This is a genomic window from Rhodanobacter sp. OR87 (assembly GCF_000473345.1).
GTDB lineage: Bacteria > Pseudomonadota > Gammaproteobacteria > Xanthomonadales > Rhodanobacteraceae > Rhodanobacter > Rhodanobacter denitrificans.
In genome coordinates, this window is the sequence record NZ_AXBJ01000009.1 from 56,520 (window position 1) to 155,139 (window position 98,620).

At 65.8% G+C, this 98,620-nt stretch carries 89 protein-coding genes, 2 tRNA genes and 1 other RNA gene (1 of these 92 running past the window's edge); 56 read left to right on the forward strand and 36 right to left on the reverse strand.

Features of this window, described 5'->3' with window-relative positions; translation table 11 throughout:
* On the reverse strand, window positions 1–688 hold the start of the coding sequence (locus RHOOR87_RS0109985; RefSeq protein ID WP_027484932.1) for a ligand-binding sensor domain-containing diguanylate cyclase. 2,351 nt of this gene lie to the left of the window's left edge; the window shows 688 of its 3,039 coding nt (coding positions 1–688); it begins with the start codon at window positions 686–688; its stop codon lies off the left edge, out of view.
* A gap of 190 nt (window positions 689–878) precedes the next feature.
* On the opposite strand from RHOOR87_RS0109985, the gene RHOOR87_RS0109990 reads away from it, so the two are divergent.
* The 6 genes from RHOOR87_RS0109990 to RHOOR87_RS20375 all read left to right on the forward strand — a co-directional run bounded on the left by RHOOR87_RS0109990 (window position 879) and on the right by RHOOR87_RS20375 (window position 5,561).
* Window positions 879–2,216: a replication-associated recombination protein A gene (locus tag RHOOR87_RS0109990; protein WP_027484933.1), complete on the forward strand. Its 1,338-nt coding sequence runs from the start codon at window positions 879–881 to the stop codon at window positions 2,214–2,216.
* Window positions 2,217–2,293: 77 nt separating this feature from the next.
* Complete coding sequence (locus RHOOR87_RS0109995; RefSeq protein WP_007508110.1) at window positions 2,294–2,872, forward strand: hypothetical protein; 579 nt, start codon at window positions 2,294–2,296, stop codon at window positions 2,870–2,872.
* A 167-nt stretch (window positions 2,873–3,039) separates the two neighbouring features.
* Window positions 3,040–4,320 carry a serine--tRNA ligase gene (serS, locus tag RHOOR87_RS0110000; RefSeq protein WP_027484934.1) on the forward strand — a complete coding sequence of 427 codons (1,281 nt, stop codon included), beginning with the start codon at window positions 3,040–3,042 and terminating at the stop codon, window positions 4,318–4,320.
* Window positions 4,317–4,676 (forward strand): hypothetical protein, encoded by a 360-nt coding sequence (locus RHOOR87_RS0110005; protein ID WP_007508114.1) that lies wholly within the window; start codon window positions 4,317–4,319, stop codon window positions 4,674–4,676. Before serS ends, RHOOR87_RS0110005 begins: the two co-directional genes overlap by 4 nt.
* A gap of 169 nt (window positions 4,677–4,845) precedes the next feature.
* Window positions 4,846–4,935 (forward strand) — tRNA-Ser (locus tag RHOOR87_RS0110010).
* A gap of 317 nt (window positions 4,936–5,252) precedes the next feature.
* Window positions 5,253–5,561: a hypothetical protein gene (locus RHOOR87_RS20375; RefSeq protein WP_155950939.1), complete on the forward strand. Its 309-nt coding sequence runs from the start codon at window positions 5,253–5,255 to the stop codon at window positions 5,559–5,561.
* Between the two features lie 53 nt (window positions 5,562–5,614).
* Here RHOOR87_RS20375 and RHOOR87_RS19835 read toward each other — a convergent pair whose 3' ends face one another.
* From RHOOR87_RS19835 to RHOOR87_RS0110030, 5 genes are all read right to left on the reverse strand, one after another.
* Window positions 5,615–5,872 carry a type II toxin-antitoxin system HicA family toxin gene (locus RHOOR87_RS19835; RefSeq protein WP_081700000.1) on the reverse strand — a complete coding sequence of 86 codons (258 nt, stop codon included), beginning with the start codon at window positions 5,870–5,872 and terminating at the stop codon, window positions 5,615–5,617.
* Window positions 5,873–6,226, reverse strand: a complete 354-nt coding sequence (locus RHOOR87_RS19160) for a hypothetical protein (RefSeq protein ID WP_015447943.1) — start codon at window positions 6,224–6,226, stop codon at window positions 5,873–5,875.
* A gap of 270 nt (window positions 6,227–6,496) precedes the next feature.
* Window positions 6,497–6,760 carry a hypothetical protein gene (locus RHOOR87_RS20380; RefSeq protein ID WP_155950940.1) on the reverse strand — a complete coding sequence of 88 codons (264 nt, stop codon included), beginning with the start codon at window positions 6,758–6,760 and terminating at the stop codon, window positions 6,497–6,499.
* A gap of 17 nt (window positions 6,761–6,777) precedes the next feature.
* Entirely contained in the window at window positions 6,778–7,374 is a 597-nt protein-coding gene (locus RHOOR87_RS0110025) for a hypothetical protein (protein WP_027484935.1), read from the reverse strand.
* A complete protein-coding gene (locus RHOOR87_RS0110030; RefSeq protein ID WP_027484936.1) occupies window positions 7,371–7,649 on the reverse strand; it encodes a hypothetical protein in 279 nt (92 codons plus the stop codon). Before RHOOR87_RS0110030 ends, RHOOR87_RS0110025 begins: the two co-directional genes overlap by 4 nt.
* Before the next feature lie 484 nt (window positions 7,650–8,133).
* Between RHOOR87_RS0110030 and RHOOR87_RS0110035 the strand changes: the two genes are divergently transcribed.
* The gene (locus tag RHOOR87_RS0110035) at window positions 8,134–8,571 is read left to right on the forward strand and encodes a universal stress protein (RefSeq protein WP_027484937.1); all 438 of its coding nucleotides are present in this window, start codon (window positions 8,134–8,136) and stop codon (window positions 8,569–8,571) included.
* 101 nt (window positions 8,572–8,672) lie between these two features.
* Here the strand turns inward: RHOOR87_RS0110035 and RHOOR87_RS0110040 are convergent, their stop codons facing one another.
* Together RHOOR87_RS0110040 and RHOOR87_RS20625 are read right to left on the reverse strand one after the other, a co-directional pair.
* A complete protein-coding gene (locus RHOOR87_RS0110040) occupies window positions 8,673–8,909 on the reverse strand; it encodes a hypothetical protein (protein ID WP_007508149.1) in 237 nt (78 codons plus the stop codon).
* Window positions 8,903–9,058: a hypothetical protein gene (locus RHOOR87_RS20625; protein WP_162129405.1), complete on the reverse strand. Its 156-nt coding sequence runs from the start codon at window positions 9,056–9,058 to the stop codon at window positions 8,903–8,905. The genes RHOOR87_RS0110040 and RHOOR87_RS20625 overlap by 7 nt, the downstream gene beginning before the upstream one ends.
* Window positions 9,059–9,161: 103 nt before the next feature.
* Here RHOOR87_RS20625 and RHOOR87_RS20385 point away from each other — a divergent pair, with 103 nt between their 5' ends.
* Complete coding sequence (locus RHOOR87_RS20385; protein WP_155950197.1) at window positions 9,162–9,437, forward strand: hypothetical protein; 276 nt, start codon at window positions 9,162–9,164, stop codon at window positions 9,435–9,437.
* A gap of 320 nt (window positions 9,438–9,757) precedes the next feature.
* A complete protein-coding gene (locus RHOOR87_RS0110055) occupies window positions 9,758–12,421 on the forward strand; it encodes a TonB-dependent receptor (RefSeq protein ID WP_027484938.1) in 2,664 nt (887 codons plus the stop codon).
* 168 nt (window positions 12,422–12,589) lie between these two features.
* Here the strand turns inward: RHOOR87_RS0110055 and RHOOR87_RS0110060 are convergent, their stop codons facing one another.
* The 3 genes from RHOOR87_RS0110060 to RHOOR87_RS0110070 all read right to left on the reverse strand — a co-directional run bounded on the left by RHOOR87_RS0110060 (window position 12,590) and on the right by RHOOR87_RS0110070 (window position 15,611).
* Window positions 12,590–13,600 (reverse strand): NAD-dependent epimerase, encoded by a 1,011-nt coding sequence (locus tag RHOOR87_RS0110060; RefSeq protein WP_027484939.1) that lies wholly within the window; start codon window positions 13,598–13,600, stop codon window positions 12,590–12,592.
* A gap of 15 nt (window positions 13,601–13,615) precedes the next feature.
* Complete coding sequence (tviB, locus tag RHOOR87_RS0110065) at window positions 13,616–14,893, reverse strand: Vi polysaccharide biosynthesis UDP-N-acetylglucosamine C-6 dehydrogenase TviB (protein ID WP_027484940.1); 1,278 nt, start codon at window positions 14,891–14,893, stop codon at window positions 13,616–13,618.
* Between the two features lie 283 nt (window positions 14,894–15,176).
* Window positions 15,177–15,611 (reverse strand): low molecular weight protein-tyrosine-phosphatase, encoded by a 435-nt coding sequence (locus RHOOR87_RS0110070; protein WP_027484941.1) that lies wholly within the window; start codon window positions 15,609–15,611, stop codon window positions 15,177–15,179.
* Window positions 15,612–16,233: 622 nt separating this feature from the next.
* Between RHOOR87_RS0110070 and galE the strand changes: the two genes are divergently transcribed.
* Entirely contained in the window at window positions 16,234–17,241 is a 1,008-nt protein-coding gene (gene galE / locus RHOOR87_RS0110075; protein ID WP_027484942.1) for a UDP-glucose 4-epimerase GalE, read from the forward strand.
* A 612-nt stretch (window positions 17,242–17,853) separates the two neighbouring features.
* Here the strand turns inward: galE and RHOOR87_RS0110080 are convergent.
* Window positions 17,854–19,140 (reverse strand): divalent metal cation transporter, encoded by a 1,287-nt coding sequence (locus tag RHOOR87_RS0110080; RefSeq protein WP_027484943.1) that lies wholly within the window; start codon window positions 19,138–19,140, stop codon window positions 17,854–17,856.
* 163 nt (window positions 19,141–19,303) lie between these two features.
* Here RHOOR87_RS0110080 and RHOOR87_RS0110085 point away from each other — a divergent pair, with 163 nt between their 5' ends.
* A complete protein-coding gene (locus RHOOR87_RS0110085) occupies window positions 19,304–21,706 on the forward strand; it encodes a phosphoketolase family protein (protein ID WP_027484944.1) in 2,403 nt (800 codons plus the stop codon).
* A gap of 2 nt (window positions 21,707–21,708) precedes the next feature.
* Here RHOOR87_RS0110085 and RHOOR87_RS0110090 read toward each other — a convergent pair whose 3' ends face one another.
* From RHOOR87_RS0110090 to RHOOR87_RS0110105, 4 genes are all read right to left on the reverse strand, one after another.
* The gene (locus tag RHOOR87_RS0110090; protein ID WP_027484945.1) at window positions 21,709–22,902 is read right to left on the reverse strand and encodes an acetate/propionate family kinase; all 1,194 of its coding nucleotides are present in this window, start codon (window positions 22,900–22,902) and stop codon (window positions 21,709–21,711) included.
* A complete protein-coding gene (locus RHOOR87_RS0110095) occupies window positions 22,899–24,314 on the reverse strand; it encodes a bifunctional enoyl-CoA hydratase/phosphate acetyltransferase (RefSeq protein ID WP_027484946.1) in 1,416 nt (471 codons plus the stop codon). The genes RHOOR87_RS0110090 and RHOOR87_RS0110095 overlap by 4 nt, the downstream gene beginning before the upstream one ends.
* 77 nt (window positions 24,315–24,391) lie before the next feature.
* Entirely contained in the window at window positions 24,392–25,597 is a 1,206-nt protein-coding gene (locus RHOOR87_RS0110100; RefSeq protein ID WP_027484947.1) for a cation:proton antiporter, read from the reverse strand.
* Window positions 25,598–25,652: 55 nt separating this feature from the next.
* Window positions 25,653–27,071, reverse strand: coding sequence for an MFS transporter (locus tag RHOOR87_RS0110105; protein ID WP_043795476.1), 1,419 nt, complete (start codon window positions 27,069–27,071; stop codon window positions 25,653–25,655).
* Window positions 27,072–27,306: 235 nt separating this feature from the next.
* Between RHOOR87_RS0110105 and rnk the strand changes: the two genes are divergently transcribed.
* Genes rnk through epmA form a run of 3 tightly spaced genes read left to right on the forward strand, consistent with a single transcriptional unit; the run spans window position 27,307 to window position 31,151 of the window.
* A complete protein-coding gene (gene rnk, locus RHOOR87_RS0110110; protein WP_007508176.1) occupies window positions 27,307–27,714 on the forward strand; it encodes a nucleoside diphosphate kinase regulator in 408 nt (135 codons plus the stop codon).
* 54 nt (window positions 27,715–27,768) lie between these two features.
* Complete coding sequence (gene ligA / locus RHOOR87_RS0110115; RefSeq protein WP_027484949.1) at window positions 27,769–30,195, forward strand: NAD-dependent DNA ligase LigA; 2,427 nt, start codon at window positions 27,769–27,771, stop codon at window positions 30,193–30,195.
* Window positions 30,195–31,151 (forward strand): EF-P lysine aminoacylase EpmA, encoded by a 957-nt coding sequence (gene epmA, locus RHOOR87_RS0110120; RefSeq protein WP_027484950.1) that lies wholly within the window; start codon window positions 30,195–30,197, stop codon window positions 31,149–31,151. Before ligA ends, epmA begins: the two co-directional genes overlap by 1 nt.
* 35 nt (window positions 31,152–31,186) lie before the next feature.
* Here epmA and aqpZ read toward each other — a convergent pair whose 3' ends face one another.
* Entirely contained in the window at window positions 31,187–31,888 is a 702-nt protein-coding gene (gene aqpZ / locus RHOOR87_RS0110125) for an aquaporin Z (RefSeq protein WP_081700001.1), read from the reverse strand.
* A 267-nt stretch (window positions 31,889–32,155) separates the two neighbouring features.
* On the opposite strand from aqpZ, the gene RHOOR87_RS19165 reads away from it, so the two are divergent.
* Window positions 32,156–33,478: an MFS transporter gene (locus RHOOR87_RS19165; protein ID WP_043795478.1), complete on the forward strand. Its 1,323-nt coding sequence runs from the start codon at window positions 32,156–32,158 to the stop codon at window positions 33,476–33,478.
* On the opposite strand, the gene RHOOR87_RS0110135 is transcribed toward RHOOR87_RS19165, so the two are convergent.
* Window positions 33,475–34,161, reverse strand: coding sequence for a DUF2461 domain-containing protein (locus RHOOR87_RS0110135; protein WP_027484952.1), 687 nt, complete (start codon window positions 34,159–34,161; stop codon window positions 33,475–33,477). The two genes, RHOOR87_RS19165 and RHOOR87_RS0110135, sit on opposite strands and share 4 nt — an antisense overlap.
* A 31-nt stretch (window positions 34,162–34,192) precedes the next feature.
* Window positions 34,193–35,638 (reverse strand): exodeoxyribonuclease I, encoded by a 1,446-nt coding sequence (gene sbcB / locus RHOOR87_RS0110140; RefSeq protein WP_015447926.1) that lies wholly within the window; start codon window positions 35,636–35,638, stop codon window positions 34,193–34,195.
* A 72-nt stretch (window positions 35,639–35,710) separates the two neighbouring features.
* On the opposite strand from sbcB, the gene orn reads away from it, so the two are divergent.
* The 4 genes from orn to RHOOR87_RS0110160 all read left to right on the forward strand — a co-directional run bounded on the left by orn (window position 35,711) and on the right by RHOOR87_RS0110160 (window position 39,659).
* Complete coding sequence (orn, locus tag RHOOR87_RS0110145; RefSeq protein ID WP_007508188.1) at window positions 35,711–36,277, forward strand: oligoribonuclease; 567 nt, start codon at window positions 35,711–35,713, stop codon at window positions 36,275–36,277.
* Between the two features lie 32 nt (window positions 36,278–36,309).
* Entirely contained in the window at window positions 36,310–37,224 is a 915-nt protein-coding gene (folP, locus tag RHOOR87_RS0110150) for a dihydropteroate synthase (RefSeq protein WP_007508190.1), read from the forward strand.
* 48 nt (window positions 37,225–37,272) lie between these two features.
* A complete protein-coding gene (gene glmM, locus RHOOR87_RS0110155) occupies window positions 37,273–38,625 on the forward strand; it encodes a phosphoglucosamine mutase (RefSeq protein WP_007508193.1) in 1,353 nt (450 codons plus the stop codon).
* Between the two features lie 98 nt (window positions 38,626–38,723).
* On the forward strand, window positions 38,724–39,659 hold the full coding sequence (locus RHOOR87_RS0110160; RefSeq protein WP_007508196.1) for a 2-oxoglutarate and iron-dependent oxygenase domain-containing protein: 936 nt from the start codon (window positions 38,724–38,726) through the stop codon (window positions 39,657–39,659).
* A 39-nt stretch (window positions 39,660–39,698) separates the two neighbouring features.
* Here the strand turns inward: RHOOR87_RS0110160 and RHOOR87_RS0110165 are convergent, their stop codons facing one another.
* On the reverse strand, window positions 39,699–40,373 hold the full coding sequence (locus RHOOR87_RS0110165) for a DUF6445 family protein (RefSeq protein WP_027484953.1): 675 nt from the start codon (window positions 40,371–40,373) through the stop codon (window positions 39,699–39,701).
* 63 nt (window positions 40,374–40,436) lie between these two features.
* Entirely contained in the window at window positions 40,437–41,237 is an 801-nt protein-coding gene (locus RHOOR87_RS0110170) for an SDR family oxidoreductase (RefSeq protein ID WP_196806978.1), read from the reverse strand.
* Between the two features lie 130 nt (window positions 41,238–41,367).
* On the opposite strand from RHOOR87_RS0110170, the gene tpiA reads away from it, so the two are divergent.
* The 5 genes from tpiA to RHOOR87_RS0110200 all read left to right on the forward strand — a co-directional run bounded on the left by tpiA (window position 41,368) and on the right by RHOOR87_RS0110200 (window position 44,037).
* Window positions 41,368–42,135, forward strand: coding sequence for a triose-phosphate isomerase (tpiA, locus tag RHOOR87_RS0110175; RefSeq protein WP_007508202.1), 768 nt, complete (start codon window positions 41,368–41,370; stop codon window positions 42,133–42,135).
* A 7-nt stretch (window positions 42,136–42,142) separates the two neighbouring features.
* On the forward strand, window positions 42,143–42,604 hold the full coding sequence (gene secG, locus RHOOR87_RS0110180; RefSeq protein WP_007508204.1) for a preprotein translocase subunit SecG: 462 nt from the start codon (window positions 42,143–42,145) through the stop codon (window positions 42,602–42,604).
* Window positions 42,605–42,615: 11 nt separating this feature from the next.
* Window positions 42,616–42,700, forward strand: a tRNA-Leu gene (locus RHOOR87_RS0110185).
* Window positions 42,701–42,996: 296 nt separating this feature from the next.
* Entirely contained in the window at window positions 42,997–43,257 is a 261-nt protein-coding gene (locus RHOOR87_RS0110195) for a hypothetical protein (RefSeq protein WP_007508206.1), read from the forward strand.
* A 126-nt stretch (window positions 43,258–43,383) separates the two neighbouring features.
* Window positions 43,384–44,037 (forward strand): response regulator, encoded by a 654-nt coding sequence (locus RHOOR87_RS0110200; protein WP_007508208.1) that lies wholly within the window; start codon window positions 43,384–43,386, stop codon window positions 44,035–44,037.
* 95 nt (window positions 44,038–44,132) lie between these two features.
* Here the strand turns inward: RHOOR87_RS0110200 and RHOOR87_RS0110205 are convergent, their stop codons facing one another.
* Complete coding sequence (locus RHOOR87_RS0110205) at window positions 44,133–47,285, reverse strand: Rne/Rng family ribonuclease (protein ID WP_027484955.1); 3,153 nt, start codon at window positions 47,283–47,285, stop codon at window positions 44,133–44,135.
* Window positions 47,286–47,621: 336 nt separating this feature from the next.
* Here RHOOR87_RS0110205 and RHOOR87_RS0110210 point away from each other — a divergent pair, with 336 nt between their 5' ends.
* On the forward strand, window positions 47,622–48,620 hold the full coding sequence (locus RHOOR87_RS0110210) for an RluA family pseudouridine synthase (RefSeq protein ID WP_027484956.1): 999 nt from the start codon (window positions 47,622–47,624) through the stop codon (window positions 48,618–48,620).
* Here RHOOR87_RS0110210 and RHOOR87_RS0110215 read toward each other — a convergent pair whose 3' ends face one another.
* On the reverse strand, window positions 48,621–48,962 hold the full coding sequence (locus RHOOR87_RS0110215; RefSeq protein WP_027484957.1) for a 4a-hydroxytetrahydrobiopterin dehydratase: 342 nt from the start codon (window positions 48,960–48,962) through the stop codon (window positions 48,621–48,623).
* Window positions 48,963–49,117: 155 nt separating this feature from the next.
* Between RHOOR87_RS0110215 and RHOOR87_RS0110220 the strand changes: the two genes are divergently transcribed.
* Window positions 49,118–49,726 (forward strand): NfuA family Fe-S biogenesis protein, encoded by a 609-nt coding sequence (locus RHOOR87_RS0110220; RefSeq protein ID WP_007508219.1) that lies wholly within the window; start codon window positions 49,118–49,120, stop codon window positions 49,724–49,726.
* Between the two features lie 75 nt (window positions 49,727–49,801).
* Here the strand turns inward: RHOOR87_RS0110220 and RHOOR87_RS0110225 are convergent, their stop codons facing one another.
* Entirely contained in the window at window positions 49,802–50,155 is a 354-nt protein-coding gene (locus RHOOR87_RS0110225) for a cytochrome c (protein WP_027484958.1), read from the reverse strand.
* Between the two features lie 19 nt (window positions 50,156–50,174).
* Window positions 50,175–50,495, reverse strand: a complete 321-nt coding sequence (locus RHOOR87_RS0110230; protein WP_015447696.1) for a cytochrome c — start codon at window positions 50,493–50,495, stop codon at window positions 50,175–50,177.
* Between the two features lie 200 nt (window positions 50,496–50,695).
* Here RHOOR87_RS0110230 and ssrA point away from each other — a divergent pair.
* Window positions 50,696–51,050: a transfer-messenger RNA gene (gene ssrA / locus RHOOR87_RS19845) on the forward strand.
* A 52-nt stretch (window positions 51,051–51,102) separates the two neighbouring features.
* On the opposite strand, the gene smpB is transcribed toward ssrA, so the two are convergent.
* Window positions 51,103–51,594 (reverse strand): SsrA-binding protein SmpB, encoded by a 492-nt coding sequence (smpB, locus tag RHOOR87_RS0110235; protein ID WP_007508226.1) that lies wholly within the window; start codon window positions 51,592–51,594, stop codon window positions 51,103–51,105.
* Between the two features lie 137 nt (window positions 51,595–51,731).
* Between smpB and RHOOR87_RS0110240 the strand changes: the two genes are divergently transcribed.
* Window positions 51,732–52,163, forward strand: a complete 432-nt coding sequence (locus tag RHOOR87_RS0110240) for a type II toxin-antitoxin system RatA family toxin (protein ID WP_027484959.1) — start codon at window positions 51,732–51,734, stop codon at window positions 52,161–52,163.
* The gene (locus RHOOR87_RS19850) at window positions 52,156–52,434 is read left to right on the forward strand and encodes an RnfH family protein (protein WP_081700002.1); all 279 of its coding nucleotides are present in this window, start codon (window positions 52,156–52,158) and stop codon (window positions 52,432–52,434) included. Before RHOOR87_RS0110240 ends, RHOOR87_RS19850 begins: the two co-directional genes overlap by 8 nt.
* Before the next feature lie 17 nt (window positions 52,435–52,451).
* Here RHOOR87_RS19850 and bamE read toward each other — a convergent pair whose 3' ends face one another.
* Window positions 52,452–52,922 carry an outer membrane protein assembly factor BamE gene (gene bamE / locus RHOOR87_RS0110245; RefSeq protein ID WP_007508233.1) on the reverse strand — a complete coding sequence of 157 codons (471 nt, stop codon included), beginning with the start codon at window positions 52,920–52,922 and terminating at the stop codon, window positions 52,452–52,454.
* A 74-nt stretch (window positions 52,923–52,996) separates the two neighbouring features.
* Between bamE and fur the strand changes: the two genes are divergently transcribed.
* Window positions 52,997–53,419, forward strand: a complete 423-nt coding sequence (fur, locus tag RHOOR87_RS0110250; protein ID WP_007508235.1) for a ferric iron uptake transcriptional regulator — start codon at window positions 52,997–52,999, stop codon at window positions 53,417–53,419.
* Window positions 53,420–53,724: 305 nt separating this feature from the next.
* On the opposite strand, the gene RHOOR87_RS0110255 is transcribed toward fur, so the two are convergent.
* Window positions 53,725–55,317 carry an MASE1 domain-containing protein gene (locus RHOOR87_RS0110255; protein WP_007508237.1) on the reverse strand — a complete coding sequence of 531 codons (1,593 nt, stop codon included), beginning with the start codon at window positions 55,315–55,317 and terminating at the stop codon, window positions 53,725–53,727.
* 96 nt (window positions 55,318–55,413) lie between these two features.
* Here RHOOR87_RS0110255 and RHOOR87_RS0110260 point away from each other — a divergent pair, with 96 nt between their 5' ends.
* Window positions 55,414–56,049, forward strand: coding sequence for a response regulator transcription factor (locus RHOOR87_RS0110260; protein WP_007508239.1), 636 nt, complete (start codon window positions 55,414–55,416; stop codon window positions 56,047–56,049).
* A gap of 12 nt (window positions 56,050–56,061) precedes the next feature.
* On the opposite strand, the gene recN is transcribed toward RHOOR87_RS0110260, so the two are convergent.
* On the reverse strand, window positions 56,062–57,735 hold the full coding sequence (recN, locus tag RHOOR87_RS0110265; RefSeq protein ID WP_027484960.1) for a DNA repair protein RecN: 1,674 nt from the start codon (window positions 57,733–57,735) through the stop codon (window positions 56,062–56,064).
* Between the two features lie 123 nt (window positions 57,736–57,858).
* On the opposite strand from recN, the gene hrcA reads away from it, so the two are divergent.
* The 5 genes from hrcA (at window position 57,859) to dapB (ending at window position 63,735) form a co-directional block, all read left to right on the forward strand.
* On the forward strand, window positions 57,859–58,929 hold the full coding sequence (gene hrcA / locus RHOOR87_RS0110270) for a heat-inducible transcriptional repressor HrcA (RefSeq protein ID WP_027484961.1): 1,071 nt from the start codon (window positions 57,859–57,861) through the stop codon (window positions 58,927–58,929).
* An 82-nt stretch (window positions 58,930–59,011) separates the two neighbouring features.
* Window positions 59,012–59,545, forward strand: a complete 534-nt coding sequence (gene grpE / locus RHOOR87_RS0110275) for a nucleotide exchange factor GrpE (protein WP_015447692.1) — start codon at window positions 59,012–59,014, stop codon at window positions 59,543–59,545.
* A gap of 154 nt (window positions 59,546–59,699) precedes the next feature.
* Window positions 59,700–61,619: a molecular chaperone DnaK gene (gene dnaK, locus RHOOR87_RS0110280; protein ID WP_027484962.1), complete on the forward strand. Its 1,920-nt coding sequence runs from the start codon at window positions 59,700–59,702 to the stop codon at window positions 61,617–61,619.
* Between the two features lie 133 nt (window positions 61,620–61,752).
* Entirely contained in the window at window positions 61,753–62,883 is a 1,131-nt protein-coding gene (gene dnaJ, locus RHOOR87_RS0110285) for a molecular chaperone DnaJ (protein WP_027484963.1), read from the forward strand.
* Between the two features lie 51 nt (window positions 62,884–62,934).
* Window positions 62,935–63,735 (forward strand): 4-hydroxy-tetrahydrodipicolinate reductase, encoded by an 801-nt coding sequence (dapB, locus tag RHOOR87_RS0110290; RefSeq protein WP_027484964.1) that lies wholly within the window; start codon window positions 62,935–62,937, stop codon window positions 63,733–63,735.
* A 41-nt stretch (window positions 63,736–63,776) separates the two neighbouring features.
* Here dapB and RHOOR87_RS0110295 read toward each other — a convergent pair whose 3' ends face one another.
* Complete coding sequence (locus RHOOR87_RS0110295) at window positions 63,777–64,472, reverse strand: 2OG-Fe(II) oxygenase (RefSeq protein WP_027484965.1); 696 nt, start codon at window positions 64,470–64,472, stop codon at window positions 63,777–63,779.
* 218 nt (window positions 64,473–64,690) lie between these two features.
* Between RHOOR87_RS0110295 and carA the strand changes: the two genes are divergently transcribed.
* From carA to greA, 3 genes are read left to right on the forward strand one after another with little or no spacing between them, the layout of a single operon-like run.
* Entirely contained in the window at window positions 64,691–65,827 is a 1,137-nt protein-coding gene (gene carA / locus RHOOR87_RS0110300) for a glutamine-hydrolyzing carbamoyl-phosphate synthase small subunit (RefSeq protein ID WP_007508255.1), read from the forward strand.
* Window positions 65,820–69,047, forward strand: coding sequence for a carbamoyl-phosphate synthase large subunit (gene carB, locus RHOOR87_RS0110305; protein ID WP_027484966.1), 3,228 nt, complete (start codon window positions 65,820–65,822; stop codon window positions 69,045–69,047). The genes carA and carB overlap by 8 nt, the downstream gene beginning before the upstream one ends.
* Window positions 69,044–69,520 (forward strand): transcription elongation factor GreA, encoded by a 477-nt coding sequence (gene greA, locus RHOOR87_RS0110310; RefSeq protein WP_007508260.1) that lies wholly within the window; start codon window positions 69,044–69,046, stop codon window positions 69,518–69,520. The genes carB and greA overlap by 4 nt, the downstream gene beginning before the upstream one ends.
* An 83-nt stretch (window positions 69,521–69,603) precedes the next feature.
* Here the strand turns inward: greA and ykgO are convergent, their stop codons facing one another.
* From ykgO to RHOOR87_RS0110325, 4 genes are all read right to left on the reverse strand, one after another.
* The gene (gene ykgO, locus RHOOR87_RS19855) at window positions 69,604–69,729 is read right to left on the reverse strand and encodes a type B 50S ribosomal protein L36 (RefSeq protein WP_007508267.1); all 126 of its coding nucleotides are present in this window, start codon (window positions 69,727–69,729) and stop codon (window positions 69,604–69,606) included.
* Between the two features lie 60 nt (window positions 69,730–69,789).
* A complete protein-coding gene (locus RHOOR87_RS0110315) occupies window positions 69,790–70,701 on the reverse strand; it encodes a LysR family transcriptional regulator (protein ID WP_027484967.1) in 912 nt (303 codons plus the stop codon).
* Window positions 70,702–70,951: 250 nt separating this feature from the next.
* Window positions 70,952–72,970, reverse strand: coding sequence for an NADPH-dependent 2,4-dienoyl-CoA reductase (locus RHOOR87_RS0110320; protein ID WP_027484968.1), 2,019 nt, complete (start codon window positions 72,968–72,970; stop codon window positions 70,952–70,954).
* An 87-nt stretch (window positions 72,971–73,057) separates the two neighbouring features.
* Window positions 73,058–73,315: an acyl-CoA-binding protein gene (locus tag RHOOR87_RS0110325; protein WP_015447683.1), complete on the reverse strand. Its 258-nt coding sequence runs from the start codon at window positions 73,313–73,315 to the stop codon at window positions 73,058–73,060.
* Between the two features lie 110 nt (window positions 73,316–73,425).
* Between RHOOR87_RS0110325 and cmk the strand changes: the two genes are divergently transcribed.
* The 8 genes from cmk (at window position 73,426) to galU (ending at window position 81,706) form a co-directional block, all read left to right on the forward strand.
* Window positions 73,426–74,106, forward strand: a complete 681-nt coding sequence (gene cmk / locus RHOOR87_RS0110330) for a (d)CMP kinase (protein WP_027484969.1) — start codon at window positions 73,426–73,428, stop codon at window positions 74,104–74,106.
* 176 nt (window positions 74,107–74,282) lie between these two features.
* Window positions 74,283–75,956 (forward strand): 30S ribosomal protein S1, encoded by a 1,674-nt coding sequence (rpsA, locus tag RHOOR87_RS0110335; protein ID WP_007508277.1) that lies wholly within the window; start codon window positions 74,283–74,285, stop codon window positions 75,954–75,956.
* Window positions 75,957–76,033: 77 nt separating this feature from the next.
* Entirely contained in the window at window positions 76,034–76,333 is a 300-nt protein-coding gene (locus RHOOR87_RS0110340) for an integration host factor subunit beta (RefSeq protein ID WP_007508279.1), read from the forward strand.
* Window positions 76,334–76,501: 168 nt separating this feature from the next.
* Window positions 76,502–76,750: a DUF1049 domain-containing protein gene (locus tag RHOOR87_RS0110345; protein WP_027484970.1), complete on the forward strand. Its 249-nt coding sequence runs from the start codon at window positions 76,502–76,504 to the stop codon at window positions 76,748–76,750.
* Complete coding sequence (gene lapB, locus RHOOR87_RS0110350) at window positions 76,747–77,919, forward strand: lipopolysaccharide assembly protein LapB (RefSeq protein ID WP_015447680.1); 1,173 nt, start codon at window positions 76,747–76,749, stop codon at window positions 77,917–77,919. The genes RHOOR87_RS0110345 and lapB overlap by 4 nt, the downstream gene beginning before the upstream one ends.
* Window positions 77,920–77,926: 7 nt before the next feature.
* Window positions 77,927–78,949: a glycosyltransferase family 4 protein gene (locus RHOOR87_RS0110355; protein WP_015447679.1), complete on the forward strand. Its 1,023-nt coding sequence runs from the start codon at window positions 77,927–77,929 to the stop codon at window positions 78,947–78,949.
* A complete protein-coding gene (locus RHOOR87_RS0110360) occupies window positions 78,936–80,834 on the forward strand; it encodes a nucleoside-diphosphate sugar epimerase/dehydratase (RefSeq protein ID WP_015447678.1) in 1,899 nt (632 codons plus the stop codon). Before RHOOR87_RS0110355 ends, RHOOR87_RS0110360 begins: the two co-directional genes overlap by 14 nt.
* Window positions 80,831–81,706 (forward strand): UTP--glucose-1-phosphate uridylyltransferase GalU, encoded by an 876-nt coding sequence (galU, locus tag RHOOR87_RS0110365; RefSeq protein ID WP_007508288.1) that lies wholly within the window; start codon window positions 80,831–80,833, stop codon window positions 81,704–81,706. Before RHOOR87_RS0110360 ends, galU begins: the two co-directional genes overlap by 4 nt.
* Window positions 81,707–82,003: 297 nt before the next feature.
* Here the strand turns inward: galU and RHOOR87_RS0110370 are convergent, their stop codons facing one another.
* Window positions 82,004–84,997 (reverse strand): Tn3 family transposase, encoded by a 2,994-nt coding sequence (locus RHOOR87_RS0110370; RefSeq protein WP_027484971.1) that lies wholly within the window; start codon window positions 84,995–84,997, stop codon window positions 82,004–82,006.
* A gap of 243 nt (window positions 84,998–85,240) precedes the next feature.
* Between RHOOR87_RS0110370 and RHOOR87_RS0110375 the strand changes: the two genes are divergently transcribed.
* The 9 genes from RHOOR87_RS0110375 to RHOOR87_RS0110415 all read left to right on the forward strand — a co-directional run bounded on the left by RHOOR87_RS0110375 (window position 85,241) and on the right by RHOOR87_RS0110415 (window position 97,348).
* Window positions 85,241–86,266, forward strand: coding sequence for a glycosyltransferase family 2 protein (locus tag RHOOR87_RS0110375; protein ID WP_027484972.1), 1,026 nt, complete (start codon window positions 85,241–85,243; stop codon window positions 86,264–86,266).
* On the forward strand, window positions 86,263–87,978 hold the full coding sequence (locus RHOOR87_RS0110380; RefSeq protein WP_027484973.1) for a glycosyltransferase family 39 protein: 1,716 nt from the start codon (window positions 86,263–86,265) through the stop codon (window positions 87,976–87,978). Before RHOOR87_RS0110375 ends, RHOOR87_RS0110380 begins: the two co-directional genes overlap by 4 nt.
* A 99-nt stretch (window positions 87,979–88,077) precedes the next feature.
* Complete coding sequence (locus RHOOR87_RS0110385) at window positions 88,078–89,493, forward strand: TolC family protein (RefSeq protein ID WP_007509092.1); 1,416 nt, start codon at window positions 88,078–88,080, stop codon at window positions 89,491–89,493.
* The gene (locus tag RHOOR87_RS0110390) at window positions 89,490–90,539 is read left to right on the forward strand and encodes a hypothetical protein (protein WP_007509090.1); all 1,050 of its coding nucleotides are present in this window, start codon (window positions 89,490–89,492) and stop codon (window positions 90,537–90,539) included. The genes RHOOR87_RS0110385 and RHOOR87_RS0110390 overlap by 4 nt, the downstream gene beginning before the upstream one ends.
* Complete coding sequence (locus tag RHOOR87_RS0110395) at window positions 90,536–93,670, forward strand: efflux RND transporter permease subunit (protein WP_007509087.1); 3,135 nt, start codon at window positions 90,536–90,538, stop codon at window positions 93,668–93,670. Before RHOOR87_RS0110390 ends, RHOOR87_RS0110395 begins: the two co-directional genes overlap by 4 nt.
* An 8-nt stretch (window positions 93,671–93,678) precedes the next feature.
* The gene (locus tag RHOOR87_RS0110400) at window positions 93,679–94,356 is read left to right on the forward strand and encodes a response regulator transcription factor (RefSeq protein WP_027484974.1); all 678 of its coding nucleotides are present in this window, start codon (window positions 93,679–93,681) and stop codon (window positions 94,354–94,356) included.
* A gap of 25 nt (window positions 94,357–94,381) precedes the next feature.
* Window positions 94,382–95,590, forward strand: coding sequence for a HAMP domain-containing sensor histidine kinase (locus RHOOR87_RS0110405; RefSeq protein ID WP_231381761.1), 1,209 nt, complete (start codon window positions 94,382–94,384; stop codon window positions 95,588–95,590).
* 84 nt (window positions 95,591–95,674) lie between these two features.
* Window positions 95,675–96,856, forward strand: a complete 1,182-nt coding sequence (locus RHOOR87_RS0110410; RefSeq protein ID WP_007509081.1) for an MFS transporter — start codon at window positions 95,675–95,677, stop codon at window positions 96,854–96,856.
* Window positions 96,857–96,868: 12 nt separating this feature from the next.
* The gene (locus RHOOR87_RS0110415) at window positions 96,869–97,348 is read left to right on the forward strand and encodes a GtrA family protein (protein WP_231381762.1); all 480 of its coding nucleotides are present in this window, start codon (window positions 96,869–96,871) and stop codon (window positions 97,346–97,348) included.
* A gap of 228 nt (window positions 97,349–97,576) precedes the next feature.
* Here RHOOR87_RS0110415 and RHOOR87_RS0110420 read toward each other — a convergent pair whose 3' ends face one another.
* Window positions 97,577–98,557, reverse strand: coding sequence for an IS5 family transposase (locus RHOOR87_RS0110420; RefSeq protein ID WP_007509076.1), 981 nt, complete (start codon window positions 98,555–98,557; stop codon window positions 97,577–97,579).
* Window positions 98,558–98,620: the final 63 nt, after the last annotated feature.

The following is a 98,620-nucleotide window of genomic DNA, read 5'->3' on the forward strand; positions in this document are numbered from 1 at the left end:
CGGCGGGACCGTCCGGCGTCGACGGCCGCACGAAGACGTCGCTGCCTGCGCGGCGCACGAACAGGCCGTTGTTGTTGCCCAGCCACAGGTTGCCGTGCCGGTCCTGCAGCACGCTGAAGTTGCGCGGTGAGGTATCCGGCCCGGTGTCCACCCGGCGGATCGCGTCGGTGCGCAGGTCGAGGTGGTTCAGTCCGTTCTCGGTGGCGATCCAGACACCGCCGGCATGATCTTCGCCGAGCGCGTAGATCTTGCGGTCGGAGAGGCCGCCGGCACCGACCGGATAGACGCGAAAGCTGTTGTCTGCCTGCTCGAAGCGGGCCACCCCGCCGGTATTGGTGCCGATCAGCAGGCTGCCATCCGGCAGCGCAAGCAGGCTGCGCACGTAGGCGTCGGGCAGGCCGGGCGCCTTGCCGCTGCCGGCGCCGAATACCTGCAGGCGATAGCCGTCGTAGCGGACCAGGCCGCCCATGGTGCCGATCCAGATCAGGCCGTCGCGGTCCTGGGCTATAGCGGTGGTGACCGAATGCGGCAAACCGTCGGAAATGCCGACCTGGTCGAACCAGGGGGCATCGAACGGCGCCCACGGATCGCCGCTGTCGGCGCGCGCCGCGGAGCCCAGCAAAAACAGCAGAAAGAGACCCGCCAGAGGCAGCCGGAAACGCCGGCGACGGCGATGCGCGTCGCTCATGCGTGGCGGCACCCGCCTGTCGGGCGTGCGTCGGCACGACCCGTCGTGATCCTTCCCCTGAAGGGAAGCGGCCCCCTTCTGCATCCTGCCCCCGGCGACACGCAGCGGGTCAAGCACCGCCGCGTGCCGGAATCATACCGGCAATCCGCTGCCATCAGATGAATCGGCAGGCATGGCTTATCATGCCCGGATGCCCCGTCCCGCCTCGCCATCCAGCCCCGGCCTGTTCGCCGAACCCGATGCGCTCAAGCCGCTGGCCGAACGCATGCGCCCGCGCAGCCTGGACGAGATCGTCGGCCAGCAGCGCCTGGTCGGCCCGGACAAGGCGCTGCGCCGCGCGCTGGAGGCCGGCAAGATCCACTCGATGGTGCTGTGGGGGCCGCCCGGTTGCGGCAAGACCACGCTGGCCTTGCTGGTGGCGCGTTACGCCGATGCGGATTTCCGCGCAATCTCCGCCGTGCTGTCCGGCCTGCCGGACGTGCGCAAGGCGCTGGCCGAGGCCGAACTGAACTTCGCGCAAGACCGGCGCACCGTGCTGTTCGTCGACGAGGTGCACCGCTTCAACAAGACCCAGCAGGATGCGTTCCTGCCGCACATCGAGCGCGGCGTGATCATCTTCATCGGCGCCACCACCGAGAACCCTTCGTTCGAGCTGAACTCCGCGCTGCTGTCGCGCTGCCGCGTGCACGTGCTGGAACCGGTCTCCACCGACGACATCATCGCCGCGCTGAAGCGCGCGCTGATCGACAGCGAACGCGGCCTCGGCGAGCTGCAGCTGCAGGTGGGCGACGAGGCGCTGGACTCGATCGCCCAGGCCGCTGACGGCGACGTGCGGCGCGCGCTGACCCTGCTGGAAATCGCCGCCGAACTGGCCGCCGACGGGCGCATCGACGAGGCCACCCTGGCCCAGGTGCTGGCCGACCGCACGCGCCGCTTCGACAAGCAGGGCGAGCAGTTCTACGACCAGATTTCGGCGCTGCACAAGTCGGTGCGCTCGTCCGATCCCGACGCGGCGGTGTACTGGCTGTGCCGCATGCTCGACGGCGGCGTCGACCCGCTGTACCTGGCCCGGCGCATGACCCGCATGGCGGTGGAAGACGTCGGCCTGGCCGAGCCGCGTGCCTGGCGCATGGCGCTGGACGCGTGGGATACCTACGAGCGCCTGGGCAGCCCCGAGGGCGAACTGGGCCTGGCCCAGCTGGCGATCTGGCTGGCCATCTCGCCCAAGAGCAACGCCGCCTACCTGGCCTACAACAAGGCCCGCGACGCGGTGCGCAGCGGCGGCACGCTGGAAGTGCCGATGCACTTGCGCAACGCGCCGACGAAATTGATGAAGGGCCTCGGCTACGGCAAGGGCTACCAGTACGACCACGACGCCGAAGGCGGCATCGCGCTGGACCAGCAATGCCTGCCCGACGAATTGGCCGGCAGCGTGTTCTACGAGCCGGTCGAACGCGGCCTGGAACTGCAACTGCGCGAAAAGCTGCTGGCCCTGCGCGCCGCCCGCGCCAAGGCCCGCGGCAAATAACGTCGGCTGCTGCGCGCACCCTTGCCGCCGCCCCGGTGCCCGACCTAGATTCGCCGCATCGACCGGGAGGGTGAACCATGCGCGTACTCGTGGCAGGTCTGATCGGCGGCATCGTGATCTTTGCGTGGGGCGTGGCGGCGCACATGGCGCTGGGGTTGGGTAATGTCGGCATCCAGATGCCGGCCAACGAAAGCGTCGTGTTGAACAGCTTGCATGAAGGTCTCGGCGATCAGCCGGGCGTTTACATCCTGCCGTCGCTGGACCCGAAGCGGATGGGCGACGAAGCAGTGATCAAGGCTTATTCGGCCAAGGCAGCGACGTCGCCGTACGCCTGGGTGGTCTACCTGCCGCAAGGCGACGACCTGATGCAGATGGGGCCGCAGATTGGCCGGCAGTGGGCGTCCGATACGCTTGCCGCGCTGGCGCTGGCCTTCGTGCTGGGGCTGGCCGGGCTGGGTTTCCGCCGGCGCGTGGCGCTGGCTGCGGCCGCGGCGGTCTTTGCCTGGCTGAGCACGACGCTGCCGTACTGGAACTGGTATCGCTTCCCGCTCGATTTCACCCTGGCCGCGTTGGTCGAGCAACTCGTCGGCTGGCTGCTCGCCGGCGCTGCGATCGCCTGGTGGCTGGGTCGCAGTGAACGCAAGCTGGCCAGATGAGTCGCTGCTTTGCCCATCCCCTGCGACTGAAGAAGTCTCCTTGTGGGACGTGCAGCAGGGGAGGGCTGGGGCGGGGTGAAGTCCTTACGTCAGTCGGGCGTCGCATTGCGGCCACCGCCACCCGACAGCGATAATTCACGGTTCAAGCCTTCACCTGGACTTTGATCATGCTGGATCCCGCCCTGCTGCGTTCGCGCCTCGCCGAAACCACCGCGCGCCTTGCCGAAACCCGCGGCTACACGCTCGACGTGACTGCCGTCGAGTCGCTGGAGAACACCCGCAAGCAGCTGGCCACCGAGACCCAGGATCTGCAGAACCTGCGCAACACCCGCTCCAAGGCGATCGGCCAGGCCAAGGCCAGGGGCGAGGACACGGCATCGCTGATGGCCGAAGTCGCCGGTATCGGTGACAAGCTCAAGGCCAACGAGCAGGCGTTGACGGAGGTGCAGGCGAAGCTCGCCGACATCGCGCTGGGCATCCCGAACATCCCGCATGTGTCCGTGCCGGTCGGCAAGGACGAGAAGGACAACGTCGAGGTCAGCCGCTGGGGTACGCCGCGCGAGTTCGCCTTCACAGTGAAGGACCACGTCGAACTGGGCGAGCGCCACGGCTGGCTCGACGGCGACGCTGGCGCCAAGCTGTCCGGCGCGCGCTTCACCGTGCTGCGCGGCCAGCTCGCCCATCTGCACCGCGCGTTGGGCCAGTTCATGCTCGACCTGCACACCGCCGAGCATGGCTACCTCGAATGCAACGTGCCGGTGCTGGTCAACGCCGACAGCATGCAGGGCACCGGCCAGCTGCCGAAGTTCGAGGAAGACCTGTTCGCCACCGAAGTGGGCGAGACGAAGCGCTACCTGATCCCCACCGCCGAGGTCTCGCTGACCAACCTGGCGCGCAACACCATCCAGGACGCCGACGCACTGCCGCTGCGCATGACCGCGCACACGCTGTGTTTCCGCGCCGAGGCCGGCAGCTACGGCCGCGACACCCGCGGCATGATCCGCCAGCACCAGTTCGAAAAGGTCGAGATGGTGCAGATCGCCCGCGCTGACCAGTCGCATGCGCAGCTGGAGGAAATGGTCGGCCACGCCGAGAAGGTGCTGCAGAAACTCGGCCTGCCGTATCGCAAGGTGCTGCTGTGCAGCGGCGACATGGGCTTCACCGCGGTCAAGACCTACGACCTCGAAGTGTGGCTGCCCAGCCAGCAGACCTACCGCGAAATCTCCAGCTGTTCCAACTGCGAGGATTTCCAGGCGCGCCGCCTGCAGGCCCGCGTGCGCAACCCGGACACCGGCAAGCCCGAACTGGTGCACACGCTCAACGGTTCCGGTCTCGCCATCGGTCGCACCCTGATTGCGGTGATGGAGAACTACCAGAATGCCGACGGTTCGATCGACGTGCCCGAAGTGCTGCGCCCGTACATGGCTGGTCTGGACAGCATCGCGTGAACACGCCGGCATCCGGGTACGGCCGCTGGGGCAAGGTGGAGTTCTACACCAGCTTCTTCCTGCTGGCGGTGCTGGCCACCGTGATCGGCATGCGCCTCGGTTTCGACGGCGTGTGGCGGATGCCCGCGCTCGACCTCGACCTGTCCATGGCGGCCATGGCACTGGTGCTCGCCAGCTTCTGGTTCGCCCGCCGCAGCCGCCGCTGGCGCCTCGCCATCATCGCCTTCGCCAGTGCCACCCAGCTGGTGCCGATGGTGGTACGCGAACCGGTGCTGCTGGTTCCGCTGCTGGGTGCGTTGATTCCGGTGGGGATTCTCGTGGGTTGCCTGGTGGCGTTGTCGAAGAAGGGCACCTGACTGTAGGAGCGCACTCTGTGCGCGATGCTTTTGGTCACGTGACGAAGAGCTCGCGCACAAGGTGCGCTCCTGCAGAATCGGAACCACGATCATCTGGCTTCCCCCACAGGCACCCGTCGCCGTGTTCCTGATAGCATGGCGACCCTCGCAGAAGATCGCGAACAAGTCTGGAGAGATGGCCGAGCGGTTTAAGGCAGCAGTCTTGAAAACTGCCGTAGTGGCAACACTACCGTGGGTTCGAATCCCACTCTCTCCGCCAGATATGCAACTAAGCTCATGATTTCATGGGCTTTTTTGTTGTATTCGTTTGACGTATCACGCTTTGTTCCCACCTGCTGCAACGTGCCATAACCGCTAGTCTTGCCTCCATTCGAACGGGGCGTTATGACAATTACTGTTCCCCTCAAGGGACTTAAATCCAAAAGTGTCGCCAGCCTAAAGCCGGGGGCCTTCTTCTACGAAGTGTCGGCTAGGGGAGCTGTGCGCGAGTATTGCTTGCGCGTAGATCCAGATGATCAAAGGCGCCCGGCAGCGAGCATATCTCTTGCTGGTGACGAGAGGTTTTCGCTAACGCTCATGAGCATTGCCACAGCAGGATCTAAAGTGGTGCTAGCAATTCCAGTTGGCGATCTGCTCGCGAAGTTGGAGGTTCCAGCGGCAGTTAGCGAAGCTAGATACACGCCCGGCAACCTTTTGGTTACCGACGATGACGCATACATCGTGATCACTTGGAAGACCGTCGCTGGAATTAACTTGGCGGCGCTCAGCATGAATACGTGGAAGCTTGTCGAGCCCCCCGATGTCTGCGCGTGCTTCGAGAATTGGGAGCTTCTATCTCGCGGCTCAAATGGGGTCGATACATCGCTGCTGAAAGTGGGCGCGTAGCAGCAGAGCAAAAAAGCCCGCTGTAGCGGGCTTGGTGTGGGAGTGAAGCCGAACTAAGGCCAAGGTGACGGCATCATTCCATTGCTTGCCGCATAGAACTCGGACTGCTTTAGACCGGCTTGCCTGGCCATGGAATGCACGAGGTCATGAGAGAAGGGAGCCTTCGGACAGTCGACCGTGACTGTACGCATGTGGCCTCGCGCCACCATCTGATAATGCTCGTGCGAACCATCCTGACGGACTTTACTGAATCCCAGCATCTTCAGGAGTGATTTGACCGCGCGGCAATCTAGCTGCGGTTTGCCTCCCACTCAACAGAGCGCCGGCTGCCGAAACGACATCAGTTCGAACTTTCCGCGATGATCATGACGGCCGCCGTGATGGCGAGGCCGGCCGATGTTGTCAAAGGCGACCGCCGCGCGGACATACCAGTAGCGAAGCTGAATGGCGAGCGGGGCAGGTCGGAACAGCATGTCGCGCTGGTATTGCGGATCCGTTTGCTCCATGGCCAGCTTCAGGTAGCTGTTAATCATCGCTTCGAGCTTTGCTCGTACGTCAGGCAGCGTGTCGGCCTGTACTGCGAGGTTCAAGTCAATACAGAACGCCTGCCATTGCTTCCCGATCTTCTCCGCATAGCATCTGACTTTCCGTTTATTTGACGACATCTCAGACCCCCGTCCGTGACCGGAACTGCTTTCGATAACCGCCTATTCTAGGCTCCGTGCTCGGTTGAATTGTTAAACCTGCTCTAAGTCAAACTTGACAAGGTTTATCTAACGGTTTGGCGAAGAATCTGTCAACAGCGGTCATCACCTCGCCCATCCGAGAATCGGCGCCACCATCCACCATCGCGTAGCCGACGCGGCTGAACGCCAGTCCTCCCAGTTCCCGATTCAGCGCACGCGACCAATCCCCACCTCTTGATACCGTACACCTCACGGCAGGCAGGCTGCCAGCGCGCCCAACTCAACGCCCTTGTCCAGTGATGTACCGGCCACTTCATCCAGGTCGTCGCCAAGGGCTTCGGCGCGGGCGAGGTGTTGATTGATTGACCGTTTGGTCATGCCGGATGCTTCAGCCGTTTCGGCGGCAAAGGCTTTCGGTTGCGGCCGGCCGTGTTTAGCAACAGGTGGGAAATCTTTTCCCACCTGTTCTGGATGCAGTGCTGTCCAGATTTCCGCCCTGCGCTTCACGGCCACCGACCGCTGCGCCGCCGTCAGTGGCGGTAACCATTGCCCGGCATCATCAGCCCCAGCTCCATGACCGGCTCGGCGCGGGTCGCCCCGAAGATCGCCGTGACCACGGACAGCACCAGGTCGTCGTGTGCGCCTTCGCGCGCGCCGAATTGCGCATTACCTGCCGTGCTGAAAGTCACCCGGAAGTCTTGCAGCTCACGCGCTAGCGTTGCGGCATCGGCTAGTTCCGGCTCAATGAGCAGGTCGCCCGAATGCAACAGCGCCTGTATCCGGCTCACCAGTTCCAGCTTGGCGACATGCCAGCCATCGGCGGTGCGCGTGACGGCGGTGCCGGAAGTGATCGTGACGGCGTGCATGCGCTTCATGCGCGTTTCTTTGAACATGTCCCAGGGACCAGCGCCTACGCCGGTCTTGTCGATGTACGTCGCCGCATGATGCGATGCCAGCGGGTCACGGCACAGAAAGCCGAGCACGGTCTTGTGGCTGCCGAGGAGGCGCTCGTGGATAGGGCGGTTCCAGCCGCGCCAGTACCGGGTGAAGGGTGGCGCCATGTTGGTGCAATAGGCGAGAAGCATGAAGTAGGCGAGCTGCAGCAGGCGCGTCCACGGGTCGCTCATGAAGCCTTGCTCCTGGCCCGCTCGCCAGCTTGTTGTGCCGGTGAGGCATCGTTGGCGGAATGCATGAATCGTCGCGTGGCCGTTTCGACCGGCGGGGAGGCCATCGTCGCCGCGATCGGGAACACGGAGAAGGCAGCCGGCAGCAACGCAAGGCCGGGATCGGTCGCCAGCGGCGTCGCGGGAAGAACGACGATGCTGGCGATGTCTGGCAGCGCGCCGACGAGCGACGAGCAAGGCCTTGCTTGGTCGGCTTTGCAACGGGCCACCTGCGCCATGCGACAAGGGATATCCGCATTCGCCCTGTCCACGTTCACGATGGATCAGGCAGGACTCGATCCTTCACGCTGCCGCACGGGTTCCTCGTGAACCCGCTTCGGCACGGCCCGATTGACTGGAATCAACCAGGTTCGCGATGCAGTGTCCACTTGATCGTGGTCAACACCGCTCCCTGCGGGCGTGCGCATGCTGCGGTCGTCGATACCGAAGGCACGAGCGTGGGCAGGCTGGACGGCAGGGCAACTGATGGCGCATGGGGCAGCGGGGCGGCCTGCGCGGCTCGACTGGTGACGGTACATCGCGGCAGTGCAGGGCGGTCCACTGCAACACCGACGCGAGATCGGCGCGTTGCATCCGCCCGGCCACAGGGACGAGCCGGATGAGCTCGCCATTGACGAATCAGAATCCATGACCGGCAGCGAACTGGACATTGATGATGGCCACGCCTGCCGCCGAGGATCCAACCCAACCGAGGAGCCAGCCATGTTCAAGCACATCCTTCTTCCCATCGACGGTTCGGAGCTCTCGTTGCGCGCGGTCAAGCTCGGCCTCGAACTGGCGCAGGCATGCAAGGCGAAGGTCTATGCGCTGCATGTGGTGCCGCCGTTCCACACCATCGCCTACATGGCCGAGATGGTGACTGCCACCGAGGCCACGTACGCGCGGGACGCCGTTGTGCGCGCCGAGCGTTATCTGGCCGAAGTGCAGCAGCTGGCCAAGGCGGCCGGCGTCGAATGCGGCAGCAGCTATATTTTCAATGATCACCCGCATGAGGCGATCCTCGAGACCTCGCGTGCGCAGCACTGCGACCTGGTGGTGATGGCATCGCACGGCTGGCGCGGCGTGACCCGCTTGCTGCTCGGAAGCGAGACCCACAAGACGCTGCTGGAAAGCGAGATTCCAGTGTTGGTATGCCGTTGAGCGCTGGGTGCCGGCGAATCGCGGATCGAAGGGATGCGGCCGGCTCCGGCGAGGGTCGTCCGGTCGCCGCCTGGGCTGTGCCTGGCCATGCCTCACTTCCCCTAAATCACGAACATCACCGCCGCCATCGCGGTGGTGGTCAGCCAGCCGAACAGTTTCAGCGACCACGACGTGGTGAATTCACCCTTGACCTTGCGCTGCGAGCCCATCGGCATCAGCGCGGCCATCAGCGATACCGCGGCCAGGCCGTTGATCACGGCGCTCCAGTACCGCGCCTTTGCCGGGTCGAGTGGGGTGAGGTTGAGTGCGGTGCTGAGCAGGGCGGAGCCGATCAGCACGCTGCAGAAGTAGCGGTAATCCCCTCGCTTGTCGGCCGCAGGCCATAGGTCAATGGCAGGTTGCGGAACCAGGTCGCGACGGCGGTCAAGGCGTCGCTGTCGGCCATGGTGAAGAACAGTGCGTATACCGCTACGGTCAGCGCGAGCATTTGCGGGAATGCGGCGCATCCCTTCGCTGCATTGTGCTCATGGACGATCAGGGTGCCGACGACGAGGCAAATGCCTGCGCACCGTTAGCGGCTGTTTCCGCCGATGACCACGTTGCCGCTGTTCATGGCGCAGACCTTGAACGGCGACGCTTCGTGCCAGGCGACGATGGATCGCGACGTCGTGGAACGGATCGCCAACGACCTGTCACCATGCAGCACGGCCACGGGCGCGTATTGCAAGGCGCGGCAGACCGTGCGCCGAACGCCCCTCAGTGCGCACTTCCCTTGGCCGCAGAGGCTAAGCGTGTCAGAGCCACCTGCAATTTTTTGCGGCGATATGGCGGGCTGGATTTTCGAGTCGCCGACAGCATTGGAGTGACCGGGTCGCCCGTGCAACGGAACGCCCGCAAGAACGGCAAAGCCCACTTCCTGCCTCCAACGTCCCAACTCCTGTCGTGCGAACCCGGGTGGCAAGTACATACGAAGAGACCAGTGTCGGCATGCCCAGGGTGCCGGCGGAGCCGAGCGCGGCGCGGCGTCATGCTTCGCCGCGGTGCGGTGACGAGTGCGCCGAGTGACGAGGCTGTCGCCAACAGGGTGATTTCACGCACGTACTACCAATGGGGGACTTTTTTGGTGGAAAGGGTCGGAGTAGGTTGCGCTGTAGGGGATACAGGGCCAACCAGAAGGGGAGAGAAAATGCCTAACCATGCAGGGGTCAACATCGTGCTTTTGCGCGCAGTGCGCACAGCGCTTGCCGCCGCGGCGCTGGTCGCGTGTTCGGCGCAGGCGCAGGATCCGGGAGCGTCGGACAGCGGGCAGGCCACGGCTAGCCAGGCGACCACGGCGCAGGGACGCAGCAATGCGGCGAAGGCCAAATCGACCACCACCCTGCAGGAAGTCGTGGTGACCGGCACGCACCGGGCCGGCCTGTCGCCGACCGAATCCATTTCGCCGATCGACGCGTTCAGCGGCAGCCAGATCGCGAACCAGCCGTCGGCGGACCTTACCGACGCGCTGACCAATATCGTGCCGTCGCTGACTACCCAGCGCTTTCCCATTGCCGACGGCACGGCGTTCGTGCGGCCGGTGTCGTTGCGCAACCTGTCGCCCGACCAGACCCTGGTGCTGGTCGACGGCGTGCGCTTCCATCGTTCGGCGCTGGTCAACCTGCAGATCGATCCGCTCGGCACCTTCAACCAGGGCGCGCAGGCGGTCGATTTCTCGGTGTTTCCGTCCAACGCGATCGAGCGCGTCGAGGTGCTGCGCGATGGCGCCTCGGTGCTGTACGGATCGGACGCGATCGCCGGCGTGGTCAACGTCATTCTGAAGAAGGCCCCCAAGGGCGTCACGGTCAGCGCGGAGCTGGGCAAGTACGGCAAGGGCGACGGCGACCTGCGGCGCTACGACGCCGACGCCGGGTTCCCGCTCGGCGCCGGAGGCTTCGTGCACGTGAGTGCCGAGCGCGAGACCACCGATCCCACTTCGCGCGGCATTCCGCAGCACAACGCGGCGCTCGTCGCGGCGGCGGTGGGTGCGAACCAGGTGCCGTACAACGGCCTCGGCCAGCGCTGGGGCGACCCGCAGACCAAGTCGAACAAGCTCTTCGTCAACGCCGGCCTGCCGCTGACGGGCGACGTGGAGCTGTACGGCTACGGCAACTTCATGGACAAGAAGGTCCTGTCCAGCTTCTTCTACCGCAACCCGGTATTGCCGGCGCAGTACGGCATCGCCGGCCGCTCGACGCTGGTCAACTACGCCAGCGGCACCCTGACGCCGGCGGATGCGCCGCAGTCGCTGGTGGACAGCATCGTCGCCGGCGGCGGCAATCCGGCGAACTACCTCACGGCCAACGCCGCGAGTTCGAGCGGCTGGGTGCTGCTCAACCCGATCTACACGCAGTTCCCCGGCGGCTACAGCCCGATGTTCGGCGCGGACATCGCCGATCACCAGCTGGTCGGCGGCGTGCGCGGCGGCGGGCAGAGCAACTTCCAGTGGGATGCGCACTACCGCACCGGCAGCAACGAGGTCGACTACCGGCTGCAGGGTTCGATCAACCCGAGCCTGGGCAGCCTTTCACCCACCAGCTTCCACCCCGGCAAGCTGACCCAGCGGGAGCAGGGCGCCGGCGCGGATTTCGTCCGCTCGTTCGACAACTCGCCGCTCACGCTGGCCTTCGGTGCGCAATGGCGCCAGGAGACCTACATCATCCACCAGGGCGACGCCGGTTCGATCGCGGTGGGGCCGACCGCGTCGGTGTTCGGCGTGGGCTCCGATGCCTTCCAGGGCTTTCCGACCAGCGCGGCCGGGCGGTTCACGCAAAACAGCGACTCCGCCTACTTCGACGCCGAGACGAACCTCACCGACAAGTGGTCGGGCGCCGCGGCGGTGCGCTACGAGCATGCGAACGGCTACGGTTCCAAGGTGGTGTACAAGCTTTCCAGCCGCTACGCGTTCACCGACACGTTCGCGCTGCGTGGCACTTATAACACCGGCTTCCGCACGCCGACCCCGGGCCAGGCCAACACGCTGAACATCACCACCACGGCGAATGCCCAGGGCGGCCTGATCCCCAGCGGCACCTATCCGGTGAACAACCCGGTGGCGCGCGCGCTCGGCTCGACACCGCTGCAGACCGAGACGTCGAGGAGCCTGTCCGTCGGCGCCGTGTGGACGCCGCTCGACAACGTCACGACGAGCCTGGACTATTACCGGATCAGGATCGACAACCGCATCGGCCTGGTCAGCAAGACCGTGACCCAGGCCATCGTCGACCAACTCGCCGCCGGTGGCTACCCGAACGCACCATTGCTGCTCGGCAGCGACGCCAGCTATTTCGGCAACGCGTACGGCTCCCATGTCCACGGCATCGACTTCGTGGTCGACACCTGGCACCAACTGGGCAACGGCAGGCTCAACGTCGACTTCCGCTACAACCGCAACACGCAGGACGTGGTCAAGGTCAAGCCGGACACGCTCAACAACGATTTCGTGTACGACCTCGAACACCAGGTGCCGAAGAGCCGGTCGGTGCTCAGCTTCGACTACGGCTTGCACAGGTTCGACGCCATCGCCCGGATCAACCATTACGGCGGCTGGAGCACCACGGTCGGCCTGTTCGGCAGCAACAACCCGCCGGATGATGTGAATTACTACAGCGGCAAGACGCTGCTCGACCTGGAGGCGCGCTACAAGTTCAACGACACCTTCACGGTGGCTGTCGGAGGCAACAACGTCTTCAACACCTACCCTGGCAAGGAGCAGAACGGCACGCTGCAGTTCCTTGGCGTCAAGTACGCGCTCACCTCGCCGTTCGGTTTCAACGGCGCGTTCTGGTACGCGCGCGTGACGGCCAGCTTCTGACCGCCCGCCGCCATGCGGGGCCGTCTCCCCGGGCGTGCCCGGGGAGACGGCCGATTCAGCCGCGGGCCTCTATCTACAGCGTGGGGCAGTCGAGAACGAAGAGGGCGGCCACCGCCACGAGTTGTCCCGTATTGGCAATGCGCCCGTCCGCGCCCGGGCATGGATCGACTACACGCCGTAGTAGCCGCGGTACCAGCTCACGAAGTTGGCGATGCCGGTGCCGATCGGAACCTTCGGGGCGTAGCCGACCGCCCGGATCAGCTCCGACACGTCCGCCTCGGTATCGGGAACGTCGCCCGCCTGCATGGGCAGCATTTCCATTTGCGCCTTGCGCCCCAGGCACTGCTCCAGCACCGCGATGTAGCGCAGCAGTTCCACCGCTTCCGCATTGCCGATGTTGTACAGCCGGTACGGCGCAACCCCGCTGCTGGCCGGATCGGGGGCGTCCCCGTTCCAGTCGCTGTCCTTGCCCGGCAACGTATCCAGTGTGCGGATCACGCCTTCCACGATGTCGTCCACGTAGGTGAAACTGCGTTTGTGCCGGCCGTGGTTGAACACCTTGATCGGCTCGCCGGCCAGGATCGCCCGGGTGAACAGGAACAGCGCCATGTCCGGGCGGCCCCACGGTCCGTAGACGGTAAAGAAGCGCAGCCCTGTGCACGGAATGCCGTACAGATGCGCGTAACTGTGCGCCATCTGCTCGTTGGCCTTCTTGGAGGCGGCGTAGAGGGTGAGCGGGTGTTCGGTGGATTGATGCTCGGAAAACGGCATGGCGGTGTCGGCGCCGTACACCGAACTGGTGGAGGCGAACACCAGATGCTCCACCTCGTGCCGGCGGCAACCTTCCAGCACGTGCAGGAAACCGGTGACGTTGCTGGCCACGTACACGTGCGGGTTTTCGGCCGCATAGCGCACGCCGGCCTGCGCCGCCAGGTTGATCACGCGCCGCGGCTTGTGCGCGGCGAAGGTATTCTCCACCGCCGTGCGGTCGGCCAGGTCGGCATGGACATGCGTATAGCCTGGGTGCGCGATGAAACGCGCCAGCCGGGCCTTCTTCAGGTTGACGTCGTAGTAGTCGTTGAGGTTGTCGAGGCCGATGACCTCATCGCCGCGTTCGAGCAGTTGCAGTGCGACATGCGAGCCGATGAAGCCGGCGGTGCCGGTGACCAGTACTTTCATGGCATGAAGTCCCGCTCAGAGGCGGCCGTCGACCGCTTCGCGCGGCAGCAGGCATTTCACGTCGTACAGCACCGAGGCGGCCTTGCCGAACGCGCGGATGCCGGCCGGGCCCATGCCGACGAACTGCTGGTGGCCGACCGCGATGATCACCGCGTCGTAGCTGCCGGCTTGCGGCTGGGCAAGGGGCTTGATGGCGTATTCGTGCTCGGCTTCGGCGGCGTTGATCCACGGATCGTGGACATCGACCTGGGCGTTGTAGCCGTGCAGCGCCAGCACGATGTCGACCACGCGGGTGTTGCGCAGGTCCGGGCAGTTCTCCTTGAACGCCAGGCCCAGGATCAGCACGCGCGCCTGCACCGGGTTGATGCCCTTGCGCACCATCAGGCGAATCACTTCGCCGGCGATGTACGGTCCCATGCCGTCGTTGGTGCGGCGGCCGGCCAGGATCACGTCCGAATGATGGCCCACCTCCTGCGCCTTGTGCGTGAGGTAGTACGGATCCACGCTGATGCAATGGCCGCCCACCAGGCCCGGGCGGAACGGCAGGAAGTTCCACTTGGTGCCGGCGGCCTCGAGCACTTCCAGCGTGTCAATGCCCAGCTTGTTGAACAGGATGGCCAGGTCGTTGACCAGCGCGATGTTCAGGTCGCGCTGGGTGTTCTCGATGACCTTGGCCGCCTCGGCCACCTTCAGCGAGCTGGCCCGGTACGTGCCGGCGGTGATCACCGAGCTGTACAGGCGATCGACGAAATCGGCCGTTTCCGGCGTGGAGCCCGACGTGACCTTGCGAATGCCGGTGACGCGATGCTGCTTGTCGCCCGGGTTGATCCGTTCGGGACTGTAGCCGGCGAAGAAATCGCGGTTGTAGACCAGGCCAGAACCTTTTTCGAGGATCGGGACGCACACTTCTTCCGTGCAACCGGGATACACGGTGGATTCGTACACCACCACGTCGCCGGGCTTGAGCACCTTGGCCAGGGTTTCGCTGGCCTTGATCAGCGGCGTCAGGTCCGGGCGCTTGGCGAGATCGATCGGCGTGGGCACGGTGACGATGTAGGTGTCGCGGTCCCGCAGGTCGTCCAGCTCCGCACTGAAGCGCAGGCGCGTGGCCGCGGCCAGTTCGGCGGTGTCCACTTCCAGCGTGTTGTCGCGACCGGCAACCAGCTCATCGATCCTGGCCTTCTTGATGTCGAAGCCGACGGTGTCGTAGTGCTTGCCGAACTCCACGGCGAGCGGCAGGCCGACGTAGCCCAGGCCCACGATGGCGAGCTTGGTGTTCTCCATGTTCCGCATTCGGTCACCTCAACATGCTTTGAGTGGACAGTCTTATGCGCGTGCAGCCCCGGCAGTCGCAGACTGCGGCCGGTCGCCTCCGCGTGTCAATGTTCGGGCGGGCTGCCAATTGTCCGGAAAGCAATGGGCATGTGCGCTGTGTGCCGGTGGCCCACGTTGCCGACCACCAGGGCATAGCTGCCGTTCTTGCCGGCGATCTGCAGCAGCGGCTGGTCCAGCAGGGTCGCGCTGCATGGGGTCCCTGATGAGGGTCATGGGGATGCTCGACTCGTAGGGATGGGAGTCACAGGTAGGGCTCCCAGCTGCTGACACCCTGCGTGATTATCTCGTGAACATGTTCGAAGACAGTCCGTTGCTGGCGATAGGGATCGGGAATGTCATTCCCGTGCAGCCATTTGTCGAGCAGGTAAACCTTGTCGCGGACCTCGGGGGCGAGCCGAATCATTGCGGCTACATGGTTCTTTTCCATGCCCAGTACCAAATCGGCCTGGCGCAGGATGGTAGGTGTCAGCTGATGCGCGCGATGCATCGTGCCGTCGATGCCGTTTTCGGCAAGCAATTGCAAGGCAGTCGCATCCATCGGGCTGCCGACGAGCGCACCGAGCCCGGCGCTGCTGAATTCGATGCCGCGCGTCGCCATGCGCTGTCGAAACAGGTATTCAGCCATAGGGCTGCGGCAAATGTTGCCCACGCAGACGATCAGTATCCGTTTGTACACGGTGCCGACTTGCTCCCGGGGTCCAAGCCAGCTGGCGTCGATCAAGGACGCAAGAGATAGCGAGATCGGCCCTCTGTCTGTTTTTGGAGAAGGTCTTTTATAGCAGGTGCCCATGGCATTTCTGCCGGAGCCAGGTCATGTAACTTGTGATGATTAAGTCAATAACCGAGCCGTGAGTGACGGTGGCTTGCCTTATCTCGATTATCCCGTTCTTGCAGTCTCGGAGGTTTTCGAGGCGTCGTTGAAATACCAAAGATTACCAGCGCTGCGAGTCATGCAAATGTGAATGTGAATGTGAAAGCGATTTTCACGCCAGTTTGCCTTGGCCGTGAAGTTGGCCGGGTGAATGTTGGCCGAGTTTGAGTCTTTGTCGAATTGACGCTGCCAGGCGGGAGTCGATCCGATCAGTGGCGGTGTGCGGGTGCGTCACGAAAAATTTTGCGCATCGTGAACGCGCCGCTGGAGCGCATTGCCGGCAAGCACGCCACGTGTCCATGCCGCCGGTGCGGATACCGGACGTCTTTGCTGCAGCGCAGGCACCGTCGATCCACAAGCGCAGCGGCTGCCGGCGTGCCGTCCGGGCCGAGCGCGGGTTTCCGCGGTCCATGAAGGAGTACCGTTCATGAACAACAGCGTCCTCGTCACCGGCGGTGCCGGTTACATCGGCAGCCATGTCGTGCAGCAGCTGGTCGCACGTGGCGAGCGCGTTGTCGTCATCGACAATCTGAGTACCGGGTTTCGCGACGCGGTGCGTGGTGCCGAACTGGTGGTCGGCAATGTTGGTGATCGCGCCCTGGTTGCCCGCGTGCTGGGCAGGCATCGGGTCGATGCGGTGCTGCATTTCGCCGCGCATACGGTGGTGCCCGAATCGCTGGGCGACCCGCTCAAGTATTACGGCAACAACACCTGCAACACGCAAAGCCTGCTCGCCTGTTGCGCGGAGGCTGGCGTGGAGCGGTTCATCTTTTCCTCCACCGCTGCGGTCTACGGCGTGACCGAGAACGGCATGGCCGACGAGGACACGCCCACCCGGCCGATCAACCCGTACGGCGCGTCCAAGCTCATGTCCGAGACCATGCTGCGCGATCTTTGCGCCACCGGAGCGATGCGGCACGTGACCCTGCGCTACTTCAACGTTGCCGGTTGCGATCCGCTGGGCCGCATCGGGCATTCGACGCCGCACTCGACGCTGCTGATCAAGGTTGCCTGCGAGCATGCGGTCGGCAAGCGCGCCAGCGTATCGGTCTTCGGCAGCGACTACGACACGCCGGACGGCACCGGTATCCGCGACTACATCCATGTCGAGGATCTGGCCGCAGCCCACTTGCAGGCACTCGACCACCTGCGCGATGGCGGCGAATCACTGACCCTCAATTGCGGCTACGGCCACGGCTACAGCGTGCGCGAAGTCATCGACGCAGTGCAACGTGCCGACGGCCACCCGCTGACGGTGATCGAATTGCCGCGTCGCGCCGGCGATACGCCGATGCTGGTGGCGCACAGCGACCGGCTCAAGCAGCGACTCGATTGGCGGCCTCGGTACGACGACCTGGATGTCATCGTGGGCACGGCACTGCTGTGGGAACGAAAGCTCGCACGGCAGCCAGTAACGCTGGCGGACAGGGCATGAACCTCGGGGAGGAGGCCTTTCTCCCGTTGTTCATCCCTCTCCACTCGCTCGTCGCTCCTATGCCATCGTGACCGATTTGGCCAGGTTGCGCGGCTGGTCGACGTCGGTGCCGTGCCGCGCAGCACGGTGACGTGGTCGGCGAGCAGCTGCAGCGGCACGGTGAACGCGGTCGGCGCGATGAGGCTGCCGCCGGATTGCACGCGCAGCATGATGCCGTTGCCGGCCATGTCGTCCATGCCCGGGCGGCGGCCTCGGCAAACACGATCAGGCGGCCGCCGCGGGCGCGCACTTCCTGCAGGTTCGACTTCAGCTTGTCCAGCAGTGGGCCGTTCGGCGACGCCGGATACTGCACGCCGCAGCCGAGGAACAGCGCATGCTGGTGCTGGGTGAATTCGCCAGCCAGTTCGATGATCGCCGGCTCCATCTGCAGCGCTTCCTCGATCGCGCGGCAAGTACTGCAGCTCGGCGCACAGCGCCGCATAACGGTCATTGTTGCCGCCGTGGCACCGGCCGGCAGACAGATGCAGGATCACCGGGATGCCGGGCGCCTCGGGTTCCAACGGCGGACTGAAAGCTTCGGCGGCGTCGCCAGCGGCGAATTTCGGACAGGCCCTACTTCCCCCATGTCACGAACATCCCCACCACCGCTGCCCCCATCGCCGCCGTGGCCAGCCAACCGAACAGTTTCAACGGCCAGGGCATGGTGAAGTCGCCCATGACCTTGCGCTGCGAACCCATCAGCATCATCGCGACCATCAGTGGCACGGCGGCCACGCCGTTGATCACCGCGCTCCAGTACAGCGCCTTGATCGGGTCGAGCGGGGTGAGGTTGAGCGCGATGCCGAGCAGGGCGGAGCCGATCAGCACACCGTAGAAGAAGCGGGCTTCGTGCGGCTTGTGTTCGAGTCCGCTGCGCCGACCGAACGCGCCCGCGGCGGCGTAGGCGGTGGCACCGGCCAGCACCGGCACGGCGAGCAGGCCGGTGCCGATGATGCCGGCGGCGAACAGCGCGAAGGCCAGATCACCGGCCAGCGGTCGCAGCGCTTCGGCGGCCTGGGCCGAGGACTGGATGTCGGTCTTGCCGTGCGCATGCAGCACCACGGCGGCGGTGAGGATGATGAAGAACGCGATCAGGTTGGAGAAGATCATGCCCACCGTGGTATCGATGCCGATCCGGCGCAGCGCGCTTGGTGCCTGTTGCGGCGCGTCCTGCAGCGGCTTGCGCCGCTTGCTCGTCTCGATCTCCTCCACTTCCTCGGAGGCCTGCCAGCAAAACAGATAAGGGCTGATGGTGGTGCCGAGCAGGGCGACCAGGCCCATGGCGTAGGCCGCGTCCCAACGGATCGGCGGCAGCACGATGCTCCTGAGCACCGCGCGCCACGGCACGTCGATCACCAGCGCGGTAGCCACGTAGGCGAACAGGCTGAGCGTGAGCAGCTTCAGGATCGGTGCGTAGCGGGTGAACGGGATGAACACCTGCAGCAGCAGCGACAGCCCGGCGAACAGCGCGGCGTAGAGCAGGGCCGGCCCGCCGATCAGCAGCTTCAGCGCCGCGCCCATGGCGCCGATGTCGGCCGCCAGGTTGATCACGTTGGCGATGAAAACCAGCATCAGCAGCGCGTAAACCAGCGTGCGCGGGTAATACCGGCGCATGCCGTCCATCAGGCCATGGCCGGTGACGCGGCCGATGCCGGCGCTGATCGCCTGGATCGCGATCATCAGCGGCATGGTCACCAGCGCCGCCCACAGCATGCCGTAGCCGAATGCCGCGCCCACCTGCGAGTAGGTGGCGATGCCGCTCGGGTCGTCGTCGGCCGCGCCGGTGATCAGGCCGGCGCCGAGGTCTTTCCAGGGCGGGGTTTCCGGGCCGCCGTCTTCGGTGTTTTCGCGTACGGCCATGGGGTTTCCGCTGGGTGATCCTGTCCGGCACTGCGGCAGGGTATCTGTCCGGATGATGGAACCGTCGAACCGTGTGTGTGACGAGGTGTCGCAGCGAATTTCACAAGCCGCGGTGTACATAGTGCACCGAGCCGTATCTTCGCATTCACGAGGCTGCCCGATCATGACTACCGATGCCTTCGCCCACCAGCCGCTCGACCCCGATCAGCTGCGCGGCATCGACGCCTGGTGGCGCGCCGCGAACTACCTCTCGGTCGGGCAGATCTACCTGCGCGCCAATCCGCTGCTGAAGGAGCCGCTGGCGCTGGCCCACGTCAAGCACATGCTGCTGGGCCACTGGGGCACCACGCCGGGGCAGAACTTCATCTATGCGCACCTGAACCGGGCGATCCGGCAGTACGACCTGGACATGATCTACCTCTCCGGTCCCGGCCATGGCGGTCCCGTGGTGGTGGCGAACGCGTACCTGGACGGCACCTACAGCGAGGTCTACCCGGACATCAGCCAGGACGAGGCGGGGCTGCAGCGGCTGTTCAAGCAGTTCTCGTTTCCCGGCGGCATCCCCAGCCACGCCTCGCCGGAATGTCCCGGTTCGCTGCACGAGGGCGGCGAACTCGGCTACTCGCTAAGCCACGCGTTCGGCGCGGTGTTCGACAACCCCGGGTTGATCGCCGCCTGCGTCGTCGGCGACGGCGAGGCCGAGACCGGGCCGCTGGCCACGGCCTGGCATTCGAACAAGTTCCTCGACCCAGTCGGCGACGGCGCGGTGCTGCCGATCCTGCACCTGAACGGCTACAAGATCGCCAACCCCACCCTGCTGGCGCGGATCGGTCGCGACGAGCTGGAACAGCTGCTGCGCGGCTACGGCTGGACGCCGTATTTCGTTTCGGGCAGCGAACCGGCGGCGATGCACCAGGCGATGGCGGCGACGCTGGACGCGGTGGTGGCGCAGATCCGGCAGATCCAGCGCGGCGCGCGCGAGCAAGGCGTCGCTACGCGGCCACGCTGGCCGATGATCGTGCTCGATTCGCCCAAGGGCTGGACCGGGCCGAAACTGGTGGACGGCAAGCCGAACGAGGACACCTTCCGCGCGCACCAGGTGCCGTTGTCGATCTCCGCCAGCAGTCCGCCGGAGCACCTGCAGCAGCTCGAAGCGTGGCTGCGCAGCTACCGGCCGGACGAGTTGTTCGATGCGCACGGCCGGCTGCGGCCGGAGCTGGCCGCGCTGGCGCCCGCCGGCACGCGTCGGATGAGCGCGAACCCGCACAGCAACGGCGGCCTGCTGCTGCGCGACCTGCGCCTGCCGGACTTCCGCGACTACGCGCTCGCGGTGCCGCAGCCCGGCGTGCGCGGCAGCGGCGACGCGCGCGCGCTGGGGCCGTTCCTGCGCGACGTGATCCGCCTGAACGAGCCGTCGCGCAACTTCCGCGTGTTCGGCCCGGACGAGACGGTGTCGAACGGCCTCGGCGCGGTGTTCGAGGCCACCAACCGCCAGTGGCAGGCCGCACTGAAGCCGAACGACGAATTCCTCGCGGCGCACGGCCGGGTGGTCGAGATGCTCAGCGAGCATCAGTGCGAAGGCTGGCTGGAAGGCTATCTGCTGACCGGCCGGCACGGCCTGTTCAACTGCTACGAGGCGTTCATCCACATCGTCGACTCGATGTTCAACCAGCATGCCAAGTGGCTGAAGATGACCGCGGCGATCCCGTGGCGGCGTCCGCTCGCCTCGCTGAACTACCTGCTGGCCTCGCATGTGTGGCGGCAGGACCACAACGGCTTCACCCATCAGGACCCCGGCTTCATCGACCACGTGGTCAACAAGAAGGCCAGCATCGTGCGGGTATACCTGCCGCCGGACGCGAACTGCCTGCTGTCGGTGATCGATCACTGCCTGCGCAGCCGGCACTACGTCAACGTGGTGGTCGCCGGCAAGCATCCCGCGCCGCAATGGCTGGCGATGGACGCGGCGCAGCGGCACTGCAGCCAGGGCATCGGCATCTGGCCGTGGGCCAGCAGCGACCAGCACGGCGAACCGGACGTGGTGATGGCCTGTGCCGGCGACGTGCCCACGCTGGAGACGCTGGCGGCGGTGTCGGTATTGCGCCGCTACCTGCCGGAGCTGAAAGTGCGCGTGGTCAACGTGGTCGACCTGATGAAGCTGCAGTCGCCCAGCGAACATCCGCACGGCCTGGACGACGACGATTTCGACCAGCTGTTCACCCGCGACAGGCCGGTGATCTTCGCGTTCCACGGCTACCCCAGCCTGATCCACCGGCTGACCTACCGGCGCACCAACCACGACAACCTGCACGTGCACGGCTACAAGGAGGAGGGCACCATCACCACCGCGTTCGACATGACCGTGCTGAACGCGCTGGACCGCTTCCACCTGGTGATCGACGTGGTCAACCGCGTGCCGCAGGCGGGCGAGCGCGGCATCTACCTCAAGCAGAAGCTGCTGGACAAGCTGATCGAGCACAAGCAGTACATCGACGAGAACGGCGAGGATCTGCCGGAAATCCGGAACTGGGTGTGGGACGCGCCGGAGGCCGGCATGCTGGCCTAGCGTCAGTGACGGATGAGCGTCGCCGCAGCCGTCGCGGCCACCCATTCCTCGTTGGCGGCTTCCACCACCACCTTCACCCGGCTGGCTGCGCTGGAAATGACCGGCTCGTGGGCGGCATTCGCGGCCGGGTCGATCGCCACGCCGAGGAAACCCAGGCCGGCGCACACGCGCTCGCGGATCACCGCCTGGTGCTCGCCGATGCCGGCGGTGAAGACCAGCATGTCCAGCCCGTCCAGCGTGGCCGTCAGCGCGCCCACTTCGCGCACAATGCTGCGCACGTACAGCGCCAGCGCCTCGCGCACCGGTTCTTCGCCTTCGCGCGGCAGCAGCTCGCGCGGGTCGGCGGAAACCCCGGAGACGCCGAGCAGGCCGGACTCGTGGTACAGCATGCGGCCCACGCGTTCGAGCGACAGCTTGCGAATCTCCATCAGGTAGATCACCGCGCCGGGATCCAGCGCACCGCAGCGCGTGCCCATCATCAGCCCGTCCAGCGCCGAGAAGCCCATCGTGGTGGCGACGCTTTGCAGGTTGCGCATCGCGCACAGGCTGGCGCCGCTGCCCAGGTGCGCCACGATGGTGCGGCCGCGTGCGGCGTCGCCATAGCGCTCGCCCAGCACCTGCGCCTGGTACGCGTAGGACAAGCCGTGGAAACCGTAGCGGCGCAGGCCTTGCTCCCAGGCCGAGCGCGGCAGCGGAAGCATCTTCTCGACGATCGGCATGCTCTGGTGGAATGCGGTGTCGAAACAGGCCACCTGCGGCAGCTGCGGCAGTTCGTCCAGCAGCGCGCCGATCGCTTCCAGCGCGAACGGCTGGTGCAGCGGCGCCAGCGGGATGTAGCTTTTCAGGTCGGCCAGCACCGCGGCATCGACCCGCACCGGTTCGAAATATTTGCTGCCGCCGTGCACCACGCGGTGCGCGATCGCCACGATGCGGCGGCCCTGCAACCGCGCCACGATGCGCTGGCGCAGATAAGTCAGCGCGGCATGGTAGGGGTGCTCGCAGCCCAGCGCCAGCGTCTCGGCCGCGGCGCCGCTTTCGCTGAACACCGGGGCATCGCCGGTGATGCCCTCGACCTTGCCGCCCCAGGCGGGCGTGCGCGCCAACGGCGGCCCGCCCGCGTCGAACAGCGCGAACTTGATGCTGGACGAGCCGCAGTTCAGCACCAGGATCAGCGCGTTGCCGCCGCGGTCGTTCATGGCGGGCTGAGCCGGTAATGGTGGGCCACCAGTGAGGCGAGCGCGCACGAGGCGATGCGCGATTCGCGCGAGTCGGCGCGGCTGGTCAGCACGATCGGCACGCGCGCGCCCATCACCACCGCCGCGCTGGCGGCGCCGCCCAGGTACTCCAGCTGCTTCGCCAGCATGTTGCCGCTTTCCAGGTCGGGCACCAGCAGGATGTCGGCCAGGCCGGCCACGTCCGAGACGATGCCCTTGATCCGCGCGGCGGCGGCGGAGATCGCGTTGTCGAAGGCCAGTGGCCCGTCCAGCACGGCGCCGGCGATCTGGCCGCGGTCGGCCATCTTGCACAGCGCGGCGGCGTCGAGCGTGGTCTGCATGCGCGGGTTGACCGTCTCCACCGCGGCGAGGATCGCCACGCGCGGCACGGCCACGCCCACGATGTGCGCCAGGTCGATCGCGTTGCGCACGATGTCGGCCTTCTCTTCCAGCGTCGGTGCGATGTTGATCGCCCCGTCGGTGATGATGAACGGCCGCGGGTATGCCGGGCTGTGCATCAGGTAGCAATGCGAGATGCGCCGCGCCGTGCGCAGGCCGGCGGCGGAAGCCACCACGGCCGCCATCAGTTCGTCGGTGTGCAGGCTGCCCTTCATCAGCGCGTCGACGCGGCCGCCGGCGGCCAGCTCGGCCGCGCGCGCGGCGGCGGCATGGCTGTGCGGCACGTCCTCGATGGCAATGCCGGAAAGATCGAGCCCGGCCTGGCGCGCCACTTCCGCGAGTTTCGCCTGCGGCGCCACCAGCACCGGTTCGATCAGACCGGCCGCATGCGCGTCCAGCGCGGCGGCGAGGCTGGTTTCGTCGCAGGGGTGCACCACCGCGACGCGGATCGCGCCCAGCGACCGGGCGCGGGCCGCCAGTGGCCGGCCGGCGCCGTCGGGCAGGCGCACTTCCGGCAGGCGGGTGCGGGCGTATTCGATGCGCTCGCCGGGGGCGGTCACGTCGACCGTACCGTCGATCGCCAGCACGCCGTGCTGGTTCGTGCAGCGACAGGCGAAGCGGATGCGCCGGGTCGCCGCGTCCCGCGCGATCGCCTGCACCTGCACCGCCAGCGTGTCGCCGATGCGCACCGACGCGTGGAAACGCAGCGCCTGCTCCAGGCAGGCGGTGCCGGCGCCGGGCAGGCGCGTGCCCAGCACGGCGGAGATCAGCGCCGCGCCCCACATGCCGTGGCCGATCACGCCGTGGAAGCCGGACGAGGCGACGGACGCCGGGTCCAGCCGCTGCGGATCGCTGTCGCCGTAGAGGGTCGCCAGCAGTTGCACGTCCTCGGCGGTCAGCGTGCGCTCGATCGTCGCGCTGTCGCCGATGGCAATCTCATCGAACGTGCGGTTGCGGATCAACGGCGCGGCGGTGTCGGGCGTGGTCTCGTCCATGCTTGGGTTCCGGTCGGTGCCGGCGGCGCCGGTGCGGACAGCGTAGCGCCGCCGGCCCCGGTGCGTCGAAGTGGCATTCAGCCGCGCACGTCGGGTACCTCGATCTGCCTGCCGCCGGCGTTGCGCTTCAGCAGCCAGGCCAGGACCGGCGGCGTCACCATCGCGGTGAGCAGCGACATCGCCACGATGATGGCGTAGATGCGGTTGTCGAACACGCCGGCGGCGAGGCCCAGGGTGGCGACCACGATGCCGACTTCGCCGCGCGGCACCATGCCGAAGCCGATGATGGTGGCGCTGCGCCGGCCCAGCGACAGCGAGCCCAGCCAGCCGCCGATGAACTTGGAGACGATCGCGATCGCGGTGACCACGGCGAGCATCCACAGTGCCTCGGCGCTGGCCAGTTCGTGCAGGTCGACCTTGCTGCCGGTGACCACGAAGAAGAACGGGGTGAGCAGGGCCAGCAATGGCTGGGTCTGTTTTTCCAGGGTGTGCTGCTGGCGGGTTTCCGAGGCGATCATGCCGGCCAAGAACGCGCCGATGATCGCGGCCAGGCCGAACCGGGTGGACAGCCAGGCCAGCCCCAGGCACAGCGCCAGCACGATCATCAGCGGCGAATGCGGACCCAGCGGCTTGTCCAACCAGGCGGAGTTCCAGCGCATCACCCGCGCACCGCCCCAGCCGATCACCGCGATGAAGCCGACCGCGCCGGCCAGCACCACCAGCAGGTGCGTGGCGTCGATGCTGCCGCCGCCCTGCAGCGACACCACCACGCCGAGCAGCAGCATGGCGAGGACGTCGTCGATCACCGCGGCGCCCAGGATCACCTTGCTCTCTACGCGCTGCAGCGCGCCCAGTTCCTGCAGCACGCGCGCGGTGATGCCGGCCGAGGTGGCCACGAAGGCCGCCGCGACGAACAGCGAGCGGCTCCAGTCGAAGCCGTTGCCGTGGGCCCACACGCTGCCCATGCCGAACGGCACCAGCACGCCGACCACGCCGACCACGAACGCCACCTTGCCGACCTTCTTCAGGTCTTCCAGCCGCGTTTCCAGGCCCACCGCGAACAGCAGCAGGATCACGCCGATCTCGGCCAGCACGTCGAGCGGGGTGCCGGTGGCGATCTGCTCCGGGGTGATCCAGCCCAGCAGGGACGGGCCGATCGCGCAGCCGGCGGCGATCTGGCCGACCACGCCGGGCAGCTTCAGCCGTTGCGCGATCTCGCCGCCGATCTGGGCGGCGACGAACACGACGAACAGGGTGAACAGGATCTCGCTGGCGTGGTGCATGCGACGCGTGCCCGGAACTTCGACAAAGACTGCATGCTACATGCAGCCTCCCGCGTCATGCAGCGCCGGATAGCGGGTGATGATCGCGCCGCAGCCGGCTGAACACGCGGCTGGCCACCGCGGTGATCGCCGCCAGCATGATCATCGTCCAACGGAATGCCACCACGTAATCTTCATGGGCGTGGCCTTGCAGCATTGCTTCCATCAGCAAGGTGGACAGTGCGATGCCGAAGCTCATCGCGAGGTATTGCACGGTCGAGGCCATCGACGAGGCCATCGAGGCGTGCTTGATGTCGAGGTCGGTGTAGATCAGCGTGTTCATGGTGGTGTATTGCAGGCCAGCGAAGGCGCCGTAGGCGAACGTCAGCAACGCGATCACCCACACCGGCGAGCCCGGGCCGAGCAGGGCGAACGCGGCCAGCAGAGCGGCCACGATCAGCGTGTTGCCCAGCAGCAGGCGGCGGTAGCCGTAGTGCACCAGGGCGCGGTTGACCGCCCACTTCGCGATGATCGAACCGAGCGCCTGCGGCACCATCATCAGGCCGGCCATCAGCGGCGACCAGCCGCAACCGACCTGCAGGAACAGCACCAGCAGCAGGAACATGCCGGAAATGCCGAGCCGGGTGAACAGCCCGCCGGCCAGCGACACCCACACGCTGCGCACTCGCAGCAGCTGCAGGTCCGCCACCGGATACGGGGTGCGCCGGCTGTGCCACACGTAGATCGTGCCCAGCAGCACGGCAACCAGCGCGTACAGGCCCATCCGCAGCCATGGCACCGGCGCGCTGCCAGCCAGCTCCGAGGCGGTGAGCAGCAGGGCCGAGGCGGCAGCGAACAACAGGAAGCCGGACAGGTCGAAGCGGTTCGCGCGATCGAGCCGGTAGTCGGGCATGTCGCGTTTGTTCATCCACACGCCGGCGATCGCCACCGGCACATTGATCAGGAAGATCAGCCGCCACGAAGTGAACTCGACGATGGCGCCGCCCAGCAGCGGCCCCAGCACCGAGCCGAGCAGGCCGAACGTGGCCACCGTGCTCATCGCCCGCACGAACTCGCGCCTGTCGATGCTGCGCACCAGCACGTAGCGGCCCACCGGCATCAGCGCGGCGCCGCCGATGCCTTGCACCACACGCGCGGCGACCAGTTGCGGCAGCGTCTGCGCCATGCCGCACAGCAGCGAGCCCAGGCCGAACACCACGATCGCCGCGCCGAATACCCGCCGCGTGCCGAAGCGGTCGCACAGCCACGGGCTGGCCGGGATCAGGATCGCCAGGGTCAGCACGTAGCTGGTCAGCGCGGTGCGCATGCCCAGCGGGGTCACCGCCAGTGCCTCGGCCATCGCCGGCACCGCGGTATTGACTACGGTGGAATCCAGCGCCTGCATGAAGAATGCGGCGGCCACCAGCCACAGCAGCCCGCGGAAGCGCTCGCGCGTGGACATCTCGCGCGAATCGGCCGCTTCCGTCGCCGGCATGCCGGCGTCGGGGGCGACTGCGTGGGGATCCGCGGCGGTATGGGGAACCATCCGCGGCATGGTAACTGCTGTGACAGCTTGCTTTTCGCCGGCGGTATACGCACAGTGGGCCTTGTTTCATCTGCCAGTCATGCCCAGATAGGCATCGAGGCCATCAACAACCACACGCGCCGGGGCGGCCTTCGTTCCGGCGTGTGCTTTTGTGCGGCAGGAGCCGCGAGTATCAGGAAAAGCCATGAGCAAGCCACCGATCACTGTTTCCCGCATCGACATGGAACGCATCGAAGCGTTGCTGGAACGCCTGCCGGCCGCCGAGGCCGACAGGCTCGATGCGCTGCGCGCGGAGCTTGATCGCGCCGACGTGGTCGAGCCGGCGGCCATGCCGGAGCACATCGTGACGATGAACTCCACCGTCACCTTCGAGGACGAGAGCAACCGCGAGAAGCTGACCCTGACCCTGGTGTATCCGGCGGCTGCCGGGACGCCCGGCACGGTGTCGATCCTGGCGCCGGTGGGCAGCGCGCTGCTCGGCCTGGCGCAGGGCCAGCAGATCGACTGGCCCACGCCGGACGGCCGCAAGCGCCGGCTGAAGGTGCTGGAGATCGCCTACCAGCCGGAAGCGGCGGGGCACTTCCACCGCTGATCCGCAGCGCGCGCCGGTGTCGTTAAACTGCGGGGAGATCCGAAGGAGACCCGCATGACCGAACGCCTGGCCCCGGCCGAGACTGTCGCCCACGCCGCCGCGCTGCGGGCGCAGATCGAGCAGGCCAACTACCGCTACCACGTGCTCGACGACCCGGAGATCACCGACGCCGAGTACGACCGGCTGATGCGCGAACTCGAGGCACTGGAGGCCGAGCATCCCGCGCTGGCCTCGCCCGATTCGCCGACCCGCAAGGTCGGCGCGCGCGCGCAGGGCGGTTTCGCCGAGGTCCGCCACGCGATCCCAATGCTGTCGCTGGGCAATGCGTTCGAGCAGGACGGCGAGTCGGATCGCGAACGCTTCCGCGAAGTGGCCGAATTCGAACGCCGCATCGAGCAGACGCTGAAGCGGCGCGAGCCGGTATTTTCGGTCGAGCCCAAGCTCGACGGCCTGGCGATCAGCCTGCGCTACGAGCACGGCGTGTTCGTGCAGGGCGCCACCCGCGGCGACGGCGAGACCGGCGAGGACGTGACCGCGAACCTGCGCACGGTGCGGGCGATCCCATTGCGCTTGCGCAATGGGAAAAATCAGGATGAATCGCTGCGCCTGCGCAGCACGGGCTGGCCCGACGTGCTGGAAGTGCGCGGCGAAGTGATCATGCTGCACAAGGATTTCGAGGCGTTCAACGCATACGCCCGCAAGCATGGCGAGAAGCCGCTGGCGAACCCGCGCAACGGCGCAGCCGGTTCGCTGCGCCAGCTCGACCCGGCGGTCACCGCGAAGCGGCGGCTGAGTTTCTTCGCCTATGCGATCGGTGCGGTCGAGGGCGGCGAGCTGCCGCCGACCCATTCGGCCACGCTGCGGCAGCTGCGCGAGTGGGGCTTTCCGGTGTCGCCGGAGGTGGACACGGCGCACGGCTTCGACGGCCTGATCGCCTACTACCGCCGCATCGGTGCCAAGCGCGACAGCCTGCCGTACGACATCGACGGCGTGGTCTACAAGCTGGACGACTACGCCGGCCAGCGCGAGATGGGCTTCGTCTCCCGTGCGCCGCGCTGGGCGATCGCGCACAAGTTCCCGGCGCAGGAGCAGATCACCACGGTCGAGGCGATCGAGATCCAGATCGGCCGCACCGGCGCGGCCACGCCGGTGGCACGGCTGGCGCCGGTGCAGGTGGCCGGCGTCACCGTCACCAACGCCACGCTGCACAACGCCGACCAGGTCGCGCGGCTGGATGTGCGCGTGGGCGACACGGTGATCGTGCGTCGCGCCGGCGACGTGATCCCGGAAGTGGTGCGCGTGATGCCCGAACTGCGGCCGCCGCATACGCGTCCCTGGCACATGCCTGCGCACTGCCCGGTATGCGGCTCCGAACTGCTGCGCGAGGAGGGCGCCGCGGCGTGGCGCTGCTCCGGCGGGCTGATCTGTGCGGCGCAGCGCAAGGAGGCGCTGATCCACTTCGCCTCGCGCCGCGCGATGGATATCGAAGGCCTGGGCGAGCGCTTCGCCGAGGCGCTGGTGGAACTGGACATCGTGCATTCGCCAGCCGACCTGTACGGCCTGGGCGTGGACGATTTCGTCGAGATGAAGCGGCGCATCGACGAGCGTGACGGCACCACGCCGGAGACTGTCAAGGCCGGCAAGGTGGCGACCAAATGGGCGGAAAACCTGGTGGCCGGGATCGAGGCCAGCCGGCACACCACGCTGGCGCGCTTCCTGTTTGCGCTGGGCATCATGCACATCGGCGAAAGCACGGCGAAGACGCTGGCCGCGTGGCTGGGCCGGCTGGAGTTCGTGCGCAGCACGCCGGCGGCGGTGCTGCGCGTGCTGCCGGACATCGGCAGCGAAGTGGCCACCTCGATCGCCGGCTTCTTCGCGCAGGCGGGCAACGAGCAGGTGGTCGATGCGCTGCTCGAAGCCGGCATCACGTTCAGCGACGAGGGCACGCCGTCGCCGCAGTTGCGTGCGCGGCTGGACTTCGGCGTGTTGCTGGGTATGGCCAACATCAACAAGCTCGGCCCCAAGAGCTGCGCGCTGCTGTCGCAACACTTCTCCACACTCGACCAGTTGCTGGCCGGCGGATCGGCGCACTGGATCACTGCCGGCGTGCCGCAGGCGGCGACGACCAGCCTGGAACATCATCTGGCCGACCCGGCCGCGTTGGCCGCGCTGCGCGAGGCCGAGGCGGCGATGCAGCGCCTGCTTGCAGCCATCCCGCACACGGCGAAAGCGGCGACGGCGCCGCTGGAAGGGCAGACCTTCGTGCTCACCGGCACGCTGGCCTCGCTCGGCCGCGACGAAGCGAAGGACCGGCTCGAAGCGCTGGGCGCCAAGGTGTCCGGCTCGGTATCGAAGAAGACCAGCGTGGTGGTCGCCGGCGAGGCGGCCGGCTCCAAGCTGGACAAGGCGCAGGAGCTGGGCGTGCCGGTGTGGGACGAGGCGCAGCTGCTGGCGCTGCTGGGCAAGCACGAGGCCGGCTGATGGGCATCGGATCCTTCGCCGCGCTGCGGTTGCGTGCGCAGCTGTACGCACTGATCCGTGCGTATTTCGCCGAACGCCAGGTGCTGGAAGTGGAGACGCCGGTGCTTTCCGCGGCCGGCAATACCGAGCCGAACATCGAGAGCTTCAGCACCACGTTCAGCGGTCACGTCGACGCCGGCGCGCGCGAGCGCTGGCTGCGCACCTCGCCGGAGTATCCGCTGAAGCGGCTGCTGGCCGCCGGCATCGGCGACTGCTACGAGCTGGGGCGGGTGTTCCGCAATGGCGAGGCGGGCGGCCGGCACAACCCCGAGTTCACCATGCTGGAGTGGTATCGGGTCGGCTGGGATCATCGCCGGCTGATGCAGGAAACCGTCGCCCTGGTCGAGGCCGCGCTGGCGATGGTCGGGCGGCGCGCCGGGCTGGTGGTGACGAGCTACCGGCAGTTGTTCCTGGACGAGCTGGGCATCGACCCGGTGCATGCCGCCATCGATGAGCTGCATGCGCCGCTGGCCGAGTTCGGCGTCGATCCGGCGGGCCTCGGCCACGACGACTGGCTGGACCTGCTGATCACGCACAGGCTGCAACCGGCGTTCCCGCGCGACCGCATCACGGTGATCCACGACTATCCGGCCAGCCAGTGCGCGCTGGCCAGGATACGCCCCGGCGAGCCGCCGCTGGCCGAGCGTTTCGAGCTGTACCTGGGCCGTTACGAGCTGGCCAACGGCTACCACGAGTTGAACGACGCGGCCGAGCAGCGTGCGCGTTTCGAGCGCGACAATGCGCGGCGGCGCGAACGCAGCCTGCGCGAGATCCCGCTCGACGAAAACCTGCTCGGCGTGCTCGACGCGCTGCCCGATTGCGCCGGCGTGGCGCTGGGCGTGGAGCGCCTGCTGATGTGCCTGGCCGACACCGATGCGATCGCCGACGTGCTGGCGTTTCCCTTTTCCGAGGCCTGAGGCATGGCCTCGCCGGCTGGCGAGGCCACGGTGGCTCAATCGCGGCTTTCCAGCAGGTAGCGATAGATCAGTCCACCCAGGATGCCGCCGACGATCGGCATTGCCCAGAAAAACCACAGCTGCTCCACGGCCCAGCCGCCTTGGAACAGGGCCACGGCGGTGGAGCGCGCCGGGTTCACCGAAGTGTTGGTGACCGGGATGCTGATCAGGTGGATCAGAGTCAGCGCGAGGCCGATCGCGATGCCGGCGAAGCCCACCGGCGCGCTCCGGTGGGTGGCGCCCATGATGATGAAGAGAAAGAAGCCGGTCATCACGATCTCGCACACCATGGCCGCACCCATCGCATAGCCGCCCGGCGAGTGCGCGCCGTAGCCGTTCGAGGCAAAGCCGCCGGCGGCGGCGTCGAAGCCCGGCTTGCCGGAGGCGATGGCGTACAGCACCGCGCCGGCCACCAGGCCGCCGACCACCTGCGCCACGATGTACGGGAGCACTTCCTTCAGCGGGAAGCGGCCGCCGGCGGCGAGGCCGCAGGTCACCGCCGGGTTGATGTGGCAGCCGGAGATGTGGCCGATCGCGTAGCACATCGTCAGCAGGGTGAGGCCGAAGGCCAGCGCCACGCCGGCGAAGCCGATACCCAGCTCGGGGAATCCCGCGGCCAGCACGGCGCTGCCGCAGCCTCCAAGCACCAACCAGAACGTGCCGAAGCATTCGGCGGCCATGCGTTTGCCCAGATTCATCGAAGGCTCCTCCCCGATGGCGTGAATGGACTCGTGCGCCGCAGCAGGGCGGCACATGCCGGATCGCCGGCCGCGGGCCAGGGTCGAACGACGTTTCCCCTCCCCGTGAAGACATTGCCGGGCGGCGCGTGCGGGCTGGCCGGCGCGCCCGTGCGGCCCGGCATCCCGCTGGGCAGGGTGAAGCATGGGGTTGCGAATGTCGTCGCGAAGTGATGCGCGCTGCGCTATGTTGCCGAACCCTTTCCGCAGCGAGGCGCAATCCCCGCCATGAACGAAGCCACGGCATTGCCGGCAGTGGATGTGACCGGCGCGGCGGCGCGCCCGCTGGGTCGCCGCGACGCGCGCACCCTGCTGCTGGCCGCGCTGGGCGGTGCGCTGGAGTTCTACGACTTCGTGGTGTTCGTGTTCTTCGCGATCCCGCTGAGCCATCTGTTCTTTCCGCCGGACACCGCGCCGTGGCTGGCCCAGCTGCAGGTGTTCGGCATTTTCGCGGCAGGCTACCTGGCGCGGCCGCTGGGCGGCATCGTGATGGCGCACTACGGCGACAAGCGCGGGCGCAAGCGGATGTTCACGCTCAGCGTGTTCCTGATGGCGCTGCCGACGCTGGGCATCGGCCTGCTGCCGGTGTACGCGCAGGTCGGCATGCTGGCGCCGCTGCTGTTGCTGTTGCTGCGGGTGGTGCAGGGCATCGCGGTGGGCGGTGAAGTACCGGGCGCGTGGGTGTTCGTGGCCGAGCACGTGCCGCCGAAGCGGATCGGTTTTGCCTGCGCCAGTCTTACCTCGGGCCTCACCGTGGGCATCCTGATCGGTTCGCTGGTGGCCGCGGCCATCAACAGCCGGATGACTCCGGCCGAGGTGCTCGACCACGGCTGGCGGCTGCCGTTCCTGGCCGGCGGCGTATTCGGCTTCTTCGCGGTGTGGCTGCGCCGCTGGCTCAGCGAGACGCCGGTGTTCGAGGCGATGCATGCACGCAAGGAGCTGGCCTCGGGGCTGCCGCTGCGGCGGGTGTTCGAACGGCATCTGCCCGGCGTGCTGCTGTCGATGCTGGTGACCTGGATGCTCACCGCCGCGATCGTGGTGCTGATCCTGATGACGCCGACGCTGGTGCAGTCGGCGTTCCATGTCGTGCCGGCGCGCGCGTTCCTCGGCAACAGCGTGGCCTCGTTCGCGCTGACGCTGGGCTGTCTCTTCTACGGCTGGCTGGCCGACCGCCTCGGCTACGCGCGGGCGCTGCTGGCCGGCGCGATCGGCTTGCTGGTGTGCGGCTACGCGTTGTACTTCGACCTGCAGGCCGGTGCCGCGCATTTCGTCGCGCTGTACGCGCTGGCGGGGTTTGCCGTGGGCGTGGTCGGCGTGGTGCCGGCGCTGATGGTGGTGGCGTTTCCGCCGGCGGTGCGTTTTTCCGGCCTGTCGTTCTCGTACAACGTCGCCTATGCGTTGTTCGGCGGATTGACGCCGCCGCTGATCGGCCTGCTGATGAGGCGGTTCGGCGTGCTCGCACCGGCGCACTACGTGGCGTTCACCGCCGTGATGGGTATCGCCGTGGCGGCCTGGCTGCTGTCCGCACGGCGCGCGGCGGTTCCCGCCTAGAACTCCAGTTCCTGCGCCGCGCACAGGTAGTCGACCAGTGGCGCGACCTGCTTGAACGTGGCGACCGTCCACGGCAGCAGTTCGTTCGAGCAGGCCAGCGCCTCGCTGAGCGCGGTGGTGGCGATGAAGTCCTTGCGCTTGAGGTCCGCGATCAACTCGTGCGCGGGGTCGTAGCCGCGCGGCGGACGCACCAGCGATTCGCCACCCAGCTGCAGGTGTTCGCGGAACGCCTTACCCCGGGTGGCGCGCTTCCACGCGGCGGGGTTGTCGACCAGGAACTCGCGGATGTGCTTCAGCGCATCGGGTTCGGGGTGCCACATGCCGCCGCCGGCGAAGCACTCGCCGGGCTCGATGTGCAGGTAGAAACCCGGCGCCTGGATCTCGTGCCGGCGCTGGTGGAAGAAGCGCGAACCCTGCCACGACTTGTACGGCAGCTTGTTGTTGGAGTAGCGCGTGTCGCGGTAGATGCGGTACAGCGAGCCGCCGTTCTTGCGCGGGTCGGCGCGGTAGTGCGCGCTGATCTGCGCCAGCGGCGCCTGCAGGTCGGCGATCAGGCGCAGGAACGGCTCGCGCACGTGGCGCTCGTAATCGTCCTTGTGCGCGTGGAACCATTCGCGGTTGTTGTTGCGTTCGACGGCGCGCAGGAAGCGGAAGGTGGCCGGGGTGAAGTAGCTCTGGGGCATGGCGGGTCTGGAGGGCGGATCGGGTGGGGGATCAGAGAGGTTTGACGCTGGCGGCGAGCTGTTCGCCCCAGGCCTGCAACTGGTCGAGCAGGGGCAGTTTGTCCTGCACCGCGGGATCGCGGCGCAGTTCGCCGAGGCGGGCGAAGTAGTCGTCGAGGGTGAGCCCGGTCAGCGGCGTGTGGCGGGTCAGACGTGCGCGGCGGAAATCTTCCCAGCGCGCGTGTTCGTCGGCATCCAGCGTCTCGGGCCAGTTGCGGGCGCGGTAGCGGAACAGCAGCTCCGGATAGCGCGGATCGCGGAACGGGAACGCGCGCGCGCCCAGTTCCTGCGGCGGGGTGGCGCGTACCTGGGCCAGCAGGCGCTTGTCCGCGTCAGGCAGGAAGCCGCCGCCGTACAGGGCCAGTTCGGGGTCCTCCGGTGGCGGCAGTTCGGCGGCGCGCTGGAAGACGCGGCGCAGTTTCTCGGCGAGTCCGTCGACGGCATGCAGCACGTCGCGATGGGCCTGGCAGCGGGCCAGGTCCAGTTGCAGGCGATCCAGGTCCACGCCCTGCAGTACCGACAGGGGCGCCAGCGCCGGCGCATGGTTCGCGCGCACGGTGCGCAACGGGATGCGCTCGATGCCCTCGGGCAGGTCGGTGCGCGCGGTGAAGATGCGGTCGGCGATCTCGTCCTCGTCCAGCGCCAGCCAAGTGGCCGGATCGGTGGCCAGGTCGTACACGATCACCTCGCCGGCGCGGCTGGGGTGCGCTGCCAGCGGCGCGATCACGGCCAGGCAATGGCGGCTGGCCGGGTAGCGCGAGGACACGTGCACCAGCGGCGTCATGTTCACCACGTCGAGCAGCTCGAACACCTTCTGCTTGCGGCGCAGGCCGTAGTACCAGTCCCATAGCCGTGGCTGGCGCACGCGGATCAGCCGGGCCAGCTCGATCAGCGCATGCACGTCCGACAGCGCGTCGTGGGCGCGCTCCTGGGTGAGCTGGTTGGCGCTGGCCAGGTGCTCCAGCTTGAAGCTGGGCGAACCGTCCTCGCGGGTCGGCCAGACGATGCCCTCGGGCCGCAGCGCCTGGCACATGCGCACCAGGTCGATCAGGTCCCAGCGCGAGTTGCCGTTCTCCCACTCGCGGCCGTACGGCTCGTAGAAGTTGCGGTACAGCATCTGCCGGGTGAATTCGTCGTCAAAGCGCAGCGAGTTGTAGCCCACGCCGCAAGTACCCGGCGCAGCCAGCTGTTCGTGTACGCGGGCGGCGAATTCGGCCTCGTTGATGCCTTCACGCTCGGCCTGCTGCGGGGTAATGCCGGTGATCAGGCAGGCATCGGGATGCGGCGGCATCTCCAGCGGCGGTTTGCCGTAGAACATCACCGGCTCGCCGACGATCTCCAGTTCCGGGGTGGTGCGGATGCCGGCGAACTGCAGTGGGCGGTCGCGCCGCGGGTCGGCGCCGGAGGTCTCGTAGTCGTGCCAGAAGAAGGTCTGCATGCGGGCATGATCGCATGGCCGAAAGCCGGGCCGGCACGAGGGCTGATAAACTGCGGCGCACAAGGAGAGCCCATGAGCCAAGCCCACGAAGACAACCTGATCTGGATCGATCTGGAGATGACCGGCCTCGACACCGACAACGACTCGATCCTCGAGATCGCCACGATTGTCACCGACAAGGAACTGAACGTGCTGGCTGAAGGGCCGGTATTCGCGATCCGCCACGAGATCGACCGGCTGGAATCGATGGACAGCTGGAACTGCAATCAGCACCACAAGTCGGGCCTGTGGCGTCAGGTGCTGATCTCGGAAACCGATCATGCGATGGCCGAGCAGGCCACCGTGGATTTCCTGCGCGCGTGGGTGCCGCCGGGCAAGTCGCCGATGTGCGGCAACTCGATCTGCCAGGACCGCCGCTTCCTGCATCGGCAGATGCCGCGGCTGGAACGCTACTTCCACTACCGCAACCTGGACGTCTCCACGCTCAAGGAACTGGCCCGCCGCTGGGCGCCGGAGATTGCCAGGAGCGTCGGCAAGGAATCGGCGCATACCGCGCTGTCGGACATCCGCGATTCCATCGCCGAACTGCGGCACTATCGCCGCTACATGGGTGAGCTTGGCGGCAGGCTCGAAGCCTGAGCGCCGCGCTGTTCCCGCACATTGACGAGGCCATGAGCATGTCGAACGATCTGTTGGCGCCGGTGCTGGATTGTGCCGGGCGTCCGTTGCGGCTCGACCGCGCGCGCGTGGTCGGCATCCTCAACGTCACCCCCGATTCGTTCTCCGACGGTGGCACGCACGACAGCGTGGAAGCGGCCGTGGCGCACGGCCTGGCGCTGGCGGAGGAGGGCGCCGACATGATCGACGTCGGCGGCGAGTCGACCCGCCCCGGTGCGGCCGAGGTGCCGGTGGAGGAAGAATTACGCCGGGTGCTGCCGGTGATCGAGCAGCTGATTGCGCGCACCACGCTGCCGATCGCGATCGACACCTCCAAGCCGGAAGTGATGCGTGCGGCGGTGGCCGCCGGCGCCGGCATGATCAACGACGTGTATGCGCTGCGCCGCGACGGCGCGATGGCGGCGGCGGCCGAGCTGGGCGTGCCGGTGTGCCTGATGCACATGCAGGGCGAGCCGCGCAGCATGCAGGCCGAGCCGCATTACGACGACGTGGTCGGCGAGGTGCACCGCTTCCTCACCGACCGGCTGTTTGCCTGCGAACTGGCCGGGATCGACCGGCGCAAGGTGATGGTCGACCCGGGTTTCGGCTTCGGCAAGACGCTGCAGCACAACCTGGCGCTGCTGTGCGCGCTGGAACGTTTTGCCGACCTCGGCAGCGGCGCGTACATCGGGCTGTCGCGCAAGGCGATGATCGGCGAGATGACCGGCAGGACGGTGCCCGCCGGGCGTGTCAGCGGCTCGGTGGCGGCGGCGCTGATCGCCGTGCAGCGCGGTGCGCGCATGGTGCGCGTGCATGACGTGGCCGCCACGGTGGACGCGCTGGCGATATGGCGGGCGGTGCACGCGGTTGACGCCGTGCCGCGACGCGCCGACCAGCCGGCCATGCCGCGCTGGCCGGACGACGATTGAGCTTCGGCTCGACCCTGGCCTCCCATTTCCCATGCCATCGGACAGCCCATGACCACACGCAAGTATTTCGGCACTGACGGCATCCGCGGCCTGGTCGGGCAATGGCCGATCAGCGCGGACTTCATGCTGAAGCTGGGCCGCGCCGTCGGCAGCGTGCTGGCGCGCGAGGGCACCAAGCGGCCGAACGTGCTGATCGGCAAGGACACCCGCATCTCCGGTTACATGTTCGAGGCCGCGCTGGAGGCGGGCCTGGTCGCAGCCGGCGCCGACGTGGACCTGCTCGGTCCGATGCCGACCCCGGCGGTGGCCTATCTGACCCGCTCGATGCGCGCGCAGACCGGCATCGTGATCAGCGCCTCGCACAACCCGCACCACGACAACGGCATCAAGTTCTTCTCCGCCGACGGCGAGAAGCTGTCCGACGAAGTCGAGTTGGCGATCGAGCGGGAGGTCGATGCCGCGTTCGTCACCGTGCCCTCCGAACAACTCGGCAAGGCACGCCGGCTCGACGATGCGGCCGCCCGTTACGCGGAATACTGCAAGTCCACGGTGGCCGAGGATTTCAGCCTGCATGGGCTGCGGCTGGTGCTGGACTGCGCGCACGGCGCGACCTACCAAGTGGCGCCGAAGGTATTCGCCGAACTCGGCGCCGAGGTGGTTGCCATCGGCGACAAGCCGGACGGCTTCAACATCAACCGCGAGGTCGGCTCGACCCATCCGCAGGCCCTGCAGCAGGCGGTGCTGGCGCACGGTGCCGATCTCGGCATCGCGTTCGACGGCGACGGCGACCGCGTGCAGCTGGTCGACCGGCTTGGCGTGCTCGCCGATGGCGACGACATCCTCTACCTGCTGGCGCGCAGCTGGCAGGCGCAGGGGAAGCTGCATGGGCCGGTGGTCGGCACGCTGATGAGCAACTACGGCCTGCAGCTGGCGCTGGCCGGGCTCGACGTGCCGCTGGTCCGCGCCAACGTCGGCGACCGTTACGTGCTGCAGCAGCTGAAGCAGCACGGCGGCGTGCTCGGCGGCGAGACCTCCGGCCACATCCTGTGCCTGGACCGGGCCACCACCGGCGACGGCATCATCGCCGCGCTGGCCGTGCTGGAGGCGCTGGTGCGTTCGGGAGAGGATCTGGCCGCGGCGCGGCAGGGCCTGCGCAAGATGCCCCAGGTGATGCTCAACGTGCGCGCGGTCGGTGCGCGCGAGGCGTTGGCCAGCGACCAGGTGCGGCAGGCACTGGCCGAAGTGGAGCAGGTCCTGCACGGTCGCGGCCGGGTGGTGCTGCGGGCCTCCGGCACCGAGCCGCTGGTGCGTGTCACCATCGAGGGAGCCGATGCGGCGGAAGTGCAGCAGTTGGCGGAAAGGCTGGCCGGGACGGTAAAATCCGCCGCCGAACGCTCGTGAACCTGTAGCCGTACCGGGTCGCCATGGATTGGCCCGACGTGCCCCGCCTCTTGCGGTGGCGGATGAATCGACCGCACGCCAACCTGATGACTACAGCCATGAAGAATGTTCCTACTCTCGACATCCGCCGTTACGACACCGACTGCGGCGCCTTCGTCGCCGAGATCGGCGCGGCCTACCGCGAATTCGGTTTCTGCTGCATCAGCGGCCACGGCATTGCGCGCGAGCTGATCGACGGCTCGTACGACGTGTTCCGGCGCTTCTTCGCGCTGCCCACCGACACCAAGATGAAGTACCACCTCGCCGGTGCCGGCGGCGCACGCGGCTATACCCCGTTCAAGGTGGAGACCGCCAAGGACAGCCGGTACGCCGACCTCAAGGAGTTCTGGCACATCGGCCGGGAGATCCCGCGCGACTCGAAATTCGCCGACGTGATGCCGCCGAACCTCTGGCCCGCCGAGGTTCCGCAGTTCAGGCAGTACGGCTACGGCTTGTACCAGGCGCTGGACCAGCTCGGCACCCGCGTGCTGCGTGCGCTGGCCCTGCACCTCGGCGAGGCGGAGAACTTCTTCGAGGACAAGACCGACGTCGGCAACTCGATCCTGCGCCCGATCCACTACCCGCCGATCACGGAAGAGAACATCCCGAACGTGCGCGCCGGCGCGCACGAGGACATCAACTTCATCACCCTGCTGGTCGGCGCCAGCGCGGAAGGGCTGGAAGTGCTCACCCGCGAAGGCAAGTGGTTGCCGATCACCACCGAGGGCGATGCGATCGTGGTGAACATCGGCGACATGCTGCAGCGGCTGTCCAACCACGTGTTCCCGTCCACCACGCACCGCGTGGTCAACCCGAAGAACGAGAACGCGCGCAAGCCGCGCTACTCGGTGCCGTTCTTCCTGCACCCGAACCCGGACGTGGTGCTGGATCCGCTCGATTCATGCGTCACGCCGGACAACCCGCGCCGCTACGACAGCTCGATCACCTCGCACGAGTACCTGCTGCAGCGCCTGCGCGAGATCAAGCTGATCTGAGCCGGGTTTCGGGAGGGCCTGGCGAGACCGGGCCGGCAGTCACGCCATCCAGAAGAACACCGCGGTCATGCGCTTGCTGGCAGCCCCTTCCAGGCCCCAGTACGCGCTGGCGCTGTGAATCAGGTTGGCTTTGTAGACCAGCAGGCGGTTGCAGCGGTGCGTCACGCGCACGTCCTCGACGAAGGCGTTCGGCTGCACGAAGCGGTTGCCCAGCGCCTCGGCCAGGTTGCGGTGCGGCGGCAGCACGATGTTGCCGCCGAGCTGGCCGCCGGGCATGCGCTGACGGAAGAAGCTGGTGCCGCAGTGTTCGGGCACGTCGGGGTTGAGGTACAGCACGGCGGCGTAGCGGCACAGATTCGATGAATCGGTGTGCGGCTTGACCGCCCCCTCGACCGCACCGACCACCTGCACGCAGTTGTGGTTGAGCCGGATGCCGGCCTCGGTCTGCTCGACCCACAGTTTCTTCGCGCCGGTCAGCCGGCGTACCTGCGCCTCCAGTGCGGCCAGTTCGTCGTCCAGCAGGGCGGGGCCGGCGCGCATGCCCGGCCAGACTTCGCCGGTATACGGGTAGCCCATTTCCCAGTCGGTTTTGGCCAGGCAGCGTGCGCGCACCTCGTCGGCGTTCGGCAGCGCCTCGTCGATCACCCAGTAGTCGCGCCCCTCGACGGGCTTGCGGTAGGGCAGTGGACGCATCTGGGTCGGGAACAGGGACATGTCGGTGAAAGCCGGTGGCGAAGATGCGGGCAACAGTAACGGAAGCGGCGACGTCGTCTGGATTCAGGTATTTCGATAGCGCTTCGATTCCCGTGCCGAAAGCCACAGGGCCAGCCGGTCCGGCAGCAACTGCACCAGCGTCTTGATGGTGCGGTTGACCCGGCCGGGGATGTACACGGCGTCGCCGCGCTCGACCGCCGCGATGCCTTGGCGCACCACTTCTTCCGCGCTCAGCCACATGAAGCCGGGCAGCCGGTTCATCTTGTCGCGGGTGCCGGTGACATCGTGGAATTCCGACCAGGTGAAGCCCGGGCACAGCGCACAGACGTTCACGCCGGCCGCGTGGTTTTCCAATGCCAGCGACTGCGAGAACTTGATCAGGTAGGCCTTGCTGGCGGCGTACAGGGTGTGCCCGGCCGGGCCAGGGACGTGTCCGGCCAGCGAGGCAACGTTGATGATGCGGCCGTGGCCGCGTTGGCGCATGCCGGGCAGCAGCCGCCAGGCGAGTTCGGTCGGCGCGGCCAGCAGCACCTGCAGGAAATCCGCGTGGGTTGCCCAGTCGTTGGCGACGAAGGTGCCGGGTACGCCGTAGCCGGCGTTGTTGATCAGCCAGTCCACCTGCCGGCCGCGCCGTTCCAGCTCGTCGCACAGCGTCTGCGCCGCGGTCGGCTCGGCCAGGTCGTGAGGCAGCACGGTGGTCTGGGCAGCATGGCGCTCACGGAGTTCGGCAGCGAGGGCTTCCAGCCGGTCGACACGACGCGCAGTCAGCACCAGATCGTGGCCGAGCGCGGCAAGCTGGCGGGCAAAGGCGGCACCGATGCCCGAGGAGGCGCCGGTGACCAGACTGAGCGGGCGGGGAGGCATCATGCGGCGTTCCGTGTGGCGAATCACACCATTCTTGACCGGAGATTCCCGCTGGCGCCAGTGGCCGCACAGGTTTGCCCATCTTCGGGGCCATCGGTAAGCTTGCGGTTTGACCGCAACGGAAGCAGCCATGCGCAAGAAACTCGTCGCCGGAAACTGGAAAATGTACGGCAGCCGCTCGATGGCCCAGGCGCTGGTGGAGGATATTGCCAGCGGCATGCCGGATGGCATCGACGTGGCGGTGTTCCCTCCCTTTCCCTACATGGCCGAACTGGCTCGGCAGCATGTCGACTCCGGCCTCGGCATCGGCGCACAGGATGTGAGCGAGCATGAAGGGCAGGGTGCATATACTGGCGAAGTCTCCGCCGCGATGCTGGCGGACATCGGCGCACAGTGGGTGCTGGTCGGCCACTCCGAGCGGCGCCAATACCATGGCGAGAGCGACGAACTGGTGGCGCGCAAATTCGCCGCGGCCCGCGCCGGTGGCCTGACGCCAATCCTGTGTGTGGGGGAAACCCTGACCCAGCGCGAAGCCGGCGAGACCGAGGCGGTCATCGCGCGGCAATTGCGGGCGGTGCTGGCACTCAATGGCGTGGCCAGTTTCGACACCGCGGTGATTGCCTACGAGCCGGTCTGGGCGATCGGCACCGGCCGCACCGCCAGCCCGGAGCAAGCGCAGCAGGTACACGCCTTCATTCGTAGCCAACTGGAAAAAGAAGATGTTATGATTGCCCGTCTGACCCGGCTGCTTTACGGCGGTAGCGTCAAGGCGGCCAATGCCGCGGAATTGTTCGCGCAGGCGGACGTGGATGGAGGGCTGATCGGCGGGGCCTCCCTGGCCGCATCCGACTTCCTTGGAATCTGCGCCGCGGCGCATCAGGCGCCACAGGCTCAATAGAAACCTTATGTTCGTCATTTTCAGCGTGTTCTACATCCTGATCGCTGCGGCGATGATCGTGCTGATCCTGCTGCAGAACGGTGCCGGTGCCGATGCTGGCTCGGGTTTCGGCGGCGGCGCTTCGGCCACGGTGTTCGGCGCGCGTGGCTCGTCCACGTTCCTCACCCGTGCCACCGGCGTTCTCGCGGGCCTGTTCTTCCTGCTCAGCCTCGGCATGGGTATCTACCTGCACGGCAACGGCGCACCGCACGCCAGTACGCAAGACCTGGGCGTGATGGGGGCGCTGGCCGACAAGCCTGCTGTGGGCAAGGCGACTCCGGCCAAACCTGCGGCCGGCACGGAAGTGCCGTCGGCGGCTCCTGCCACAACCAACAATGCCGTTCCGGTCGCACAGCCGGCGGCAACCCCCGCTCCGACCCGCAGTCAGGGCGAGGTGCCGGCAGCCACCGAGCCGCCGGCGAAACACTGAGCAACACACCTGCCCAGGTGGCGGAACTGGTAGACGCACTACCTTGAGGTGGTAGCGACGCAAGTCGTAGGGGTTCGAGTCCCCTCTTGGGCACCACATAGAAGGCTTCGCTGAGCGTCACACTGAAGCCGCAGACGAAAAAACCGCCGTTGGCGGTTTTTTTGTTTGCGACGGATCAGGCCGTGAACGTATGCGGGCCAACGATGCGCAGCTCGACGCAAACCAGTATTGGATCGACGACCGCAGCACGCTTTCCGTACAGCGTGCGTAGGCGTCGGCCGACATATCCGCCGCGGTGGACATGACACATTGCGCCCAGACCACGAGGGTGTCGAATGGCCGGCCGGTCATGCCGTTGCCAGCTTCCTCGGGGCAAGGGGGCAGGGGTGTCCATGGTGACGATTTCGCTGAGACAGGCGGTCGCGGGTGACTGGTGCGTCCGTCGCGGCCAGATCACGTTGTTCAGCAACCTGCAACTGGGTGCGGCGATCAAGCTTGCCCGCGAGATGGCTCGTGATGAACATGAGCGACTCGGACATCGGGTCCGCGTGGAAATGCCCGGGCCGAGTTCCGCAATCGTGCTGGCCCATTACGCTGGCGATGATGATGGTGATGGAAGCAGCAGCGATGCCGCCGTGACGCTGGTGGCCTGACGTCGACATTCCCCGACGCAGCCGCCGTCGGCGAGTATGCCGTGCCGAGCGCTTCACCTGGCGAACCGCTTGCAAAGGCGCTCCGTGCGGCCTAATTTCATGCAGCCCAACCAAGGAGGGCGTCAAGTGATCAATGTGGTCCTGGTGGACGATCACGAGCTGGTTCGCACCGGCTTCCGAATGATCTTGCAGCAGCAACCGGACATTCGTGTCGGCGGCGAGGCAGGCAGCGCCGAAGAAGGCCTGCACCTGATCCGGAGCCTGGCGCCGGACATCGCCCTGGTCGACGTGCACATGCCCGGCATGAGCGGGATCGAGCTTACCGAGCGCGTCTGCCGCTCGAAAATGTCCACCCACGTCGTCATCGTGACGGTGGTCGATGACGCACGTTTTCCCAAGCGTCTGCTCGACGCTGGCGCACTCGGCTACTTGACCAAGGGTTGCAGCGCCGATGAGCTGGTGTCTGCCGTGCGCCAGGTGGCCGGTGGCCGGCGTTATCTTGCCCCGGCCGTCGCCCAGCAGCTGGCGCTGGCCACCCTCGACGGCAGCGCCTCGCCGTTCGACGTACTGTCCAGTCGCGAACTCGAAGTGGCGATGATGCTGGTGCGCGGCAAACCGCTGACCATCATTGGCGAACAGCTCAACCTGAGTCCCAAGACCGTGTCCACCTACAAACAGCGCCTGATGGAGAAACTGCACGTGGACCACGTGCTCAGCCTGGCCCATCTGATGACCGTACATGGACTGATCGATACTCCGAATCACCACGTCGGCAATTGATGCAACAGGCCACGCATCCGGGTGATCGGAAGCGGTAAAAAAAACCGGACGTGAGGTCCGGTTTTTTTCGTCGTGCTGCACGGTGGCGTGACCACTCAGCTGTTCGTGTCGCCCTTGTGCGCGTCGGACTCGTCGTGCGAGCGCGGCGAGGCAGGTTCGCTTTCCTCGCTGAGCGACGGCAGCGGCCTTGCCAGGTGATTCGGCTGGGCCAGCAAATCGCCTTGCGTGGGTTGCTGCAGCGAAGTCACGGGATCGGTTGCCGATTCAGGCTTGTCGGTGGCAACCGCCGGTACCGCCACGCTCATCGAAGGGTCGACCTCTTGCGCAAACGGCGCGGTCGGTGCCGAAGCTGTAGCCGACCCGGGAATCACGACCGTCGGGCTTGCCGCAGTCACTGCTGCCAGCGCCGGCTGCGTGCTCGACGATGCCACGACCGTCGATGACACCGTGTCGGAAGCCGGCCGACTGATCGTCGTCGGTGTGGTGGCGGCTATGGTGACGGCCATCGGAAGAGGATCCGCCTTCGTCGCATGGCTATCCCCGGCGCTCATCGCGACTGCGGCAGGTTGCGGTTCTGGCGCAGGCGTGCTCGCCGGGGTAATCCGGACAAGATCGTGTTCGTCAGCCGCGGCCGTTGCCACTGCGGATTTCACCGGGTCGGGAATCGGCGGCAGGGTTGGCAGGTTGAATGCCGTGGCGGCAGGCACCGTGGCACTGATCTCCGCGTCAATGGAAGGCGTGGTGCCCGTTTCGATCGGCCGGGCAGGCATCGGTGGGCGAGCCGGCACGATGGCCGGTGCGGTGTCGCCATCGCTTGCGGCGACCACGGGCGACGATTCACGCGGCGACGGCGCACTGTGCGAAACCGGGGTCGCTGCAGTGGCGTCTGCAATGGCTTCCTCGCGATCCTCGTCGTCAAGCGCCAGGGCGCTGTCGATGTCCGTGCCGTTCGCGGCGGTTTCGTCGTGACGTCGACGCCGGCGGCCACCACGACGACCGCGGCGGCGGCGCGCCTGGCTGCCTTCGGCATCCAAGGGGCTGTCGGCAGATTCGGGCACCGACGAGGCGGCCAGCGGTGCGAGCAACGGCTCGGCTTCCTTCGCGGCATCATCCGGTGGTGCCGCGGTGGGGTGCTCGTCGACGGTGATGCGCGGCTGGCGTTCGACCTTGGGCGACTGCAGCGGATTCGGCTTGCGCTCTGCACGCGCAGGGGTGTTCTCGGTTGCTGCGGCCGGTTTGGGCTGGCGATCCGCCCTGGCGGCCTGGGCCGGGGATTGCTGCGCCGGGCGCGGCTGGGTCTCGTTGCCGCGCTGACGGTTGCCGCGGGCCGGCTGCTGGGCAGAGGGCTTCGACGAGCCTTGCTGGGCGGCCTCGCGCCGCGGCTGACGCGGGGATGGCGCGCCCGAGCTGGCGCTGGGACGATTGCCACGCTCGTCACGACGGTTGCGGCTGCTGCCGTCGCCGCCGTTGTCGACGCGTTTCGGTATCGGCGCGGGTGCTGCCGCTTCCGCGCTGCGGAACCAGCCAAACAGGCGCGAGATGATGCCGCCGCTTGGCGCTGCGGCGACGGGGGCTGCCGCCGCTTGGCGGCGTGCGGCCGGCGGAGCCGCCGCAGCGACCGGTGCGGCGACTTCCTCGCGCACCGGTGCCGGACTGGCCGGCACGATGCCGCTTACGGCAGGCTGCTCGCCGCTGCCCAGGGTCTGGCCCATCTTCGGCAGTTCGCTGGCCTCGACCGCGGTGAGGCGTTCGTAGCTGGGCTTGCTGTGCTCGCCCATCTCCGCCTCGCGGATGCGCTGGATCTCGATGTGCGGGGTTTCCAGCTTCTCGTCGGCGACGATCACCACGTGCGCCTTGTGGCGCAGCTCGATCTCGACCACGCTGGCGCGCTTTTCGTTGAGCAGGAAGTTGGCGACGCTGGTGGGCGCCTGCACCAGCACCTGGCCGGTGTTGTCCTTCATCGCATGCTCTTCGATCAGGCGCAGGGTGGACAGCGACAGCGATTCCACGCCGCGGATGTGGCCGTGGCCTTCGCAGCGCGGACAGGTGATCTGAGTGGCCTCGCCAAGGCTCGGGCGCAACCGCTGGCGCGACATCTCGAGCAGGCCGAAGCGCGAGATGCGGCCGATCTGCACGCGCGCGCGATCCAGCTTCAATGCATCCTTCAGGCGATCTTCCACTTCGCGCTGGTGCTTGGGGCTGTCCATGTCGATGAAGTCGATCACCAGCAGGCCGCCGGCATCCCGGATGCGCGCCTGGCGGGCGATTTCCACCGCGGCCTCGCAATTGGTGTTGAACGCCGTTTCCTCGATGTCGCTGCCCTTGGTGGCCTTGGACGAGTTGACGTCGATCGCGGTCAGCGCTTCGGTCTGGTCGATCACGATCGAACCGCCCGACGGCAGGCGTACCTGGCGGTCGAACGCGCTCTCGATCTGCGTCTCGATCTGGTAGCGGGTGAACAGCGGGGTGTCGTCGCGATACAGCTTGAGCTTGCGCAGGGCGTTGGGCATCACCTGCTGCATGAAATCGCGGGCGTCGTTGTACAGCGGTTCGTCGTCGATCAGGATCTCGCCGATGTCGCTGCGCAGGTAGTCGCGCAGGGCACGGATGAACAGCTTCGATTCCTGGTAGATCAGGAACGGCGCCTTCTGCTTGCTGGCCGCTTCGGAGATCGACTTCCACAGGGTCAGCAGGTAGTCCAGATCCCACTGCAGCTCTTCGGCATCGCGGCCGAGGCCGGCGGTGCGCACGATCAGGCCGACATCGTCGGGCACCGTGACGTGATCCAGCGCCTCCTTCAGCGCCTGCCGATCCTCGCCCTCGATCCGGCGCGAGACACCGCCGGCCTTCGGGTTGTTCGGCATCAACACCATGTAGCGGCCGGCCAGGCTGATGAATGTGGTCAGGGCAGCGCCCTTGTTGCCGCGCTCCTCTTTTTCCACCTGCACGACGACTTCCTGACCTTCCTTGATCAGCTCGCGGATGTTCGCCTTGTGCGGATCCAGGCCGGCGGTGAAGTACTCGCGGGAGATTTCCTTCAGCGGCAGGAAGCCATGACGTTCGGCGCCGTACTCGACGAAGCAGGCTTCGAGTGAAGCCTCAACCCGAGTGATTCGACCCTTGTAAATATTGGACTTTTTCTGCTCCCGCGAAGGGATTTCGATGTCCAGGTCGTAGAGGTTCTGGCCATCGACAATGGCCACGCGCAACTCTTCACGCTGAGTCGCGTTGATCAACATGCGTTTCATGGTGGTAATCCTCGGCTTGGCCGCGCGTCGCGTGCCACGGTGGCGCCACAATGGCGGCCTGCCGGGGATCGCGCCGCTGCGGTTAAGCGGCAAAAAAAACGGCACCGTTTCCGGCGTCGGGATGATTCGGTCAGCTGCGCCTGCCGCCCCGACACCGCAATGGCATCGGACAAACGACGGCCCAAACCGTTACGATGAAAGGGAGTCGCGACCGGCCGCCCGAAGGCAACTGGAGCAATCCTCGCCGACGTTACGGGCGGGCACTCGGCCCAGTCCGGACTTCGGCGGGCAGAATGTAGCGCCCGCCGAGTATCCTATTTCAGCAGGTTTTTTTCAATGCAGACGGCAACTTCCCATGATGCACCTCACGGTGTACGTCAAGTCGAGATCGGCCCCGAGCGGGACGGGCAACGCATCGACAACGCACTCGTGACGCTGCTCAAGGGCGTGCCCAAGAGCATGATTTACCGGCTTTTGCGCACTGGCCAGGTGCGCGTGAACGGCAAGCGAGCCAAGCCGGACACGCGTCTCGCCGACGGCGATACGCTGCGAATCCCCCCGGTGCGGGTGGCGGAACGGCCGGAGGAACGGGCCCCGGCCAGCGGCTTGGTGGCCTCGGTGGCCGACGCGATCATTTTCGAGGACAAGCACTTCCTGGTGATCGACAAGCCGGCCGGCGTGGCCAGCCATGGCGGCAGCGGGGTGAGCCACGGTGCGATCGAACTGCTGCGCGCCACTCGCCCGCAGGAGCACCTGGAACTGGTGCACCGGCTCGACCGCGACACCAGCGGCGTGCTGGTGTTCGCCCGTACCCGGGCGGGACTGACCGGTCTGCAGGCGGCGATCCGGGCCGGCGAGGTGACCAAGCAGTACCTGTGCCTGATGCTCGGCCACCCGTCCAAGGCGAAATTTGACGTGAACGCGCCGCTGCTGAAATCCGTGCTGCAGGGCGGCGAGCGGATGGTGCGGGTGGCCGACAACGGCAAGCCGTCGCTGACCTTTTTCCGCGAAATGGAACAATACCCGAGCGCCCGCCTGATGCAGGCCACGCTGGGTACCGGCCGTACCCACCAGATCCGCGTGCACGCGGCACACATCGGCCACCCGCTGGCCGGCGATCCGAAATACGGCGATCGCGAGATGAACAAGCGCTATCGCGAGATGGGCTTGAACCGGATGTTCCTGCACGCCTCGCACATGAGTTTCGACCTGGACGGGCGTGCCTACAGCTTTTCCGCACCACTGCCGCAAGACCTCAAGGATTTTCTCGACGTGCTGGCGGTGAAGGGCAAGAGACTGGTGTGGATGCAGGAAAAATCACGCACCGACTTCTGATCAGCGCGCCAGCAGGGCATCGACCCGCGCCGCGCAGATGAAATCGTTCAGCGACAGGCCGCCCACGTCGTGGGTCGACCACAACACTTGGCAATGGCCGTAGCCGGCCTCGAGATCCGGGTGGTGGTCTTCCTGGTTGGCCATGAAGCCCACCGCGTTGATGAAGCCCAGTGTGTGGTGGAAGTCACTAAAACGGAAATCCTTGGCGATGGCCATGCCGTCGCCACGCAGCTGCCAGTCCGGCAGTTGCTGCAGCAGTTCGGCCACCTGCGCGGCGTCCAGCGCATGTTCCTTGCCCTTGCGTGGTTGGCAATGCCGGCTGGCCAGGTCGTTGGCGTTCATGGAGGTCTCCATCGGGTTTGAGATTCTGGGAGGGTGAAGCGTCGAAGTTGCCTGCGCAAATGTCAAAGCACGCACCCGGACGCGAAACCGGACTAAAATGGTGCTGTTTCGCCGGTGTAGCCCGCCGGCATCGATTTGGCGACCCTGGAGCAGGCATGATCGAAATCTCGGAACGCGCGCAGCAGCATTTCCTGCGGCTTCTTTCGCAGCAAGGCATCGACGGGCTGGGCATCCGCCTGCGGGTGACCTCGCCGGGCACGCCGGCGGCCAACTGCGAGCTGGAGTTCTGCGAGCCCGCGGACCTGGCCGGTGGGGAGTGGACGATCGAATGCGCCGGCTTCGACTTCCATATCGACGGCGACAGCGCCAGCTGGCTGGACCAGGCCAGCATCGACTTCGAGCCGAACGCCACCGGTGGTCAGCTCAACATCCGCGCGCCGAAGATCAAGGGCGACGTACCCGGCGTGGAAGCGGGCCTGATCGAACGCGTGCGCTATGTGCTGGAAGCGGAGATCAATCCGAAACTGGCTTCGCACGGCGGCCGGGTCAGCCTGCTGGAGATCGATGCCAGCGGTGCCGTGCTGCTGCAGTTCGGCGGCGGCTGTCATGGCTGCGGCATGGTCGACGTGACATTGAAGCAGGGCGTGGAAAAGACTCTGCGCGAGCGGGTGCCGGAAGTGACCTCGGTGCGCGACGCCACCGACCATGCCTCCGGCGAAAAGCCGTACTACGGCAAAGCCGGGGGCAAGTCGGCACTCGCCTGAGTGGCGGCGCGGCCGCCAAAACAAAGGGCCCGCCAGATGCGGGCCCTTTGTTCTTCGTACGACGCCGCGGCGGATTTACTTGTTGCCGCTGATGTGGCCTTTGAGGGTGTCGAGCTTGCTCGGCAGGCTGGAGAAGTACGCCGAAACGTCTTCGATGTCCTGGTCGGACAGGGTGGCCACCATGCCCTTCATGATCGGGTTGTCGCGCTGGCCTTCCTTGTATTCATGCAGCACGCGTTGCAGATAGAGGTTGTACTGGCCGGCGAGGCGCGGGTACTGCGGATCCACCGCATTGCCGTCGGTGCCGTGACAGGCGAAGCAGGTGGCCGCCTTCTGCTTGCCGTTTTCGGCGTTGCCGGCGGCCAGCAATTGGGAGGAAGCGAACGCCAGGATGGCGCCGAATGAAAGCAGGGTGATTGCACGTTTCATGCGGGAAGTCCTTGGCTACTTACTTGGCGAGGCTGGAAAGGTAGGCGGCGATGTTCTGGATGTCGGTGGCCGACAGGCTTTGCGCCTGCGCATCCATGGTCGGATGCTTGCGGCCCCCGCTCTGGTAGCCCTGCAGCGCATTGATGATGTATTGCTCGTTCTGTCCGGCAATTTTCGGCACCGGGTACTGCGGATAGGCATTGGTGTAGCCGGGCACGCCGTGACAACCGGCGCAGGTATAGACCAGTGCACGCCCGGCGGCCTTGTCGCCCTCGGCGTGAAGGCTGGTGGCAAAGAGGGCTGCGGCCACGGTCAGGCCAAGCAATGGCAATCGAGTCATCGAGATCATTCCCACGAGTGCGACGGATACGGAAGTACGCCAGTCACCAAGTATAGACGTTGCGTTAACACCCTAACAACACTCGACTTGACGTTGGTCAATGTTTGCGCAGCACATATCCGATATGGCCGGCTTCATCGCGCGGTATTGGTGTTGCGATGCATGCCCCCATATACTGTCGCAGTCGGATCGTTTTCCCCGGGGGTGTCCTGGCTTCGACGGGGGTAGTGAGATGACTTGGTGCATGCCGAGGGGGCAGCTTTCCTCGTTAATCCAGCAGCAAACTCATAGTTGCCAACGACGACAACTACGCTCTCGCCGCTTAAGGCGTAAGCCCCGAACCCACTTGTGCTCATGCTCGTCGGTGTAGGGTCATTATCATGAGATCGCCGAACGCTGCCGCCTGGCGGTTCTAGGCTAGATCAATCAGGCTGGTTCCGCGGTGCGCCTCGCCCATCGTGCTTGTCGCGGAACGAGATCGAACGGTGAGCTAAGCATGTAGATCCAGGCGTTGAACGCCTTCGGACGCGGGTTCGACTCCCGCCACCTCCACCAACACGAAACCCCCGAGCGATCGGGGGTTTTTTATGGTTCGAAGGTGGTGGCGTCAGGCGGCACGATTGTGCGAGCGCATGGTTCGCTGTTTTTCGATCTGCCAGTCGCGCTGCTTCTCAGTGTCGCGCTTGTCGTGCTCCTGCTTGCCGCGGGCAAGCCCGATCTCGACCTTCACCTTGTTGCCTTTCCAGTACATCGCGGTGGGCACCAGGGTATAGCCCTTGCGCTCGACCGCGCCGACCAGCTGATCGATCTCCTTGCGGTGCAGCAGCAGCTTGCGGGTGCGTCGGTCCTCGGCGACCACGTGGGTGGACGCGCTGATCAACGGCGGAATCGAGGCACCGACCAGGAAAAGCTCGTTCTTCAACACGACCGCGTAGCTGTCGCCGAAGTTGATCCGGCCCGCGCGCAGCGCCTTCAGCTCCCAGCCCTGCAAGGCGACGCCGGCCTCGAAGCGCTGGTCGATGTGGTATTCGAAGCGTGCGCGCTTGTTGAGCGCGATGGTGCCGCCGCCCTTGTTGTCCTTTTCCTTCGTTTTCGCCATGTCCGTTAAACTCGGGCGCGTCGCCCTGTGGTCGGCCCTGTCCCGTGGGGAACGGACTCGTTGAAAGGTGCAGCCATGGATAGCCGCTTCCTGATTCCCGCCTTCAAGGACGAATGCAAGAACCATCGAGGATCGCCGTGATCGAAATTCGTCGCAGTGCGCTGGTGAAGTATTCACCAGCGCAGATGTTCAACCTGGTCAATGAGGTTGAAGCATACCCAAAGCGCTTCTCCTGGTGTGCCGGGGCCGAGATCCTCGGGCGCAACGGCGATACCCTGGTGGCGCGGCTGGATCTCACGTTTGCCGGGTTTCACCAGAGTTTCACCACGCGCAACACGATCGACCCACCGCGGCGCCTGCGCATGGATCTGGTCGACGGCCCGTTTCGCAGCCTGGAAGGCACGTGGGATTTCATCGCGCTGGGCAACGCCGGCTGCAAGGTCGCGTTCGCGCTGGATTTCGATTACGCCGGCCGGCTCGGTGGAGGCGCCTTGAAACTGGGCTTCCAGGGATTGGCCGGTCGCATGGTGGACGACTTCTGCCGCGAGGCGGAGCGGGTCTATGGTTGAGCCTACCATTCGCGTCGAGGTGGTTTACGCCGGAGCGGGGCAACCGATCCGGCGTCGCGTCGAACTGGCCGATGGCAGCACCGTGATGCAGGCGATTGCTGCTTCGGGAATCGCCGCCTTGCTTCCGGGCGATGCGATTGATCCAGCTCGCCTCGGCATGTTTGCGCGAAGGGTGACACCAGAGCGGCTGCTGCGCGAAGGAGACCGGATCGAGATCTGCCGGCCACTGGTACTTGATCCGATGGAGACGCGCCGTCGACGCGCTCGTTGAGGATCGGCCCGCCAGGCTCAATGACCGTCGTTGCCGCCCGGATTGCCGCCCTGGCCGAAGCCGCCGTCGTTCTTCTTGTCGTCCGGTGACGTGCTCTTGTCGCCCTGGGTCTCGTTGACCGGGTAGCCGGCGTTGTATTTCTTGCTGTCCTTGATCAACTGCTGGGCATCCTGTGCAAAGAAATCGCCCTCGGTGCGCACCAGGGTGTCGTTGTTGAAGGTCAGGGTGAAGGTACGCACTTTCATCGCGCCGCCGCGGTGCGCCAAGGTCGATACGTAATCCCAGCGGCTCTGGTCGAACGGCGTATTCACCGAAGGCGTGCCCATCAGCACCAGAACCTGGTGCTTGGTCATGCCGGGCTTGAGCTGATCCACGGTTTTCTTGTCGAGCAGGTTGCCTTGCTGCACGTCGGGCTTGTAGACGATATGGCAGCCGGCGACGGAGAGCGCCAGCATGGCGAAAACCAGCAGGGTGATCAGCTTTTGCATGCGTGTTGCGTCCGGATCGTGAAGGTGTCGGATGATACACTACCGGCTCGGAAACGCCGTGTGCGGGGTGAGTCATGGAACAGGAAACCAAAGAGCTGCGCAGGGTTGGCCTCAAGGTGACTCATCCGCGCATGCGCATCCTGCAAATCTTCGACGAGGAGGGCACACAGCACCTCACCGCCGAGGATGTCTACAAGAAACTGCTGGCCCACCAGGAAGACATCGGCCTGGCCACGGTGTATCGCGTGCTGACCCAGTTCGAGGCAGCGGGCATCATCGTCAAGCACAATTTCGAAGGTGGCCAGGCTGTCTACGAGCTCGACCGCGGCAAGCACCACGACCACATGATCGATGTGGACAGCGGAAAAGTGATCGAGTTCATCAGCGAAGAGATCGAACGACTGCAGCACGAGATAGCCGCGAAGCACGGTTACGTGATCGAGGATCACAGCCTGGTGCTGTACGTGCGGCCGAAGCAGCGCGCGCACAAAAGCTGAGGGGCGTGCCGACCGCGGAGCATCGGCCCGGGCGTAAGGGCGCAGGCAGACGGACATAAAAAAGCCGCGGAGAGGACTCCTGTCCACCCGCGGCTGCTCCGCTACCTGTCGGTCGGCGACGCGAATGGCTCGCTGTCGCCTTTTGACTCTCGCCAGGTAGCGGCGAAACGGCATCCTGCCGTTGTTTCAGAGCCTCCGTCCCCACGGCGACCCTGATCCACCATCTCGCGATGGTGGCTCCCCCACATCGATGGAAGGATGCTAACGAGGGCTTCACGTTTCCGGTATCGGAAAAATTCCTAGTTTCACCGGCTGTTTTCGGAGAAATGGTTGTTGCCCCGCAGCAAAATCCGCAGGTGGACACCGGCCGGGGTGGGACGCAGACGGAACTGCCCACCCAGCGAAGTGACCCGGTCGCGCATGCCCTGCAGGCCGCGACCACCCCGGGGCAGTCGACTGGGCAGACCGGTGCCGTCATCGCGCAGATCGAGCAGGGCCACCGCGATGCCCTGGCGTTCGCCGATGCGCAGACGCAGACGGAACTCGCTGGCCTTGGCATGCTTGACGGCGTTGGTCGCGCTCTCCTGCACCAGCCGGTAGATCGCGGTGCGCGTGTCGTCGTCCAGCAGGCGCGGATCGCCGTGCAGTTCGGTACAGTAGGCCATCCCGGCGGCGTTCAACAGGTCGCGGATCGGACCCTCGTCGAGTGCGCGCAGCAATCCGAATTCGTCCAGCACGGCAGGGCGCAGGTCGTCCAACAGGCGGTGCAGGGCACGCCGCATATGGGCCAGGATGGTGTTGATCGAGGTACTGATGTCCTCCATGCCGGCCTGCAGCAGGCGTGCCTGGGCCAGTTTCACGTGGGTCTGGATCGCGGTGATGTTCTGGCCCAGTTCGTCGTGCAGTTCGGCGGCCAGGTGCCGGCGCTGGTTCTCGTCCGCCTGCAGGTTGCCGCGGGCGGCATCGCGCAATTGATGGGCCAACTGATCCAGGCGGCGATTGACCGCGCCCAGGTAGACGTTCTGCTCGGCGACTCGCTCGCTGCTCCGGCGCAATGCATCGGTGGCCGAACCCAGCATCAGCGCACCGGTCCCGGCCACGGCCAGGAACAGATAGGCCGCGGCGTTCGAGGGGGCGTGGCCCAGGTGCTGGTCGGCCAGGGTCATGCCGAGGCTGGTGATCAGCATGGCCAGGCTGGCGCCGCGCCAGCCATGGCGGAATGCGAAGAACAGCACCGGCGCCAGCGACAGCACGCGGGCGAATTGCGGCTGGGGAGCGGCTTGCTCGGACAGCACCAGCAGGATCGTCATGGAAGGCAGCATCACCAGCAGCCCATCCATGAACAGGCTGACCAGGGCGCGCTGCTCGATCCGGGTACGCAGCAGCATGATCATCAGCGGCACGATCAGCAGGATGCCCAGGTAGTGGCTGAGCAGTTCCTCGCCGAGTACGCCGATGATCAATTCCGGCGAGCCCGGCGTGCTGACCAGTGCCAGCAGGGCGGCGTCGACGGCGGTGGTGGCGGTCACCACCAGCACCACGGAAAGCAGCAGGCGGGTCACTTCCTGCGGACTGTGCAGGCTGGCGTGCAGGTTGAATCGCCGCAGCAGCCACAAGCCGGCGGCCATCACCAGCGGCTCGGGCAGCTCGTCGATGGCAAAGCCGAGCCAGCCCTGCGGCAGGCCATGGGCCAGGCCGATGCCGGCGGTGGCGACCAGTTCGCCACCCAGCAGCCAGCCCCAGTAACGGACCGGGGTCAGCAGCAGGGCGCCGAAACGCAGGCCGTACGGCAGCATCCAGTACGGCTGCACCGTCAGCCACAGCAGCAGCCACAGCAACAGGTAGCCGGCGGCAAGCAGCGGGCCGGAGTCGGGCAGGCGTAGGGGTTTCAGGCGCATGCGCGGATGTTACATGTGCGCCGCGGCGCGGTGGCCGGCCCGGCTGTCGGCGAGCCGGATGTGCATGACCGGGGAGTCCCTGTGTAAAGTAGCGGGATGTACAGCATCGTTCTGGTTGATGACCATGCCATCGTTCGCGAGGGTTTCAAGCGGCTGATCGAGATGGAGCCCGATCTCGACGTGGTGGCCGAGTGCCGCAGCGCCGACGACGCGGTCGAGGCGGTGGGACACTGGCACCCCGACCTGGTCGCCCTCGATCTTTCGCTGCCGGATGGCAGCGGGTTGCCGCTGATCGAACATTTGCTCAGCGTGCATGCGCAAACCCATGTGGTGGTGCTGAGCATGCACGACGGCGAGCCTTACGTGTCCGAAGCGCTGCGTCGCGGCGCCAGTGGCTACGTCACCAAGGGCGTGGCACCGGAGGAACTGGTGGCAGGCCTGCGTGCAGTGATGCAGGGCGAGTGCTTCCTCAGCTCCGACTTGCGCCAGCGCCGGGCCGACCGGCCGGATGCGGCGCTGGACCCGATCAACCGGCTGACCACACGCGAGCGCGAGGTCTTCCTGCTGCTGGCCGGTGGTCGCGCGCCGAAGCAGGTAGCGGCAGAACTGGGTATCGGCCAGAAGACGGTCTACATCCATCGTGCCAGCCTGATGGGCAAACTTGGCGCCGGTTCGGAACTGGACCTGTACCGGATGGCCACCGAGCGCGGGATGTTGCCGCCGGCCGGGTGAGCGGTCGCCGGATCAGACGGTCTGCGCGCGCTCCAGCATCTGCTTCGCATGGGCCCGCGTCTCGCGGGTGATCTCGACGCCGCCCAGCATGCGGGCCAGCTCGTCGCGCCGGCCGGCAGCGTCGAGCCGTTCGATCTGGGTACGGGTGGCGTCGCCATCGCTGGACTTGCTGACCCTGAGATGCGCATGGCCCTGGGCGGCCACCTGCGGCAGGTGAGTGACGCACAGCACCTGGCGCTGGACGCCCAGCGCACGCAGTTTCTGCCCGACCACTTCAGCGACCGCGCCGCCGATGCCGCTGTCGACCTCATCGAAGATCATGCTGCCGATGGTGTCCTTGCCCAGAGTGGCCACTTCGATCGCCAGGCTGATGCGCGCCAGCTCGCCGCCGGAGGCCACCTTGCGCAGCGGCCGCGGCGGCTGCCCGGGGTTCGCGCTCACCAGCAATTCGCAGCGCTCCTCGCCCTGCGGGTCCGGCTCGCTGCCGGCGGATGGCTCCAGCTCGACGCGCAGCAGCCCGCCGGCCATGCCCAGTTCAGCCATCAACGTGCTGACTTCGTCGCCAAGCCGGTCGCCGGCCGCCGCGCGCGCCGCGCTGAGCCTGGCCGCCGCACCGACGTAATCGTCCTGCAGCCGCCGGCGTTGCTCCGCCAGCCGTTCCAATGCGTCGCCGGCGCCTTCGAGCTCGGCTAGTTCGGCCTGCAGGGCGGCCAGCCGGTCGTGCAGCTCGGCCACCGGCAGTCGGTGCCGGCGCGAGAGCTCGTGCAGGCGGGCCAGATGGTTGTCGACTTCGGTGAATCGCTGCGGGTCGAGGTCGACATCCTGCGCATAGCGCGCCAGGCCGTCGGCGGATTCGCCGAGCTGGATGCCGGCATTGTCGAGCAGTTCCAGCAGCGGGTTCAGCCTGTCGTCGAGCGCAGCCAGCTTGCCGAGTTCGGCGTGGGCCCGGCCGAGAGCGCGGCGCAATGCGAATTCGCTGTCGCCATCGAGCAGCTCGACCACGCCGGCGGAGCCTTCGGCCAGACGGCCGGCGTTGGCGAGGCGTCGGTGGTCCGCCTCCAGTTCGGCCAGTTCGGCAGGAGGCAGCGCCCATTTCTCCAGTTCGCCGATTTCATGGCGCAGCAGTTCGATGCGCTGGCCACGATCGTCGCCGCCGCTGAGCTTGCGCATGCGCGCACCCAGCTCGCGCCACTGCACGGCGCTGTCGCGCACTTGCGCCAGCAGCTCATCGTGGCCGGCGTAAGCATCCAGCAGGGCGAGCTGGTGTGGGCGCGACAGCAGCGCCTGGTGCTCGTGCTGTCCGTGGATCTCGACCAGCAGCGCGGCCAGCTCGCCGAGCTGGCGGGCGTTCGCGGGGCGGCCGTTGATCCAGGCCCTGGAACTACCCTCGGCGCGGATCACCCGGCGCAGCTGGCAGCCGCCGTCCTCATCCAGTTCCTCGCGCTGCAGCCAGTCGCGCGCGGCGGGCAGTCCGGTCAGATCGAATTCGGCCGCCAGTTCGGCGCGATCGCTGCCGGCGCGTACCATGCCGCTGTCGGCACGGGCGCCGGCCAGCAGCATCAGCGCGTCGACCAGCAGCGATTTGCCGGCACCGGTCTCGCCGCTGACCACGGTCAGGCCCGGGCCGAACGCGACCTCGGCGGCTTCGACGACGGCGAAATGGCGGACGTAGAGCGAAGTGAGCATGGGCAGGCTGGTGGTGGAATGGCGGGATTGTAGCGGCAGCCCGGCGGCACAAGACACCGTTCCACTTGCAAGCTGCGCGCGCAGACCTTATTTCTGTAGCGTCTCAAGGATTGCTACGACAGCATGATCAAGCCGCATGGCCACGACCTCGACGCGCGCGCGCGCCGCTTGTTGCGCACGCTGATTGCCCAGTACCTGGTCGATGGCGAGCCCGTCGGTTCGCGCACGCTGTCGCGTTCGTCCGGCCTGGACGTGAGCCCGGCGACGATCCGCAACATCATGGCCGACCTCGAGGATGCCGGGCTGGTCGCCTCGCCGCACACCTCGGCGGGGCGGGTGCCCACGCCGCGCGGCTTGCGCCTGTTCGTCGACAGCCTGATCGAACTGCAGCCGCTGCCGCGCGCGGAGATGGCCCGTCTGCAGCGTGAACTGCCGCCGGGGCCGACTACCACGCGCGACCTGCTCGGCAACGTGTCGACCCTGTTGTCGGCGATGACCCATTTCGCCGGTGTGGTCACCGTGCCGCGCCAGGCCGATTTCCCACTGCGGCATATCGATTTCATGGCGCTGCCGGACGCACGGGTGCTGGTGATCTTGGTGTTCAGCGACAACCAGGTGCAGAACCGCATCGTGCAACTGGCCCGGCCGCTCGGCAGCCGCGAGCTGGAGCAGGCGGCGAACTATCTGAACAGCCATTTCGCCGGTCTGCGCGTGGACGATATTCGCGCCCACCTGCTGGCCGAAGTGCGCAAGACCGGCAGCGAACTCAACCAGCTGCTGGCCAGCACGGTGGAGCTGGCCACCGCCTCGTTCGCACCGCCGGCGAGCGGCCCGGCTGGCCCGGACGTGCTGGTCAGCGGCCAGACCAATCTGATGGGCTACTCCGAGCTGGCCGACTTGCAGCGCCTGCGCGAATTGTTCGAGGCGTTCCAGCAAAAGAACGAATTGCTGCAGTTGATGGAAGTCTGCGCGCGGGCGCCAGGCGTACGCCTGTTCATCGGCGAGGAATCCGGCTTCACCGCACTCGACGGCTGCAGCGTGGTCACCGCCAGTTACGGCGCGCAGGGGCGAGTGCTCGGCGCGGTCGGCGTGATCGGCCCCACCCGGATGGCCTACGAGCGGGTGATCCCGGTGGTGCAAGCCACCGCCGGATTGCTCAGCGACGCCTTGAATCGCGCCGCCACGACCTTATAACCGCTGCGGGAGCGGGGTTTCTCGCCAATTTTCCAGGGCGGTCGGCATGCATGCCGGCCATTGACAATCGTTTGGAGTGAGCATGCAGAACAACGATCCGCAGTCGCCTGGCGATACGCCAGTCCAGGGCCAGCCGGGTGAATCGTCGAACACGGAACTGGAGAACCTGCAGGCGCGCGTGGCTGGGCTGGAGGCAAGCAATGCCGAGTTGCACGAGACCGTGCTGCGCGAAAAGGCCGAACTCGAAAACCAGCGACGCCGACTGCATCGCGACCTCGAACAGGCGCGCCGCTTCGCCAACGAGAAGCTGCTGAGCGAACTGCTGCCGGTCTACGACGGCCTGGAAAGCGGCCTTGCCGTGGAGGGCGGCGACGTCGCCTCGATGCGCGAAGGCCTCGGCCTGACCCTGAAGGCGCTGCTCAAGGTGGCAGAGAACCACGGCATGGCGCAGGTCGACCCGCTGGGCCAGCCGCTCGATCCGGAACGCCACCATGCGGTGAGCATGGTCGAGGCGCCGGGCCAGGCGCCGGGCACCGTGGTCAGCGTGCTGCAGAAAGGCTATGTACTGAACGATCGCCTGTTGCGTCCCGCGCTGGTCGCGGTGGCAAAGGACTGAGCGGCGCCGCTGCTGGCGCCCGCCTGAACGGCGCGGTGGCGGACATCGCCAAATCGCATCCGGGGCCTTGCCGGCATTGAATCGCCAAGGCAGGCCCCCATCTGGAAACCATCGCGGCCGCGGGGGCCGCAAGCAAAATTCGGAGAGCAATCACATGGGCAAGATCATCGGTATCGACCTGGGCACGACCAACTCCTGCGTGTCCGTGATGGACGGCAGCACGACCAAGGTCATCGAGAACTCGGAAGGCGACCGCACCACCCCCTCCATCGTCGCCTTCACCAAGGATGGCGAGGTGCTGGTGGGCGCCTCGGCCAAGCGCCAGAGCGTGACCAATCCGAAGAACACCTTCTACGCGGTGAAGCGCCTGATCGGCCGCAAGTTCACCGACAAGGAAGTGCAGAAAGATCTGCACATCGTGCCCTACGGCATCCTCGCCCACGACAACGGCGATGCCTGGGTGCAGACCTCCGACGGCAAGAAGATGGCGCCGCAGGAAATCGCCGCGAAAGTGCTGATGAAGATGAAGAAGACCGCCGAGGACTATCTCGGCGAGACGATCAGCGAAGCGGTGATCACGGTGCCGGCCTACTTCAACGACAGCCAGCGCCAGGCGACCAAGGATGCGGGCAAGATCGCCGGCCTCGACGTGAAGCGCATCATCAACGAGCCGACCGCGGCCGCGCTGGCCTATGGCCTGGACAAGAAGGGCGGCGACCGCAAGATCGCGGTGTACGACCTCGGCGGCGGCACCTTCGACGTGTCGATCATCGAGATCGCCGAAGTCGACGGCGAGAAGCAGTTCGAAGTGCTGGCCACCAACGGCGACACCTTCCTCGGCGGCGAGGACTTCGACATGCGCGTCATCGACTACCTGGTCGAGGAGTTCCAGAAAGAGCAGGGCATCGACCTGCGCAAGGATCCGCTCGCGCTGCAGCGTCTGAAGGACGCGGCCGAGCGCGCCAAGATCGAGCTGTCCTCCAACCACCAGACCGACGTGAACCTGCCGTACGTGACGGCCGACGCGTCCGGCCCGAAGCACCTCAACATCAAGCTGACCCGCGCCAAGCTGGAAGCGCTGGTGGAAGACCTGGTCAAGCGCACCATCGAGCCGTGCCGCACCGCGTTGAACGACGCCGGCCTGCGCGTGGCCGACATCGACGACGTGATCCTGGTCGGCGGCCAGACCCGCATGCCGAAGGTGCAGGAAGCGGTGAAGGACTTCTTCGGCAAGGAGCCGCGCAAGGACGTCAACCCGGACGAGGCCGTCGCCGTGGGCGCGGCGATCCAGGGCGGCGTGCTGGGCGGTTCGGTCAAGGACGTGCTGCTGCTCGACGTCACCCCGCTGTCGCTCGGCATCGAGACGATGGGCGGCGTGATGACCAAACTGATCGAGAAGAACACCACGGTGCCGACCAAGGCCTCGCAGACCTTCTCCACCGCCGACGACAACCAGACCGCGGTGACCGTGCACGTGCTGCAGGGCGAGCGCGAGCGCGCCAGCGCGAACAAGTCGCTGGGCAAGTTCGACCTGCAGGGCATCGAGCCGGCGCCGCGCGGCATGCCGCAGATCGAGGTCACCTTCGACATCGACGCGAACGGCATCCTGCACGTGTCGGCCAAGGACAAGAAGACCGGCAAGGAGCAGAAGATCGAGATCAAGGCCGGTTCGGGCCTGTCCGAGGAGGAGATCGCCCGGATGGTCGCCGACGCCGAGGCGAACAAGGAAGAGGACAAGAAGTTCCACGAACTGGTCGCCACCCGCAACAAGGCCGATCAGCTGGTGCACGCGACCCGCAGTGCGCTGAAGGAACACGGCGGCAAGGTGCCGGCCGACCAGCTCAGCAGCATCGAGGGCGCATTGTCCGATCTGGAGAAGGTCAAGGATGGCGACGACAAGGCGGCGATCGAGGCCAAGGTGGAGAAGCTGGAGCAGGTCGCCCAGGCGCTCCATGCCGCTGCGCAGGGTGGTGGCACGGCCGATGCCGGTGCACAATCCGCACCGGGCGGCTCGGCCCAGCCCGACGATGTGGTCGACGCCGAGTTCACCGAAGTGAAGGACGACAAGAAGTAATCGGCAAGCATTGTCGGCACGGCCGATGAATCAGCCCGTGCCGGGAAACCCCGGCACGGGCTGTCTGTTGATTGGGTATGCGGGACCGTCGACCTCGCCGGCCGGAGTGGTGACAAGCAGTGTGGATGCATGAATGAGCAAGCGTGACTACTACGAGGTGCTGGGCGTCGAGCGCAGCGTTGGCGAAGCCGAACTGAAGAAATCCTTCCGCCGGCTGGCAATGAAATACCACCCGGACCGCTGCCCGGACGACCCGACCGCGCAGGAAAAGTTCAAGGAGGCCAAGGAGGCCTACGAAGTCCTGTCCGACGCGTCGAAGCGCGCGATGTACGACCAGCACGGCCACGCCGCCTTCGAGAACGGCATGGGCGGCGGTCGCGGCGGCGCCGGCTTCGGCGACATGGGCGACATCTTCGGTGACATCTTCGGCGACATCTTCGGCCGCAGCGGCGGCGGGCGTGGTCGGCCTCGACGCGGCGCCGACCTGCGCTACATCATCGAGCTGGACCTGGAGGAGGCCGTGTTCGGCGTCAGCCGGCAGATCGAGGTGCCGACCCAGGTCAACTGCCACCATTGCAACGGCAGCGGCTCGGAGGACGGCAAGATCAGCAAGTGCAAGACCTGCCACGGCCACGGCCAGGTACGCATGCAGAACGGCATCTTCTCGATCCAGCAGGCCTGCCCGCATTGCGGCGGCAGCGGCCAGGCGATTGAAAAGCCGTGCAAGAAGTGCCACGGCGAAGGCCGTCTGGAGGAAAACCGCACGCTGTCGGTGCAGATCCCCGAAGGCGTCGACAACGGCGACCGCATTCGCCTTTCCGGGCAGGGCGAGGCCGGCCCGGCCGGCGCACCGGCCGGTGACCTGTACGTGGAAGTGCGCGTGCGCGAGCACGACATCTTCCAGCGCGACGGCAACGACCTGTACTGCGAATTGCCGATCCGTTTCTCGCAGGCGGCACTGGGGGCCGAACTGCCGGTGCCGACGTTGGAGGGCGAAGTACCGGTCAGCATTCCGCCGGAAACCCAGACCGGCACCCAGTTCCGCCTGCGCGGTCGCGGTGTCAAGTCGGTGCGCAGCAGCCGCCACGGCGACCTGATCTGCCGCGTGGTGGTGGAGACGCCGGTGCGGCTGACCAGGCAACAGCGCGAATTGCTGGAGTCGCTGGAAGCCACCTTCGAGAGCAGCGACGCCGGCAAGCATACGCCGCGTGCCAAGGGCTGGGTCGACGGCGTGAAGAAATTCTGGTCCAAGGTCACCGCGTAAATCCCGTTGCGCGGTTAGCATGTACGCCCCGACTCTGCGAGCGCGCCGCCCATGACCCGTCCCCTTCGCCTTGCCTTGAGCGGCGCCTCTGGTCGCATGGGCCGCGCGCTGCTCGACCTGCTCGGCGGGGACGAGCACATCGAACTGGTGCATGCCGTGGTGGCGCCCGGTTCGGTTCACGACGGGCAGCCGGTGCCCGGCTCCGCGGCGGGTTTCCTGCGTTATGCACATGACTGGCTGCACGCGCCGCCGATCGATGTCGTCATCGACTTCAGCAGTCCCGCCGCGCTGGCACATGCGCTCGATCATTGCCTCGCGCAAGGTGCGGCGCTGGTCAGCGGCACTACCGGCATCGACGCCGCGCTCGAGGCGCGGCTGGCCGATGCCGCCCGGCGCATCGCGATCCTGCGCGCCGCCAATTTCAGCCTGGGCGTGGCGGTGTTGACGCGCCTGCTGCGCGAGGCAGCGGCGGCCCTGCCGGACTGGGATCTGGAAATCGTCGAGGCGCACCACGGCCGCAAGCAGGATGCGCCGTCCGGTACCGCGTTGGCGCTCGGCCGGGCGGCGGCGGTGGCACGCGACACCACGCTGGAAGCAGCGGCGGTCTGCAGCCGTGAAGGCCGTACCGGCGAGCGGAACGAAGGCAGCATCGGTTTCGCCGTGGTACGCGGCGGCGACATCGTGGGCGAACACACCGCCATGCTGATCGGGCAGGGCGAACGACTGGAGCTGACCCATCGCGCCACCGACCGCACGACCTTCGCGCGTGGCGCCTTGCACGCGGCGCACTGGCTGGCGGGGCGTGCAGCAGGGTCATGGCAATTGGACGACATGATCGCCGCGCCGCGCTGAGCCGCCAGCGCCAGCATGGTGCGCCCACGGCGTGATCGGATTCAGTCGCGATGCGAAGCGTTGCGATCGCGGCCTGCGCCCAGCCGGGTATCGAAACTACCGAACAATTTCTTGAAAGCGCGTGAGAACTTGCCGCGTTTCGTCTTGCGCCGCTTCTCTTCTTCGCTGGTCAGCCAGGCCACCTGGATCACCCGCCGCTCGCCTTCGTAAGGCAAGTGGCCGTGGAAGGAGTTCTCGCAGCGCTTGAACACGGCGAACTCGCCGTAGAGCGGCGCCAGCTCCGGTGCCACGATGCTGTCGATGTCGTCGATCTTGCGCAGAAAGCGCAAGCAGCCGTCGCTGGTGTCCGGCCATTGCGGGTTCAGATAGATCAGCGCGGTGACCACCTTGGACTTGCTGTCGGTATGGATGGTGCCGTGGCGCTTGTTGAGCAGGCGGCACAGTGTCACCAGGGTCGGGTACTGGTCGAGATGCTCGACGCCCAGGCGCGCGCCGATGGCGCGGGCAAACGCCGGCGCGGTCATGCTCTCGATCAGCGCGTTGACGCTCGGGCCGCAGTCGGCCAGGTCGTAGGGGAAAAAGCCGGCGCTGGCGTATCGCGGAAAGTCGCGATCCAGGTCGTCGCGCACTTCGTCGGGCAACTGACCGTGCGCCATCATGAACGGGAAAGGCTGGTGCTGAACCGTGGTATCCGGACGATCGAGACGGGCGGGATCGAGCAGTACGGCAGCACTCATGGGGCATCGGACTCTGGCAAAACAGTGGCCTAGTGTAGCGCCGACCGCTCGGCGCAAAAGAGCCAGGGAATGCCCGGATTCACGTTCTGTGAGGTGGACAGAAACGACCTCGCCGCTTATCATTTCCACCCGCCCGAATTTCTTTCCCCACCAAAGCTCCACAAGCCAGCAATACTGCGGCTTGCGGATTTTGCTGCATCCAAAAGGCGGTTACCCCGATGCCTATTCCTGCCCTGCTGGCCCTCGAAGACGGTAGCCTGTTCCATGGTTACGCCGTCGGCGCTGTCGGCGAGACCGTCGGCGAGGTGGTTTTCAACACGGCGATGACCGGCTACCAGGAAATCCTCACCGATCCTTCCTACGCACGCCAGATCGTCACGCTGACCTATCCGCACATCGGCAACACCGGCGTCAACGCCGAGGACGTCGAGTCCACCGCGGTGCATGCGGCCGGACTGATCGTGCGCGACGTGCCGCGCCGCGCCAGCAGCTGGCGCAGCACCGAGAGCTTGCCCGATTACCTGAGGCGCCACGGCACGGTCGCGATCGCCGGCATCGACACCCGTCGACTGACCCGCATCCTGCGCGACAAGGGCGCGCTCGCCGGCTGCATCGTGGCGGGCGAGCAGGTTGACGCGGAAACGGCGCTGGCCAAGGCGCGCGCGTTCCCCGGCCTGAACGGCATGGATCTGGCCAAGGTGGTCAGTACCGCCAGGCCGTACGTGTGGAAGCAGGGCGTGTACGACCTCGACCGCACCGCGTTCAACCAGCCCGCGACGCGCTTCAAGGTGGTCGCCTACGACTTCGGCACCAAGCTCAACATCCTGCGCCTGCTGGCCGAGCAGGGTTGCGAGGTCACCGTGGTGCCGGCGCAGACGCCCGCCGCCGAAGTGCTCGCCATGCAGCCCGACGGCGTGTTCCTGTCCAACGGCCCCGGCGATCCGGCGGCGTGCGATTACGCCATCGCGGCGACCCGGCAATTCCTCGACGCGAAGATTCCGCTCTTCGGCATCTGCCTCGGCCATCAGCTGATGGGCCTGGCGCTGGGTGGCAAGACGCTGAAGATGAAGTTCGGCCATCACGGCGCCAATCACCCGGTGAAGGATCTGGACGACGGCCGCGTGCTGATCACCAGCCAGAACCACGGCTTCGCGGTGGATCCGGCCACGCTGCCGGCAAACGTGCGGCTTACCCACACCTCGCTGTTCGACGGTTCGCTGCAGGGCTTCGCACTGACCGACCGGCCGGCGTTCTGCTTCCAGGGCCATCCCGAAGCGAGCCCGGGCCCGCTCGACATCGGCTATCTGTTCAAACGTTTCGCCGCACTGATGCAGGAGGCCCGCACGCATGCCTAAGCGCACCGATATCAAGAGCATCCTCATCATCGGCGCCGGCCCGATCGTGATCGGCCAGGCCTGCGAGTTCGACTACTCCGGCGCGCAGGCCTGCAAGGCGCTGAAGGAAGAGGGTTTCCGGGTGATCCTGGTGAACTCCAACCCGGCCACGATCATGACCGATCCGGAGACCGCCGACGCGGTGTACATCGAGCCGATCAACTGGCAGACGGTGGAGCGCATCATCGCCAAGGAGCGCCCGGATGCGGTGCTGCCGACGATGGGCGGCCAGACCGCGCTGAATTGCGCGCTGGACCTGGCCGACCACGGCGTGCTGGAGAAGTACCAGGTCGAACTGATCGGCGCCAGGCGCGAAGCCATCCGCATGGCCGAGGATCGCGAACTGTTCAAACAGGCGATGACCGAGATCGGGCTGGAAAGCCCCAAATCCGACGTGGCCAAGAGTTTCGAGCACGCCGTGGAGATCCAGGCCAGGCTCGGGTTTCCGGTGATCATTCGGCCCAGCTTCACGCTGGGCGGCACCGGCGGCGGCATCGCCTACAACAAGGAAGAGTTCGAGCTCATCGTCAAGCGCGGCCTGGAAATGTCGCCCACCCACGAAGTGCTGATCGACGAATCGGTGCTTGGCTGGAAGGAGTTCGAGATGGAAGTGGTCCGCGACACCGCGGACAACTGCATCATCATCTGCGCCATCGAGAACCTCGATCCGATGGGCGTGCACACCGGCGACTCGATCACCGTGGCGCCGGCGCAGACGCTCACCGACAAGGAGTACCAGCGCCTGCGCGACGCGAGCATCGCGGTGCTGCGCAAGATCGGCGTGGACACCGGCGGCTCCAACGTGCAGTTCGGCGTCAACCCCGTCGACGGCCGCGTGGTGGTGATCGAGATGAACCCGCGCGTGTCGCGCTCGTCCGCGCTGGCGTCGAAGGCGACCGGCTTCCCGATCGCCAAGGTCGCCGCCAAGCTGGCGGTGGGCTACACGCTGGACGAACTGAAGAACGACATCACCGGCGGCCTGACGCCGGCCTCGTTCGAGCCGTCGATCGACTACGTGGTCACCAAGATCCCGCGTTTCGCCTTCGAGAAGTTCCCGGCGGCCGATGCGCGCCTGACCACGCAGATGAAGTCGGTCGGCGAGGTGATGGCGATCGGCCGCAGCTTCCACGAGTCGTTGCAGAAGGCCTTGCGCGGGCTGGAGATCGGCAAGACCGGCCTCAATCCCACCGGCCTGGACCTCGGCACCGACGACGGGCTGGCCGTGCTCAAGCGGGAATTGCGCGAGCCGCGCCCCGATCGCGTGTTCCATCTGGCCGATGCGTTCCGCGCCGGGCTGTCGCTGGAGGAAGTGTTCAACCTCAGCCGGGTCGATCCGTGGTTCCTTGCCGCGTTTGAGGACATCGTGCTGACTGAAGCGGAGATCACCCGGCAGGGCATCACCGCGCTTGATGCGCCGCGCCTGCGCGAGCTCAAGCGGCTCGGCTTCGCCGACGCGCGCATTGCCGAGCTGATCGGTACCGACGAAGCCGCCGTGCGTCACCTGCGCCACACCCTGGGCGTGCGCCCAGTGTACAAGCGGGTGGATTCCTGCGCGGCCGAGTTCGCCACCAGCACCGCCTACATGTATTCGACCTACGAGGAAGAATGCGAAGCGGCGCCGACCGGTCGCGACAAGATCATCGTGCTCGGCGGCGGCCCGAACCGGATCGGACAGGGCATCGAGTTCGACTATTGCTGCGTGCATGCCTCGCTGGCGCTGCGCGAGGATGGCTACGAAACCATCATGGTCAACTGCAACCCGGAGACGGTGTCGACCGATTACGACACCTCCGACCGCTTGTACTTCGAACCGCTGACGCTGGAGGACGTGCTGGAAATCGTCCACGTCGAGAAGCCGAAGGGCGTGATCGTGCAGTACGGCGGGCAGACCCCGCTGAAGCTGGCGCGCGCCTTGGAAGCGGCCGGCGTGCCGATCATCGGCACCAGCCCCGACTCGATCGACCTGGCCGAGGACCGCGAGCGCTTCCAGCACATGATCGAGAAGATCGGCCTGAAGCAGCCGCCGAACCGCACCGCGCGCAACGCCGACGAGGCGCTGGCGTTGGCCCGCGAGATCGGCTATCCGCTGGTGGTACGGCCGAGCTACGTGCTCGGCGGCCGCGCGATGGAAGTGGTGCATGACGACGCCGACCTGTCGCGCTACATCCGCGATGCGGTGAAGGTATCGAACGATTCGCCGGTGCTGCTGGACCGTTTCCTCGACCACGCGGTCGAGGTCGACGTGGACGTGATCGCCGATGCCGAAGGCACCGTGCTGATCGGTGGCATCATGGAACACATCGAGGAGGCCGGCGTGCATTCGGGTGATTCGTCCTGCTCGCTGCCGCCGTATTCGCTGAACGCATCGATCCAGAACGAGATGCGCCGCCAGGTCAGCGCGATGGCGAAAGAGCTGAAGGTCATCGGCCTGATGAACACGCAGTTCGCGATCCAGGGCGACACCGTCTATATCCTGGAAGTGAATCCGCGCGCATCGCGCACGGTGCCGTTCGTGTCCAAGGCCACCGGCGTGCCGCTGGCCAAGATCGCCGCCCGTGTGATGGCCGGGCGTTCGCTGATCAGCCTGGGCGCGACGCGCGAGGTGATCCCGGCGTACTACTCAGTGAAGGAGGCGATCTTCCCGTTCCTGAAGTTCCAGAACGTCGACCCGATCCTTGGCCCGGAGATGCGTTCGACCGGCGAGGTGATGGGCGTGGGGCGCAGTTTCGGCGCGGCGTTCGCGCGTGGCCACGAAGCGGCCGGGATCAAGGCGCCGACGGTCGGCAAGGCGTTCCTGTCGGTGCGCGACGGCGACAAGGATCGCCTGTTGCCGGTGGCTCGCGAGATCATTGCACGCGGCTTCAACCTGGTGGCAACCGCCGGTACCGCCAGCTACCTGACTGGGCACGGCGTGGCCTGCGAGCGGATCAACAAGGTGCTCGAGGGGCGTCCGCACATCGTTGACCTGATCAAGAACGGCGAGATCGTCTATATCGTCAACACTACCGAGGGCAAGCAGGCGATCGCCGATTCGTTCTCGATCCGGCGCGAGGCGCTGCAGCATCGCGTCACCTATTCCACCACGGTGGCTGGTGCCCGCGCGCTCGTGCATTCGCTGGACTTTCACGGCGACGGTGAAGTACACAGCCTGCAGGAACTGCACAAGGAGCTCAGCGCATGAGTCGCGCTCCCATCACCAAGACCGGCTCCGAGCGCCTGCGCGCGGAACTGGAGCGGCTGAAATCGGTCGAGCGTCCGCGCATCATCGCGGCGATTGCCGAGGCCCGCGCCCACGGCGACCTCAAGGAGAACGCGGAGTACCACGCGGCGCGCGAACTGCAGAGCTTCACCGAGGGCCGCATCGCCCAACTGGAGGCCTTGCTGTCGACCGCCGAGGTCATCGACGTCGCCCGACTCAACCCGGGCAACCGCGTGGTGTTTGGCGCCACCGTGGATCTGGAGGACGAGGACTCCGGTACCCTGGTGACCTACCAGATCGTCGGCGACCTGGAGGCGGACATCAAGCAACGGCTGATTGCGGTGTCCTCCCCGATCGCCCGCGCGCTGATCGGCAAGAGCGCCGGCGACAGCTTCGAGTTCACCGCACCGAACGGCGTCAAGCACTACGAGATCATCGACGTCCGTTACGAGTGACGGCTTGCGCCGCCGCAGGCCGCAGGAACACCCACGAAAAAGGCCGCTTGCGCGGCCTTTTTCGTGGCATCGTCAGACTGCACTCAGCGCTGGCGAGCCTTGAAACGGGGGTTGCTCTTGCAGATCACGAATACCTTGCCGCGACGGCGCACAACCTTGCAGTCGCGATGCCGCGCCTTGGCGGACTTCAAAGAGTTAAGCACCTTCACGGCCAGCTCCTGACACTAGACTAAAATGTAAGCGGTAAGTATAGCGAGCCACATGGTTTGTCACAAGTCCGACGCGACGGCCGTCTGCGCCACCGTGGCCAGGAATTGCTGCAGGGCGGGGGACTGATCGCTGGCCCGACAGGCCACGGCCAGCAACAGAAAGGCATCGGGGTCCTCCAGCGGCACGTAGCAGATCCCGGCCAGGCGCACGGTGCGCATGCTGGCCGGCACCAGCGCCAGCCCCAGCCCGGCGGCAACCAGGGCCAGCAGGCCGTTGATCTGCTGGGCATGCTGGGTGATCGACGGCTGGAAACCGGCCCGCGTCGCCAGTTTCACCAGCCGGTCGTAAAGCGTGGCAGCGAGCTCACGCGGTTGCGACACGAACGCGTCGCCGGCCACTTCGGCCAGACGCAGGCTGCTGCGGCCAGCCAGCGGATGGCCGGCAGGCAACGCAAGCAGCAGGGGTTCGCGATCGATCACGCTGCAGCGCAGGTCGCGGGTGTACTGCGCCTGCAACGGCTCGTCACGGACAAAGCCGACGTCGATCTTGCCGGCGAGCAGGGCCGCGAACTGCGGCTCGGTGTACATCTCGCTGAGTTGCAGGCGCACGTCGGGAGCGATCTGGCCAAAACGCAGCAAGGTTTGCGGCATGGCCGGATGGAACGAGACCGAGACGGTATAGGCCAGCCGCAACTGGCCGCTGTAACCCGCGGCGGCGGCCACCGTCTGGCTACGCGCCTCGTCCACCTTGGCCAGGATCTGTCGTGCCTGCTCCAGGAACACCCGACCGGGCTCGGTCAGCGTCACACTGCGTTTGGTGCGCTCCAGCAGGCGCACGCCCAGATCCCGTTCCAGCGACTGGATCTGTTGCGACAGGGGCGGCTGGGAGAGATGCAGACGCAGCGCAGCGCGGGTGAAACTCAGCTCTTCCGCGACGGCGATGAAGTAGCGCAGCTGGCGAAGGTCAAACATATAGTGATTCGAAATCAATAACGGCCTAAATATATATTAGATACTTTATTCCGTCGATCATAAAATCACTTCCGTCCCGCCACTTCCCCTCCCCCCTGGTGGCGGCGGCCCTCGCCCCGCAGCGACGCTAAATACGACATCTGGTTCAACTCCCCCCCTGAGCCCATGTCGATGCGTCTTCCCTGCGGGGCGCTTTCTTTTGGATGACCGACACCGCTGCCATCGGGCAGCGGTGTCGGCGTACCGGCGTCTAGATTGCGCTGGCCACGCGGGTGCCCTGGGCGATGGCGCGCTTGGCATCCAGCTCGGCGGCCACGTCGGCGCCGCCGATCACGTGCACCTTCATGCCGGCGGCGATCAGTTCGTCGGCCAGCCGGCGGTTCGGCAGCTGGCCGGCGCAGACCACTACGTGCTCGACCGGCAGGATCTGTGGCTTGCCGTCGACGGTGATGTGCAGGCCCAGGTCATCGAAACGTTCATAGCCGACATTGCCCAGCATGGTCACCCGTTTCGCCTTGAGCGTGGCCCGATGTACCCAGCCGGTCGTCTTGTTGAGCCGCGCGCCGGGGCGACCCTCGCTGCGCTGGAGCAGCCAGACTTGCCGCGCCGGCGCTTCCGGCTGTGGCGGCTGCAGGCCGCTGCGCTGCTGCAGCTGCATGTCCACTCCCCATTCGCGGGTCCAGCGGGCCACGTCGGTGGTGGGCGAGGGCGCATGTTCGACCAGGAACTCGGCTACGTCGAAACCGATGCCGCCGGCGCCGATGATCGCCACCCTGGCGCCTACCGGCTGATGCCGGGCCAGCACATCGAGATAGCCCAGCACGCGCGGGTCGTCGCTGCCGGGAAAGCTCGCCTGGCGCGGCGTGATGCCGGTGGCGATCACCACTTCGTCATAGCCGCCGGCGCGCAGCGAGGCGGCATCCGCAACCTGGCCGAGGCGGACGTCGACGCCCGTGTCGTCCAGCTGGTGGCGGAAATAGCGCAGCGTTTCGTGGAACTCTTCCTTGCCCGGAATCTGCTTGGCGTAGTTGAACTGGCCGCCGATCTCGCTGGCCTGGTCGATCAGGACCACGGCATGGCCGCGCTCGCCCAGCGTGGCGGCGCAGGCCATGCCGGCCGGGCCTGCACCGACCACGGCGATGCGCTTGCGCACGCTGGCCGGTTCGACCTTCAGCTCGGTCTCGTGGCAGGCGCGCGGGTTGACCAGGCAGCTGGCGCGCTTGTTCTGAAACACGTGGTCGAGGCAGGCCTGGTTGCAGGCGATGCAGGTGTTGATGCGTTCGCTGCGCCCGGCCTTCGCCTTGTTCGCCCATGCCGGGTCGGCCAGCAGCGGGCGCGCCATCGAGATCATGTCGGCTTCGCCATCGGCGAGGATGCGCTCGGCCACGTCCGGCATGTTGATCCGGTTGGTGGCGACCAGCGGGATCGACACCTCGCCCTTGAGCTTCTGCGTGACCCAGGCGAAGCCGGCGCGCGGCACGCTGGTGACGATGGTCGGCACGCGCGCCTCGTGCCAGCCGATGCCGGTGTTGATGATGCTGGCGCCGGCGGCCTCGATCGCCCTGGCCAGGGTGGCGACCTCGCTCCAGTCCTGGCCGCCCTCGACCAGGTCGAGCATCGACAGCCGGTAGATGATGATGAAGTCGCGGCCGACCGCCGCGCGCGTGCGGCGCACGATCTCGACCGGAAAGCGCATGCGCCGCGTCGCGTCGCCGCCCCAGGCATCGTCGCGCCGGTTGGTACGCGCGGCAATGAACTCGTTGATCAGGTAGCCTTCCGAGCCCATCACCTCGACGCCGTCGTAGCCGGCATCCTGCGCCAGCCGCGCACAGTGCACGAAGTCGCCGATGGTGCGCTCCACGCCGCGTGCGGTGAGCGCCCGTGGCGTGAATGGAGTGATCGGAGACTTGATCCTCGATGGCGCCACCGACAACGGGTGGTAGCCGTAGCGGCCGGCATGCAGGATCTGCAGGCAGATGCGCCCGCCTGCAGCGTGCACGGCGCGGGTCAGCTTGCGATGGCGTGGCTTGTGCCAAGGCAGGGTGAGCCGGCCGCCGAACGGCTTCAGCCAGCCTTCGATGCTGGGCGAGATGCCGCCGGTGACCATCAGCCCGACGCCGCCGCGGGCGCGCTCGGCGAAGTACGCAGCCAGCTTGTCGTAGTCGCTGGCCTTGTCTTCCAGCCCGGTGTGCATCGAGCCCATCAGGATACGGTTGGGCAGGGTGACATGGCCCAGATCGAGCGGGGCGAACAGGTTCGGGTAATGCATGCGATCCACACGAGGCTCAAACGATCGTATGAATGTGCCGGTGTTCGGCGTTTGAAAGCAAGCCTCTCGTGAGTACGGCAGCCCGGATCAGGCCAGCAATTGGTAAACCAGCGCAATGTAGCGGCGCATGGCTTCTTCTTCGGAGACGCCGTTCAGCTGCGCCCAGGCCTCGTGCTTGGCTGTGCCGACGAAGTCGAAGAAACCGGGCTGGACGCGCTTGAGGTCACCCTCCGAGCCCTGCTTGTAGAGCGCGTAGAGCTTCAGCAAGGTGTCGTTGTCGGGGCGCCGGGCCAATTGCCGGATGTCCTTGGCAGCCTGCTCGAACTCGCGGCGAAGGTCGGTCATAAGGCGGTTCGGACAGGGCTGCAGACAAGGAGATCGGCTAGATAGCACGCGTCCCCGGTGGGGTCAACGCGGTAAACTTCCGGCCTTAGCCATTCAGCCAGGGTCCTTCCATGAGCCATGCTCCCGTCGTACCCGTACTCACGATCGACGGGCCGTCGGGGTCGGGCAAGGGCACCGTCAGCGCCTTGGTGGCCGAACGGCTGGGCTGGCGGCTGCTGGATTCCGGCGCGCTGTACCGCGCCGTGGGCTACGCCGCCGGCATGGCCGGGCTGGACTTGTCGGACGTGGAGGCGGTGACCCGCTGCGCGCAGGGCACGAAGATCCAGTTCCGCGCTGCCAGCGACGGCGGCGAGACCCGGGTGATCGTCAACGGACACGACGCCACTGACGAGCTGCGCACCGAGACCGCCGGGGCGGCGGCCTCGGCGATCGCCTCGATGCCGTCGGTGCGCGAGGCGCTGGTGGCGCTGCAACTGGGCTTCCGCAAGGCGCCCGGCCTGGTCGCCGACGGGCGCGACATGGGCACGGTGATCTTCCCGGATGCCGTGCACAAGGTTTTCCTCACCGCGAGCGCCGCCGAGCGGGCGAAAAGGCGCTATAAGCAGTTGAAGGAAAAGGGACTCAGCGTTACACTTACCGGCCTTCAGCGAGAAATTGAGGCGCGTGACAGCCGCGATGCATCGCGGGCGGTTGCGCCGCTCAAGCCTGCCGAGGATGCCGTGCTGGTGGATACCACCGGGATGGGCATCGACGAGGTCGTCGCGAAAGTACTTGCCGTCGTGCAGTCCTGAGCGGGTTGCGCGGCGGTTTCTGTGCCCCTGCCGCGGCAGGGGGTTTTGGCCAATGGTGACGACGGTCGGTTCTGTGCAACCACCCGAAGGCACCCTCAACCGGTGGACCGGAAAGTTCGTGCGCAACACCCAACCAGGCGCAACGGATCACGGTCTTTTCCCACTATGGAATCAACATGACTGAAAGTTTTGCCGAACTGTTTGAACAGAGCCAACAGGCCATCTCCAAGCTGAAGCCCGGCGCCATCGTCACCGGCATCGTTGTGGAAATCCGCAACGACGTCGTCGTGATCAATGCCGGCCTGAAGAGCGAAGGCATCGTCCCGATCGAGCAGTTCAAGAGCGAGGACGGCGTGTTGGAGGTGCAGGTAGGCGACGAGGTGAAGGTAGCCCTCGAAGCTTTGGAAGACGGTTTCGGCGAGACCAAGCTGTCGCGCGAGAAGGCCAAGCGCTCGATGGTGTGGGACGACCTGGAACAGGCGTTCGACAAGGAAGAGACGATCAAGGGCATGATCTCCGGCAAGGTCAAGGGTGGCTTCACCGTCGACATCAAGGACGTCCGCGCGTTCCTGCCGGGTTCGCTGGTCGACGTGCGCCCGGTGCGCGAGCCGACCTACCTCGAGGGCAAGGAACTCGAGTTCAAGATCATCAAGCTGGACCGCAAGCGCAACAACGTGGTGGTCAGCCGCCGCGCCGTCGTCGAGACCGAGTTCTCCGAGGAGCGCGAGAAGCTGCTGGAGCGCCTGACCGAGGGCGCGGTGGTCAAGGGCACGGTCAAGAACCTCACCGACTACGGCGCGTTCGTGGACCTGGGCGGCATCGACGGCCTGCTGCACATCACCGACATGGCGTGGAAGCGTGTGCGTCATCCGTCCGAGGTGGTCAACGTCGGCGACGAGCTGGACGTGCGCGTGCTGAAATACGACAAGGAGCGCAACCGCGTTTCGCTGGGCCTGAAGCAGCTTGGCGACGACCCGTGGGTCGCCATCGCCCGTCGCTACCCGGTCGGCAGCCGCCTGTTCGGCAAGGTCTCCAACGTCACCGACTACGGCTGCTTCGTCGAGATCGAGCCGGGCGTGGAAGGCCTGGTGCACGTGTCCGAGATGGACTGGACCAACAAGAACGTCAACCCGGCCAAGGTGGTGCAGGTCGGCGACGAGACCGAAGTGATGGTGCTGGACGTGGATGAAGAGCGTCGCCGCATCTCGCTGGGCATCAAGCAGACGCGTTCCAATCCGTGGGAAGCGTTCGCCGCCATGCACAAGAAGGGCGACAAGGTCTCCGGCCAGATCAAGTCGATCACCGATTTCGGCGTGTTCATCGGCCTGGACGGCGGCATCGACGGTCTGGTGCACCTGTCCGACATCTCCTGGCAGATGTCCGGCGAAGACCTCGTGCGCAACTTCAAGAAGGGCGACGAGATCGAGGCTGTGGTGCTGGCGGTGGATCCGGAGCGCGAGCGCATCTCGCTCGGCATCAAGCAGATGGAGCAGGATCCGTTCGGCCAGTTCATGGCGGCGAATCCGCGCGGCAGCATCGTCAACGGCACCGTGAAGGAAGTCGATGCGAAGGGTGCGGTGATCGACCTGGGCGAAGGCGTGGAGGGTTACCTGCGCGCCAACGACATCGCCAAGGAGCGCATCGACGATGCCACCCAGCACCTGAAGGTGGGCGACAAGGTCGAGGCCAAGTTCACCGGTATGGATCGCAAGGGTCGCCAGCTGGCGCTCTCGATCCGCGCCAAGGACGAGGAAGACGCGCCCGACACGTCGGTGGATTACTCGTCCGCGGCCAGCGGCACGACCAAGCTTGGTGCGCTGCTCAAGGAGCAGTTCAACAAGGCCGACTGATCGCCTGCAGCAGCCTGACACGGGGCGGCAGTTTGTCGCCGCCGCCCCGTCGTTTCATGTCACGGACATTGGGGCCCATGACTAAATCCGAATTGATCGAGGCGCTCGCCAGGCGCCAGACCCATCTTGCGTTTGCGGACGTCGAGATGGCCGTCAAGAGCGTCATCGAGCAGATGAGCCACGCCCTGGCCCATGGCGAACGCATCGAGGTGCGTGGCTTCGGCAGCTTCGCATTGCACTACCGGCCGCCGCGGATGGGGCGCAACCCCAAGACGGGCGAGGCCGTGGCGCTGCCCGGCAAGCACGTTCCGCACTTCAAGCCGGGCAAGGAATTGCGCGAGCGCGTCAACCAGGATCTGGAGCAGAAAATCGCCTGACATCCCGGCCACCACTCAGGAAAGATCGACCGAAGGCAGGCGATGCAGGGCGGTCCTGCCTTTTTTGCTGCGCGCCGTCGTGCGGCCACCGGGCCGCCATGAATCGTTGCCGCTTGGACCACCCACGCTGCCTGTGCCTGTCACGAGCAATCGGGTAAAGTCTCGGCCATGCGACTGCTCGCCATCATCGTCCTCGTGATCTTCATCGCCGCCGGCATCGTGCTTGGCGCACTCAATGCCGACCTGGTCGGCTACGACCTCGCGTTCGTCCGGATGCAACTGCCCAAGGGCGCGGCCTTGCTGGGCGCGCTGGTGATCGGCTGGCTGCTGGGCGGGCTCACCGCCTGGCTCGGCGTGAGCATGCGCCGGCATCGCCGGCAACCGCGTGCCGACAAGAAGCTGCCGGCCCGGCCATGAATTTCCTGTATGTGCTGGTTCCGCTGGTGCCAGCTGCATTCGTGCTGGGCTGGTGGGCCTCCCGCCAGGCCGGTGCACGCCGTTCCGGCGCCGAGGTCAGCGAGCTGTCCTCGGACTATTTCCGCGGCCTGAACTACCTGCTCAACGAGGAGCAGGACAAGGCGATCGAGGTCTTCCTCAAGTTGGCCGAGTACAACCGCGACACGGTCGAGACCCACCTGGCACTGGGTAACCTGTTTCGCCGCCGCGGCGAGGTGGACCGGGCCATCCGGCTGCATCAGCACCTGGTCTCGCGACCGGGCCTGACCGACGCGATGAAGACGGTGGCCTTGCTGGAACTGGGCGAGGACTACATGCGTGCCGGCCTGCTGGATCGCGCCGAGGCACTGTTCTCCGACCTGGTGGCGATGGATGCGCATGCACCGTCGGCGCTGCGCCACCTGATCGCGATCTACCAGCACGAACGCGACTGGCACAAGGCGATCGAGCACGCGCGCCGGCTGGAGGTGATGACCGGCGAGGACGAGGCACCGATGATCGCCCAGTTCTACTGCGAGCTGGCCGACCGCTCGCGCCAGCACGGCGCCCGCGCCGAAGCGCGCGACTACCTGCGCCAGGCGTTCGAGTGCCAGCCCGGCTGCGTGCGTGCCTTCATGCTGACCGGCCGCATGCTGTCCGAGGACGGCCAGCATGCGGAGGCGGTAACGGCCTACGAGGCGGCGATCAAGGCCGATATCGCCTTCACTCCGGACATTCTGCCGCCGCTGCTCAACAGCTATGCCCGCTCGCAGCAGATGGAGCGCGCCGAACATTTCCTGCACGACATGCTCGGGCGCTACCACGGCGTCTCGCCGGTGTTGGCGCTGACCCACCTGTATCGGCAGCGCGACGGCGAGCGGGCAGCGGTCGACTTCTTGACCGCCCAATTGCGCCAGCGGCCGTCGGTGCGCGGGTTGATGGCGCTGATCGACGCCACCATGGACAAGATCGAAGGCGAGGCGCGCGAGAATTTCCTGATCCTGCGCGACCTGACCCGCAAGCTGCTGGAAGGCCAGGCGATGTATCGCTGCAGCCGCTGCGGCTTCGGCGCCAAGGCCCATCACTGGCAGTGCCCCAGCTGCAAGAGCTGGAGCACGATCCGGCCGATCCACGGTGTCGCCAGCGAGTGAGCGGAGCATGTACCTGACCACCGGATGGTTGCTGGCCAGCTTGTCGATCACCTTGCTGCTGGTGCGCGGCGCGATTGGCTATGCGCAGCGGCGCGGCATGCTGGACCAGCCCGGGCAACGCCGTTCGCATCGGCTGCCGACCCCGCGCGGCGGCGGCATCGGCATCGTCGTGGCGATGCTGGCCTGCCTGCCGGGCGTGCTGTGGCATGCGCCGGCGGATTGGCCAGCAAGCGTGACCGCGAGCCTGCTCGCCGCACTGGTGCTGGTGGCGCTGGCCGGCTGGTGGGACGACCACCGCTCGCTGCCGATACTGCCGCGGCTGGGCGCCCAACTGCTCGCGGCCGGCCTGTTCTCGCTGGGGCTGCTGGCCACCGGCTTGTCAGGATGGTGGATACCGCTGTTGCTGGTCGGCGGTGTCTGGAGCATCAACCTGCACAATTTCATGGATGGCATCGACGGGCTGCTGGCACAGCAGGCGGTCTTCGTGGGCGCAGGCCTGGCCTGGCTGGCGGGGGCAGCGGAGCAACCTGCGCTGGCCGCCGCGGCGGCGGTCTTCGCGGCATCGGCACTGGGCTTCTGGTGCTTCAACCGGCCACCCGCACGAATCTTCATGGGCGACGTCGGCAGCGGCAGCACAGGCCTGCTGGTCTTTGCGTTCAGCGCGATGCTGTGGCGGGTCGCGCCGGGGGCGCTGTGGCCGGCGCTGATCCTGTCGTCCGCCTTCGTGGTGGATGCCAGCCTGACCCTGCTGACCCGCATGTGGCGCGGGCGGCGCTGGTACACTGCCCATCGCGAACACCTCTACCAGTGGCTGGTGCGCCGCGGAGGAACGCATGCACGGACGGACATGGCCTATATGGGCTGGAACCTGCTGGTCGCGGCACCCTCGGCCTGGTTGGCCTGGAGTCATCTGCGCATGGCGCTGCCGATTACCATAGCCGTCTATCTTGGAGCGGCGGCCACTTGGCTGGCGCTGAAACGTCGCTGCCTGCGACGCCATCTGCCCAAGGCCTCCCATGTCGCTGCGTAAGCTCGTCGGCTTCATCCACCCGCGTATCGCCGTCGTGTTGCACGACCTGGCCATGGCCGTGCTCGCATGGTGGATCGCCAAACTGCTGAGGTATGCGCTGAAACCGGACGAGGTCGTCAGTTTCGGGATACTCGAGTTTCCGATCGTGCTGCTGGTGCAGGGGCTGATCTTCCGCTGGACCGGGTTGTACAAGAGCGTCTGGCGTTTCGCCAGCCTGCCGGACCTGTGGAACATCGCGCGCGCGGTCGTGATCGGTTCGCTGTTCGTCGGCGTGTCGCTGTTCCTGTATGACCGGCTGGAGGGCGTACCGCGTTCGGTGCTGGCGCTTTACCCGCTGCTGCTCGCCGCGTTGCTCGGCGTACCGCGTCTGGCCTACCGCTACTGGAAAGACAGCCGCAACGACCTGCTGCAGAACCAGGTTGCGAAGCGCGTGCTGATCGTCGGCGCCGATCGCGCCGGTGAAGTGCTTTCGCGCGACCTGCACCGCGACAACCGCTATGCCGTGGTCGGCTTCGTCGACGACAAGCCCAGCCTGCGCGGCGCCAGCATCAACGGCCACCCGATGCTGGGGCAACTCGACCAGTTGCCCGAGGTAGCCCGCGAAGTGGCGATCGACATGCTGCTGATCGCGCTGCCCGGTGCGTCGACGAGCGAGATGCGGCGGGTGGTTTCGCTGTGCGACGCCACCGGCCTGCCGTACCGGACGGTGCCGCGGCTGGAGGACGTGGTGGCTGGCCGCGCCCAGTTCAACCAGATCAAGGAAGTGGCGATCGAGGACCTGCTCGGTCGCGACACGGTGGAGCTGGACTGGACCGCGATCCGCGAAACGCTGAGCGGCAAGTGCGTGCTGGTCACCGGCGGCGGCGGCTCGATCGGCTCGGAACTGTGCCGCCAGGTCGCCCGGCTGGGCGCGCAGTCGCTTACCGTGATCGAGCAGAGCGAATACAACCTGTACCGGATCAGCCAGGAGCTGCGCGCGGATTTTCCCGAACTGATCTTCGACGGCATCCTGGCCAACTGCGGCGACCAGGTCGCCATGCGCAAGGCATTTGCGGACGTCCGGCCGCAGGTGGTGTTCCATGCCGCCGCCTACAAGCATGTGCCGCTGTTGCAGAACCAGCTTCGCGCGGCGTTTCGCAACAATGCGCTGGGCACGCGCACGGTGGCCGATGCAGCCTGCGAAGCCGGGGTCGAGTGTTTCGTGCTGATTTCCACCGACAAGGCGGTCAACCCGACCAGCGTGATGGGCGCCTGCAAGCGCATTGCCGAGATCTACTGCCAGAACCTCGACGCACATGCCGCCACCCGCTTCATGACGGTGCGTTTCGGCAACGTGCTGGATTCAGCCGGCTCCGTGGTGCCGCTGTTCCGCCGGCAGATCCGCGACGGCGGCCCGGTCACCGTGACGCACCCGGAAATATCGCGCTACTTCATGACGATCCCCGAAGCCTGCCAGCTGATCCTGCAGACCGCCAGCATCGGCAAGGGCGGCGAGATCTTCGCGCTCGACATGGGCGAGCCGGTGAAGATCCGCGATCTGGCCGAGCAGATGATCCGCCTCGCCGGCAAGAAGCCCGGCAGCGAGATTCCGATCGTGTACACCGGCCTGCGCGCGGGCGAAAAGCTGTTCGAGGAACTTTTCCATCCGCTGGAAAACTACAGCGCCACCGCGCACGCCAAGATATTCCTGGCGCAACATCGCGAGGTGTCGTGGGAGTTGCTGCAGGCCCTGCTGCACAAGGCTGCCGAGGCGGCCGAGGTTTTCAATGAGGAAGAACTTCGGCGCTGCGTGTCCAGCCTGCTGCCTTCGTTCCGCTGGAGCGAAACGGTGCAACCGGACAACGTGGTGTCGATCCGCCGTGCCAACCCGGAGATCAATGAGTGAGCAAGCCCCTGCGCAAAGTGGTGTTTCCCGTGGCCGGACTCGGCACGCGTTTCCTGCCGGCGACCAAGGTGGTCGCCAAGGAAATGCTGCCGGTGCTCGACAAGCCGCTGATCCAGTACGCCGTCGACGAGGCGGTGGATGCGGGTGCCGACACCCTGGTCTTCGTCACCAACCGCTACAAGCACGCGATCGCCGACTATTTCGACAAGGCCTACGAGCTGGAATCGAAGCTGCAGGAGAAGGGCAAGGCCGAACTGCTGGCGCTGGTGCAGGGCACCCTGCCGCGGCACGTGCGGGCGATCTTCGTGACCCAGCCCGAGGCGCTCGGCCTGGGCCACGCCGTGCTGTGCGCCAAGCCGGTGGTCGGCGACGAGCCGTTCGGCGTGATCCTGCCGGACGACCTGATCTGGAACGGCGCCGGCAAGGGTGCGCTGCGGCAGATGGCGGAGCTCGCCGATGCGCAAGCCGCCGGCGTGATCGCGGTGGAGGAAGTCCCCCACGACCAGACCGACAAGTACGGCATCGTCGACGCCGTGCCGGTCGACGAGCGCAGCGCGCGGATCCGCAGCATGGTGGAGAAACCCAAGCCGGCCGACGCACCGTCGAACCTGGCCGTGGTCGGCCGCTACGTGTTGCCCGGCCGCATCTTCCAGTTGCTGGAGCAGACCACGCCCGGCGCCGGCGGCGAGATCCAGCTCACCGACGCGATCGACGCGCTGCTGAAGGAGCAGGGCAAGGTGCTGGCCTACCGCTTCGAAGGCACCCGTTTCGATTGCGGCAACAAGGCCGGACTGGTGCGCGCCACCATGCACATGGCCATGCAGGACCCGAAACTCGCGCCCACCGTGCGAGAGTTCCTCGGCCAGCTTTGAACCACGGCTGCCACGACGTCCTGGCATGAAGGATATGCTTGCCCAGTCACGGACACCGGTGCCGCCTGTCGCTGCAGCATGAAATCCCCCTCGCCTACGTCCTACTACCGCGCCACCGCCACGCCGTACCCGGCCTGGGAACCGCTTCAGGGCAGCACGCACGCACGTGTTGCCGTGATCGGCGGCGGCTTTGCCGGCTTGGGGTTCGGGGAGCAATGGAACGGAAAACCGGGATAAGGGAAAATTACCACTTAAAAACATTGATTTAGATGTTTTTCGGATGATGACATCTCCCCGTCAGTCATCCTCGCCATCGTCCGGATTCCGTAACGGACGCAACTCCCCGCGGGCTACGGCCTCGGGCACGGCAAAGGAATACCGTCCAAGCATGTTGATGTGGTCGTGGGTTAGCGGCGAGAGTCGTGCGACATCCTCATCGCGTACGGGAAAGCCTTCTTGACGTAACTGGTCCAATGCCGCCTCCATGTAGATGGTGTTCCACAAGACAACCATGTTGAGTACCAGACCCAGCGCCCCTAGCTGGTCCTCCTGACCTTCTTGGTAGCGCTGCCGAAGTTCGCCGCGTTTTCCATGAAAGATCGCACGCGCAACGCTGTGGCGTCCTTCACCGCGATTGAGCTGAGTCAGTGTTCCGCGTCGTTTCGCTTCGTCGTCGATATAGGTCAGCGTATGTAGCGTTTTTTCAATCCTTCCAAACTCCGCCAATGCTTGTGCCAGGCGAGTGGGACGGTCGCCAATCTGCAAGGTCCGCATGATGCCGTTTGCCGATACGCACCCCAGTTTCAACGAGCCCACGAGCCGCAGAATGTCATCCCACTGCTGCTCGATCAATGGCATGTTCACACGCTGGCGTGCCACGGCGTTGAGATCACCATAGTCCGCCTGCGCATCAATACGCCAAAACCGCGTGCCGCCGACATCGGCCAAGCGCGGACAGAATCGATACCCCAATAGACGGAATAATCCAAACACCACATCGCTGTAGGCGCCGGTGTCGGTCATGATCTGGGTCGGTTGCAATTCGGTCGGCTGTTCCAGCACGACGCCCAGCAAGATCAAGCTGTCGCGTAACGTGCCCGGCACGGTGATGTCATTGAGGCCGCTGAACTGATCAGAGATCAGGTTGTACCAAGTCACGCCGCGCTCTCGACCAAAATACTTCGGGTTGGCGGCGGCATGGACGGTGCGCACGGGAACGACGAAGCGCATGCCGTCGGCCGAAGCCACCTCTCCCCCTCCCCACTGCTGGGCGAGTACCAAGCGGTTCTGGGCCGCCACCAAGATGGCATTGGCCGGTGTGATGGTGTCGTTGCGGAAGTAATTCTGGTCGACCCACGACAGACGCGACCGCTTCAGGGCGGCCATATCCGAGCGAATGAGTGGTTCGAATCCGGTATTGCTCGCTTCGGCCAGCAAGACGGCGCAGATACTGATCGGGAGATCCGCGGCGCGAGCGGAGCGTTCAGTGAGATGCGTGAAGGCATCGGTGAAACCGGTACGCGCGGCGATCTCCAGCAAAATTTCCTCGATGTCCACACGCGGAAGACGCGCATTGACCGCGGTGCGCAATGCCAGAAGGGACGCGGGTTCTTCGAGCTTGTCGAGGGAACTGACGACCAATTCGTTCGTTCCTTCGAAGCGCACGGCTGGGTTGTCCGGCAGTCGGGAAGCGACTGCTCGATAGGTGTCATCCAGTTCTTTGGTGATCGCGAGGAGCGTCGGCGAGGGTGTCGGTGATAGACCCAGCGTGCGGCAAATGATGGGACGCGCGGTTTCCCATTCATTGCCGTTGAGCAAGCCTGCGCGCGGATCGGCATACTTCCAGCTGGGAGCGACGAACACGTCACGTCGGCGCAATGACGTGTACAGTTCATCGAGCACGCAGAAGGTATAGGCCCGGTGATCGATACTGCCGTCCTCGCGTACTGCATAGCGCTGCCAGCGTTTGCGAATCACCTCGCGAGGGACATCGTCATCGACCTTGAATCGTCCGGGGTGCGTACGAAGCCACTCATAGGCAGCAACAACCGCCTCACCCGCCGGACTTGCTCCGAAACGAAGGTTCTCCAAGACGAAGGGCAGAAAGCGGCGAATGCGTCGGTAGCGCTCACTCAGTTCGCTATAAAACACATCGTCGGGTGGCCGCACCAAGTTGCTCACTTCCTGAAGCGCCCGTGCAAGGATGTCACGAGGCACCTTGGCGAACAGCGTCTTGCGCAACGTCTTGTCAGGGAGTGTGGTGTCCAACACCACTTGGCAGGCATCGGCCAATAGGGTGGCAGCCCGATCAAGGTCTTTCAGCGTGCGCAAACGCGTCTTTCGATCCTCTTTCCGTGCCGTGGCAAATACGTCCCGCAGTAGCATTTCCAAGACTTCGACGGCATCGTCGTGCGCGGTGGCTTCCAGGCAGTGCACGAAAGCTACCAGGGTGGCCAAGCGCCGAATATCGGGCAAACGGCTAACCGCGCTGGCTTTGGCAGCTCCCGCAAAGCGGGCCAGTGCCGTGACTCGACTGGCCGGAAGATGGGCTACGGTAGGTAGCTCGATGCCGAGTTCGCGGACCACCTGCAGCCGGGTCAGCGCTTGGATGAGTGACGGGCCACTGACTCGGACGGGACCTGATCGCAGCTGATCCAGATGCGAATTTCGGCTGCCGGCCGGCACGGTCAGCAAGCGCTCCAGTCGTTCGCGCTGCTCATCGGAGAGGCTGGTTCCCAATCGCCGCCATAGGTGCTCTTCGACGCGACTCTTTACACGGGCGACAAACCGTTCGAGCGTGCTGCGACCGGGCAGCAGCACCTTATGTGTCAAGAGCCATGCCGTTGCCCGCTCAAACAGAACGCTGGGTCGCTCCGTTCCCGTCCAGCACAACGCATACAGCCAACGCCCCAATCGAAAGCCGACGGACGGTTCGGTGATTTCGACAAAGCCGCAATGACGACGAATATCACTCTGATGATCCCATCGTAGCTCCCCCGTGCGATAGCCATGGAGGGAGGGATCGGTGTCCGTAATCCCCAACTGTTTGGCAACGGTGGACAGCACCAGCGAAGGAAGATCCAGTGGGTCATCGAGGAACGCGCCAAGGTAACGGAGTGTCGTGAGCTGTAACGCGATACCTAGACGATTCGCGTGGCCGCGCCTGCGAGCGATATACACACGATCTGCATCGTCGAGATGGAAATAGCGCGCCAAATCATCGCTGGAAGGTGGGCCGTTGTATCGACCATAGCTCTCACGTTGTTCCTCGGTGACGTAGCTCACAGGCATCAGGGCTTCTTCCATAGAAAGTCGATGCGGGTATGCCATCACAGAAAAATGTGTCTGACCAGAGTGTGCTGCCATCTACCCCGTTCACTCACTCGGCAAGGCCTTATTCCCAGCGACAATCGTTCGCAGTGTTGCGAATCGACGCATCGAGTGTGTCTTAACGAACAGTTGAGAAATGGTTGAGGGGCAGCACGAGCCTCGCTCGCTACTGTGCCGCGGATGTCATAGCGCGCAGGGATATTCGTGGCCCCGATCCGCCTCACCGTTGTGGTGCCCGCGTACAACGAAGCGGAAGTGCTCCCCCTGTTTCATGCGCGTCTTGTCGGCGTGCTCGATGGGATGGCGCTCGATGCGCGGGTGATCTATGTCGATGACGGAAGTCGCGATGGCACATGGCTCGTACTCAACCGGCTGATGGGCCAAGACCCGCGCATCGGCACGCTGCGCTTGAGCCGCAACTTCGGCAAGGAAGCCGCACTGACCGCGGGTCTCGACGCCGTGACGGATGAGGCCGATGCCATCGTCATCATTGATGCCGATCTGCAAGATCCCCCCGAACTCATTCCGGACCTGCTGACACGCTGGCGCGATGGCTACGACGTGGTTTACGCCACTCGCGAACACCGTGAAGGCGAGAGCTGGTTCAAGCGAGCGACGGCACATCTCTTCTATCGATTGATGGCGCGCATGGCGGCGTTCAACGTGCCGCACGATACCGGTGATTTCCGCCTGATGTCGGCGCGTGCGGTGGCCGCGCTGCGCCAGTTGCGCGAGCGCCAACGTTTCATGAAGGGCCTGTTCGGCTGGATCGGCTATCCCCATACGGCGGTCATGTATCAGCGCAGCCCGCGCCAGGCGGGTCGCACCAAATGGAACTACTGGCGGCTGTTCAATCTGGCAGTGGAAGGCATCACTTCGTTTTCCATTTTGCCACTGCGACTGGCCACGGCAGTGGGTGTGGCCACATCGGTGTGCGCTTTCAGCTACGGCGCAGGGGCCTTCATCAAGGCCGTGCTGTGGGGTGATCCGGTCAAAGGGTATCCCTCGCTGATGGTCGTGGTCCTGGTGCTGGGCGGTCTACAACTGCTGGCATTGGGCGTGGTCGGCGAATACCTCGGCCGTGTGTACGCCGAGGTCAAACAGCGGCCGATCTATCTGATCGAAACGGCGTGTCAGGTGCCGATGATGCCCCCGCTACACAGCACGGCACGCGCCGACGCGCCGCCATCGGTGGCCGTCGCATCGCTTCCCACCAAGGACCCTCGATGAGCGTCAAGCACATGGCTCAGAACGATGTTCGTCCAGCGGGTGCGTGGCACGCGCGATTCAGCGCAGCCGCCGTGCTACTGGGGATCGGATGGCTCGCGGCCTGGTTCTACGGATTGGCTGGCCGTGCGCTCGCCGAACCCGACGAGGGACGGTATGCGGAAGTGGCCCACGAGATGTTCACGAGCGGCGATTGGATCACGCCCCGCCTGGATGGCTTCAATTTCTTCGACAAGCCGCCCTTGCATTACTGGGCCAGCGCGACGGCCTATGCGCTCTTCGGTGCGCATCCGTGGAGCGCACGCCTGTGGTGCGCGCTTACCGGTTTGCTGGCGATCGTGGCGATCGGCTGGGCCGGGGCGCGGCTTTTCGGTCGTGAGGCGGGCGGCTACGCGGCCGTCATCCTCGGCAGCTCGTTACTGTTCGTCTTTGCCGCGCATATCAATACGCTGGATATAGGGGTTGCGGCGTTTCTCGCCGTGGGCATGGCGTGTTTTCTGGTCGCGCAATTCGATCCGACCGCACGGCATCTGCGCACGCGACTGAATCTGCTGATGTGGGCAGCGCTGGCCTTGGCGGTGCTGTCCAAAGGGCTCATCGGCGTGGTGTTGCCCGGCATGATCCTGGGCATCTTCATGCTGTGGCAGCGTGACTGGGGGGTACTGCGGCGCGTGTCCCTCGTGCCCGGTGTACTGGTGCTGCTGGTGCTGTGCGCGCCTTGGTTCATTTTGATATGCCGCCTGCATCCGGATTTCTTCGACTATTTCTTCATCCGGGAGCATTTCACGCGGTTCTTGACCTCGGCCGACGGTCGCTCCAAGGTCTTTGGGTTCTTTCTCCCCGTCGTGCTCCTCGGCCTGTTTCCCTGGACGTTGCTGTTGCCGTGGAGCAAAACCAGTTGGCGTGCCATTGGTGCCGGTGGTCCCGCACAACGCTTCCTGCTGGTATGGGTGGGCGTGGTCTTCGTGTTCTTTTCGTTCTCGCATTCCCAGCTGCCGTTCTACATTTTGCCGGTGTTTCCTGCTTTGGCGCTGCTGCTGGGTCGTGCAGCCACGGTGCTGTCGCTGCAGGCCTTGGTGCGCCGTTTTTGGTGGGTCGCCACGCTCACGACCCTGGGTGCCGCCACCGCCACGGCAATCGCGCTCGCCGCGCGCACGGCGATCCCGAAAGCCGTGTTGCAGGATGTGTTGAGCGGCTTGTCTTTGGCCTTGGTGCTGATGGCGCTCGCCGCGATGGTGGGCACCTGGGCGTTGCATCGCGGCCGGCGCCGTACGGCCATCCATGGGCTTGCCCTGGCCACCTTGATCGCGTGGCAGCTCACGCTAGTGTCATCGCAGCCCTTGAACGACATGCGTTCCGCGGATCCGGTCGCTCGCCTCATCCAACCGGAGCTCGGACCGCACACCGAAGTATTCACGGTGCATGCCTATTTGCGGGCGTTGCCGTTCTACCTCGGGCGGCCAGTTACCGTGGTCGACCAGGATTCCGATGATCTGACGCCCGGCTTGGCGTCGCGGCCTGATGGCTACATCGCCGACCTCGCCACGTTCGAGCAGCGCTGGCGCGCCAGCCACGATGCGATCGCGTTGGTCGCGGACGACCTGGTGGGACAGCTGCGCAGCGAAGGGCTGCCGTTTCGTGAGCTGGGCCGGGAAGCCACCGGTGTCATTATCACGCGACACGAAACGGCGCCGCCCTTGCGGTCGACGCCATGACGGGGCGCCGATGATGCGTGATGACACTGACGGGAAGGCAGGGTTCGCACGATGCCCTTTCCCTCGAAGGAACCGACTGATCTCCTGCGCGGAAGATTCATGAATAAGCACGCTACACGCCTCCTGGTCATCGGACTGACGCTCGGTTTGACCGCCTGCGCAAGCTATCGGCCACGACCGCTGGAACCGGCCACCACCGTCGCTGCCTTCGAGCAACGGTCGCTGCGCGATCCGGGGCTGCAGGTGTTTCTGCAACGCCATGACGCCACGCCGACCACGACCACGACGCCATCCTCCTGGGATCTGCGCTCCCTCACGTGGGTGGCTTTGTACTATCAGCCGGATCTTGATGTGGCGCGCGCGAAATGGCGCGTTGCCGAGGCGGCGGTGATCACGGCCGGCGCCCGTCCGAATCCGACGTTGGATTTCACCAATCAGTACAACGTCGATGCACCCGCTGGCGTCGGGCCCTGGACGGTGGGCCCGACGCTCAATGTGCCGATCGAGACGGCAGGTAAGCGCGGCGACCGGATTCGACAGGCGCAGCAACTGGCCGAAGCGGCACGCTTGAATATCGCGGAGACCGCGTGGCAGGTACGCCGTCGCGTGCGCAGCAGCTTGCTTGGCGTGTATCCCACCGTGCCCTTGCTGCGTCGACAACAGGAGCGACAAGCGGAGCTGGTCAGGTTGATCGAACGGCGCACGGCAACCGGGGAGGCATCGCAACCGGAGCTCACCCAGGCACGCATCACGCTCAACCAGCTCAGCTTGAATCTGCAGGAGGCGCAGAAGCGTCTCGCAGAAAACCGGGTGCAGTTGGCCTCGGCCCTGGGCCTGCCCGTGAGTGCGCTTGATGGCATCACGCTGTCGCTGACGGCGTTCGAGCAGGTACCACCCCTGAGCGCGCTGCCGTCGCATGACGTGCGACGGCAAGCGCTGCGGGATCGACCCGACGTCCGCGCGGCACTGGCGGACTACGAAGCCAGTCAGGCCGCGTTGCAAGGCGAAGTGGCGAAACAATATCCCGACATCACGCTCGGTCCGGGCTTTCTGTGGGATGCCGCACAGGCCAAGTGGTCGTTGGGGTTGTCACTGGTACTGCCGTTGCTCAACCACAATCAGGGCCCGATCGCCGAAGCCCGAGCGCGTCGTCAGCAAGCGGCCGCCAACTTTCTTGCCGTGCAAGCGCAGGCGATCGGCGAAGTCGATCAGGCGCTGGCCGGTTATCGCCAGGTCGTCCGCAAACTCGCCACGGCCGATGCCTTGCTGGCGGCCCAACGCAAGGCATCCCTTTCCGCCGAAGCGCTGTACCGGGCGGGCGAAACGGATCGGTTGAGTCTGATCGGCGCCCAGGTGGAATTGGCCGCGGCCGAACTGGCCCGTCTCGATACCCTCCTGCAGGCCCAGCAATCGCTGGGCGCGCTCGAAGATGCCATGCGGCACCCCTTGGGTGCACTTGCGACCGACATTCATACCCTTGAAAACGCGCCCCGCATGCAGGATTCCCAGCCATGAACAAGAAATCCATTCTCGCGGCCCTTCTGGGTGCCATCGTGCTGGCGCTAGCGGTCTGGGGATTCCTGGCCGGCCAGAAGGAGCGTGCTACGGAGGCCCAGCGCGAGACACCGGTGAAGGCGCCGTCGCGCGTCTCGCAAGTGCAGGATCTGACGGCGGTCACGCTGGATGCCGCGGATCAAAAGCAGAGTGGGATCGTCGTGGTCACGCCACAGTCCATGGCCCATCGTCCGATGCTGCAGACGTTCGGTACGGTGCTGGATGTGGCGGATCTGATCGCGTTGCGCAACGCCGACGTCGCCGCCCAGGCCCAGGCGGACAAAGCCGACGCCGCGCTGCAGGCTTCCCACGCCGAATACCAGCGACTGCAGTCGTTGCATCGTGACGAACGGAACATTTCCGACAAGGCCTTGCAGGCGGCCGCCGCGGTGTGGCATGCCGACCAAGCCGCGTCGCGGGCAGCGCAAGCCGCGCTGACCGCCGCGCAACAGACCGCGAGCCAGCAATGGGGCGACGTCCTGGCGAAGGCGGCGGCCGCGAATACGTCGTTGTTTACGCGTCTGGCCACCCGCCAGCAAGTCCTCGTCCAGGTGGTGCTGCCCGCGGTCACCGCACTCGCCCCCCCTGTCCAGGCGCGCGTGCAGACCGTCAACGGGGACTTTCACGCCGCCACCTTGATCTCGCCCGCGCCACGCACGGACCCCCGTTTGCAAGGGCTCAGTTTCTTCTATGCCGTGTCCGCTGAGGGTCTCCTGCCTGGCATGGCGATCACCGCGTATCTACCCTCGGGCACGGTGGTCCAGGGAACGATGATTCCCGGCTCGGCGGTGGTGTGGTGGCAGGGTCGCTCGTGGGTCTATAGCCGCAACCAGCCCGATCGTTTTGTGCGCCATGCGCTGCCGGTCGACAACCCGGTGGACGGTGGCTGGTTCGTGGCCCAGGGATTTGCGCGGGGCGAACCGATCGTGGCGACGGGCGCGCAACTGCTGCTGTCGGAAGAGCAGCGTTCACGCATTGCCGTCGGTGAAGACGGAGACAAGCAATGAGGCAGGACGCACCGGGTCTGCTGGCGGCGATCGTCCGCTTCTCGTTGCGGTTTCGCGGCGTGGTGCTGGTGCTGGCGGGCATCCTGATCGTCTATGGCGCGCTCACGCTGTCGCGCAGCAAGTACGACGTGTTTCCTGAATTTGCCCCGCCGCAGGTGTCGATTCAGACCGAAGCCCCGGGGTTGGCGCCTGAACAGGTGGAGGTATTGGCGACCCAGCCGATCGAGAACGCGATCAACGGTCTGCCGGGACTGCAGGCGCTGCGCTCGCAATCGATCCAGGGCTTGTCGGTGATCACTATCACCTTCAATCCGGGCAGCGACATCTATCGGGATCGGCAGAATCTCGGGGAACGTCTCGGCGCGCTCGCCACCCAGCTGCCGCAAGGCGTGCAGGTGCCCGTGATGTCGCCGCTGACCTCTTCCACCAGTGTGGTGCTGGATATCGGTCTGACCTCCGACAAGCGATCACTGATGGAGCTGCGCACGCTGGCCGACTGGACGCTGAAACCGGCGTTGCTGGCGGTACCGGGCGTCGCGAAGGTCGCGGTGTTCGGCGGTGACACCAAGGAATACCAGGTCCAGATCCGCCCGGAGCAATTGCTCAAATACAATCTCGCGGTTGACGACGTCCTGACGGCGGCGCGGCGGGCCACGGGGGTGCGTGGTGCCGGTTTCATCGACACGCCCAATCAGCGCATCGTCCTGCAGAGCGACGGTCAGGCGCTCGCCGTGCAGGAGATCGCCGGTACCATCGTGCGGCATCAGGCGGGCGGCAATGTCACCTTGGGCGATGTCGCGCAGGTGGTCGTCGCGCCGGAGCCGCCCATCGGAGCGTCCTCGGTCATGGGCCATCCGGCTGTGCAACTGGTGATTTCCGAGCAATACGGCGCCAATACGCTTGTCGTGACTCAGAGCGTGGAAAAGGCGTTGGCCAGCATGAAGTCCGGTCTGACCGCGCAGGGCATCACCCTGCATGCCGATCTGTTTCGTCCGGCCAATTTCATCACGACCGCAACCGGCAACATCAAGTCCTCGCTGCTGATCGGCGGCGTGCTGGTCGTGATCGTGCTGATGCTGTTCCTTTACAACCTGCGCACGGCCGCGATCTCGCTGGTGGCGATCCCGTTGTCGCTGCTCGCCGCCGTGACGGTGCTGGAATACTTCGGCTTCAGCCTCAACACTATGACCTTGGGTGGATTGGCCATCGCCATCGGTTTGCTGGTGGACGATGCGGTGATCGTGGTGGAGAACATCTACCGCCGACTGCGCGAGAATCGCCATGCCGAGGTACCGCGTCCCGTCTTCGCGGTGCTGCTGGACGCCTCGCTGGAAGTGCGCAGCGCGGTGGTCTATGCGACGCTGGCGATCGCGCTGGTATTCATTCCCGTGCTGACCATGTCGGGCATCGCCGGCCGTCTGTTCGCGCCGTTGGGCATTGCCTATGTGCTGGCGACACTCGCCTCGCTGCTGGTGGCCATGACGGTCACCCCAGCCTTGTGCTACTTGCTGTTGGCCAACCGCCCGTTGCCGGAACGCGAGGCTCCCTTGGTGCGTTGGACCAAGGACCGGTATCGCGGCGTGCTGTTGCGGGTAGAGACCAGCTACCGTGCGGTCATGACCGTGGTCCTCGTGCTGACGCTGATGGCGGTGGCGGCGCTGCCGTTCTTCGGGGGCGGCTTTCTGCCGGAGCTGCGTGAGGGCCATTTCATCGTCCACATGTCGGCGGTGCCGGGAACCTCGCTGCAGGAGTCGATCCGTATCGGCAACCATGTGACTGCCGCGCTGCTGAAGCTGCCCTTCGTTCGTTCGGTGGCGCAGAACGCGGGACGTGCCGAAAAGGCGGATGACACGTGGGGCACGCAATACAGCGAATTCAACGTCGATCTCAAACCTCTCAGCGGCGATGCCGCCGAAGCGGCCGTCTCGGATATTCGCAAGGCGCTGGCACCGTTTCCCGGCGTCAACTTTGCGGTCAAGACCTTCCTGACGGAACGTGTCGAAGAAACCCTGTCGGGCTTTACCGCCGCCGTGGCGGTCAATATCTACGGCAACGACCTGGACACACTCGACACCAAGGCGGCGGACGTCGCGAAAATTCTGGGGCAGCTGCCTGGCGCAGCGGATGTCCAGGTGCAGTCACCGCCGGGGACGCCGCAGTTGGTGGTGCGCCTGCGCAAACAAGCGTTGGCCCGCTGGGGGTTCGATGCCGTGACAGTGCTCGATGCCATCCGCACCGCGTATCAAGGCGACCAGGTCGGTCAGGTCTACGACGGTAACCGCGTGTTCAATGTCTCAGTCATCCTCGCGCCTCAACAACGCGGAAAGGTGGCCGAAGTGGGGGCATTGCCGATACGCAACGCCGCCGGCACGTATGTCCCGCTGAAGGAACTGGCCGACATCTACGAAGATGCGGGGCGCTACGTCGTGTTGCACGACGGCGCCCGACGCGTGCAGACCGTGACCGCCAATGTGAGCGGGGGCAACGTGTCGGCCTTTGTCGCCGCCGCCAAACAACAGATTGCCGCCAAGGTCGCGCTGCCGCCCGGCAGCTACGTGGAGTTTGGTGGTGCAGCGGCGGCGCAGAGCCAGTCCACGCATGATCTGCTGATCAACTCACTGATCGCCGGTGTCGCCATCGTCTTGTTGTTGTTCATGGTGCTCGGCAGCATGCGCAGTTTGTTGCTGGTGCTGGCCAACCTGCCGTTCGCGCTGGTCGGCGGCGTGCTGGCGGTGTTCGCCACCGGCGGCGGCCTTTCCATCGGCTCGATGGTGGGCTTCGTCACCCTGTTTGGCATCACCTTGCGCAACTCGATCATGCTGCTGTCGCACTACGACCATCTGGTCAACGTCGAAGGCATGACCTGGGGGCCGGAGGCCGCCCTGCGCGGCGCGCAAGAACGCCTCTCGCCCATTTTGATGACGGCGCTGGTCACCGCCTTGGGGCTGCTTCCACTGGCGATTGGCAGTGGTGCTCCGGGTCGCGAGATCGAGGGACCGATGGCGCTGGTCATTCTCGGCGGGCTGGTTACCAGCACGGCGCTCAATCTGCTGGTGCTGCCCACGCTGGCCCTGCGTTACGGTCGTTTCCAGCGCGATACGCCGGAAGACGCCAACCCCGCGGTGGCCTAACGATCATGTTGCGCGTGCTGCTCATCGAAGACAATCGCGACTTGGCCACCACTCTGTGGGATTACCTGGAGTTGCATGGTTTCGCGGTGGATCATGCCTACGACGGCATGACCGGGTTGCGTCTGGCGTTGACGGGCACGCACGATCTGATCGTGCTGGATCTGGGGCTGCCACGTCTGGATGGCCTGGAGGTCTGCCGTCATCTGCGCGCTGCCCAGCACGACATGCCGGTGTTGATGTTGACGGCCCGCGAGACCCTGGACGACAAGCTGCGCGGTTTCGCCGAGGGTGCGGACGATTACCTGGTCAAACCGTTCGCTATGAAGGAACTGGTGGCGCGGCTGCATGCGCTGCATCGACGCGTGCAGCCCCTGCTCGGTGCGCCCCTGCAGGTCGCTGATCTCGAATACGATGCCGCTCGTTTTCGGGTTCGCCGTGGGGGTGTTTCCGTCACGGTGACCCGTGCCGGCCTGCGCCTGCTGGAGGTGTTGATGCGTCGCTCGCCGCTCGTGGTGAGCCATGCGGATTTGGCACGGGCGCTGTGGGGCGAGGCGGTGGGTGACCCCAATGCCATGCGCACGCACCTGCATGCCCTGCGGCAAGCGATCGACAAACCCTTCGAGAAACCCCTACTGCACAGCGTGCATGGTATCGGCTACCGTTTGGCGGATGACGATGCGTCCTAGATTCACTCTCCGCACCCGGATTATCTTGGCGTTCCTCGCCTTCGGCGTGGTGTTGTCCAGCTTGTTCGCCGCCGTGGCCCTCACCTCGATGGCCGACTTCGAACGCATCCTGATGACGGAGTTGCTGCAGGTCGAAACCAGCAACCTGATCGCACACCTTCACATTCAACCCAGTACGCCCCTACCAGCCTCGCAGCGGATCTATGCGTATGTGAGCCGAGTGAGCGATCGCCATGATGTACCCGCAGAAATGGCCGGCCTGCCACCGGGGACACACATACTGGATCGCGAAGGGAATCGGGAAACCTATGTCGCCGTCTCGGACGACGGCGCACAGCGGCTGTACTTCGTCATCGATCTGAGCGACATCGCCCAGCGCGAAGTTTTCCTGCGCTGGTTGATGGCCGGTGTCATCCTGATCGGCACGCTAGTCTCAGGCGCGCTGGGCCTTCTCCTGGCCGGTCGGCTGATTGCCCCGGTTCAGCGACTGGCGCAATGGGTCGAGGCATCGGCGCCGCCCCGTCGTGATAACCGGCTTCGTACCCACTTCGCCAATGACGAGGTCGGTGCATTGGCGGTCGCCTTCGAGCACTACCAGGCACGTTTGGATGCGTTCCTGACGCGCGAACGGGAGTTCACCGCAGACACCAGTCATGAATTGCGTTCACCGCTGTCGGTGATACAGGCAAGCGTCGATCTACTGGCGGAAGACCCCACGGTAAGCCTTCCCGGCCAACGTGCCATCGAGCGGGTGCGGCGGCGTACCACTGAATTGACCGATCTGCTCGATGCACTGCTTTACTTGGCCCGTCACGAGACGGACATGGCGATCGTTGCCGAACCTGTTCCGGTGTGGGCCATATGGCAACACCTCGTCGACGAGCAGATGCAGGCCACGTCGACGTCGGTGAAATTGCACGGCGATGCCAGCGTCACCGTGCTGGCTCCCCCACGTGCCGCATCGTTGGTGTTTGGGCAATTGCTACGCCGAGCGGTCGAACTTTCGAATGGGGCCGCGGTATCCGTTGCCATTACCTCCGCGGGCATCGAACTCAGCCCCTGGCCGGAGGCTGGTGAGAAGACGCCGCCGAATGTCGACCAACAGCGGTCCGACAATGGCTTCGGGTTGACCTTGATCAGTCGTCTATGCGAACGGTTGGGATGGACGGTGCGCTGGCCACAGCAGCCCGGTGAGCCGTTGACGCTCACCTTTGCGGACTCCAACCATGCATGACGGCCGCCCCGATACGTCACAGACCGCCGCTGACTCGGGAAAGAGGGACCCATGGGACCCCATCCCGTTCGTTGAACGCGAACGATGAGGCCAACCGTTTCCAAGACCGTCATCGTGCTCGGCGTCGTGAGCTTTCTCAACGAACTGTCGTCGCAGATCGTTGCACCGCTGATCCCGCTGTTGCTGGTCACGACGTTGGGTGCGGGTCCGGTGGCGATGGGCCTCGTCGATGGCGTGGCGGATGCGGTCGCCAGCGGGTTTCGTTTGTGGGCCGGTCGTCGCTCAGATGTGCGTGGGCGCCGGCGCAAGATCTTCGTCATCATGGGCTATGGTCTGTCGAGCATCGCGCGACCGCTCGTGGGACTGGCGCTCAACTGGCCGATGGTGCTGTTGCTGCGCAGTCTCGACCGCGTCGGCAAGGGGGTGCGTGGTGCCCCCCGCGATGCGTTGGTGGCCGATGCCACGCCGGCGGCATTGCGGGGGTATGCGTACGGCATCAATCGCGCCTTTGATTACGCCGGCGCGGTCGGCGGCAGCCTGATCGCTGCGGCGGCATTGCTGTGGATCAGCCATCGCATCAGCGTGGTCATCATGCTATCGGCCATTCCCGCGGCCCTCGCGCTGGTGGTTTTGATGACTCTCGTCAAGGATGTGCCGGCGAAAACGATCAAGCCAGGAACGGCGCCAGCGCCTTTGCGCTGGCGTGCGTTGACCGTTCCATCGCGGCGTTTCCTGACCGTCTTCATGCTTTTTGCCTTCGCCAGTGCGTCGGAGAGTTTCATTCTGTTACGTGCTCACGAAATCGGTATGGGCAATGTCCAGGTGCTTCTGCTTTGGGCCGTGTTGTGCGCTGTGCAAGCAGGGGTCGCCTGGCGTGCCGGAAAGGTTTCCGACCGTTTCAACAAAGTCGGGGTCGTGACCTTCACCTGGTTGGCCTACGGCGTGGGCTTGCTGCTGTTCGCGTTCGTGGAAAATATCCTGGGCCTGTGGATCGTCGTGATCGTCTATGCGTTGCTCAGCGGCGTCGGCGAAGGCGCGGAAAAAACGCTGGTCAGCACCTTGGCGACGGAAGCTGACCGCGGTACCGCCTTCGGGTGGTTCACGATGATTTCGGGGTTGGGAGCCATCCCTGCCGGGTTGATGTTCGGCGTCATTTGGCAGCAGTCCACCGCAGGTACCGCGTTCGGGGCGTTCGGCGTCCTGGCCATCGTGAGCGCGGTACTGTTGTGGGTGATCTTGCCGACACGGCGTGCGGCAACTATCTGAAGGATGGACAGCGTGCTTATTCAATCGGCTATCTCCAGCAAACATGCGACTGCTCTCTCGTCGCGTCAACACTCAATGAGTTATTCAAGCATGTCTATCAGATCGATCGCCTTGAATGAGGGCGTCCGCCGAACCTTTTTCTTCTTCCTCGCGGGCGGTACTGGATTCCTGCTCTATCTGTGCATTTCGATGGTCTTGCATTATGTGTTTCACGTCGGCGAGGTCGTTTCAGCGATCTGCGGAACGTTACTGCCCATTCCGCCGACATTCTGGATGCAGCGCCGGCTTACATTTCAAAGTGATGCGCCGAAGCGACAGGCACTCCCACGCTATGCGGCGCTCCAGCTGGGCAATGCGGCACTCGTTTCGGGGCTCACCGCATGGGGGACAACCATGGGATTGTCGGGAGGTCTGATCTTTCTCATTGCAGGAATCACGGGCGCTTTGATTTCCTATGTCGTCCAGTCAAAGCTGGTGTTTCACAGCCACTGATACGGTAATTGCATCGACCGAATGCGTTCGGTCGATGTAGTGCACTTTGGTGCGCATTTTCCGCCGCACCATGTCTCCCATTAGGGATGCTCTGATCAATGAAGTTCGAAACAGCCGTCCAGACGGCCGTGCCAAAACTTCCGGTCTTGTTACATAGAAAGATGACTTTTGAGCAGTTCCAGCACTGTCACGGTGCCGTTTTGCGCCGAATCACCATGATTGGGTGCCTCACGGGCGCACCTCCCCTACGGAAGTCAGCAACGTTCGCCGTGCCATCCAAAGATTTGAGAGTGCGAACAACGTCAGTACCTGCGCGGTGTTCTTGAATAGTCCCTTGAAACGCACTTTTTGATAGCCGAACTGGCGCTTCACCACCCGGAACGGGTGCTCTACCTTGGAACGAACCGCTGCCTTCATGTGTTCGGTGTGCTTCACCGCTTCCTTCAACTCACCTTCGGGCATCGCCTTGACGCTGCCGCGTTTGGCAGCGATGTACCAAGTGCGACCGCGCTTGGCTGCTCGCTTCTCGGCACCCTGGTAACCGGCATCGGCGTACACCGTCTTCTCTTTGCCGTGCAGCAGCTTGTCTACTTCCGTCACGTCACCCACGTTTGCTGGTGTGGTGGTCACCGTGTGCACCAAGCCCGATTCAACGTCCACTCCGATGTGCGCTTTCATGCCGAAGTACCACTGCTGGCCTTTCTTCGTCTGATGCATTTCGGGGTCGCGCTGCTTGTCGCGGTTCTTCGTCGACGACGGAGCCTGGATGATCGTGGCATCCACGATAGTGCCCTGACGCAAGAGCAAGCCCTGTTTACCGAGGTAGGAGTTCACCGTTTCGAGAATCCGAACCGCCAAGCCGTGCTGTTCCAGAAACCGGCGGAATTTGAGAATCGTTGTCTCATCCGGGATCGCCTCCTCGTTCAACTCCAACCCAGCGAAGCGCCGCATTGACTCGATCTCATACAGCGCGTCTTCCATCGCAGGATCGCTCAGCGCATACCATTGCTGCATGAAGTGGATGCGCAGCATGGTCGCTGCTGGCATGGGCGGTCGGCCACGTCGGCCAGACGTCGGATAGGCGGGTGCGATCAACGCCAACAGCGCTTCCCACGGCACCACCTTGTCCATCTCTCCAAGAAATTTCTCCCGCCGCGTCGGCTTCTTCTTGGACTCGAAACTGAGCGAGGCAAAGGAACGTTGCTTCATCGACGGGTGCTTCCTGAGGTCTGTCGCTATGATGCCGCAGATCGGGAATAAATCAGAGCATCC

Bases quoted from the DNA above. Each gene is read 5' to 3' on its own strand.
- RHOOR87_RS0110260 (WP_007508239.1), top strand. From the start codon at position 55,414: ATGTACAGCATCGTTCTGGTTGATGACCATGCCATCGTTCGCGAGGGT.
- dapB (WP_027484964.1), top strand. From the start codon at position 62,935: ATGACCCGTCCCCTTCGCCTTGCCTTGAGCGGCGCCTCTGGTCGCATG.
- RHOOR87_RS0110230 (WP_015447696.1), bottom strand. From the start codon at position 50,495: ATGACTCGATTGCCATTGCTTGGCCTGACCGTGGCCGCAGCCCTCTTT.
- RHOOR87_RS19160 (WP_015447943.1), bottom strand. From the start codon at position 6,226: ATGTCGTCAAATAAACGGAAAGTCAGATGCTATGCGGAGAAGATCGGG.
- RHOOR87_RS0110080 (WP_027484943.1), bottom strand. From the start codon at position 19,140: ATGGCCGTACGCGAAAACACCGAAGACGGCGGCCCGGAAACCCCGCCC.
- greA (WP_007508260.1), top strand. From the start codon at position 69,044: ATGAGTCGCGCTCCCATCACCAAGACCGGCTCCGAGCGCCTGCGCGCG.
- RHOOR87_RS0110255 (WP_007508237.1), bottom strand. From the start codon at position 55,317: ATGCGCCTGAAACCCCTACGCCTGCCCGACTCCGGCCCGCTGCTTGCC.
- recN (WP_027484960.1), bottom strand. From the start codon at position 57,735: ATGCTCACTTCGCTCTACGTCCGCCATTTCGCCGTCGTCGAAGCCGCC.
- RHOOR87_RS0110135 (WP_027484952.1), bottom strand. From the start codon at position 34,161: ATGCCCCAGAGCTACTTCACCCCGGCCACCTTCCGCTTCCTGCGCGCC.
- RHOOR87_RS0110345 (WP_027484970.1), top strand. From the start codon at position 76,502: ATGCGACTGCTCGCCATCATCGTCCTCGTGATCTTCATCGCCGCCGGC.
- RHOOR87_RS0110295 (WP_027484965.1), bottom strand. From the start codon at position 64,472: ATGAGTGCTGCCGTACTGCTCGATCCCGCCCGTCTCGATCGTCCGGAT.
- RHOOR87_RS20385 (WP_155950197.1), top strand. From the start codon at position 9,162: ATGACCACGTTGCCGCTGTTCATGGCGCAGACCTTGAACGGCGACGCT.
- tviB (WP_027484940.1), bottom strand. From the start codon at position 14,893: ATGCGGAACATGGAGAACACCAAGCTCGCCATCGTGGGCCTGGGCTAC.
- RHOOR87_RS20375 (WP_155950939.1), top strand. From the start codon at position 5,253: ATGAGCATTGCCACAGCAGGATCTAAAGTGGTGCTAGCAATTCCAGTT.
- RHOOR87_RS20625 (WP_162129405.1), bottom strand. From the start codon at position 9,058: ATGCTCGCGCTGACCGTAGCGGTATACGCACTGTTCTTCACCATGGCC.
- rpsA (WP_007508277.1), top strand. From the start codon at position 74,283: ATGACTGAAAGTTTTGCCGAACTGTTTGAACAGAGCCAACAGGCCATC.
- orn (WP_007508188.1), top strand. From the start codon at position 35,711: ATGAGCCAAGCCCACGAAGACAACCTGATCTGGATCGATCTGGAGATG.
- RHOOR87_RS0110360 (WP_015447678.1), top strand. From the start codon at position 78,936: ATGTCGCTGCGTAAGCTCGTCGGCTTCATCCACCCGCGTATCGCCGTC.
- dnaK (WP_027484962.1), top strand. From the start codon at position 59,700: ATGGGCAAGATCATCGGTATCGACCTGGGCACGACCAACTCCTGCGTG.
- RHOOR87_RS0110090 (WP_027484945.1), bottom strand. From the start codon at position 22,902: ATGAACGACCGCGGCGGCAACGCGCTGATCCTGGTGCTGAACTGCGGC.
- RHOOR87_RS0110320 (WP_027484968.1), bottom strand. From the start codon at position 72,970: ATGCATTACCCGAACCTGTTCGCCCCGCTCGATCTGGGCCATGTCACC.
- RHOOR87_RS0110385 (WP_007509092.1), top strand. From the start codon at position 88,078: ATGAATAAGCACGCTACACGCCTCCTGGTCATCGGACTGACGCTCGGT.
- glmM (WP_007508193.1), top strand. From the start codon at position 37,273: ATGACCACACGCAAGTATTTCGGCACTGACGGCATCCGCGGCCTGGTC.
- carA (WP_007508255.1), top strand. From the start codon at position 64,691: ATGCCTATTCCTGCCCTGCTGGCCCTCGAAGACGGTAGCCTGTTCCAT.
- smpB (WP_007508226.1), bottom strand. From the start codon at position 51,594: ATGGCGAAAACGAAGGAAAAGGACAACAAGGGCGGCGGCACCATCGCG.
- RHOOR87_RS0110030 (WP_027484936.1), bottom strand. From the start codon at position 7,649: ATGGCGCAGGTGGCCCGTTGCAAAGCCGACCAAGCAAGGCCTTGCTCG.
- grpE (WP_015447692.1), top strand. From the start codon at position 59,012: ATGCAGAACAACGATCCGCAGTCGCCTGGCGATACGCCAGTCCAGGGC.
- lapB (WP_015447680.1), top strand. From the start codon at position 76,747: ATGAATTTCCTGTATGTGCTGGTTCCGCTGGTGCCAGCTGCATTCGTG.
- RHOOR87_RS0110390 (WP_007509090.1), top strand. From the start codon at position 89,490: ATGAACAAGAAATCCATTCTCGCGGCCCTTCTGGGTGCCATCGTGCTG.
- ligA (WP_027484949.1), top strand. From the start codon at position 27,769: ATGACCGAACGCCTGGCCCCGGCCGAGACTGTCGCCCACGCCGCCGCG.
- RHOOR87_RS0110380 (WP_027484973.1), top strand. From the start codon at position 86,263: ATGAGCGTCAAGCACATGGCTCAGAACGATGTTCGTCCAGCGGGTGCG.
- RHOOR87_RS0110035 (WP_027484937.1), top strand. From the start codon at position 8,134: ATGTTCAAGCACATCCTTCTTCCCATCGACGGTTCGGAGCTCTCGTTG.
- cmk (WP_027484969.1), top strand. From the start codon at position 73,426: ATGAGCCATGCTCCCGTCGTACCCGTACTCACGATCGACGGGCCGTCG.
- RHOOR87_RS19850 (WP_081700002.1), top strand. From the start codon at position 52,156: ATGGTTGAGCCTACCATTCGCGTCGAGGTGGTTTACGCCGGAGCGGGG.
- RHOOR87_RS0110210 (WP_027484956.1), top strand. From the start codon at position 47,622: ATGCAGACGGCAACTTCCCATGATGCACCTCACGGTGTACGTCAAGTC.
- RHOOR87_RS0110170 (WP_196806978.1), bottom strand. From the start codon at position 41,237: ATGCCTCCCCGCCCGCTCAGTCTGGTCACCGGCGCCTCCTCGGGCATC.
- epmA (WP_027484950.1), top strand. From the start codon at position 30,195: ATGGGCATCGGATCCTTCGCCGCGCTGCGGTTGCGTGCGCAGCTGTAC.
- RHOOR87_RS0110055 (WP_027484938.1), top strand. From the start codon at position 9,758: ATGCCTAACCATGCAGGGGTCAACATCGTGCTTTTGCGCGCAGTGCGC.
- sbcB (WP_015447926.1), bottom strand. From the start codon at position 35,638: ATGCAGACCTTCTTCTGGCACGACTACGAGACCTCCGGCGCCGACCCG.
- RHOOR87_RS0110355 (WP_015447679.1), top strand. From the start codon at position 77,927: ATGTACCTGACCACCGGATGGTTGCTGGCCAGCTTGTCGATCACCTTG.
- RHOOR87_RS0110395 (WP_007509087.1), top strand. From the start codon at position 90,536: ATGAGGCAGGACGCACCGGGTCTGCTGGCGGCGATCGTCCGCTTCTCG.
- carB (WP_027484966.1), top strand. From the start codon at position 65,820: ATGCCTAAGCGCACCGATATCAAGAGCATCCTCATCATCGGCGCCGGC.
- tpiA (WP_007508202.1), top strand. From the start codon at position 41,368: ATGCGCAAGAAACTCGTCGCCGGAAACTGGAAAATGTACGGCAGCCGC.
- RHOOR87_RS0109990 (WP_027484933.1), top strand. From the start codon at position 879: ATGCCCCGTCCCGCCTCGCCATCCAGCCCCGGCCTGTTCGCCGAACCC.
- dnaJ (WP_027484963.1), top strand. From the start codon at position 61,753: ATGAGCAAGCGTGACTACTACGAGGTGCTGGGCGTCGAGCGCAGCGTT.
- secG (WP_007508204.1), top strand. From the start codon at position 42,143: ATGTTCGTCATTTTCAGCGTGTTCTACATCCTGATCGCTGCGGCGATG.
- RHOOR87_RS0110410 (WP_007509081.1), top strand. From the start codon at position 95,675: ATGAGGCCAACCGTTTCCAAGACCGTCATCGTGCTCGGCGTCGTGAGC.
- RHOOR87_RS0110220 (WP_007508219.1), top strand. From the start codon at position 49,118: ATGATCGAAATCTCGGAACGCGCGCAGCAGCATTTCCTGCGGCTTCTT.
- RHOOR87_RS0110205 (WP_027484955.1), bottom strand. From the start codon at position 47,285: ATGAAACGCATGTTGATCAACGCGACTCAGCGTGAAGAGTTGCGCGTG.
- RHOOR87_RS0110420 (WP_007509076.1), bottom strand. From the start codon at position 98,557: ATGAAGCAACGTTCCTTTGCCTCGCTCAGTTTCGAGTCCAAGAAGAAG.
- hrcA (WP_027484961.1), top strand. From the start codon at position 57,859: ATGATCAAGCCGCATGGCCACGACCTCGACGCGCGCGCGCGCCGCTTG.
- RHOOR87_RS0110105 (WP_043795476.1), bottom strand. From the start codon at position 27,071: ATGCCGGCGACGGAAGCGGCCGATTCGCGCGAGATGTCCACGCGCGAG.
- RHOOR87_RS0110100 (WP_027484947.1), bottom strand. From the start codon at position 25,597: ATGCACCACGCCAGCGAGATCCTGTTCACCCTGTTCGTCGTGTTCGTC.
- RHOOR87_RS0110160 (WP_007508196.1), top strand. From the start codon at position 38,724: ATGAAGAATGTTCCTACTCTCGACATCCGCCGTTACGACACCGACTGC.
- RHOOR87_RS0110195 (WP_007508206.1), top strand. From the start codon at position 42,997: ATGGTGACGATTTCGCTGAGACAGGCGGTCGCGGGTGACTGGTGCGTC.
- galE (WP_027484942.1), top strand. From the start codon at position 16,234: ATGAACAACAGCGTCCTCGTCACCGGCGGTGCCGGTTACATCGGCAGC.
- RHOOR87_RS0109995 (WP_007508110.1), top strand. From the start codon at position 2,294: ATGCGCGTACTCGTGGCAGGTCTGATCGGCGGCATCGTGATCTTTGCG.
- RHOOR87_RS0110095 (WP_027484946.1), bottom strand. From the start codon at position 24,314: ATGGACGAGACCACGCCCGACACCGCCGCGCCGTTGATCCGCAACCGC.
- rnk (WP_007508176.1), top strand. From the start codon at position 27,307: ATGAGCAAGCCACCGATCACTGTTTCCCGCATCGACATGGAACGCATC.
- RHOOR87_RS0110085 (WP_027484944.1), top strand. From the start codon at position 19,304: ATGACTACCGATGCCTTCGCCCACCAGCCGCTCGACCCCGATCAGCTG.
- RHOOR87_RS0110025 (WP_027484935.1), bottom strand. From the start codon at position 7,374: ATGAGCGACCCGTGGACGCGCCTGCTGCAGCTCGCCTACTTCATGCTT.
- RHOOR87_RS0110225 (WP_027484958.1), bottom strand. From the start codon at position 50,155: ATGAAACGTGCAATCACCCTGCTTTCATTCGGCGCCATCCTGGCGTTC.
- RHOOR87_RS0110370 (WP_027484971.1), bottom strand. From the start codon at position 84,997: ATGCCTGTGAGCTACGTCACCGAGGAACAACGTGAGAGCTATGGTCGA.
- RHOOR87_RS0110340 (WP_007508279.1), top strand. From the start codon at position 76,034: ATGACTAAATCCGAATTGATCGAGGCGCTCGCCAGGCGCCAGACCCAT.
- RHOOR87_RS0110215 (WP_027484957.1), bottom strand. From the start codon at position 48,962: ATGAACGCCAACGACCTGGCCAGCCGGCATTGCCAACCACGCAAGGGC.
- fur (WP_007508235.1), top strand. From the start codon at position 52,997: ATGGAACAGGAAACCAAAGAGCTGCGCAGGGTTGGCCTCAAGGTGACT.
- RHOOR87_RS0110165 (WP_027484953.1), bottom strand. From the start codon at position 40,373: ATGTCCCTGTTCCCGACCCAGATGCGTCCACTGCCCTACCGCAAGCCC.
- bamE (WP_007508233.1), bottom strand. From the start codon at position 52,922: ATGCAAAAGCTGATCACCCTGCTGGTTTTCGCCATGCTGGCGCTCTCC.
- RHOOR87_RS0110315 (WP_027484967.1), bottom strand. From the start codon at position 70,701: ATGTTTGACCTTCGCCAGCTGCGCTACTTCATCGCCGTCGCGGAAGAG.
- RHOOR87_RS0110325 (WP_015447683.1), bottom strand. From the start codon at position 73,315: ATGACCGACCTTCGCCGCGAGTTCGAGCAGGCTGCCAAGGACATCCGG.
- RHOOR87_RS19165 (WP_043795478.1), top strand. From the start codon at position 32,156: ATGAACGAAGCCACGGCATTGCCGGCAGTGGATGTGACCGGCGCGGCG.
- folP (WP_007508190.1), top strand. From the start codon at position 36,310: ATGAGCATGTCGAACGATCTGTTGGCGCCGGTGCTGGATTGTGCCGGG.
- aqpZ (WP_081700001.1), bottom strand. From the start codon at position 31,888: ATGAATCTGGGCAAACGCATGGCCGCCGAATGCTTCGGCACGTTCTGG.
- RHOOR87_RS0110060 (WP_027484939.1), bottom strand. From the start codon at position 13,600: ATGAAAGTACTGGTCACCGGCACCGCCGGCTTCATCGGCTCGCATGTC.
- serS (WP_027484934.1), top strand. From the start codon at position 3,040: ATGCTGGATCCCGCCCTGCTGCGTTCGCGCCTCGCCGAAACCACCGCG.